Here is a 114,642-nt window from a genome sequence, read left to right on the forward strand (position 1 = left end):
GCGGCGTTTCTGGAGGAGGATGTCTGGGAAAGCCGTCTGCTGGAGGCCGCTTCCCTACATAAGGTGGAGATTACAGAATGCAACAGCGCCCGGGCGCTATTGCCTCTGTTAGAGCTAAAGCCATTTTCCCTTCTGGCCGTGGTATTAAATGGCGTGACAGGACTCGAGGTGGTTCGGGAGCTTAGGGAGAAAGTACCGGATATGCCCATCCTGTGGATTTCTGACGAGGATTACAGTCTGTTTGGCTATCAGTACCGCGTCACATATTTTCTGCGAAGGCCTGTGTCAGGCATAGAGCTGCGGGAAGCGGTAACAGCCTGCTTGAGACTTTCAGAGAAGAGTGAGGAGGAAATGAAAAAATGACAAAAATAATTGCACTGTGCGGCGTGGATGAAGAAATAACCTGCTTACTGGAACGTTGCGATGAATATTGCTTTCTGCGCTTTTTTGACGAACCGGAACGGCGCGGAGATGTAAAGCTGGCATATTTGCTGCGAAGCGGTCTGACTGTATTGCTTGCCATTGTGGGTTACCGCGGAGCTAAAGGACTTGCGGCCTGCGATTATTTGAGAACACAGAATCGTTCGCTGCCTATTCTGTGGCTGTGTGATCGGAAGGAATTTGAGCTTGAAGCAAAGCGGATTTCGGTAAGCTTTCATGGCACAGGTCCGCCATATCCGGTATCAGTAGTTCGGCAGGTGATGTTGTGATTAAGGACAGCACTGCTTTGCAGAGCTTGTTGAAAAGAAATAAGGGTTTATTACAAGGGACAGCATTTTGCACGGTTCCTTTCAGCTTATGAGGCAGTATGCCTAAGTATGAATTTTAATAGGAGGAAATCAATATGCAATCAAAATTTGCTAACAAAGTTCTTACGGGAATTCTGTCGGTTTGCTTAATGCTGCAGGTATGTATGCCAGTAGCATATGCCGAAGGCAGCAATAAAACACCTACTGTTGATATTGAAAGTAAAAGTATTTATGCCAACGGCACGCCGATTACTATTGAAGCAGGCACATTAACAGGTGGAGTGAGAAACACAAAAATCAAATACAATAATGGCACAAATGATGTATATCTTGATTTAAATCCCAACGAAGGAGGTATTCAGCAAGAGGCAAATTTATCAGAATATAAGGTATTTGGCGGGAGCAACCCAAGTGATTACTCTGAGATAGAGAATACTTCTATCACCATGATAGGAGGAAGAGTACGTGATATCTACGGTGGAGGGCATTCTCCTGGTGTCAGCGGAGATACTCATATAAACATTAGTGGGAATGCTGAAGTTTGCGGAGATGTTTACGGTGGGGGTTCCGGTAATGAAGTTTTGGGGACTGCCTATATCACTATAACAGGTGGAGATATTTCTCAGGACCATGCGGGCATGGTTAGCGGTGGAGGCGCAGAGTGGGGTACTGTAGGCCGTGCTGAGATTAAAATAACTGGTGGAAAAGTAAATAAAGTCATGGTGGTAGCACAAGGCGGTGGTAATGTAACTGGGGATAAAACTGCGCTGATAACAGTGCCGGTTTGGGTAAACGATAGGGAGTTTACCAATGCTTTGTATAAAACGGACACACAGTGGATTGTAAAAGGAGATATTACACTTACTGATGATTTGAAAATAACTATAGCAGAAAATGAGACTATGATTGTGTCAGATGGAAGTAACCTTACAACCAACGAAAATCTTACTAACAACGGAACGATTATTAAAAAAGGGACAATAACAGGTGATGTCTCAGGTACAGGTTCTATCGTATTAACGCCTATAGTAGATGATGCAAATAAAGCAGTCTATGCAAATGGTATTCCTATCACTATTTTAGCAGGCACATCGGCTAATCAAAGCAAGATTTCTTACGGAGAGGGTTTGTATGTGGATTTTAACGGAAATTCTTCTAAGGATTTAACAGGGTATTCCATATACGGTGGAAGCAATTCGGAACAAAAAATAAATTCTAATATCAAGATGACTGGTGGCAGTGTCGAAAATATTTATGGACAAGGAAAAGGGTATGCTGTCCAAAATACAAACCTTCTGATTACTGGTGGAACGGTAAGCGGAACCATTGAGGGTGGAGGGGAAATCTCCACAGATAGTGGTTATATTGAAGTTGTTAGCAATGCCTTAAAACTTGAAACCTTTGACAGTCTTTTATATAAGGAAGAGGAACTAAAATGGAAAATCAAAGGAGAATACACGATTCTAGAGAAAGACGACTTTTGGGTAGATAGTAATGAAACCTTGGAGATTCCGGAAAATGCTATACTTATTGTAAGAGGTGAGCTTACGAATAAAGGAACTATAATCAACAATGGAAAAATCATTGGTGTAGCAACAGGAAATGTGCAGGGAACAGGAGTGGTTTGCACTGAGCCTGTCATAGATAAGGATAATAAAGTAATATATGGTAATGGAGTTCCTATCATTATTGAAAAGGGTTCGGATTCGGAGCATTCAAAAATTAAATACTATGATGGTACAAGCTATACCTACTTAAAGATAGATAACTCAGAGGATTTACTAATTAAAGATTATAGAATTGATGGTGGCGCAGCAGGTGGAGAAGTAAGAAAGACATCAATTATTATTAATGGTGGAAATATCAATTGTATTAGTGGCGGTAATGCAACAGAATCCGTTGATATTATTGTCACGGGAGATGTTATTATGCCAGCTGATCGTGAAAATATTTCTTGTGGTGTTAATAAAGATGCCATCAGCAACCTCTATGTATACTATGAAGGTACAGATCCCGATTATATGCCTTATCCAAGTATTGATAACAGTTCTTATGGTTTTAATAATATATTTTGTTATTATCCTAATATACAAAATAAGGGGGAGGATTGGAAACCTGAAATAATCAAAGGCAAAGCTGTTATTCCAAAGGGCTATAAGGTAGTGATACCAAATGGAAAAACAATGACAATTCCAAGAGGAAGCACTCTTACCATAGAAGGTACATTAATAAATGATGGTTCTTTATTAGCGGAGGGCTGTATTTCTGAAGAAAGCACAGGTACATTGCAAGGATCCGGCATATTCAAGACAACGATGTTTACCGCTGATGATATTCAAGCGATTCCCGACCAACTCTATACCGGAAATCTCATTATGCCTGCTGTGACAGTAAATTCCACACGTACTTTTATGGGCAAAGTATTTTCCTTGGATACCTCAAGCTACACCAAGAGTTATGAGAACAATACCAATACAGGAGTTGCAAAGGTAGTATTTACTTCTGCAAACGGTACAGCAGTTGAAAAAGCTTTCAATATCGTTAAATCTGGTACCATCTTTGATGGCGGTATAAAAACCTATAAGAATAAGGATAATGCAGAAACAAATACATTTACCTATGGCGATACCATCACCGTTTCTGCAAAGCCAAAAGCAACCGGCACGGCAAGTCGTTTTAAAACAAGGAGCCTTACCGCACCGACAACCAATCAGATGGCATTGTTTATAACAAAGAATGGCGTGGAAACGCAGATTTCCGATCCTGTGGATGCAGATGGAAACGGTGTTTATACCATGTACTATGATACAAAAAATAAAAACCTCGCCATTGGTAGCGCTACCATTACCGCAAAATATGTGGGCAATACCAATATGGCAGATTATAGCGGCACAGTAACCGTTACGCTAAATAAAAAGGCGATTACCTCCGCAGTAGTCAATCCTTCCGACACTTCTGTAAGCAAAGAATATGACGGAACAAACAGTTTTACCAGTGTGGCTTTGACCTTAAACAGCAGCGATATTTTATCTGGTGATACGGTAACTGCCACTGCAAAGGGTACTGTAGCCGATGCCGATGCTGGCACAGGTAAAACCTTTATGGCCACAAGTGCTGCATTAGACGGTGATGATAAAGACTATTACAGCCTTGATAAAGCGGTTGTCAGCGGTAACGTATCTATCACCCAGGCAGTTGCCACAGGAGTAAATCAAGAATTGCCAGTCTTAAAAGGATTGGCAAAGGAACATACCTTCGATTTAACGAAGCTGCTCCCTGATCTTTCCGGGGATAAAAGCTTTGGAGATATTAGTTATATGCTAGGAACGGTGACTAATACCGAAAATGTTTTGGCACAGAACCCTGTAGATAGTGATATAGCAGATGGTAAAATCACTTTAAATGTGGCCAATGTAACAGATAAGGACAAAACAGCAACAATACAAATTAAAGTAGCATCTAAGAATTATAAAGACTTCACTGCTGATTTGAAGGTAAAAACTATAGATAAGACACCGTTGAGCATTGACGCTGTGTTTGAAAGCGGAACATATAATGGGAAGCCTTATGCTTATCTAGGTACACCAACTTTCAAAAATGGTACGGAAGCCGCGGAAAACATTACCTACACAGCAAAATATGCAGGCAGGGAAGGTACAATCTATGATGAAAGTGAAACTGCACCAAAGGATGCAGGAAAATACAACCTTATACTTACTGTCAGTGGAGAAAGTGCCAAAACCTATGCCGGTACAGCTGTCATAGGCTTTGAAATCACAAAAAAACAAATTACTGCTAAACCTAATGATGTAAGTATAAAATCAAATGTTTCTTTCCCTGCATTTACTTGGAATATCGAAACAGGGATCACAGGAGAAACCCTTACAGCAACCAATGAGGCAAGCGTTTTAATGGAGGCACAAGAAAAGGGCGTGAAGCTCGAGGCTGTAAAGGTAGGTGAGTTTGATATTGTGTTTACAACAGTACCAGTCTTTAACCAAAACGGTGATGCTGAGAAAAACTATGATATTCAAATCGGAAAAGGTAAGTTGACAGTTACAAAGCATAGCTCAGGCGGCGGTTCTTCCTCTAAGGGTAAGGGGAACAGCAACGTTGAAATAACCGAACCGGATAAGAATTCCGGTGCAGGATATGAGGAAACTACAACTACTGATTTTGCTGATATAGCAAACCATTGGGCAAAGGATGCCATTGCTTATGTAACAGAAAAGGGATATTTCAGCGGAACTACTTCTACTACATTTTCACCGAATAAATTTATGACGCGTGGCATGGTAGTAACAGTTTTATATCGAGTAGCAGGAGAACCTAGTTTATCAAATTTATCGAATTTCAGTGATGTGAACAGCAATGATTATTATGCAGAGGCAGTTGCTTGGTGTGAATCACAAAATATTGTGAAAGGTGTGAGTGAAACAAACTTTTCACCAAATACCGTTATTACAAGAGAACAATTATCTAAGATTATCTATGAATACGCAAAGAGTAAAGGCATGGATGTATCAAAAAAAGGAGATTTGAAAAAATTTACCGATGCAGCTTCAATATCTGAATATGCAGAAGATGCGGTTTCATATGCGGTTGCTATGGGAATTATCAGTGGTCGTGGGAACAATACACTTGATACGAAGTCCAGTGCGACACGTGCAGAATTTGCGAGAATCTTGCAGGTCTTTTTAGAAGCTGTTGAGAAATAGCTTGTATGAATACCTGTAATTAATTGAAAGCTTCTAGATAAAAAAGGGACAGCACTTTTTGCGCTGTCCCTTGTATATTTTATAAGCTGTATTTACACAATTTTAGTTGTCCAATCTTCAACATTCCAGATGTCAGTTACCCAGCTTTCATAAAATTCCGGTTCATGGCATACCAGTAAAACCGTGCCCTTAAATGCGGCAATCGCACGTTTCAACTCTTCTTTCGCTTCAACGTCTAAGTGATTGGTGGGTTCATCCAAAACAAGCCAATTTGTTTCCTTTTGCATAAGCTTACAAAGACGAACCTTTGCATTTTCACCGCCGCTTAAAACTTTCATTTGGCTTGTGATGTGTTCTGCAGTTAAACCACATTTTGCAAGAGCAGATCGGACTTCACCATTCGTATAAGTCGGATACTCAGCCCAAACACTTTCCAGAGCCGTTTGTGAATTATCTCGCTCTGCTTCCTGTTCGAAATAAGCAGGAACCAAAAAGTCTCCAAGTTCTGCAGTTCCGGATATCGGTGCTATCTTTCCGAGAATGGTTTTTAATAATGTAGATTTTCCAAGACCATTTGTTCCGACAATGGCTACTTTTTGACCTCGTTCCAATGCAAAGGAAACAGGTCGCGTTAATGGTTCGTTATATCCCAGAACCAAATCCTTTGCTTCAACGATAAAACGTCCTGGAGTTCTTGCTTCTTTAAAGGAGAAAGAAGGCTTTGGCTTTTCTTTTGGTTTTTCCAGTACTTCCATTTTATCAAGCATTTTTTGGCGGCTGTTTGCCATACCTCTTGTTGCAACACGGGCTTTATTTCGTGCAATGAAGTCCTCCATACGTTCGCGTTCAGCCTGCTGCTTTTCATATGCTTTCGCTTCCTGTAATTTTTTTACTTCGTACATTTGCATGAATTTTTCATAATTACCCGTGTAGCGAGTCAGGACACCATCGTTGACATGATAGATGACGTTAACAACATCGTTTAAGAAAGTCATATCGTGAGAAACCAAAATGAAAGCATTCTCATATTGCTGTAAATAACGTTTTAACCATTCAATGTGCTCATAGTCCAAATAGTTGGTCGGTTCGTCCAAAATTAAAATAGTTGGATCTTGAAGTAAGAGCTTCGTTAAAAGCACCTTTGTACGCTGACCACCAGAAAGATCACTTACATCCTTATCTAATCCGATGCTTCCAAGTCCCAAACCGTTTGCAACTTCTTCAATTTTAGCATCTAAGGTATAAAAACCACTGTGCTCGAGAATTTGCTGAATTTCTCCGGCATCTTCCATCATTGCTTCAAGATCTTCTGCTTCTGCATTTCCCATTTTTTCATACAGTGAGAGCATTTCTGCTTCCAAATCAAATGAATTTTGGAAGGCTTCTCTTAGGATATCTCGAATAGTCATACCTTTTTTTAAGCTGGAATGTTGATCTAAATAACCGACAGTAACACGCTTGGACCACTCTATTTTTCCTTCATCAGGGGCTAATTGACCAGTAATAATATTTAAGAAAGTCGATTTTCCTTCACCGTTAGCTCCGATCAAACCGACGTGTTCTCCTTTTAATAAACGGAAGGAGGCATCCTCCAAAATCCGTCTTCCTCCAAATCCATGGGTGACATTTTCAACGATTAGTACGCTCATGTTCTATCCTCTTCTTTTTTTATTTTTTTCTTACTTATTCTTATATCCAAATGATTCAGCTTTTATCTTATCAAAGCTTGATTATCTCTCATTAATATTGTTAGTTTCATTTTTTGCATAACAAAAAGATTATATCATAAAGTGACGAAAAAGAAAGAATGAAAATTAAAGTGAATATTTTAATGTTAAAATATGTAAAATTTGATTGACAAACAAGGGCTAATAAATGTATAATTATGGAAGAAAATACAATAAATAGAGAGTCGAATGTTAGAAAGGAGAATAAAATGGCTACCAAAGAAAAGGATCGTGAAGTTACTTTTAAAATCGGAGAACATTTTGGAGTGATATCCACTTCTGCAAATGGATGGCAGAGAGAATTGAACATGGTTTCCTGGAATGGGGGAGCAGAAAAATACGACCTTAGAGATTGGGACAAAGATCATAAGTCGATGAGTCGTGGCATTACTATGACACAAGAGGAAGTTAAGGAATTGGGGAACTTGATTATTGACTTGAAATTGTAAACATTTTAGAAAAGACAATCAAATTTTAATAATAATTGAAGATAGTGGATATAGGAAGATAAAAGTTCCCATTATAAAATAAATTGATGGGAACTTTTATCCTTTAATATTGTTACTTAATATTATTCTAATTCAGCTTCTTTCAATGCAATTTGAGCACGTTCATTATCCACCACTTTAAGAATGAGTGGGGCTTTGCCGTCATTGGAATAACCATACATATATGCTACATTTAAATCTACAGATAGAAGTGCTTTCAGTACACGATTTAAAGAGCCGGGAACATCCGGCATTTCTACGCAAAGAACATCGGTTACTTTAATAGAGTAGCTTAAGTCTTTTAAGGCATTAACTGCTTTTTCAATATCATCTACAATCATACGAAGTACACCATATTCTGCGGTCTCTGCAATATTAAGTGCTGAAATATTTACATTTGCTTCGTGAAGTGCTTCAGTGACTTCCATTAGTCTTCCGGATTCATTTTGGACAAAAACAGATAATTGCTTGATAATCATTGTTTCCACCTTCCTTTGTAAAATTTATATATGTCGTCTGTCTATAACTCGCTTCGCTTTGCCTTCGCTTCGCTGAATGGTTTTATGTTCCACTAGTTTAACTATAACACCAATACGTAGTACACTGTCAATTTTTTGTTTGATTTTTTTACGAATTTTTTCTAAATCTGCAATTTCATCAGTAAAATACTTATCATCAATTTCAACCTGTAATTCAATGGTATCCATTGTACCTTGACGGTCAACGATAATCAGATAATGAGGTTTTGCCTCCGGCACTTCAAGAAGGACACTTTCAATCTGAGATGGGAATACATTGACTCCGCGAATGATGAGCATATCGTCAGAGCGGCCGCATACTTTGGACATTCTAGCGCTGGTTCTTCCGCATTCACACGGTGTATGAGTAATGCTGCTTAAATCTCTTGTTCGATATCTTAAAAGAGGCATTGCTTCCTTTGTTAGGTGTGTGAAGGTTAATTCCCCAATCGTGCCGTCTGCAACCGGTTTTAAGGTATCAGGATCCAATATTTCCGGATAAAAATGATCCTCGGCAATGTGAAGCCCATTTTGGTTTTCACAGCTGATGGCTACTCCTGGCCCCATGATTTCAGAAAGTCCATAAATATCATAAGCCGTAACATTTAAACTTTCTTCAATTTTTGTACGCATTTCTTGGCTCCAAGGTTCTGCACCAAAAATACCGATACGTAAGTTTAATTGTTTTGGATCTACTCCGGCTTCTGCAAGTGCTTCACCTAAAAATAAAGCGTAGGAAGGAGTACATGCTAGAATACTCGTTTCAAAATCTTGCATTAAGGTTAATTGATTTCTTGTATTTCCTCCTGAAATTGGTACAACTGCAGCTCCTAGTTTTGTTGCGCCATCATGAATTCCTAATCCTCCCGTAAAGAGTCCATAGCCATAAGCAACCTGTACGACATCTTCTTTTGTCCCTCCTGTACAGCAGATTGCTCTTGCGACACATTCAGCAAAGGTATCAAGATCTTTTCTTGTATGTGGAACAGAGGTTGGTTTTCCTGTAGTTCCGGAAGAAGCATGTATACGGACAAATTCACTTTTAGGTACGGAGCAGAGCCCGAAAGGATAATTGTCCCGTAAATCTTTTTTTGTAGTGAAAGGGAGCTTTACAATATCTTCAATGGTTTTGATGTCTCCCGGTTCTATACCAAGCTCTTGCATTTTTTTTCTATAAAATTCTACATTCTGATAAACACGTCCAACCGTATCTTTCAATCTTTCGCTTTGTAATGCGTGCATATGATCTCTACTCAACGTTTCAATCGGTTCATTCCAATACATAATTTTGTCTCCTTCAAAGCTATAAATTTTTTTCTGTCACCAAATCCTATGCGTTTTCATATTCTATACCATAAACTTTAAGGAGGTATTATTTCATGAGATGTTACAATGAATGCGCAGGGATTGACGATAGTCTTCTGTTCTTTTTTCTGTTGTTACTTGTAATCATTTGCATGCCATCCATGTTTGGTTGCGGTGACATGAATAATAATGATAATTGCTGTTGCTAATTTTACATTAACTAAACAAAAAGGGCTCCTCGTCTCGTAAGAGACGGGAAGCCCGTGGTACCACTCTTCTTGCTGTGCTTAAAATAAGGATAAGCCTTCAGCCACTCAGGACAAATCATCCGTATCCCTGTAACGGGGGAAACCGTGTACACCTACTATTGCAAAATGCAGCGTTCAATGTACCAGCTCAAGGGGGAACTTGGGTGAACACATGTATCCGGTTCTCATCTATTCCGGATTCTCTGTATACATTGGTGAATCACTTACTTTACCCTGTCATCGCTTTTTATATATTGAGCATATAATACAACTACAAAATAAGTTTGTCAACTCTTTTTTTTATTATATAGGAGAACTCTTTTTTTTGATATATTTTCGTTTTTGTTGACCCAAAAAGGGAGAAATGGTATGATATGTTAGAAGTTAGCAATTGCTAACCTGTAACCATCTATTTATTACTTAATACATTATACATCGTAGATAAGATGCAACACAGAAGGGAGAAAATTGCGTTGTCAAAAAAGAAAAAAGTGGATTCCTTATTGTTGTACCATGATCTTATTTTTGGAATTGTAACTGCATTGGAAGCAAGGGATGAATATACAGCCAGTCATTCAATACGAGTTAGTGATATGACAGAACAGATATGCTGTCTTTTAAATCTTTCCGAGGAGGAAATGGAAACCATTCATATTGCAGCACATCTTCATGATATAGGAAAAATTGGGATTGAGGATCACATTTTAAGAAAAAGTGGCCCATTGAATAAAGGAGAATGGTTGTTGATGAAACAGCATCCTGTAATAGGCTATGAAATACTGAAAAAAGTAGAAAGGTTTGAACTAATTGCTGCCATTGTACGTCATCATCATGAGCGATGGGATGGAATGGGATATCCGGATGGTATTAAGGGGAAAGCAATCCCGCTTGGTTCGAGAATTATTGCAATCACAGATTCAATTGATGCAATGTTAAATGATCGTCAATATCGAAAAAAATGTCTCCGGAAGAATGTAGAATAGAAATTCAACAAAACATTGGAATTATGTATGATCCTAAAATTGCAGAAATGGTACTAAATAACTGGGGGAAGATAATTAAAAATGAGAATGAAAAAGATCTAATATTGGATTATTCTATTTAATAAAATTGATTATTTAGACGTTCAGAAATGAGCGTCTTTTTTATAAAGATTCAGGGCGTTCTGCCAGCCTTTCCTATTGAAGTATAATAAAAGTAAATCTATAATTAGGGGTATGGAGGAGTGTGGGATGTTTAAAATCGGAGAATTTTCTAAATTAACGCAAGTAACAATTAGGATGTTAAGATATTATGATGAGGTGGGACTTTTAAAACCAGCACAAATTGATTCATGGACTGGCTACCGGATGTATTCTGTAGAACAAATACCTATTTTAAACAAGATAATTTATTTAAGAGATAGTGGATTTAGTGTAGCTGAAATTGCAATCGTCATTAATAGTGAAGACAATAATTTCATTATGGAGCAGCTTGATAATAAATTTTTAGAAATAAAAAAAATAATACAGTCAGAGCAAGAAAAATTAAGAAAAATAACGCTTGCCAAAAGCGAGATTTTACATAAAAAAAGTGATATGCACTATAATGTTACAATAAAATCGGTTCCTAGTTATCAAGTACTTTCACTAAGAAAAATTATTCCAGATTATTTCGCAGAGGGAGAACTGTGGAAAGAGCTGTTTGCCTTTGCAGAACAACAACAGATCTCAGTTTCAAGTGATACATTTACAATTTACCACGATGCAGAATATAAAGAAAAAAATGTGGATGTTGAATTGTGTATGCCTGTTAAAAAAGTAGGAAAAAGTATAGGTGATTTTAGCTATCGAAATACCGAATTAGTATCAATTATGGCATGCACAATGGTCTATGGCGAATTTTCTAATATTGCAGGTGCTTATTTGGCTTTTGCAAGATGGTTACAGAAAAACAGCTTTTATAAAATGGGCGAACAGAGTAGGCAGATTGTACACCGTGGACCGTGGAATGAAAAAGATCCACAAAAATATTTAGTAGAAATTCAAATTCCTTTAGAAAAAGTACAGCCTTGTCCCTCAATGAAAACAACAGAAGGGTAAACTTGACAGACATTATGAAAAAAGCTAGTATTTAAGTAGCAAAGATAAAAACACAGTTCCGGTTGGTAGTCCGGACGCAGGTAAATATCCTGTCAGTAACCTGCCCTCCCATGGGTTGTCCATTCTCTGCGTTTAATTTTTTTATGGGAGGAATGCATATGGCATTAATATCAGCAAAACTTACTGTGTTTTTTGAAGAGCCATTTTGGATCGGTGTATATGAGCGGACAGAGAATCAAAAACTGGAAGTATGCAAAATTTTGTTTGGAGCAGAACCAAAGGATTATGAGGTTTACGAGTATCTTTTAAAAAATTTTTCTAAGTTAAAATTTAGTCCATCGGTTTGGACAGAGAAAAAAGTGCGAAAACCTATCAATCCGAAACGATTGCAGAGAGAAATCAGCAAACAATTGCATGAAACCGGACTAGGAACAAAAGCACAGCAAGCATTAAAACTTCAACAACAAGAGATGAAAACAGAACGGAAATTAAACCGTAAGAAGAAGACTGAGGAGGAAAAGCAACGTCAATTTGATTTAAAACAAAAAAAGAAAAAACAAAAGCACAGGGGAAGGTAAAATAATAAAAGTAAGTTATAATTTTCCAAACACTTTTTATAATATTCTGTCAATAATGCATATACTTTGTGTTATAATAAATACGAATTTAAGTAACAAAATCAAATAACATCAAACGATTTTGTCTCAAATGTATTTATTGATCCTGGTGAAGCAAACCGGAGCAACGGTTTGCACTTATGATGTAATAAAAAAACAGAGAGGAGTGATGGAAATGAAGAATTTGTTTTCCTATGGAGATGACTTCATTAAACAGTCGGATTGGAAGGATATCTCACTGCTTAAGCTTTGCCTTTTTTCACTTGGAATTCTATTTGGTATGAAGTTACCGCATAAGGTACAGAAGCCAGCTGCTGCTGTAGCTTCAACGGTTTTTGTTGCAACTTATGTTCCATTAATGCTCAAGATGTTAAGAATTTTTACAAAAACAGAAGTAAATGAATAAAACAGATGTAAATAATTAAAAATGAATTGTTTTTGAAACAGTACAATCTTTTTAGATGTACTGTTTTTTTTATAGGAATATATGCAAATAGAACTGCTGATGTAAACAAAAACATAAGTTAATTTTTACGATGTATTAAATGTAGAATAATCTATTGTTTATTGATAAAATAAACTTTATGAATTTTCTTTACAATGTTTATCTTTACAAATACGAATATTTAAACTATAATGTGAATACTAAGAAAAAAGAGAGAGAAAACAATGAGAAAAATTTATGGATACATGCGTAATGGCGCTAATGAATCTAAAAAAACAAAAGATCAAACTATTCGAAAATTAAATGAAATGGGAGTAGATTCTCAGAACATTTTTATAGAGAACCCACGTGGCAACAATAAAAAAAGCGAATTGGAGCGTCTTTTTGCAGAAATAAAATCCGGAGACACTCTCATTTGTACGGATATGCTTCAGATTGCAAAAAGTACCCGACAATTTAGTGACTTAGTAGAGTTCGCAAAAGAACAAAAATTGAAATTAATCGTTGGAGACTTTGTCTTAGATTGCAGCAAAGAGATAGATTCCTTTACAGAGGGCATGCTCAAGATGGCCGATGTCTTTAAAGAAATTGAACACAATATGATAAGTCAAAGAGTAAAAAGCGGTTTGGCGAAGGCAAAAGATAAAGGAAAAATGATAGGGAGACCATCCCTAAAATTGGAGAACATACCGAAAAAGGTAATTGAAAATTATGACCTATTGGAAAAAGGTGCAATCAATAAAACGGATTATGCAAAAATATGTTACATCAGTAGACCTACACTAGATAAATATTTGGCATTAATGAGAAGCAGCAAATATTTAAATCAAGAACGTGATGAAGATGAAAAAAAGAAGTAGTGAATGGGTAAGAAATTTAGTTTGATATAAACGCTCAGGCGCGGTTATATAGTGGCTAGTCTGTCACGCAATAATATTTTTAGCTATGTGTTAGTACGGAGGTATGAACTATGGAAAAAACCAGATTGCCTAAGTTATGGGAAGCGTTGATTCCCGTTGTATTTATGATGGTATTAATCATCGTATGTACTGTGTATTGGAAAATTGAACCCCATGTCCCACTGGTATTGTCTTGCATTGTAACTGCATTTATGGCATGGAGATGTGGTTATAAATGGGATGCCATTATTTCAGGAGTATTGGACAGCATTGGAAGAGCAACGGAAGCCTTATTAATTGTAATGGTTGTAGGGTATGCTCATTGGTACATGGGTATGGTCGGGAACCATACCTGCAATGGTGTATTATGGATTGGATTTGATTTCACCAGGTGCTTTTCTTGTTGTCGGTACAATTCTTACTGCGATTGTAGGTCTTGCAACCGGTTCTTCTTGGACCGCTTCCGGTACTGTAGGTGTTGCGTTAATGGGCATTGCAATGGGCCTTGGAATCAATCCTGCTCTAGCAGCCGGTATGGTAATTTCAGGAGCTTATACCGGAGATAAGTTATCCCCGTTATCTGACAGTACGAATGTTGCGGCAGCTGGTGCAGAAACACCGCTTTATGATCACGTTCGGGCTATGATGACAACGACCATCCCAAGTTTTTGTATGGCGCTTGTCATTTATGGGATTGTTGGAATGAAGGTTGTAAATGTTGATGGTTATGATGCAACAACAGCTATTGAGATTCAAAATGCCATTGCAGATAATTTTTATCTGTCACCTTGGATCATGCTTCCGGTGGTTGTAGTCGTTATCGGTGCGGTTAAAAAAATACCGGCAATTCCTTCACTTTTACTTGCAGCAACTTGCGGATGCATTATTGCGATGATAGCACAGGGGGCATCCATTGCAGATTGCTTAGGTGCACTCCATTATGGATATGAAGCAGAAACAGGCAATGCCATTGCAGATAAGTTGTTAAATCGTGGCGGCTTAAATTCTATGATGTGGACGATTTCACTCATTATGTTCGCTCTTGCATTCGGAGGAATCCTAGAAAAATGTGGGTTTGTTGAAGTACTTCTTGGTGGCATGGTGAAAAGAGTAAAAAGCGTTGGCGGACTTGTGGTTTCCACTATTATAACGGGTATTGTCTGCGATGTCGTATTAACAGACCAATACTTAGCTATTTTAGTACCTGGAAGAATGTTTTCAAGAATATATGATGAAAAAGGCTTAAGCAGAAGCTTTTTATCCAGAACAACGGAGGACGGAGCAACTTTATGGTCTCCAATGATACCGTGGAATGGATGTGGTGCATACCAATCAGCAACCCTTGGTGTTGCAAATTGGGACTTCGCTCCTTATGCTTTTATGAATTTAATCAATCCAGTTTATGCAATCATCATTTCTTATCTTGGAATTGGGGTAAAATATGCCGATGAAAGCAAAAACCCTAGAAATAAAAAGGCAGCATAATCAGAGTTTATAAGAAGGATGGAATAGGAATGAGCAAAGTGAAAGCATTAAGTGATAGAAAGCAGAGAAAATCAACAAAGATTCTGACTGGAATCATCGGAACTATTTTACTTGTACTTGGAGCATATTTAGTATCGATTTACAGCTTACTATGTGGTGCATTATTGTTATTCGCATCTCTTCTTAAAAAATATACGATTGTAGAAGAGCAAGGCATTGTTATAACTTATAATGCAAGAATTTATCAGTATCATGAAACATGGAGCTTTTCGGAAATAACGGAAATGCATATTGAAAAAGTTTCTGACCCTGCTTATACGGTATTGCATTTTACAAAGGATGTTCTATCAAAACGGCTCATTTTTAAAACAGACGATGCAAATGACGTGATTAAATTAGCATTAAAGCAAAATCCTAAAATCCATTTTGGTGAAGTAGAAGCATAATTGCATTTTCTCTGATTCATCCCGGAGATGAGGTTATTGTTCCGGAAAAATAACTATAAAGTAATTAAAAAACAATAAACGGCAGTGTTGGTGCTTGAAAACTTCAAGTTACCGACGCTGCCGTTATGTTTCTATGTCGTTCCTAATACTAGAGGGTCTTTTTTTGGTGATAGCCCATCCATACAATCCAGACATAAGCACAAGTTTTTGGAATCATAAGCATGCCAATGGGTGGAAATATGTTAGAGAATAACACCACAGGGATATAGAATGCAAAGCTGAATACAATTGCCAGCCACATAAAGCGTAATTCTTTGTTTTTTGATTTTTTACTCTGCTGATAATATAAAATAAGAATGATACATCCCAAAACAGTAAAGGGAATATTACGGTAAATGCTCCATATAAGTGGTGAATTTAAACTAAACCACTGATTTTGTGGCGCAAAGCAGAGTGCAATTCGCAGAACGGCTAACAAATAAATAAAAAAGGTTAGTTGTTTCTGCCCTGAAATTTTATGGTTCATTCTCCATATATGATACAGCATTATATAAAAAATGGTCATGGTAATGGACGTAACAAATTGTCCAAATCCCAGAATGGAAGCATTCGATTCCATTCCCGTAGTCCACATGGCATAAATACGGGGTACTAAATGAAACGCATCGCCGACCCCAAGAACGATAGCCATATAGCCAAATAAACGATATTGTGTTGTGTTTTTTGCATCCAAACTCATTTTAAGTCCAAGTGTAATAACTGTGATTAAATATAGGATATCAAATGTAGTTTCAAAAATTTTAGTCATAATATGCCTCCATCATGAACGATGTTCATGTTTCTTTAAAAAAAACTTAAAAAAAGTATCTAGTTTTTTTTCAATTTGTTTTTTATTTATTCTAGTTGTTAATATAGTAAGCGGATAATCATTTCCTTAAGAAAAATAGAATTATTTTCTCCTTGTTTTAATGAGGAAATCATGCTTTTAAATACAAGATCAATAAATGCATCCCTTGTAAAAGAATCATTCCAAATTGACGGGGGTATCTGCTGATCCTGTTGTAGTGCACATGAAAGCTCATTTTTTATATATTGAAAATATATTTTTTCAATTGACTTGCCTTTTTCTTTTTCAGCATGATCAAACTGCATAATTTGTTGTAGAAATTCTGCTTTGAATTCTTTAAGTCGCAAATAAAGGTTCTGATAAATCTGTTCAAAATAATCTGGAAACCCAATTTTTTGGGTATTCTTAAATAAGGTTTCATTAATAATCGAACTCCAAAAATCTTCGATTAGAGCAAATATCAAATCAGATTTTGAAGGAAAATAATTGTATACAGCACCAATAGAAATATTACAAGCTAAAGCAACGCGGCGAATGTTCAGATGGTTCAGTCCTTCGCTGTAAGTGATATCCTTTGCTGCTTTAAGTAAGGTTTGTTTTGAGGTAACTGTATGATTCATAATTAATATCTCCTTTCAATATGAACAATGTTCATGTTAATAGATATATATTCATTTGTCAAGCAATTTACTAATGATTTTTTCAAAGAATGCTTAATAAACGATGTACATGCTCCATCACTTTATAATCAATACAAGAATAATTAATTACAAGTTTATGCTGTAGATTATTTAGTTGTAAATCTTTTTTACATCCATAATAATAATCAGATAAACAGGATATGTTGATACCATTATTATGAGCTTGTTGGATGAGTTCTTCATCTGACATATTCGTATTTACATCCAAAATAAAGTGGAGTCCAGAATTTTCTTCCATTACGGTGACCTTTTTATTGAAAGGACTCTTTTTTATTTTTTCAAGTAAACAATCCCTTTGTGATTTATAAAAATTTCGCATACGATTAATATGTCGCTCAAAATAGCCTTTCTCGATAAAGCTTGCTAATGTATATTGCTCAAAGCTGGAGACTGTACATGAATAAAATCCCATTTCTTCTCGAAATTTCTCCATTAAATGAAACGGTAAAACCATATAACTGATACGAATGGTTGGTGCTATGGTTTTTGAAAAGGTATTTATATAAATTACTTTTTCATTTGTGTCAATGCTTTGCAGTGTTTGAATTGGCTTACCATGAAAACGAAATTCACTGTCATAATCATCTTCAATAATATAACGATTGCCATCCTGATTCGCCCAATTTAATATTTCTTGTCTTCGTTTCATTGGTGTGATAATTCCTGTGGGAAAATGATGAGAGGGTGAAATGTGTATCACATTTGCTTTACTTTGTTTTAGTTCCTGAACGGACAAGCCATATGAATCTAGATGAATCGATTCAAATGAAACATCATTTGCAGCATAGATTTTTGAAATTTTAGAGTATCCCGGATTTTCTAATGCATAGACATGTTCTCTACCTAATAGTTGAATTAGCAGATGATATAAATATTCCGTTCCGGCACCAACAAGGATTTGATCTGGTAAAACATGCATTCCTCGAAAATGGTAGAGATGATCCGCAATGGCAGTCCTTAACTGCTCTGCCCCATTAAAAGGCATTGGTTGTAACAATTGACTGCCTCTTTCACTCAGCACTTCACGCATAAGCTTTGACCATACAGAGAAAGGAAATTTTTCTGCAGGGACCGCATTGCTCTTAAAGTCGATTGTGAATTCATCTTTTTTTCGTTCAAGTGGATGTATATGGTTTTTTATTTGTGATTTTAATGGTTTTTGTAATGGAGTTTTTTGTAACTCACATGCATAATAACCTTTTTTCTCAATGGAATAAATATAGCCTTCCGACAGCAACTGGGTGTAAGCATTCTCAACGGTGATAATGCTTATTTTTAAATGCAGTGCAAGTGAACGTTTGGATGGCAGCTTTTCATTTGCTGTTATTTTCCCATCTAAAATATCATTTTTTATGTTTGTGTAAAGAAGTTCATATAAAGTTGATTTTTCTTTATTATGAAGATTATATGTAAGCACTTTTGTATCTCCTATTAAACTGACATTAAAAAAAATAATCAAAATGGATATATCAATAATATCACTTTTGATTATAATGGAGTTAAAATCAATTGTAAATAAGGAGATGTATAAAAATGAGAAATGACAGATTAGAATTAAATAAGAATCTTGCGCAAATGCTTAAGGGTGGAGTAATCATGGATGTAACAACTCCGGAGCAAGCTAAAATTGCCGAAGCAGCTGGCGCTTGTGCAGTAATGGCGTTGGAACGCATTCCTGCTGATATTCGCGCTGCGGGAGGTGTTTCTCGTATGAGTGATCCTAAAATGATTAAAGGCATTCAAAAGGCAGTTTCGATTCCGGTAATGGCAAAATGCCGTATTGGTCATTTTGCAGAGGCACAAATTTTAGAAGCCATCGAAATTGATTATATTGACGAAAGTGAAGTATTATCCCCAGCTGATCAAATTTATCATATTGATAAAACAAAGTTTCATGTACCGTTTGTATGTGGTGCGAAAGATCTTGGAGAAGCACTTAGAAGAATCAATGAAGGTGCTGCTATGATTAGAACCAAAGGTGAGCCGGGTACCGGTGATGTGGTTCAGGCTGTACGTCATATGCGTATGATGCAAAGTGAAATAAGAAGATTGACTTCTATGAGCAAAGATGAGTTGTATGATGCGGCGAAGCAGCTGCAGGTTCCTTATGAATTGGTTGTATTTGTTCACGAAAATGGAAAGCTTCCGGTTGTGAACTTTGCAGCTGGAGGGGTTGCAACTCCTGCAGATGCAGCTCTGATGATGCAGCTTGGTGCAGAAGGTGTGTTTGTTGGATCTGGTATTTTTAAATCTGGAAACCCTGAAAAACGTGCAGCTGCCATCGTAAAAGCAGTAACCAATTTCCAAGATTCCAAAATGCTTGCTGAATTATCTGAGGATTTAGGTGAAGCTATGGTTGGCATCAATGAACAGGAAATAGAGTTGTTGATGGCAGAAAGAGGGAAATAATATGAAAGTCGGGATTCTTGCACTTCAAGGAGCGTTTATTGAGCATGAAAAAATCCTTGAGAAAGTTGGAGTAGACATCTTTGAAATCAGACAAAAGGAGGATATCAAGGATTCCTTTGATGGATTAATCCTTCCGGGAGGAGAAAGTACGGTGATGGGTAAATTGCTGCATGATTTGGAACTATTCAATCCCCTGCAAGCAATGATTTTCGAAGGTATCCCTGTTTTTGGGACATGTGCAGGACTTTTGCTGCTTGCAAAAGAAATCATTAATGATAATCGACTGCATTTTGCTGCTATGGATATTTCTGCAAAAAGAAATGCTTATGGAAGGCAGCTGGGCAGTTTTTATACGGAAGAAGAGTTTAAAGGAATCGGAAAGATCCCTATGACGTTTATACGAGCACCCTATATTGAATCGGTTCAGTCTGATACAGAAGTTCTTGCGGTGGTAGACAACCAAATTGTTGCTGCAAAGCAAAAAAATAAACTAGTCACATCCTTTCATCCGGAATTAAATCAAGATACCGCTGTTCATGAATATTTTATAAAGATGATTGAAGGAAAAAACTGAGGGTAAAATACAATTCTTCTTAAAAAGGGAAAATCCCACTTCGAAACTATGGTTCTAAGTGGGATTTTCTACTTGTTTACTGCTAAAATAAAGGTTTTTAAAAGATCTTCGGCGTAAGGGAGATACTTTGGATTAAGATTGGAAAGCATCTCGTGAAATACGTTTAAATCATTTTTTTCCTGTTTGCCAAGTACGATGTAATCAGCTGAAGCACTTAAGGCATTGCATATCTTATAAAGGGTTGTGGTTGACATGCCTCTTCTGCCGAGTTCAATTTGGGCAAGAAATTGCGGAGATACATCAATACATTCTGCAAGTTTTTCACGGCTTAATTTTAGTTCTTCTCTTTTGATGCGGATACGTGATCCAATTTGCATGTTTAAATCTTTTTTCATCTTAGCACCTCTTTAAAACTATCGTATAGGAAGCTGTTAGCTATAAAAACAAGCTATAAGATATTGATTTTATGAATCTAATAGCTTATACTAGAGATTATTAATATATACAAAAATAAATAGATTATGCATAAATATTAAAAAATAACTAGTTCTATATTTTTTAGAGCTGAACGAATAAATAAACTCATATCTTAGTTCGGTAAAACCGAATTTTTTTTATATAACGATAAGGGAAGGAGGGAGCTATGAAAAACCATAGGAAAGAGTTAATGCAGTTGAAAACGATAAATAAACTGTTTGAGTGCATACGCTTGGTTGATATTGAAAGCGAAACTCTCTATGCAGAATATCAAATTCGAAAATCTCTAAATCCTATTCCTACTTTTGATTTTCAGATACGTCAGGAGCTCTACCATAAGTGTATGGCATCGGATACGACTATGTATTGGATGGAACAGGAGGGACGACTTCTGCTGCTCTTTACTATGCTTCCTGTCGAGATCGGGAAAAGAAAGCTTATTATGGAATGTATCGCGAATGTAACCGGGAAAATAGATATCAATCGTTTGATTGGGAAAAGTTCAGCTTTGCTGGAAAATGCATATCGACTGTCAGTTACGGATGAATTAACCGGCTTATATAACCGAAGGTACATCAATCAAATGCTGCCACATGTAATAAAGAATTGTGCAAAGCATGAAATTCCACTTTCTGTACTTTTTACCGATTTGGACTATTTTAAAAAGACAAATGATTCCTATGGTCATGTTGCTGGAGATTACCTTTTATATGAGTTTGCTATGGAGTTAAAAAAAGACATTAAAAAAAGTACGGATTGGGCAGCAAGGTATGGTGGAGATGAATTTTTGTTATGCCTTGTTGGTACAGACAATCAGACAGCAAAGAAAAGAGCAGAAGAAATTCGGAAAGCAATTGAAGACAAAACCTTTCGATATCATGAACATGAGATTAAAACGACTTGCAGTTTCGGGATTTATACAATAGAAAATTTTACTCCTTTACCTACCTGTGACTCCATTTTCAGAGAAATTGATAAGAAATTATATGAAGCAAAAAGAGAAGGAAGAAATACGGTCAGATAGAAACATAATGGTATTTTTTAACATTTACAAATGACGTATTTTATGTTCTTATAAATAGGTAGGAAAAAATAAAGGGGAAAGTGATATGTCAAATAAAAAAGTATTGATTGCATCAGCAATCGCAGGATTTGGAGCAGCAGCTACCTTTCTTTATTATCGATTTATGCCGCGTGTGTCGTTAAAGGAATATACGAAGCTATGTCTTACTTTTGCGATTATGGACGATGAAATTGCAAGAAATGAATTAGAAGGAAATTTCATTCAGGGAAAGGAAATTGAATTCCCATCAAAAGACGAATCTATTGTTTATCGGTATGAGTTATTTTTGGAAATGTATAAAAAATATTCACGAAAAGAATTGGAAAATGAGAGGATAAGACTCATTCAACGATTGGAGGAGTCAAAGCAATATGTAGATGTACCGAAGGAAGAATTAGATTTTGAATTTGGTTAATAAGTGATTGAGAATAATATGGTACAATAAAAGCATCTTTGTATCAATTTGAGACTTTGAGGATTAAGAAAAAAGAACTTAATTCTTTGAGTCTTTTTTTATTTTTTCATTAAAAAATTATTGTTTTGTATTTTAATTCTTCAAATTTTAATTTAAAATTAAGAATATTTCGTAAAATAAAATGAATAAATAGTGATAATTTTTAATCGTATATAAGAAAATATATATTGGATGTCTCAATTTGAGAAGATTAAAAACAGTAAAATCTCAATTTGAGATTGTGAATCATTATTCTTTAAGCTTTGTGATAATAAATGTTGAAATTTCAATAAATTTTAAATTGGCATAGTTATTGCTCTATTTATAGACAAGCTGATTTTAGCACAACAAGAATAAGGAGGTAACTATGGAAACGTTAAACAAGAAAAAATTTCGGCTTAGCATGCCCGACACAGCGGTATTATTATTAGTCATCGTATTCATTATGGCAATCTTAACTTATATCATACCTGCTGGCGAATTTGCTAGAGTCGTCGATGAAGAAACCGGAAGAACTTTAGTTCAGGCTGGAACCTATGCACAAGTAGATCCCAATCCTACCGGAATCAAGGATCTGTTTTCATCCATCTTTCGTGGGATTTTGAAGGCAGGCGAAATTATATCTTTTGTCTTTGTAGTAGGAGGGGCATTCGGCATCATATCAAAGACAGGTGCGATTGCAGTTGGTCTGGAGCATTTGATTCATAAGTTCTCCGGTAAAGAATCCTTCCTGATTGTTATTATTATGAGTACGTTTGCCGTATGTGGAACTACATTTGGTATGGCGGAAGAAGCATTGCCTTTCATTGTTATTTTAGTCGCAGCCGCGAAGAAAATGGGCTACGATCCGATTGTCGGTGTTTCCATGGTGGTTATCGGTATTTATTCCGGCTATTCTGCAGGTGTACTCAATCCATTTAATACCGGTATTGCGCAGGGTATTGCAGAGCTGCCTTTATTTTCCGGTATGGGACTTCGTTTTGCTTTAATGGCAGGCGCAATTATCATTGCAGCTCATCACACGATTCGTCATGGTAAAAAATATAAGTTAGAACACTTAAATGATAAGTTGACAGTGGAAGAACAAACTGTTTTGGCAGAGGATTCCCGCCCAATGAATGCAGTGGATCGTATCATCCTTCTCATTCTTTTCAGTACGATTGTTGTTTTAATTTTAGGAGTATTAAAACAGGGCTGGTATTTAGAGGAAATTTCTGCGTTGTTCTTTGGAATGGGATTGCTTTCCGGAATGATTTACTTTAAAGGTAACATAACGGAGGTTGTAAAAGCATTTATTGCCGGCGCAAATGAAATGACAACGGCAGCATTGTATGTTGGTTTTTCCAGAGCAATTCTCGTAATTATGGAGGATGGCTGCATTATGGATACGATTGTATATTGGCTATCCATTCCTCTTTCTCAGATGAGCAATGTATTTGCAGCATGGGGAATTTATTTTTCACAAGGTATCATCAATTTCTTTATTCCTTCCTCAACCGGACAGGCAGTTGTTGTTATGCCAATTGTATCACCTTTAAGCGATGTAATTGGAGTTACAAGACAGACTGCAGTACTGGCATTCCAGGCCGGAGATGGTTTTTGGAATATGATTACACCTACACATTCTGTATTAATGGCCTCTTTAGGCTTGGCAGGTGTACCGTTTGGAAAATGGTTTAAATTAAACAACTAGTGTGAAACAAGGAACAAATAAAGGGAGAGAATGATCATGAAACAATTAAAATATGCGGTTATCGGTGCAGGTAATGGTGGACAAACTATGGCTGGTTATTTGAGTGCAAAAGGTTACAGAGTAAGTCTGTTTGACTTTTTAGAAGCACCGATTCAAAAAATAAAAGAAGGCGGCAACGTAATTAAGATAACAGGGGCGCTGGAAATGGAAAGTAAGCTGGAGCTTGCATCCAATAATATGGAAGAAGTTGTTCGTGGTGCAGATGTTATTTTTGTTGTCAATCCATCCACGTATCACATTAAAATTGCAAAGGAATGTGCAAAGTATTTGGAAGATGGACAGGTTGTATTTTTAAATCCAGGTTCTACTTTTGGGTCTTTTGCCTTTAAAAAAGCATTGGATGATGCAGGATGTACAAAAGATATTATTTTAGCAGAAAGCAATACGCTTTTGTTTGCTTGCCGTATGATTTCTCCGGGTCTTGTAGAAATTGGAGGGAAAAAGGATCGTATTATCGTAGCTGCTTTCCCTGCAACGAAAAACGACTTTGTAAAGGGACTTTTGGAGGAAGCACTTCCGGAAGTGCAAATGGGTGATAATGTATTTGTTACAAGTTTAGATAATACCAATCCTTTGGTGCACCCGGGACCAACCATGATGAACTGTAACTGGGCAGAATCCGGAAACCGATTCTTGTATTATCATGATGGAATTGGAGAAACTATGGGTGAGTTCATCGAAAGAATGGACAAAGAACGTATTCGAATGGGATTGGCTTTAGGATTGGAGCTTGGAAAAAATTTATTCGATATGTTTATGCAGTATGAAGAAGAGTATGAAACAAAGGGAGAAACATTAAGCAATATATTCAAAAATGTGAAGGCATACGATACCATTTATGCAGTAAACAACGTAAGAACGAGATATATTTATGAAGATGTTCCGACTGCACTCATTCCTCTAATTGAGCTTGGACGTCTGCTTAATTGTCCGGTGGATAGTTTGAAGCTTGTCGCTGATATGTGCTGCGGCATTCTCAATGAAGATTTCTGGAATTTTGAAGAAACAAGAAGCTTAGAGAAACTGGGCTTAGATGGAATGACCGTTGGCGATTTGATTGAATATGCAAATACAGGAGTAAAAAAGAAGGCTTAAATTGAATATAACTTAAATAATTTGGTTTTTCGGTAAATTTAGTATAAAATCAGTGTAGTATTACACTACACTGATTTCATGCTAGGAGGATATTTGGATGACGGGTTTATTAGACATCGGTGCATATGTACAGAAAACAGCCGTTATTATTGGTTCTGTTTTGGAAATGGAAATTTTGGTATGTGACCATAATCGAAAGCTGATTGGAGATACTGAAGACGATGAAGTAACGGAATACATTAATGAAAACTCAATATTGACAAAGGTAATGAATCAACAGGAAACTATCATTATTGATGATAAGAATGCGCAATGCAAAGGATGTCAAATCTGTCCGAAAAAAGAAAATTGTCCCGTAAAGGCAATCATAGGATTTCCAATTCAAAAGGGAGGTCGTGTGTATGGTGCTATGGGCATTTATGCATCTTCTTACCATATGACAGAACGTTTGTTAAATAAAAAGAAATTCTTTATTGAATTTATTTCTAATATGTCTGACTTATTGATTAGTAAGCTAGAGGAAAAACAAGAAAATGTAGAACTAAAAGCCTTTCAGAAAAAGTTTTCTCGTATTGTAGAATCCATCGATATTCCAATTTTGGGTCTGGATGAAAATCGAGAAGTGATTCACTGTAACAAACGTTTTCGAGATCTTTTTCAAATTTCTGAGAGAAAGGCACCAAATGGTGCACAATTATTAAAAGCCTTAAAACAACCAGATTTTATCGATTTCATAAACAATTGCAGTCAAGATTCACAGAAGGAATTTACATTTTCCATTCGCGGAAAAGAGACTTTGATTTTAGTGGAAGTGGATGCCATTGATATATCCAGAGATTTTAGGGGCGCTTTGATTTACTTTAAAAAGGTTGAAGATTTATATGATGAGGTCAATCGAGTGACCAATAACTATACGACTTGCGCCATTGATGAAATCATTGGTGAAAGTCCTGCAATCAGAAAGCTGAAAGAGGATGCGAGAAAGTTTGCAGGAAGTGATTCGACAATTTTGATTCAGGGGGAAAGTGGAACAGGGAAAGGCCTTTTGGCGAGAGCCATTCACAGTGAAAGCAGTCGTTCGTCGGGACCGTTTGTTGTGGTAAATTGTGCTGCAATTCCGGACAACCTTTTGGAGAGTGAACTGTTTGGCCATGAGGAAGGTGCCTTTACCGGATCTATGCGAGGTGGACGTGTCGGTAAATTTGAATTGGCGAACAAAGGAACGCTATTTTTGGATGAAATCGGGGAGTTGCCAATTCATTTACAGCCGAAGCTTTTGCGGGCTGTTCAGGAAAAAAAGATTGAGCGAGTCGGCGGGCGTACAGACATTCATGTCGATATCCGTATCATTGCCGCGACCAATAAAAATTTAGAGGATATGATGTTGTGCGGTGAATTCCGTGAGGATTTGTATTATCGCCTCAATGTCATTCCACTTGTTGTCCCTCCTTTGCGTGAGAGACCACAGGATATTTCTTTGATGATTGAAAGCTTTATGAAATATTATGCAAGCATTTTAAACCGAAACATCGATGGCATAGAGAAAGAAGCTGAACGATACTTGCTCAGCTATCCTTGGAAAGGAAATGTGAGAGAGCTGCAAAACATCATAGAGTATGCGGTGAATGCAGCAAAGTCCACGTGGATTGTCGTGGATGATTTGCCCGATCGTATTATAAATGGAGATGAAGTAACCGAAAAGGTACAAATCCGAAAGCTTAAGGATGTTGAGGCTTTCTATATTCAGGAAGCTTTAAAGGCATTCGGGGATGACATTCATGGAAAAGACAAGGCGGCCAAAGCTTTGGGAATCAGCCGTGCAACTTTATATCGAAAGATTAATCAAGATGATTGATTATAAAGAAATTTCGATACTATAAATTTAATAACGAAAACCTCATTTTTAGCAGATTGCAGAAATGAGGTTTTTTATTGAGCAAACAAAGTATTAGGAATATAATGGGATTAATCGAATGCTTGTTTACACAGGAGGAAATGATATGTCTCAGTTTGAAATAATTCAATACCAGGAAGAACACAAATTAAGAGTAAAAGAACTTAATCATGAGTGGTTGGAAAAGTATGATTTATTAGAGCCGCTTGATGATGAATACCTCGATCATCCGAAAGAAAAGATTCTGGATAAGGGTGGTTTTATATTACTTGCCAAGGTGAAAGACGATATTGTAGGAACTGCATTTTTTGTGCCGATTGATGAAGGTACCGGTGAGATCTGCAAACTGTGTGTCGGGGAGAAATGGCAAAACGATGGCATTGGTAAAGCATTGATGATGAAATGCATTGAAGATGCAAAGAAAATGAATATTTATACAATTATTTTGTATTCCAATCATAAGCTTGTCCGAGCGTTAAAAATGTATGAAAAGATGGGGTTTAAACTGATCGAAGATGACAATGAAAAATATGAGGAATCGGATATAAAAATGATACTTAAATTATAATGAGAATTAAAGCAATTCAAAGGAAAAGGTTATTTTTAAAAATAAAAAGATAGGAGTTTGCACCGAAGCACAAACCCTATCATGTAAATGGAAAGGATGGTTTGGATTTCCATTTACAATATCATTATAGAATATAATATACAAATGTGATACAAGAAAATATTGGTAAAAAATTATAAATAATAAGTTATAAATATTTAAAATATACAAATGACAGAAAATTTTTAAAAAAAGGTACAATAAGATTGAAATAATAAATTTTAAGGGATATAATGATTGCAATGGGGAATTATTGGTAATATAGTCGAGAGGTGGCGAATACATTCGCTTTACCAAGGTATTGAAATGCAAAAATTAGAGACCAACGAACAAAGAAATTTATATCTATCAATATAAAGAATTGAGAAAAGCTGTTTTCGACGCATTGTCTATAGACTAACGCGTCGAGCAGCTTTTTGTGGTTAATTTAATAAAGCTAGAATGAATGACATAAAAAAGGCGAATGGCTATGTTACCGGAGTGGGGGAAACATATGAGTGAGTTTTGAGTATGTCTTTTTTAATGTATGTAAAGATGTTGGGATTATAACAATAATCGGAATTGGTTAAGGAAAGGCAATAATAGTGAAAAATTCTATAGAAATATTATTAAACAAATGTGAAAGTCAACATATTGCTAATTTGTGGATGTTTTATAGAGATTATTTTGAATCTGATAAAAGTTGTGTTGAGTTTCTATTATCAGTATTTGATAATGAACCAAATCAAAACGATGGAGAGATTTCTGTAAGGGACAGTTGTCAGAATATATTTATACCGCGTAGAATGGTTAACACTACTATGCGACTTGTTTTAGCAGCAAGGGATATGGAAGTGATTCGTAAAGGTAAAGATGTTTTTAAAATTATATACCTTGTATCATGCATTGAAACTTTACAGACATTGAGAGGAAAAGGAGGATGGGAAAAATGGAAAATGATTATAGACTTCTTCGTAAAATCCACCTCTGATACAGATAAAGAAACAATTAAAATGAAGTTTAAACGTAGCCTTGGTGATGATATGTATAATGAAAATTCTATTTCTGCTTGCCCTGACCAGAAAATATGTATTGAAGAATTTGCAAATATAATTAATATACTTCGCAATTGTGCTGCACATCAAGGTGAATACTGGAATTTTTCATTTTGCACACCAAACAATGAAGACTACGGGTTAATTTGTTTAATAAATATTGATATTGGTAAGACGTATATTAATAATTATGAGAGTATTTCAAAAGATGAAAAGGAAAAATTGTTAAGTCACAATGGACAAAAACCGCATGTCTATGAAATTATGCTGACCTACAGAGAATTCGAAAGTATTTTTGTTAGAACGTGCATTAGATTTATAAAGAGTTACATAAAAGAATATAAATTTACATTACAATGAGGTGTAACCCATCACATAGATTATGAACAAGTAATTATAGCAATAATGGGAAGCTTGTTTATTTATCTGAAACAAGGGATGTTCCAAGGCATGAAATACCCCAAATAATTAGAAGCAACTTTCGCTCCGCATTATCTCAACTTTGAAACACCGTCACCAGATAATCAGAGATAAGTTTAATGTTTTGAACTTCCCGTTTGTTTAAGCCACAAAGATGGGGATGTTCTTTGCGTTGGTTTTATTGTTATCTGTAGATGATGGCTAATATAAAGATAAGCTCCTAAAATGCTGCTGAAAACGAAAGGATGAGAATAGTATGAATCCAACAATCAAAAAACATAACCAAACGAAAATACAGAAAGATATTAAATGCCAGCAACTGATTGATGAAATGAAAGCTATCGAGAAATTCATATGTAGCTTTGGATTTTTGTCATTTGGGAGAGATTATATCTTATGTAAAAATTGGTCGTTTTCGCTTCAGGGTATTATTACATCAGTAGAGTTGACAGCTGGCAATATTATTACATGTTGTGAATACGGATGTATGGCTGATGCAAATTCCCTATTACGAAAATACCGTGATGATCTGTTTTTCTATCTCTATATAGTGGTTTTTGATTCAAATCAAAAACCAGAAATCACTTATAATGCTACAGAAATGGAAGATAATATATCTCAATGGATTCAAAATGGTCTGAATAGTCTCTACATACAAGATGTTCTAAAGGCAGTCGGGACATCGCCTCAGTTGAAAAAAGCGGTAACCGCATATAAATTACAAAAAAGTTTTAATGGCATAGGCGAACGATTGAACAATTTTGTCCATGGCAATGGATTTGCATATTACAATCGTAACATTAATGCATACAAAGCGGATGAACTCCAATATAACATGAAGATACTTGTCAATGATATGAAGTATATAACGGTAACATTTCTGATTTTGCTCATACTGTGTTCACCGCTATCAGTCATGTCAACGGATTATATCGATTATCTAGATTGCGGAGATACTCCACCCGAGGATTCTCAATATTGGGTTGCTCCATTCGTGGAACATTTTATCTTAAATAATATCAATTTAATTGATGAGAACTGCTACAATTATCTTAAAGAGAATACAAGTATGCAATTTTAATAGATGGATTTCGCATTATGTTTATAAAATATAAGAATGAGACAGATTAATAAGACTTTGGAGAGAGGGGTTATATGGAGATTTTTTGCTTAAATGGATATGAAAATGAAAAGATTTCTCTTGAACTTAACGAAGTAATAGGATTCCCAGCTGCTACTAGTTATGAAGGTGGTTATGATATCATATGCACATTAACAATTGACGTTGGATGCTATCATGTCAGATGTGATAGATACTATTCTGCGACAGGTGCATTATACAAGTTCAATAGTAAGTTAAAAGAGTGTTATAAAAATCTAGTTGGGCAAGCAGAATATCGTTTGCTATTGGAAAATGATTTGATATTTAATGTCTCTATGACATCATCGGGACATGCATTAGTAACTGGTACTTTTCAGGAAAGGCCAGATAAACACAGTATTCTCAGCTTCGAAATGGACACAGACCAATCATGCTTTTTGTCCGTTATTGAATCTATAGATAATTTAATAAATACATATGGTGGTATGCTTGGAATCGAATAAATTATTTTTACCTTTGTAGTAACTAAGTGAATTACCCATTATGTTTATAACACGAATTTAATTTACTATTTATAACAAACAAAAGAGTATTGTTATAAGGAAGGTGATGTCTTATGGATATGATATTTTTTTTACTTTCTTTTGTGTTTTTTATCTGTTTAATTATTGGTCTTGTTAAACCTAAGCTTGTTATCAAGTGGGGTATGGAAGAAAATAAGTCAAGGAAGAATGTTCTTAAGTATTATGGTATAGGAACAATCATATTCTTTATCTTATTTACAGTGAATATAGATGCCGTTGACATTGAAAAAGATAACTCTAATATATCTGAGCCTACAATTGAACAGTCGATGACAGTAGATGAAAAAGCAGCAGCAAATTTAGATGCAAAGATAGTAGCTCTAGGAGATATAGAATCAATTACATTAGATAAGCTAGTTGATGTACAAGCATTAAGAGATAGTTACGAAGAGTTAACAATAGATCAAAAGGTACTTGTAACAAAGCTTTCTCTTCTAACAGAAGTAGAAAAAAAGATTGTGATTCTTCAAAACGAAGAAAATGAAAATCAAAATACAATTAAAGCTCAAGCAGCGTTAGAGGCAAAAGCAGCAAGGGAGGTTCAAACGGTTGAAGTGCAACCGGAAACAGAAACTCAGACTAAAGAAATAGTTGTAGATCAAAGCCAAAATAACGAATACACGGTGTACATAACTAGAACTGGAAGTAAATATCATAAAGATGGATGCAGGTATTTAAGACAAAGTCAGATAGAAATATCGAAATCTGATGCAATAAACCAAGGATATATGTAGATTATCAAAATAAATGACAAAGAGAGAGACCAGACGAGACGGTGAGGAAATAGGTGGGAAACCTCGAGATGACAAGGGATACACCACGATAGACAGGGAAAGAAAATCATGGACAGGTTTCTCAAGATAATTGACAAAGTGCATCAAAAGACAGTGATAAGGTTGTGATATCCGAAATACTGGTAACGGTGACACGTTGGAATGCTATTAAAGCGACACATTGTTGATATATTGGGTGTTACAGGCGACACAAGACCCAGAATCATCACCCTCAGTATCTTTTTAAATATCATATGAAAAGATTTTTAATAGCGAAAAATAATAAAGTTTTAAAAGCAATAGCGAAAAAACAGATAGAACCATTGAAATACAAGGCTTTTGAGCCAATGAAAAGAGTAAGCACATATTTTCTCAATAGCGAAATAGCGAAATGAACAATAATTTAATATTTTAGAAAATATATGCAATAACCTTTAATGCATCCTGAAAATATTATATAATAATAGAGTAATAAAATATACAAGGGGGATAATTATGAGTATTAAAAAAATCTTTGCTCTATGTTTGATTATTTTATCAACAGTCTCACTATTCGGCTGCGGTGAGTCGGAACCGACATATATTGATTTGAATGCCAAGGTTTCTGCTGATGCCAAGTACATATATATCGAAAATGAAGACGACTTTATATGGGACAATGCCGAAATTACTATCAATGAAGACTATAAGTATAAAGTAGACTTTTTAGCCAAAGGAAAGTCGAGTTTGGAATTGGTTGAATTTATGAAAGAAGATGGAGAGCGACTTGATTCGTCTAAAGTTAAGGTTAAAAAAATAATGATTTTCGTTCCAAAGACCGAAGAAAGAAAAGAGGGTTATTGGATAGGCGAATTTAATTAAAGACAAAGCTACTGCAAGCAATGAAGCAGTAGCTTTTTTATTTTATAAATGATGTAAAATCGTATCAAAATACGACAAAAAATTAAGCGTGCTTCTTTTCTCTAGTTGCAGCCTCTTCTCCATTCTGATAAGTAGATGACATTCCCCTTTTAACTTCCATTGACTCGTCAATGAATCTTTCAAGATACCCTTCCAATTTTCCTTTTTGCTTATCGTTTAACATTCTGTAAGTTTTGATTAATTGAATTTCATCATCAGTAATACTGCCAAGCTCTTCGTTAATTCTGGAATCAGTATTACTGAAATCAGTATCAATCATCATATCCCCTTCACCTTCTAATAACCACTTTTGAGAAACACCATAAACCTTCTCTATATTTGACAAAGCTTTAGTAGATGGCTTATATCTACCTTTAGTCCAATCTGTTACATTGCCTGGTGAATACTCAATCGAACGGGCAAAATCCTTTTTAGTTATCTGTAAGAAGTCAATAAGCTCCTCTAATCTTTTTCCTATATCACTCATAAATACTTACCTCCGAAATAAAATTACTGATTTAAGTAAAAAAGGTCTTTACAAATACTGAAATCAGTATTATAATGTTGTTAACGATAAGAAATCACATCATAATTTTATCACAACTCTTCAAAATTAAATAGCGAGATTTACCAAAATTTATAATTTATCATTTCTCGCACCTGTTGAAATTTCTTGTCTCGGTGCTTGTTAAATCTCGAATGGGTGTTCCTGTCCTTATGACACCGAAACAAAACGATTACTCAGAGCCAGCCCAGTTGGGAAACGGTAGACAGTAGGAGCCTGTATCAAAATTGGTGAGAGTGGCAGCAGGATTAAAGGAGCTGAACAAATTGAAAAAGTTAAAACCAGAGGAAAGAATTAGCAATTTAGAAAAGAAAGTTGCTGAACTTGAAAAGCAACTTCAAGAACAGCAACAAAGCTATGAGATGATGAAAACTACTTGGAAGAAGTTTTATGATGAACTATCTCTTTACAATCAGAGCTAAGAACCTCGCTGTGATATTTAGCGATAGCGATAGAGGTTACTTGAGCTGAAATTTTAACGAAAGTTTCAAGCATTGGCATTTCCTTTTCATTAAAAGGGTGCACAGTATTTTTGAAAGTTTCAATTAACTCTTTTTCAAAAGCTTTAACATCAAATGACATTGTCTCACTTCCTTTCTGTTAGATTATGAAATCTGGACAATTTCATTTTACAACAATAGGAAGAGTGGCACAACAAAGGAGGTTGATAACTTGAAACATGGAAAAAAACCAACCAGAAGACAAAAGGAATTGATTCAAGATAAAAAACTGAATCCGAATAACTGGCTTGTGGTTAAGGACTCACAGGAGGTATTTGAAATAGTTCACAAACTATCAGGAAAGCTGAGAAGCTATTCTAAACACTAGAAAGGGGCTGTTACAATGCAAGGCAAAAATAAACCACTACCACTTAATGGTATCAAAATCAAGAAAAGACTTGTTGAATTAAACATGACTCAAAGGGAACTGGCTAATAGAGTTGGAATGAATGAGAACTATTTGACAGATGTTCTAAAGGGAAGACGTTCAGGAAAGAAATACATGGATGAAATTATGGAAGTCCTTGGTCTTGATGAAAAACACTACAGACCAATGAGGGAGGTGATATAGATGGATATGACCGTTAAACATGTAAACCTCGAAATACTTGACGAGTTTTATGACGAGGCAAAGCAGAGCCTTGGAACTTCTAAGAGCTTAAGTCTTGAGAATAACAAAAGGTTTTTAGAAATGAGAATAAAGTATCTTGATGGATACTTGGATGAATTAGAGCAACAACAGAAGCATCTTGAAGAAGAACTCATAAATGGCATACAGCAGCTTATTGCTGATAAAGGAGCAGAAATATTATCTATTAAGCAGATTATCAAATTGGCAGCAAAGGAATGCGGAGTTTGTGAAGCTAGTCTGGACACACTTAACGAACAACTTGAAAATGGGGAATTAAAGAATGCTTAAACAAAGAAAAGAGAATATTTTAAGGGCTACACAACAAAGAAAAAAAGAGTGCTTCACTTGCCAGAGACTCACTCTAAATTCTTAAAACCTTTAAAATATACTCTTTCCCCCAGTATACCAAAAATCAAATAAAAAATAAAGGGGGATAATATGGTAACTTGGTTGACTACAGCGGATGTTGCTGAATTATACGGAGTAACAGAAAGAACAATTCAAAGACGAATTACAAAAGGTACTTTTGACGGAAAAGTTAAGGAAACCATAGGAGCGAAGAACAAAAAGGCATACATGATAGACCTCTCCTCTCTCTCTTTAGACAAACAAAAGCAATATCTTCTTTCTAAAGGCGAAGAGCGAGCGGAACTTATAGAGGATGAAGTCCAAAAGGATGAAGGCAATCTTGAAGAAGAGTACACTCTGGGGGAATTAAGAGAAATACATGGAGAAGCCTTCGAGGAAAAACTTGAAGAAGCTTTAAAGAAAAAGGAAGCGGTACTCAAATTCATATCTTTAGGACATGGAGAGAAAACGTCAGGAGTAAAAGCTATCTGCAAAGAATATGGCTTCAGCCAAAGAGCTCTTTACAGATACAGAAAAACTTATGATGAATATGGCTTTGTAGGACTTATCAAAAAGCCTAGAAAGGACAAAGGCGAATCAAGGCTTCCTGATGAAGCGATTCGATTTATAAGGGGTTGTTACCTACAGCCAATGAGACCGAAGATAACTCATGTTGTGAAGATGTACAGGAAGAAAGCTGAAAAGATGGGATGGGCTCAAGTTTCTAAGGATACGATTTACAGGGAAATTGAGAAGATTCCAGAGCCTGAGAAGTGCTTAGCCTTCGAGGGTGAAAGAGCTTACAATGCTAAATACATGCCATGCATCACAAGGACTTATGATGACTTAATGGTTAACGAGTATTGGGTTGATGATGGTCATACCCTCGCTATCTGGACACCAGAGGATGGCAAGATTAAAAGATACACTATGTCGGCATGGATGGACATGAGAACCAGAGCAATGGTCGGCTGGTGCATTGCTAGAAACAGTAATTCTCAGGTAATAGCGGCAGCATTAAGAAGCAGTATCATAAGATATGGATTGCCTGGTACTTGCTACATGGATAATGGTAAGGACTACAAAAGCGGATACCTTAATGCGGACACCAAAGAGGAATTCTTCAGAGGCTACGAAGGGATATTCAAAGCACTTGATATCAAGACCAGCTTTGCGATTCCTTTCAATGCGAAGGCAAAACCGATTGAGAGATTCTTTGAAACCTTCAGCTCGGAGCTTAGCAGATACTTAGTCGGCTTCTGTGGTGAAAGTATTGAGGAAAGACCACACAACATCAGCAAGAAGGAAATCTTGATTCAAGGACTTAGCATTCTAGATGTATCAAAATTCATAGAAGGCTACATGGAATCTTACAACAATTCCCCTCACTCTTCCCTTGGAGGAAAGACACCAATGGAAGTAATGAAGGAAGTTGACTTGATAAGACATGACATGCCTACTGAAGAAGAACTGGACATGTTGATGCTAAGAGCAGAGGTCAAAACCATTTCTTCATCAGGTATCAAGAAGTTTGGTATTTACTACTGGGACGACAAGCTTATCCCTCACTTTGGAAAAAGCTGTGTAGTTAGATATGACCCTAACAATATCGGTGAACTTTATGTTTATGTAGATGGAAAGCTTACTTGTAAGGCAGAAAATAAAGAGCTAATGTCCATGAATGCAACTGAGGAAGATATGAAACGTTGGGGCAAACTCAAAGCTGAAGCTAAGAGAGCAACCAAAGAAGCGATTAAGGCTTATGAGGTACGTCAGGACGAAGTTAGAAGATACATGCTTGAAGATTATGTGGACGAGGAAACCCTTAACAACATGCTGACACCTAGAAACAAAGAGGTAGTCAATAAGGCTAAGGTTGTAAGGATGAATAAGCATACAGCCAAAGGCAAAGAGAAGAAAGAGTTTGATACTGAAATAGAAAACAATAAGGGGTTTGAGTTCTTTGAGAAACTTGGCGAAGAATTCTTACAAGCTAAATAGGAGGTTAAATGATGGAACAATTAAGAATTGATGAACTTAAAACTTTTATTATTTCACTTATAGATAGCGGAGTTACACAAACGGAAATAGGCAAAAGACTTGGTTACAGCAGGTCTCAAGTAAGTAAATTTATTGACGGTGGCAAGGTATCGGATGAATTCTTGGCAGCAGTTGAAAAGCTTAAGGAAGAGCATCCAGAACACAAAGAAGTAACGGAAGCTAAAAAGTCTGTTGAGGACTTGGATTTTATACTGACAAAGGATGCAAAGAACATCTTAGGAGTGTGCAAAGCTACAGAGAGTATTAATGGATTCAGTGTTATTTTAGGCAATGCTGGAACAGGTAAGACCGAAACGGTTAAGCAGTTTGTAAAGAGTTCAAGCAATGTAGTGTATATCAGATGCAACTGCCTTATGGCAACAAGAGACATCCTTAAGGCAATCGGCAGAGCTTGTGGAACTGTTCTTCAAGCTAATTCCAAGAGTGAAATGTTCGAGGAGCTTATTGAGTACCTCATTCATAATCCAAAGATACTTATATTTGACGAGATAGACCAGATAATGCCTGTCAAGAACATAAACAAGATTGAGACCATCAGAAACCTTCACGATATCGTCAAGGAATATGGCAACTCATTAATCATGGTTGGGTCTCTTGCTGTAGAGCACCACTTTAAAAAAAGAAGCATGAACGAGAACTATGGACAGATAGATTCAAGAATTGACTATGTATATAAAACACAGGGCTTGAGTGAAGCTGAGCTTTTGAACATATTATCTGAATTTAACATTGCAGATTCAGCAAAGATGGAGATTGTAAACTTAATCCTAAGAACCACAAAGGGTGGCATCAGATGGCTTACTAAGGTCTTGAATAAGTGCCTTGATATTGCAGAGCTTGAAGGCGGAACAATCACCAAAGACATTGTGAAAAGTGCAACCACAATCATGATGCTTTAAGATGACAGAAATTCGCACAAAGAGTGGCAAATCGAAAAATGAAGGAGGCTAACCCTATGAAAAATAACTCAGAGTTTGGGCTTAGAGATATCGTTGCTGTAGCTGTAAACAGTCTTGATGCTGGAATTGAATCTAGGAAGGATACAATAGACCGTATTTGCAACTTTGTTGAAGAAACATATATCAGGAAACAAGCGATTGAAGCTCTACCAGTGGAAGCAATGTATAACCTAAACGAATCCTATGGCATCAGTGTTGATGTCATGGCTGGTTCGATTAAAGATATAAAAATTGAAAATTCATAAGGAGGTCATAACATGGCAAGGAAAAGAATTGAAAGTGTCCCAAAGCTTAAGTCTTGGGATGATGTAGACATGAACTTGATGGAGATACTTGAGAATGAGGTCGCTATTGAAAAGCTAGAAGGCGACATGAACATGAAAATAGCTGAAATCAAGGAAGAATACAAGGACAAGATTGAGCCTCATAAGCTTAAAATCAAAGTTCTTGAGAAGGAAATGCAGGAGTTTGCTGAAGAAAACAGACACGATATGGATGGCAAGAAAAACAGAATATTTACTCATGGGACTATTGGATTCAGGAAGAGCACAAAGTTAAGCATACCAAAGAAGCTGGTTGATGAAGCCATAAGAAAGCTTAAAATGATGAAGCTTACAAACTGCATCACTGTAAAAGAAACCATCAACAAGGACGAACTGAAGAAGCAGCCAATGGAAACATTAATCAAGGTCGGTGCATCCCTTAAGACGGATGATGTCTTTGGTTATGAGACCAACAAGGAAAGTATTCCAGATTAAGGGGTGATGACTGAATGGCAGCTAAAAAAGGCAAACCTCAGATAAAAACTATCTGGGGTCTTGCTTCAGAATTAGGCTTTGATAAGGAAATGCTATACACCATATTGGAGCGAGAAACAGGAAAAGACAGTATGAGAGCTTGCACAGGAACGGAACTCAATAGAGTAATATTTGCACTAGGGAAAATGAAAGACAGTTACAACGACAGCAGAAATGGAATGGCGAGCAAAGAGCAAATTTGGAAGATTAGGCAACTGGAAGAAGCTCTTGGGTGGAAGGATAACCCTGCTCGCCTTAATGGTTTCATGAAAAAGTATTATCAGACTGAAAGAGTTGAATGGCTCAAAGGCTGGCAAGCCCACAAGCTCATTGAAAGCCTCAAGAAAATGCTTCAAAAGCAGTCGGAGGTGATGTGATGGCAAAGAAAAAGTATAAGAAAATGACCCAGAAGGAAAAGAAGCTCCAAGCTGAAATACGAGCGGAGCTTCGAGAAAAAGGAATCATTCCTCCAGTAAAGCAAAGGCTCAACCGCAATAAATTTGCTGAGGAAGTTATTGAGGAATGGAACAATCATGGAGATATTTTCTATTTGCCAAGGGCATTAGGCTACATCATTCCAAGTACCGAATTTAAAACTAAGATAACACCTGAACAAATTGGAGCTTTAAAGGTCATGAAGCTTGCAATGGAATATAAGAAATTTGAAGAAGAACTCAGAGCTCGTGGGGAAACTTCTTACAATGCTGTGGAGTTTTATGAGAAGGTAGTAAAACCGATCATTAATCTATAAGGAGGACTGATTATGGCTGTACTGAAATTTAAGATTGAGCTTACAGCAGAAACAAAGGATATTCAAAAGGCTCTAAAAAACAGAGGTATTACTGTCAATAGAGCCAATACTAATAGATTTATCAAGATGATACAAAGTGGATGTTTTTCCATAAAGCCAGAGCTTTATGAGGACTTTCCAAAAGACAGGGACACCTTATTGATGCATGGGTTTACTTTTCAGAAAAACAAGGGGGAATGAAATTGGATAAAAAGAAAAATGTAAGTCCATTTGAAATCTTTGAAAATATAAGCAATGTTATTAAGAATAGGCTCATATCTGAAGCAATTGCCATGAATCAGAATACAGGCTTCATGGAAAAAGAAGAGTTCGAAGAGAAAATAAAGCAATTAGACAACTGGCAGATTGCAGAAATTTCAAAGGATATAGCTTTATGGAATGCAGTCAAAGAAACGAATATCAACCTCAGAAGAATGCGAGCTGAGGAAGAACAAAAAAATATAAGTGATGAAATTATTGAAAGCTTAAAAAAGAAAATGAAGGGGGTTCATTAACAATGTTTGAAGTTGAAAAGAAAATAATCGTTGACTTGATTCCAAGTACCAACGGAAATAGACCAGGCTACAAGATGGAACCAGAATACATAACGGTTCACGACACAGGAAACACCAGTAAAGGTGCTAATGCATATATGCACAGCAGATATATAAAGAATCCGACAACAGGAGCGAGCTGGCACTTTACCGTTGATGATGAAAAGATATACCAGCACCTACCAACCAATGAGAATGGATGGCATGCTGGGGATGGAAGAAACGGAACAGGAAACAGAAAAAGTATAGGTATTGAAATTTGCATGAACTCAGATATCGACAGAGCTAAAGCTGAGAATTTAGCAGCTCAGCTTATAACTTACCTCATGTGGAAGTTTGATATCCCTGTTCAAAAGGTTGTTCAGCATAATCACTGGACTGGCAAGAATTGTCCAAGTGTGATTCGCTCAAGGAAAAACGGTTGGCAAAGCTTCATAAAACTTATTCAGGAATCAAATACCACACTGACATCCATCATGGGAAATATGGAAGCTAAACTGGCACAGATGGTCACATTCGCACTAAAGGGAAATAAGTCCCCTGCTCTTCCTTACTGCTCCACTGAGGAACTTGCACAAATATTCATTGAAGAAGCTGAGATTGAAGGAGTTAGAGCTGATGTGGCATGGGCTCAAACCTTAAAAGAAACTGGATATTTCAAATATGGCGGAATAGTAGTTCCAGAGCAAAACAACTATTCAGGAATTGGAGCCTTAAACGGAAATGGAAAAGGACAGGCAGCAAGATTTGACAGTCCACGACTTGGAGTAAGAGCACAAATTCAACACCTTAAAGCTTATGCATCTACAGAGCCATTAAAACATGAATGTATTGACCCAAGATTTTCACTTGTAAAAAGAGGCAGTGCTAAATATGTTGAATGGCTTGGTTATAAAAATAATCCCAATGGAGCTGGTTGGGCTTACCCTGGGGATGGCTACGGATACGATATTGTAAAGCTTGTAAATCTCATTGTTAAGGAGCCTGTAAATGAAGCACACTGGGGAGATAAATACATTCAGAAAATGAAAGAACTTGGATTAATCTCAGGAGAACACAAGGCACTTGATGAACTCACTTGGGCGGAGTTTGGAGCAGTTACCGTAAAGCTCCTTGATATGTTGGCAAAGCAATAATCAAGATATGTATTACTTGATTTCTAAATCCGAATAATGTACAGTTAAGGTGGTGATTCGCATTTGGATGAAAAATGGATGGGCGAACTTACAGTTGAAATGTTACCAGAAGTATATAAGGAATTAGCAAGGGTTGTAGGTGTTAATGGGCTTTTATCTCTCACGAAAGAATTTGGTGGAATCAGGCTGTATATTCCGAAAAGAGACAAACTAATTCGTACCATCAGAGATAGTAATATTAGAAACGAATATCCGAATATGACTTACAAAGAATTGGCGATAAGATATAACCTTTCGGAATCTCGAGTAAGGGAAATATTAAATGACAAAGAAGTGGATGGACAACTAAATATATTTGATATATCCCTTTAAATTCAACGGTGAATTGCTCAAATTAATATCTCATGGGCTATGAATTTAAAGTACTAGATAATATTGGTAATATACCAGTAGAGACAAACGTCTTTGCTGGTATTTTTTTATTTCAAAAAATTAAAAGGGGGATGCACAGATGCAAGAACTTCAAAGCACGCTAAACGAAACATTGATAAGCATAGGGATAGCATGCATTACACTTGCTGGAGCTTATGCGACCTTCTATCTTAGAAGGCTGACTGAAAAGCTGAAGCTTGAAACTGAAAAGATTCAAGATGACAGACAAAAGGAGCTTGTCATTGAAGCACTTTACAGGCTTGATGATGTGGCAAGTAAAACAGTGTCAGCAATCGAACAAACAGCAGCAGACATCATCAGAAAAGATATTTCTATTTCAGATGGGGACAGAAAAGAAAAGCTTCAGGAATTAGGAATCAGAGCCTACGACCAGATTATTAAAACACTTGAGCCTGAATATGTGAAAGCTCTTAATGAAAGCCTTGGAGACTTTGAGGGCTATGTAAAGAGCACTATTGAGGACAAAGTTAGACTTATGAAAGAAGAAAAGCACAAGGCTTAAGATGGTGGGATGATGAATGTGGATGCGGTAATTTTAGGACTAATACCAGGAACGGTTGTAGGCATAATTGGTTTTTTCTTGGTGAAGACCCTTAAGGACATTGAAGGCAAAATAAACAGGAATGAAGTGGCTACTGGTAACAATGAGAAAAAGCTTGAAAGTGTAGAAGAAAAGCTCACAGAAAAGATTGATAATGTAGGCAAAGAACTCTCAGAGCATAAGGAACTTGTGCAAAGAGATTTTATAACTAAACAAGAACATGCTAGAACGTATGGAGAAATAAGTAAAAAATTAGACAAAATACAAGATTATTTGATGCAACTTGTGAAAGAGAGGAGATAAAAACATGAATAAATCAATACAAGCTGTATCGGCAGCGGATTTTAAAAGAACTAATGGCATTATCATGCGAACTGTAGCCAATGTGTTTAGTACAAGGTTCTTTGAAATCTATGAGCTTGAAGCAGCACTTAAGGCAAGGAATATTGATGATGTAGAGATTAATGAAAGTCTCGATTATCTGGAAGGCAAAGGCTACATAGAAGTAAGACACATTGAAACTAAAAACACTGTAAGACTTTGCGACATGGACAGAGAGGATGTCGAGGTAAAGCTTTCTAGTGAAGGAAAACTTGTTGTCCTTTCCATAAAGCCAGATGATGGGATTGATATGTAAGGGATGATTACATGGGAAAAGAAAGGCAGAGAACGAGAATATCAAGCAAGATAGATAGGCTTCCTGAAGAAATCAAAAGCAAAATTGATGATATGCTCCTTGATACCAGTATCACCTATGAGGAGATATCAGAGTGGCTCTTCGAAGAATGTGGCGAAGAAATCAGCAAGAGCTCTGTTGGGAGATATGCACTAAGGACTAACAAGGCAACTCAAAGACTGCTTGAAATCCAACAACAAACTAATCAACTGGTTAAAGCCATCAGAGCCAATCCAGACGAAGATTATACTGGTGCAGCTACACATATGTTAATGGGTGGTTTAATAGAAAAAATGGCAAATGCTGAAGAGGAATTTAGCAACATGCCACTTGATAAAGTTGGAAGACTTGTTGTTGCAGTATCAAGAACCGAAGCATATAAAAGAAAAATCAAACATGATATGAAGAAAAAAGCCGAGCTTGCATTTGAAGAAATGGAAGAAGAGCTTATGAAGCTTATTAAGTCAGACCCAAGCCTTGCCACAGAACTTAAGGCGGTACTTGAAAAAGCAAAGACGAAGGTGACCAGCGATGATTAAATTAGATGATTATATAAGACAGCTTGAAAATACTGACGAAGACGTTGAAATAAAACAGGATAAAGAATACCAAAAGAATTTATTCGAGCAATATGTCACTAAAGGAAATGACCATAAAGAGCTTAGAGCGGAACTGCTAAAGGAGTACCGAAAAGGAGCTTCTCTCACAGGAGAAAAAGGACTAAGAAAAAGACTGGGAGCCATAGACCTTGCATACTTTGGAAGAGCCTACCTCCCCCACTACTTCATAAGAGAATCTCCTGAGTTTCATAATGAGCTGGATGAAATATGGTCTAAAGGTGTTTTAAAGGGCATGAATCCCTTTGTATCTTCTAAAAAGATATCAAGGGAAAAAGGATGCAGACGTGGGATAGCTGCTCCTCGTGGACATGCGAAGTCAACAAACTTCACATTCAAAGACACGCTTCATGCCATAGTTTACGAATACAAGCACTACCCTATTATATTATCTGATAGCTCCGATCAAGCGGAAGGGTTCCTTGCAGATATCAAAACAGAGCTTGAAGATAACAAGGCTATCCATGAGGACTTTGGAAACTTAAAAGGTAAAAAAGTATGGAAAACAGGAGTTATCCTCACATCAACAGATATCAAAGTCGAAGCTATCGGCTCAGGGAAAAAGATAAGAGGTAGAAGGCACAGAAACTGGAGACCTGACCTTATCGTCCTTGATGATGTTGAGAATGACGAAAATGTAAACACTCCAGAGCAAAGAAAGAAGCTGGAAAACTGGTTTTATAAAGCGGTGTCCAAGGCTGGGGATACATACACAGATATTGTCTATATAGGAACAATACTTCACTCAGATTCTTTACTTTCAAAGGTTTTAAGAAATCCTGAATATCACTGTGTAAAATACCGAGGGGTCATCAGCTTCGCTGAGAACCAAAACCTTTGGGATGTATGGGAAACCATATACACTGACCTTGAAAATCCAGCAAGACAGGAAGATGCCAAGGAGTTCTTTGACGCAAACAAGGAAGAAATGCTTGAGGGTACTAGCGTTTTATGGGAGGCAAAGCTTTCATATTACGACTTGATGATAGTAAGAATCTCTGAAGGTGAAGCATCCTTTAACAGTGAGATTCAGAATGACCCTATTGACCCTGATTCATGTACCTTTAACGAAGAATGGTTCGATTTTTACGAGGATAGTGACGTTGACTTTTCACTTCCTGACTTTATATTCATTGGTGCAAATGACCCTTCTCTAGGGAAAAACAAGAAAAGTGATACCTCTGCCATCATAGCTCTAGCAAAGAACCTCAAGACTGGATATATGTATGTGGTTGAGGCAAGCGTTGAAAAAAGGAAACCAGATGCAATCATTGAGGATTCAATTGAAATGCAGAAAAGACTCAAAAGAGATTTTAACAAAGGGTTCTTTAAGTTTGGAGTTGAGTCCATTCAGTTCCAGCACTTTTTCAAAGACATAATGGCTGAAAGAAGTCGTCAAGCTGGAGAAATGCTCCCTATTGAAGAAATCTACAATTTACAATCAAAGCACCTAAGAATCGAAAGTACACAGCCATTTGTCAAAAACAAATATGTTAAATTTAGCAAGAAACATAAGACTTTACTCAAGCAGATGCTTGAATACCCAATGGGCAAAAATGATGATGCTCCTGACACTTTTGAAATGGCTTTAAGAATAGCTCTACAGATAAAAGGCAGCACAAAGGTAGATTACAAGTCAGTTATCTCAAGAGCCTTAAGATTTAAAAAAGGAGCGTATTAAGGAGGTGAGGATTCTTGATAAAAAAAGCATTTAACTACATTCAAAGCAAATTCACAAAACCCATTATGGAAGAAGTTGCAGCAGTTCAGGTGCAAGACAAATACTCCACTTATCCATCAAATGGATTGACTCCTGCAAGACTGGCACAGATTTTCAGGGAGGCAGATTCAGGAGATGCACTCAGACAGATGGAGCTCTTTGAGGAAATGGAAGAGAAAGACCCTCACCTATTCTCACAGCTTCAAACTCGTAAAAATGCAGTGACAGGGCTTGACTTTGAGGTAATCCCCTTCTCTGATGATGAATATGACAAAAGGATTGCTGATTTTGTAAAGGAAGAGATTGAGAGTATTGAATCTATAGAGGATGTATTCTTAGACCTCTTGGATGCAATAGGCAAAGGAATTGCCACGAGTGAAATTATATGGGGTACAGATGGCGGAAAGTATGTCATTGATGATATTAAGTGGAGACATCAAAAGAAGTTCTTCTGGGATGAAAATGACACATTGAAAGTCATGACTGAAGAGCAGCCAATGGGAATAGAACTTCCTAAAAACAAGTTCATTATCCATAGATACAAGGCACGCTCTGGACATCCTTCTCGTGCTGGTGTGCTTCGAGTGGTGGCTTGGATGTATTTGTTCAAGAACTATGATGTCAAGGACTGGGTTTCCTTCTGTGAAGTCTTTGGGATGCCTTTAAGACTTGGGAAGTATAATCCTTCAGCATCTGAGGAAGACAAGGAAGCTTTAATGAGGGCTCTTGTGATGCTTGGCACTGATGCTGCTGGAATCATACCAGATAATACAGAGATTGAATTCAAGGAGAGCTCAAAGACAACCTCAATCAATGTCTATGAATCCCTAGCGAGATTCTGTGACGAGCAAATGTCAAAGGCGATACTCGGTCAAACACTAACCTCAGACAGTGGCGGTGGCTCCTATGCACAAAGCAAGACCCACAATGAAGTAAGACATGACCTCACTGTGGCGGACTGTAAAGCTTTAGCTTCTACCATCAGGAGAGATTTAATAAGACCTCTTGTACTTTTCAACTTTGGAGAGGATAAAAGGATTCCTTATTTAAGATTTGACTGTGAAGAAGCTGGAGACTTGAAGGAAACAGCGGAGATATATGACACGCTGATAAATAAGATAGGTCTTAAGATAGCATCCGCTCACATTTATAAAAAGTTCAGTATACCAAAGCCAGAAGCTAATGAGGATGTGATTGTTCCTCCAAGTATGAGGAGTTCGCAAATGGAGCTTAAGAACCAATTAAAAGTATTGAAAGATGATACTGCAAAGGAACCTACAAAAGAGGAACTCGACAAGCTCTCTATCGACTATCAAAAGAAGATTGATAAGCTGATAGATTACTCAGTGAAGGAAAGCTCTCAAGTATTTATGAAGATATTTGAGCCAGTATTAAATCTTGTGAACTCTTCTAGCTCTTTGGAAGAAATCAAAGAAACACTTCAAAATGACAAAATGGTTCAAAAACTATATGAATCAATGGACTGTGAGGAGCTTGAGGAACTGCTTCATAAGGTGATGTTTTATTCAGATATGCTGGGAAGGATGAAGGAAAATGAAAGACCTGATTAAGCTATTAGGCAAGCCTCTAAAGTTTGAGGAAGCCATAGAATACTTTGGGGATAAGCTTCCTGTAACCTCAAAAGAGTTTTACAAAATATCTGAAGAATACAAAGCCTTAGCCTTTACTGTATCAGGCTATAGTCGAATACAAGTCCTTAATAAGTTTCACGAGGTGCTTTTAAAAGCCATAGAAGATGGAACCACTATGGAGCAGTTCAGAAAGGATATGAATGAGTTTCTTGAAACAAAAGGTTACACAGGGATTACAAGCTTTCAAGCTGATAATATCTTTAGAACCAATGTACAGACTGCCTATGCAGTAGGTCATCACAAGCAAATGACAGACCCAACGGTGATGAAGCTAAGACCCTACTGGCAGTATGATGCAGTCAATGACAATAAAACGAGGCTATCACACAGGGCTATGGATGGAAGAGTCTACAGAGCTGATGACCCTGTTTGGGATACTTGGTATCCTCCCAATGGTTATAGATGCAGATGTGGAGTCAGGACTCTATCAGAAAGGCAAGTAAAACAGCAAGGCTTGAAGGTAGAGAGTGAAATGCCAAGAGCAGGAGTTGTGAACGGAGTGTTTGTCAATATACTTCCTGACCACAACTTTAATACAAACCCTGCCAAGACTCCTTTTAAACCTGACTTAAAAGACTATCCAGAAAGCTTTAAAAAGGCATTTAACAAAAGACAAACCTCAAAACCAAAATAAAAGCCCTGTATTGAGTTTTTAGGCTTGGACAACCAAACATACCACTCAATAAAATAACATGCGTTATCACGCGTGATAACGGGGTTATTTAACGAGATAACTTTATAGAAAGGGGTGGAAAATCTATCCTATGAAAAATGGACTTAGAATCATAGCAAATTCTATTGAGGTAAAAGGTGTCCCAGAAACCATAAAGATTCTTCCTATGGGTCACGTTTCTTCACTAAAAGGCAACTTTGTTGTAGATGAAGAAAGCTTTAACCTCATGAAGAACACTTTCAAAAAGCGAGGTCTTGATATTGTAGTCGATTATGAACATCAGACCTTAGAGAATGTTCAGGCTCCTGCTGGTGGATGGATAAAGGATATCCAGATGGAAGATGGAGCTGTTGTGGCAAAGGTGGAATGGACACCAAAGGCACAGGAATACTTGAAGAATAAAGAATACAAGTACCTCTCCCCTGTTGTTTTAACAAGGAAATCAGATTCAAGGGCTGTTGTGCTTCATTCGGTGGCTCTTACCAACACACCAGCCATTGACAATATGTACCCTATCGTCAATAAGGATGCTTCAGAAGAAGTAGACCTTAAAGAATATGAAATTGAAGGAGGAAATGAAATGGAACTACTTAAAAAATTGGCTGCTCTTTTAGGACTTTCAGAGGATGCCACAGAAGAGCAAATAATGCAGGCACTTAAGGAACTTATCAATAAGAAGGATGAAAAGAAAGACGGTGAACCAAAGGAAGAGCTTGTGGCAAACAAGACCATCCTTGGACTTTTGGGACTTGATGAAAACTCAAAAACAGAGGATGTCACATCAACTATCATGGCTCTTAAGAATCCTACAGGCTTTGTTCCAGTAAGTGAATTCAACAAGCTTAAGGAAAGACTTGATAAGAAAGATGGTGACGAACTGGTTCTAAGAGCTATGAAGGCTGGCAAAATTTCAGCAGCACAAAAGGAATGGGCACAGGAGTACGCTCTAAAAGACCCTACAGGCTTTGAGAAGTTCGTTGAAAAAGCTCCTCAAGTCGTTCCTATGGGTGAGCTTAACCTTGGGGATGACAAGAAAAAGTCTACTGAAAATAGCGAAACCACTATGAAGGTGTGCAAGATGCTTGGTGTAGACAGTGAAGACCTTGAGAAATACGGAAAGGAAGTGAAATAGATGGCTCTTACTTCAGGAAGAAACACAGTAGAGATATCAGATGGCAAAACACTTATTCTGCCAGTAAAGGCAAATACCAAGATTTATGAAGGTGGAATCGTCATGATTGATGCTGGCTTTGCAGTTCAGGGAAAAACAGCAGCGGACTTGATAACAGCAGGAAGAGCTGAGGAGTTTGTTGACAATACTGGTGCTGGTGGTGTCAATGGTGCAAAGACTATCAAGATAAGACGTGGTGTCTTTAAGTACAACAACGATACTACAGACCCAGTGACAGAGGCTGACATCCTAAAAGAATGTTATGTACTGGATGACGAAACAGTGACTATGCTATCAACTGGAACATCAAAAGCAGGCAAAGTCCTTGGTTTAGATAATGACCAAGTGATTGTCGAGCTAATTTAAGAAGGGGGAATGTGAAATGTTAGTAAATCAACAGGCAGTACAAGGAATCACAACAGGCTTTAAAACAATTTTCAATAAAGTGTTTACAGAGACACCTACTCTTTGGGATAAGGTAGCCACAAAGGTTCCATCAGAAACAGGCGAAGAGAATTACAAGTGGCTTGGTAAGCTCCCAAGAATGAGGGAATGGATTGGCGATAGAGAGATTCAGAACTTAGCAGCTTCTGACTACACTATCAAAAATAAAGACTTTGAGCTTACTATTGGTGTTGATAGAAACGACATTGAGGATGATAAGCTTGGCATTTACAATCCTGTTATTCAGGATATTGCACAAAGTACAAAGGCTTTTCCAGATACATTGGTTTTTAAGCTCCTTAAGGATGGATTCACTTTGACGTGCTATGACGGAAAGCCATTTTTCTCAGATGCTCACAAGGTTGGTAAAAAGACTGTAAGCAACAAAGGAACAAAGAAACTGACTCATGAGAGCTATGGAGCTGCAAGAAGCTTCATGATGTCTCTTAAGGATGAAAATGGCGACAGCTTGAATATCATCCCTAATGTTTTGGCAGTTCCTCCAGCTCTTGAAACAAAAGCAAGAGAAATCCTTCTTGCTGACATGAAGGATGGCTCAACCAATATCTATAAAGGCACAGCAGAGCCTTTGGTTATCCCTGAGCTTGCTGGAGAAGATGAAGCATGGTACTTGCTTTGTACAGTAAAAGCCTTAAAGCCTATCATCTATCAAGAAAGAAAGAAGCCAAAGTTTGACTCGCTTACCAATGATAATAATGAAAATGTATTCATGAGAAAACAATTCCTTTATGGAGTACATTCAAGAGCAAACGCTGGTTATGGATTCTGGCAGATGGCTTATGGCTCTACTGGCGAAGAAGTGTAGGTGATTAGATGTACTGTACGTCGCAGGAAGTTATGGAAATGATAAAGCCTGATGCTATGAGTGGATTGATTGATAATGAGTATATTGAAGATGAAAACGAAAGGGAAACAAAACTGTTACCGATTATCGAAGCAGCCATTGAGGATGCGGATGGAGAAATTGACGGATATCTTACCAAGAGGTATCCTGTCCCCCTCTCCTCTGTTCCTAAAGTTATCAATAAGTTTTCCAAGGATATAGCTCTTTACAATATCTTCACTAGAAATGGCATAGATACTGGGGAAAGGGAATCAATTTACCTAACAAGATACAAGGCAGCGGTCAGGTTCCTAGAAAATATCGCCAAGGGTGTTATTGATATTGGAGCTAAGAAAATTGAAGCAAGAGCAAATACAGGCTTTAACATGAATTCCAGCACTCGCTTGTTTAGCAGAAACTCCTTAAAAGGGATGTGATGATATGGCAGGCATAAGACTTGAAGGTGATGTAAGAGCCCTGATGAAAAGACTTGGAAAAATGAAAAATATAGACCTTCGAGGGGCAAACCTCACTCTTGCTGAAACGCTCAGGACTTCAACTATACAGCGATTCAAAGATGAAGAAGACCCAGACGGAAAGCCTTGGGAACCTTCTTTAAGAGCTCAGGAAGAAAATGCAAAGACCTTGACAAATACCGCTCTTTTGAGAAGAAGTATAAAAGCATCTGCCAGCAGCAGTGGCTTTGCTGTAGGAACTAACAAGAAATATGCAGCCACTCACCAATTTGGAGACGAAGGCAGAACCATCAGGGCAAGAAATTCCAAGGGATTAAGATTCAGAGTGGGCGGTCGCTGGGTTACAAAGAAGAAAGTCGTTGTCAATATTCCAGCACGTCCCTTCCTTGGCATCAGCGAAGACGATATGGAAGAAATCAAAGAAACACTTCAAGAACTTGTGGCAGGTGATGAATAATGATAGGGCTTTGCATGGATTACTTAGAAGGAAAACTCAAAGAAACTGGTATAAAGGGAAAGGTTCGCACTACAGAAAAGGAGCTCAAGCTCTGCCAAGACAGTCACGTTGGAGCTGTCCTCTTTGAAAAGGAAAGCTTCACAAGAAGCGGCTCAAAGAAGGTCTATTCTGAGGGCGAAAGCAAGAAAAAACGAACAAAGATATTTAATAGGCAGTCATACTTCTCCGTCACGATCGGTGAATACTCTATCGGCAAATGTGAGGAAATCTTTCTTAAGTTTATGGAGTCTTTGGACAGAGGCATTCTGGATGAAAAGGGCAATTACATCTATCTTGAGATTGAAGGAGCTGAGTGGGTGGACGAAAAGGACAGTATTTTAAGGAGTAAAATGGCTGTTCAAATACTGATACGCTTTGATGGTGGAATCTACAAAGACAGTGTTTATGGCAACTTACAAGAAGCAACTATTGAAAATGTTGAGGAGGTATAAAAATGGCAGCTAAAAAAGAAGCTGAGGAGCAATTTACAGTTGAAGCCTTGGCAGATGAAATGAAAATTGATACTGCCATCTTTGCTGGTGTCAAAGCTTTTATGGGCTGGGCAAGTGGCAGAATGGCAACAAAAAAAGAATTTGAAAGTGCTGTAAAGGACTTTCTTGGAGCTCCTCTTAGAGGAAAGGCGGTGAAATGATGTTAAGAGACGTAAAGATAAATATAACGGATGGAGGTCTTGGAGCTTCCAGCGTTAAAGGTGAAGGAGCACATGTAAAGATTGGAGTATCCCCTATTGTCTCAACTGCTCCAATTACCATCACTGGTGGTATGAATGTAAAAAAGATTAAAGAAAAGCTTGGAAACAGTCCCCTTGCAGACAGCTGCATGGACAGTGTATCGGCTGGGTCAAATGTTATTTACTGTATACCAGTTCAAGCCTCTACAGATGGAACTGTTGGGGAAATCACCAAGACAGGGACTGGAAAAGGAACTTGCACAATTGAAGGCAAGCCTAACAATTCCTATGATGTAGAACTTAAATTCATTGAAAGTGGCGGATTTAACAAAGCGACCTTTAAGTATTCCATAGATGGTGGTTACATCTTTTCGGATGAAACCACTCTTCCAGTGGGTGGCAGCTTTGAACTTCCTGAAACAGGACTGACTTTGAAATTTACAGAGGATACAGATGTGGAGGACTCCTTCATGGCAGATGATGTGATTAAGTTCTCAACCATTGCACCACAGATGACCAATCAGGATGTTTTAAATGCCTTGGATAAGCTGAAGAACTCAAGCCTTAACTTTGAATACATCCATGTGGTTGGAGAATCCACGAAGGCTCTTTGGGCTGCTTTAGCGGTTGAAGCTGAAAAGTTCTTCAATACCTATTTTAAGCCTATATTCTTTGTTCTTGAGGCTAGAAACAAGAACGCTGATGAAACGGTGGACGAATACGCTCAGAGCCTTATCGCTGAAAGAAAAGGACTTGTATCCTACTTTATCCAAGTGGTTACTGCAAGAGCCTTATACACCAAAATGGATGGCTCTATAAGGGATGTGAACGGTGCTTCTATTGTATGCGGTCTATATTCAAGAGCCGATGTTCAGCAGTCTATCGGTGAAACAAGAACCTTCCCTATTTCAGGAATACTGAAGCTTTTACCTGAAGGTATCGAGGACAGTATCGGTGCTTTGGATGAAGCAAAGTATCTCACATTCAGGGAGTATGTAGGACTTGAGGGTTTTTATGTAACCAATGCAAGAATGATGGCTCAAGATGGCTCAGACTATAAATATGCTGAGCGTGTGAGGGTTTCCAATAAGCTCGTAAGAGAAACAAGAAAAGAAGCTCTCCTTCAGATTCAATCTCAAGTAGATATGTCTGACCCAGAGGGCAGCCTTGAAGCAATCGCTAAATTTATTCAGATTCCTGGGGATACAATGGTAAGACAAAAGGAAATATCTTCAGTAAGAATCATCATCCCTGAAGGACAGGACATCCTTGGAACTGAAAAACTAGCTTTAAAAATCAGATATATCCCTATTGGATATATCAGAGAAATTGAAATCGACATGGGAATGGAAAACCCATTACTAAGTTAGGAGGGAGTTAGATGGCTGTAATAAACGGTAAAGCCTATGACTGGGGAGACATCACCATCAAGATACCAGGTCTTGAAATCGAAGCTCAAGAGATAAGTTATGATGATGAACTTGAAAAAGAGACAGTCTATGGCAAGGGTCAAAGAGCCAGAGGATATGGCGAAGGAAATTATAAGGCATCCGCTAAAATGAGCCTGCTTCGTGATGACTTTGATGACTTGATAAAATACTGCAAACGTCAAAGTGTAGGGCTTTATAAGCTTGTGATTCCTAAAATCACTGTGAGCTTTGCGAATCCTTACCAAAGAACCAAGACAGATGTTCTTAATCTGGTTACAATCACAAAGGTAAGTCATAAGAATGCACAGGGCGACAAGTCCTTAAAGATTGACCTAGACCTTTTGGTTGTAGGTGAAATTGAGAGAGACGGACTCAGTCCAATGTAAAAAAATCGCAAAATAAATGACAAATATTAATCTTAGGAGGTCAATTGTAATGGAAAACAAAGAAAAGGATTTATTAAAAAAGGACTTAAATGTTGAAGAGCTTAAGAAGAAATACGGAAAGGTTTATGAGGTTAAAGCAGAAATCGAGCCAGAGGGTGAATTTGAGACTGTGGAGCTGATTTATTACTTTGTAAAACCGAAAGCACCTTCTTTCAACAGATACATCAAGACTGTATCTCAAAACAGCATGAAAGCAACCAAAACCTTTGTAATAGACAACATTGTTGAAGAGCAGCTTGCAGATATTGAGGATAAGTTTGAGAAGTACCCTGCTCTTTGCATAGGTATTGGAGAGAAACTTCTTAATATGTTAGGGCTACCTAAGTCAACAAATTTCAAGCTACTTTAGAGGAACATCTATGGAGTATTAAAAAGAACTTCATAGAAGCTGGAACAATTGAAATCATGAAATATGTTCCTCTAAAGCTGCTAAAAAAAGACTTGAACGATATGGATATAGACGAGTTTATGGAGGCTCTTGCTAAAGCTAGATACATTCAGGAAATAGAAGAAAACATAATGGCAAGAGCTATATCCAAGGTTTTTGCTGAAAGGGGGGATTAGAGTGTGAGTTTGGAATCAGTATTCAGATTATCAGTCATTGTCAGTATGATTGACAACCTATCAGGTCCGACTGCGAGGATAAACCAAAGCTTAGACCAAACCATTGGCAGACTTGAAAGAGCTGAGCAGGGCTTTTCTGATATGACAAAATCAGGAATGGCTATGGGACTACTTGGAAAAGAACTCGCATCAGTAGCACTCTCCCCTGTTGAAGCAACCTTTGAAACAAAGAAAGCTTTAGGAGAGCTTAGCTCTGTAGGAATTCAAGACCTTAAAGCTCTCGAACAAGCAGGGAAACAATTCTCTGACACATGGGCTGGAACCACAAAAGCTGACTTTATAGCTGCGGCTTATGATATTAAGTCAGGAATATCCACTCTTAGTGATACCTCGGTAGCTGAATATACGAAAATAGCTGGTATCACAGCGAAAGGAACTAAATCATCAATTGATGAAATGACTTCTCTGTTTGCTACTGGATACGGTATTTACAAAAAATATTACTCTGAAATGAGCGACTTAGAATTTGGAGAAATGTTTTCTGCTGGTATTTCGTTAGCTGTAGAAAGATATAAAACAAAAGGTTCTGAAATGGCTAGCTCTATTCAGACTTTAGGGGCGGCTGCCACTTCGGCACAAGTACCCCTCGAAGAACAATTATCTATACTTGGGACGTTACAGAGGTCTATGTCTGGAAGTGAAGCAGGAACAAAGTATAAAGCTTTCTTGAAAAGTGCTGCCAAGGCTGGAGACGAACTGGGGTTATCCTTCTTGGATGCAAATAACCAGCTTCGTTCCATGCCGGAGATTATAGCTGAATTACAAGGTAAATATGGTGATACTGTTGATGCTATAGAAAAAATGGAATTACAAGATGCTTTTGGCACACAAGAAGCTGTAGACTTAATTTCGTTGCTATACGACCAAACGGATTTATTGCAGTCTAGTATCGTTGATATGTATGATTCAATGGGTCAAGGGATTGACGTTGCAAAACTTATGGCTGATGCAATAAACCAGACGGAGGGCGAACAGTATGAATTGTTAAAACAAAAGATTCACAATGTTAAAGAGGAAATAGGCAATCAGCTCCTACCAACATTTATGGATATGTTGAACAAAGGATTTGAAATTCTGTCATGGTTAAGTAAGTGGATAGACGAGAACCAAACTGCTGTCAAATGGATTATGCATATAGTCTTGGCTTTGGGAACTGCCTTGATGGTATTTGGAGCTTTCAACCTCGTTGTAGGTGGTGCTGGATTAGTTGTCACTAAAACTATTGGAAACTTTAAAAAGCTTGCTGGTGCTATTCGAGGTATACCAAGTCTGTTTGAAACCATGCAAATACGAGCCATGTACGCTGGTGATGCTATTAAAAATGGATTTACAAGCATAAAAACCTTTGCTTCATCAGCAGTAACTGGAATCAAGAGTGTGGCAACATCAATCATTCAGATGGGTAAAGCAGCCATTATCAATGGAGCTAATGCCATCAAGCAGATGGTTCTTGGCATGGTGAATATGGCAAGACAGGCAGTTGTCACAGCAGTTCAAGCAATGCCAGGACTAATAGCTTCGGTATGGTCTTTCACTGCTGCACTTCTGGCAAACCCTATCACTTGGGTAATAATTGGAATTGTCGCTCTTATAGCAGCATTAGTGCTGTTATGGCAAAATTGGGATTCTGTTGTATCCTTCTTGACTGGTGTGTGGAATGCTGCTGTTGAGGGTGTAATTGGAGCTTTCAACTGGATAAAAGAAAAGGTCGCATCTATGCCGAATGGCTTTGTGGCACTTATAGCAGCTATCTTCCCATTTATCGGAATACCAATGCTGATATTTAAAAACTGGGGCAAGATAAAAGCCTTCTTCTCTGACATATGGAATGGCATAAAAACAGGCTTTACAAACTTCTTTACAAACTTCTTGCCTAATGTTTTGAATTCAGGAAAGAAGATTATGGAGACCTTGGCAAGTGGTATCAAAAAGACCATATCAGCACCAGTGGACATGGTTAAAAGCGGATTATCGAAAATCAGGAAACTACTTCCTTTCAGTGATGCCAAAGAGGGTCCGCTCTCTACCCTTACCCTTTCAGGTAAGCGTGTGTTTGAGACTATTAACACAGGTATGATGAAGACAAAGCATCTGCCTGCTGAGACAACAAAGGAAGCCTTCAAAGGTATTGACTTAAATTATGAGGATGCAACCGAGGGCAATGACTACTCTATGGAACCAAGGAAAGTCGAAAAGGTTTCGCTAAGAGAGATATCCAAGGAGCGTGAAGCTCAGTACAAAGAAGAATCAACCAAGGAGAAAAACGAAGGTACAAAGCAATATATCAATATCAATGTTGATATAGAGAAAATCAAAGAGCTTCCTCTACTGGTGAAGCTCCTGAAGGAAATTGAGGATTATAACAACTCAAACAATCCAGAACCAAGCAATGCATAAGGAGGGATAACGAATGCTAATTATTGATGAAAGTACAGTCAAAGTGGGAGGAGTTATCCTTCCTGGTGTTTTTAAGAGTTTTGAAATCAAAGGTAGTGCTAATGTTGAGGAAGTTGATGTAAAGGGAAAAAGCACAAAACCAAAACAAGCCACTGGATACAGTGATGCAAAGCTAAACCTTGAGCTTAGGCTCTTTGATGATGGAACAAAGACAGCTCTTGAAAAGCTTCAGACTATCCAGAACCTTTTTAAAAAGGCAGGACAAGAAAAGCCCATAGTCCATGAGATAGTCAACGAGCATACAAGCACAAGGGGCATCACAAAGGTTATATTCAAGGATTTAACCACGAAAGAAACCAGTGGCAAGGGTGAAATATCAGTAAGTATTGAGTTCTGGGAATACATTCCTATCACTATTACAGCAACCAAAAGCTCAACCTCAAGTAATGCAACAAGCAAGACATCAGGAAAGACCTCAAGCACAACCAAGAAAAGCACAAATACTGCGGTCAGCCTTGATGATGAATATAGAAAATATCTGGCAAACAGAGGTAAGGCTCCAAAGATTGAAGATAAGACCTATAAGTCCCCTGCAACAGATAGCACAGCAAATGCTGTGGCTTATAAATCAAGACTTGGAGTAGTTCCATATTAGGAGGTGGTAACTTTGAAGGTAAATGATTTTTTCTATCCAGAGATAAAGGCACAAGTCGGCTCCTACTCTTTCAATCGAGGGGTTGAAATCGAAGTATATTCCTCAAAGACCTCCTATTTTGATTGGGCGAAGGTAAGCTTTACAGAAGAGTTCAACGAAAAAGTATCAATCAACAAGCTGGACGAGGCAGTCATAAAGCTTGGCTACAATGGCAATCTGGATGATGTGTTTAAGGGATATACCAAAGAGCCTGTTAATACTGGTGGAGGCTCTCAAAATGAAATCATCCTAAAAGATGACATGATTAAGCTTGAGGAGACCGTTATCACCAACACATTTCTTGAAGCTACACCACAGGAAATACTTAGATACAGCTTAAACAAAGCAGGAATACAAAGATTTAAGCTATCATCCAAGGTCTATCCTAAAAAGAATGTAGTCCCTATATTCAGGAAAAGTGTCATTGATGTTATTGAGGAGATACATACTCTTTGGAAGATTAAAGAGCTCTTCTTCTTCACGGACAAGACCTTTTACTGGGGAGCTAAGCCAAGCCAAAGTAAGGTATATGAGTTTGAATATGCTTCTAACATCATTGACCTAAATCTTATTAATGGGCTTTGGGAGCTGGAGACCATATCGGCTCCGTTTATAAAGCACTCTCAGAAAATAAAGGTATCCCATCCAAGGGTATCAGGAGAATTTGAAGTGTTTAAGATAGCATTCTCGACCACTGGCAATGGCTTTGTAAGAAGCAAAATCTATTTTAAGGGTGATGAATAATGAGTATGATGGAGACTATGATTGAATCAAAAACAAAGAACATCCTCAAAAGAGATTATTCTCACATAGAGCATCCAAGCACAGCCTATGCAAGGATAACCAAGGTTTCAGGAAATGAGTACAACTTAAAAATCCTTGATGAAGGCAAGGCAGTTGATACAAGGTTCCCTGAAATCCCAAGAGTGAAATCTGACAGGGTCTTTGAGCTTGGTGATATTGTGGCGATTACTCTCCTATATGGAAAACTTAGTCATGTTTACATCCTTGGGAAGGTGATATGATGGCAGGACTTTATGACACTGATATAAGGCTTGATGAATTGAAAATCGCAAAGGCAGCCAATGGGGATGCAGCTTTAATCTCTGACTTTGAATGCCTTCAGCAAGACATACAATGTGAAGCTCTCACTCAAGAAAAAGAAGTCTTCTATGATGAAGAATATGGCTGGTCTCTTCTGGACTTCATACAGGCTCAGGATGACGAGCTCACAAGAACTGAAATGAAACAAAGGATAATCACAAAGCTTGGCAAGCGACAAGAGGTGGACATTGATTCAATTAAGATAAAAATAACCAATCAAGAAGATAGATTCCTGATAAATGTAAAATTTAGATGCATTGACTATCAGGAAGAAGCGGAGCTTGACCTCGCTCTTGATAGGGTTAAAGCAGAGGTGGTGATTGTGTAATGATGGACGAGAAAATCCTTGACGAGGTTATCCCTGTACCTGACAGAGAAGAACTTAAAAATCAGATAGTAAATGAGCTTGAAGATGAAGGCTTTGACATAACCAATTTTAGTAGTGGCGGTATATTCTTCACAATTATCATGATATTCATTCAGATAAGAATTGAGCTTGTGAAGCTCCTTAGAACTGTTTTATCAAATATGTTTGTCTCTTCAGCAAAAGGAATATGGTTAGAGCTCAAGGGTGCTGACTACTCAAAGAAAAAGAAAGACCCAACAAAGACCAGAGGAAATGTGACTTTGAAAAGAACCACAGCAGGCACAAGCATAAAGATACCTCAAGGGTATGTCTTTAAGACAGAGCAGGACATCAACGGTGAAGAGTTCGCCTTTATAGTTCTTGAAGATGTAATGATGGGAAAAGATGACCTTACTGTTAAGGTGCTTGTGGAAGCTGAAAAGGAAGGCAGCAAGTACAACCTTCCTTCAGGACAGATTAAAAAGTCCTTGATTCATATTGAAGGCATAGACGAAATTACCAACGAGGTCGGCTGGATCACTCAGGAAGGAAGTGACCTCGAAGATGAGGAAAGCTTCAGGGAAAGAACCTTAAACTCATGGGCGGAGCTTTCAGCCTACCCTATCAGAGATAAATACAAAAATGTTTGTGAAGCAGTACCAGGCGTACTATTTGCCACAGTGGATGACATGCATCCAAGGGGTCAAGGGACGGTCGATATTATCATCACTTCCACTGCTGGAGAAGCTACTCAAAGTCTTCTTGATGAAGTCAAAGAAGCAGCGGACAAGATTAAGGCTCCTTATGATAACCTACTGGTTAAATCGGCTCAGGTAGTCACACAGGACTTAAATGTGACCTTGTATATCTCTTCCCTTTCTGATGATACAGGACTTGAGGAAAAGGCAATGTCAACGATTATAGAGGCATTTAAGAGGACAAAGAATAGGAACCTTAATGAGTTCTATAAGTCGGACTTGATTTTCGCATTAAAGAAGGATATTGACATCCTGAAGAACATCAAAATCAATACTCCTGCTGATGATGTCATTTTAGAAAATGATAAGGTTATCGTTCTTGGGAATGTAGACCTTACTATTGAGAAGGTGTAAGGCTATGTTTGAAAAGTTTAAGGATTACATGTTTTATCTGCTTCATAGTCCGCTTAAGAAGGTCTCAAAACAAAAGAACCAGTTTTATATACTCTTCAAAGTGCTGGGTAAGATATTTGACCATACCAAGGAAGATATCTTCAAAGTAAGAGAACAATCTATGATTGTGAGTGCTTCAGGAAAGATGCTTGATGAACATGGCAAAGACCGAGGAATGAAGCGACTGCCCTATGAGGATGATGATTACTACAGAAACAGGCTGATGCTTAAAAAGGTCATTGCTGAGAAGGCTGGAACCAACGAAGGAATCCTTCTAGCTCTTAGAGCTATGGGATATGAAAACTCATATATTGAACCATTCTATATGACGGATGCTGAGAGATGGGCTGAATTCATTGTCTATCTAAACAGCAAGGAACCTAGTAAAATGGATAATCTTACTGTTATTGATAGCGAGATTATGAAAGTAAAGGCAGCAGGCTCCAAGCCATCTTATGGTCTTGCATCTGCTGAAGATATTCAAATTAAAACAGAAGGCAAGCTTTATCCCTTTAAGTATCCATTATGCAATACGATACTTTGCGGAACGTATCCTGATGAAGCGACCCTTGGAAGAATAAACAAAGCCGATATCGGTGTAAATGGTGAGTATAAGGCAACAGATAACCCAGAGCCATTCTGTGGCGATATTGCATCTTCTGAAGCTATATATCAAGAATACAAATACACTGATTTTAATGGACATAATGCAGAGATTGAAGTTGATACAAGCCAAGTGAACACAGTAAAACAATACAATCTTTGTGGAGTGTGTCATTCTGGGGAGGTGAAGGTGTAAATGATTACTTCAAATGGATTTAATAAAATAGCAAACTTGATTAAAGAGACTATCTCTCATGGAACTTATCAATTAAATGGTTCAACAAAGACCACACAGATTTATAAGACCAGTGTTGAAGCGAATGTTTTAAAAATCTATCTGTATTTTGATGATGTGGAATCAGGAAGTTTTTCCAAGTTCCAGCTCGTTGATACGGATGGAAATGTATTCGCTGAAAAGCCAGATAATATCTCAAAGCCAAACACAAAAGGGCTCTTAGTTCTCTTTAAATTCACGATTACGGAGGTGCGATGATGATTTATGATAAGACGATATGGGTTGACCATGTAGTTGACTCAGATACTGGCGAAGTCATTCAGCAGGGAACTCCTATCTCAGAGAATAGGCTCAATAAAAGTGAGGATGGAATCTTTGAAAACAGAGAGCTTACATCCCTTGAAATGCAGCAGATTCTTGAATTGAAGAGAAATGCAGAAAACTTCAATGTAGAGATAGGAAGCGTTACTCTAAGCAACAGCCAAGCTTATCCTTTTAATAATTCAAAGATTACCATTGCTTTGAAGAAGCCAAGAAACTCACTTGATTATGAAATTTCAACAGAGCTTGTGAGCTCCAATGGTGAAGCTGGTGACGTGATTGTAAGTGATAAGCAGACAAACGGATTCAAGCTTGAATTTACAGGGAGTGCGACTGCTGCAACAGTTAAATATTTTGTTAAAGGAGGCATTTATTCATGAATGTTATAGAAAAGACAGAAGGTACTAAGATTAGTCACAGCATCATGGGTGATACAATTCTAGTCCTTGAGGAAGAATTGTATTTGAACCTTGAGAAATATCAAAGGGATTACCCAGTCCACATTGACATCAGTAGAAATGAATTCAACATGTTGGTCATGGGAACATCAAGAGAGTATGTGGCACAGATAGACATACCAGAAAAGACATATAGAATGGTGGACACTGGCAAGACAACCGAGGAAGGAACACCAATCATGGAGAAGGTTCATGATGAATTTGACATGAATACAGTAACTTTAACTTTGTGGGGAGGAAATGCAAATGTCTAAGTTTGATAGTTTAAAATTGTCTGTTGAGGCACTCTCAGGAGGAAAAAACACAGTTGTACTTGATGACCTTGGGATGCCTTCAGTAATGGTTAGGATACCAAAATTCAACTTATCTGATGTGATTGACGGTGCTCCTAATACAACGCATCCAGCCTTTATCGTGGATGGTGTTGTTAAGGATGAAATCCTGATATCTAAGTATCAAAACATAGTTGTAAATGATAGAGCTTACTCACTTCCAATGAAAGACCCTAGAGTCTATGTGAACTTTGACCAAGCGGTGCAATACTGCAAAAACAAAGGGGCAGGCTGGCATCTTATGACGAATGCTGAATGGACTGCAATAGCCTTATGGTGCAAGAAAAACGGATACATGCCAAGGGGTAACAATTATTGTGGAGGTGAACACAGTGCACTACATGAGGTCGGAGTTCAAACTTACGATTGGTTACTAGACTATAACTGGAACAACAGAGCCAATGAATTTGATGGCACTAAATATCATCATACTGGTAGAGTTGCAACTGGTTCAGGTTCAGCAGCATGGGCTCATGATGGAACAAATGAAGGTATATTCGACTTGAACGGTAATGTCTGGGAGTGGACTGCTGGACTAAGACTTAAGAATGGTGAAATACAGATTGTAAAGGACAATGATGCTGCAATGGCAAACGCTGACTTTGGAGATACAAGCTCTTGGTGGAAAGCTGTCTTACAGGATGGTAATTTGGCAGCACCAGGCACAGCTTCAACTCTTAAAATTGACAATACAACTCCTGGTACTGCGGACAAAGATGGAAACAATGTAGGAGGAGACCCAATCATAAATACTGTAAGGGATAATCCTAACTACACTGGTGGAGATGTTAACGAATACTATAGATACAGCCATTGTAATTTTGAGACTTTAGCTGCTAAGAGCGGTGTAACAGTACCGACGTTGTTAAAAGCTTTAGGGATTGCTCCAGTAGATGCTTCGTGTGGAGGAGATGGCTTCTGGGTTCGTAACTACGGAGAAAGGCTTCCGTTTCGTGGTGGCGGCTGGGGCCACGGTTCTGCTGCTGGGGTTTTCGCCTTGAACTTGCACTACCTTCGTTCGTACTCGGGCAACAACTTTGGTTTCCGCTCCGCTTTTGTCAATCTGTAATCTGCTTTCTGTTAATCTGATAGGGAGAGCGATAGCTCTCCTTAACTTTTTGTATAAGTGAGGATGAAGTAATGAACGAACTAAAAATATATCAAAAAGTTTATGACATGATAGTTTATGGTAATAAATGCTTACTTCAATTTCCTAAGTCTGAAAGGTACGCTCTTGCAAATGAGATAAAGAAATCAATGTATTCTCTCTTGAAGCTGATTATTGCAGCAAATAAGAAATATTATAAAAAGACCACTCTTCAGGAGATGGATGTGGAGCTTGAAACATTGAGGACTTTCATAAGAATTGCAGCAGACCCAAAATTCAAGTATTTAGGATTAAAACAGTATGAAAATTGGAGCAAAATGTTGAGTGAAATCGGTCGCATGTTAGGCGGCTGGATGAAATCAGTAAATAGATAAATACAAGTTTTGGGGGATGAGCCTATTGAGCTTCCGATTCGTGGTGGCAACTGGAACAACGGTTCTGATGCTGGGGTTTTCGCCTTGAACTTGAACAACCTTCGTTCGAACTCGAGCAACAACATTGGTTTCCGCTCCGCTCTGCTCTCATTGTCAGATGTTGCAAGCTCAAGGGCTTGCATCCAGTACAGAGAGGACAAAGGGGCTCATTTCCCTGCTGACAAAGCAAAATATTAAATTGCTATGGAAGCACCAAGTAAGAAATGAAAAGTGCTACACATAGCCATATGACTAATTATTATGAGGAAGTGTGCTTTATGGCTAAAAAACTAAGAAATATATTTTCTGAAATAATAGACTTTGAAAATCTTTATATAGCAACAAATGAAGCAAAGAAAGGCAAACGATACAGACGTGATGTACTGGAGTTCAATACAAACCTTGAAGAGAATTTAATCACGATTCAAAATGAATTAATATATAAGACTTATGAGGTTGGTAGGTATAGAGAATTCTTTGTCTATGACCCTAAAAAGCGGTTAATAATGGCATTACCCTTTAAGGACAGAGTTGTCCAATGGGCTATATACAGGGTCTTATATCCGATATATGACAAGCAATTCATTTATGATAGTTATGGGTGCAGAGTTGGAAAAGGTACTCATAAGGCTGCTGATAGGCTTCAATATTGGTTAAGGCAAGTAAACAGGAAGCCACAGAAATACTATTATTTAAAACTGGATATATCAAAATATTTCTACAGGATTAATCATAAAATACTATTGGATATCCTGAAAAATAAGATTGAGGATGAAGACCTTATTTGGCTTTTAGATACGATTATAAACAGTGAAGATGTTCCTTTTGGACTTCCTGCTGGAATGGAGCCTGACCAATGCAGTGAAGAAGATAGGCTTTTTGATGTAGGGATACCGATAGGAAATTTAACCTCTCAGCTATTCGCTAACATATATCTCAATGAGCTTGACCAGTATGTTAAGCATAAGCTTGGAATACACTACTATGTAAGATACATGGATGATATAATAATACTGGCAGATGATAAAAAATACTTACATGAGATTAAAACCGATATTGAAGTATTCTTAAAAGAAGTTCTCGACCTAGACTTGAATAATAAGACCGCTATAAGACCCATATCGTGCGGTATTGAGTTTGTAGGCTTTAGAGTATGGGCTACACATAGAAAACTAAAGAAAAAGACCTTAAAGAAGATTAAGAGGAAGTTTAAAATGCTTCAGAAAGCTTATTCGGAAGGTTCTAAGGACTTTGAAGAGATAAACCAGTCCGTACAGTCATATCTTGGTATCATGCAGCATTTTGACAGTTATAACTTCAAGGCTAAGCTGTTGAATGATACTATATTCAGGAGGGACAACTAGGAACCAATAATCTCAAACTAAGTGGCAAAAAACTAAAAATCTCACGCTATGGCAGATATGAAAAGTTTGCCAAAAAGCGTGAGAAGATTTGCCAAAAAATTTTCGAAGCTACAGATATAATGCTCAAAAACAGTATGAATGCACGTAAAATATACGAAACAATAGATAATTCCAGTTTTAAATTATTTTATATGCCTCATGGGAGAATAATGATGCATAAATACGAAGTGGGATGTGTTAGCGAGGTAAAATTCTAAATATTATTTTAGAACTTGAAAATTATATCGCTTATTACAACTATAGACGGAATAAAATTAAATTAAAAGGACTAAGTCCTGTACAATACAGGATTCAGTCCCTAAGAGTTGCATAATTAAACTGTCTAACATTTGGGGTTCAGTACAGAGTCGGCGGTTATGATTTATAAAGTGGTGAAGCCACTTTTTTTTTATTTTAGACTTGTAATTATTGTAAAAAGTGATAAAATGGTAAAAAATGTAAAACTGTTTATGCAGAAAGGATTTGTATGTCTTTAGGAAAATGGGGGGAAGGGGTTGCAGCTTCATATTTTATTAAAAAAGGATATAAAATTTTGGAAAAAAATTATTCCTGTTGCTTTGGAGAATTGGATTTAATTGTCCAAAGTAAAAATGTAATATGTTTTGTTGAGGTAAAAACAAGGCGTAATCTTAAATTCGGAGAACCCTACGAGTCGATTACGAAGAAAAAGAAAAAACATATACATAAGACGATTCAATATTATTTAATGAAAAAAAACCTAGATAATTATGAATTCCGGATTGATGTAATAGAAATATTAGTTTTATATAGAAACGTTTATTTACGTCATACTATGAATGCGTTTTAGACAAAAGAGGGAAGGGGGAGGCGTATGTATTCAAGGATAAAAACTGCATCTCTTTATGGCTTGCAGGCAGATTTAATTTATGTTGAAACGGATCTATCTTTGGGAATGCCTGTATTAAACATCGTAGGACTTCCTGATTTATCTGTAAAAGAATCAAAAGATCGAATACGAGCTGCTATCTCAAATATTGGTTATACGTTTCCTAGTAAACGTATCATTATTAATTTATCTCCGGCAAATACAAAAAAGGAAGGCACCCATTTTGATCTTCCTATTGCCATTGGAGTATTGGCTGCATTGGGAGTTATAAAGAAGGAGATGCTGGATGAGTTTGCATTTTTGGGAGAACTTTCTTTAGACGGCAGCATTCATGCAATACAGGGAGCTTTACCTTTAGCCATTGGGCTACGTGCACAAGGTATAAGAAAAATCATACTTCCAAAAGAAAATGCAGAAGAAATATCTTTAGTGAAAGATATAACAATTTATCCGATTAATCACTTAAAGCAGGTGGTGCAATTTTTTTCGGATTTTTCATTTATTCATCCATATCAAAGAAATAAAAACAAGAAAAAGGATCAAAAAAATAATACTTTAAATTTTTCAGATGTAATTGGGCAAGAAGCAGCCAAACGTGTGCTTCAAATAGCAGCAGCTGCCTCACACAATCTTTTGATGGTTGGACCACCTGGTGTTGGAAAAACAATGCTTGCAGAAAGAATTTCAACAATATTACCACCTCTTAATAAGGAAGAACAATTAGAGGTTACAAAAATTCACAGTGTGGCAGGTACCTTGTCAAAGGATCATACCATCCTTCATGAAAGACCTTTCCGTGCTCCACATCATACAGTGACACCTGCAGCATTAATTGGTGGAGGAAATCGTCCAAAGCCGGGAGAAATTTCACTCGCACACCATGGGGTACTTTTTTTGGATGAATTCCCTGAGTTTCATAGGAAGATATTGGATTTGCTCCGGCAGCCTTTGGAGGAACAGGTGGTCCGAATTTCTAGAATTGGAGGCAATATTATCTTCCCTGCACAATTTATGTTGATAGCTGCAATGAATCCTTGCCCTTGTGGATATTTTGGAAGTGAAACACATACATGCAATTGTACACCACAACAAATTCGTAATTATCTTTCGAAGGTTTCTGGTCCGCTTCTGGATCGTATTGATATGCAAATTGAATTGTTTCCAGTAAAAAAAGAACTATATATGACAGAAAATTATCAATCAGAAAACTCGGAAAGTATGCAAAAAAAAGTTTTGCTTGTACGTAAAATTCAAGAAGAAAGATATCAGAAAGAGACGATTTATTATAACTCACAATTATCTCCCAATTTAATTAAGAGATATTGCAAATTTGATTCCGGTGCTAAAAGATTATTGACAGAAGCTTTACAGAAATTAAATCTCAGTGGAAGAAGTTACTATAAAATTATAAAAGTAGCACAAACCATAAGTGACTTTGAAGAAGCTTCTTTGATTAAAGAAATACATATGGCAGAAGCCATTCGTTATCATTGCACTGAAAAATATTATGGCTAATGATGAAAAATGAGGTAAGTAGAATTGAATGATTTAAATCCATTTGTCGCTTCCGTATATGAAATATGGTTTGACCGGTTGCAAGGCATTCGTCTCCCTGAAAAGATAAGGTTAATCAAGAAATATCAGGATTGCGCTGCCATTTACGCATGTGCAGACATAATTGGACTGAGTAAAAATCTGGATGAAGCAGAGGAACAGATTATTTACATGAAAAAACATAAAATTGGCTCAGTAAGTTATTTAAATGATAATTACCCTTTTTTTCTTCGTGAGATGAATAATCCACCATGTATGCTATATTATAAAGGTAAAGCAAATCTTTGGAATACACCGTGTGTTGCGATTGTAGGAGCAAGAAAAGTTTCAAGTTATGGAAAGATAGTTTCTTTACAGCTGGCAGAACGTATGGCAAAATGCAATGTAACTGTCGTTAGCGGGTTGGCTTATGGTGTGGATACGTTTGCACATAAGGGGGTATTGGAGAATGGGGGGAATACCATTGCGGTATTAGGATGTGGTGTTGATCTTTGTTACCCTTCATCAAATAAAACGTTGATGGAAGAAATAGAGAAAAAAGGATTAATTGTCTCAGAATTTCTTCCGGGTACGCCACCTAGACCATTTCGATTTCCTTTACGAAATCGTATTATTAGTGGTTTGTCCCAAGCTGTTATTGTGACAGAGGCTGGTTTATCAAGTGGTTCTTTGATTACTGCAGAATTTGCAGCAGAACAAGGAAGGGATATTTTTTCAGTTCCGGGAAATATTACTCAAAGAAACAGTATTGGTACAAATAAATTAATTCAAGATGGTGCAATTCCAGTTGTCACAGTTTTGGATGTTGAAAAAAATCTTGGTTTTACAGCAAAAAAGGAAGAATACATATGTGATCAATCCCTTGGCATGGAAGAGAAGCAGCTTTATGATGCAATATTGATAGAAGGCGAAACTACGATTGATTTTTTATGTAAAAAACTAAAAAGAACACCATCTTACATCAATGGATTAGTGACTATTTTAGAAATAAAAGGTGTAATTCAGACTTGTTTTGGAAAAATTTTTATTGCAAAGTAATGAAATTCGAAATATAATCAGTTTTTGTAACGAACAATCATTTCATATTATAATAATGTAGGAAAAAATTCTACATAAAAAAGACTGGATTGGGAGGAAACGAATGAGTAAATCCTTAGTCATAGTAGAGTCACCGTCAAAGGCGAAGACAATCGGTAAATTTCTTGGAAGCAAATATAAGGTTATTGCATCTGTAGGTCATGTTCGAGATTTACCAAAAAGTAAGCTGGGAATAAACATAGAAAATGGATTTGAACCTGAATATATTTCGATTCGAGGGAAAGGCGATGTTATCAAGGCATTAAAAAAAGAAGCCAAAGGAGCCGATAAAGTATATCTGGCGACTGACCCTGACCGAGAAGGGGAAGCCATTTCTTGGCACATTGCACATTTACTTGGTATCGATATCGAAAAGCCATGTCGAATTGTATTTAATGAAATTACAAAAGGAGCAATTCGAAATGCAGTAAAAAATCCTAGACCAATTGATCAGAGACTTGTTGATGCACAGCAAGCCAGACGCGTACTTGACCGACTTGTGGGATATAAAATCAGCCCACTTTTATGGCGTAAAGTTCGCAGAGGTCTCAGCGCGGGGCGTGTACAATCTGCTGCATTAAAAATAATTTGTGATCGGGAAAAAGCGATATTAGACTTTATTCCAAAAGAATATTGGATTATCAGCGCTCTCCTTGGAAAAGTAAAAAAGAGCGAAAGCAGTAAAAAGCAATTTACTGCAAAACTTGTTGAACAAAATGGGAAAAAGATTACAATAGAAAATGAGCAGCAAGCAAAACAGATTCTGTCGGAGATTGATAAGAGTCAGTTTGTTGTAAATAAATTAGAACGCAAAGAACGAATGAAACGTCCTATGCCTCCTTTTACAACAAGTAGTTTACAGCAGGAAGCATCCACTAAATTAGGATTCTATACAAAGAAAACAATGCTGATTGCGCAGCAGCTTTATGAAGGTGTAGAAGTAAAAGGTCAAGGAACCATTGGTTTGGTTACTTATATCAGAACCGATTCTGTACGTATTTCGAATGAAGCACAAGAAGCGGTTACTGCATTTATTACTGAACAATATTCTAAGGACTATCTAGGCAATCATGTATATTCGAATAAGAAGAAAGATGTTCAAGATGCGCATGAAGCCATCCGTCCAAGTATTGTATCTTTGACACCTGATAGCATTAAGGATTCCTTGTCAAAAGACCAATATAACCTTTACAAATTAATTTGGTCACGTTTTGTAGCCAGCCGTATGAAAGCAGCGGTATATGATGGAATATCTGCAGAGATAAAGAATCATTCTTATACCTTTAAGGCAAACGGATCAAAATTAAAATTTGATGGCTATTTAAAAATCTATAACAACAGCAGTGAAGAAGATGAAGAAAAGATGCTTCCTGATATGCAAGAGGGTGAGGTATTAAACCTTGTCGATTTATTAAGCGATCAAAATTTTACGCAGCCACCTTCTCGTTTTTCTGAAGCAGGACTTGTAAAGGATTTAGAGGAAAAAGACATTGGACGTCCAAGTACCTATGCACCGATTATAGCAACTCTTATTGAAAGAAAGTATGTAAACCGAGAAAAAAAAGTGCTGAAACCAACAGAACTTGGCTTTGTCGTTACTGATTTGATGGAGACCTATTTCAAAGAAATCGTAGATGCTGGTTTTACAGCAGGGATGGAAGATCAGTTGGATGATATTGAGATCAAAGATTTACATTGGAAGTCTGTCATTGAAGGTTTTTATGCAACACTGGCAGAAGAACTTGAAGTTGCGGATGCTGCGATTGAAAAAGTACAAATTGAAGATGAACTAACGGATGAGATGTGTGAGCTTTGCGGAAAGCCAATGGCAATCAAACATGGTCGATTTGGTGAATTTTTAGCTTGCAGTGGATATCCGGAGTGTAAAAATACAAAACCTCGTGTGAAAAAAATTGATGTCAATTGTCCAAAGTGTGGAAAAGATATTGTAGCAAGAAAAAGCAAAAATGGAAAACTATTTTATGGATGCAGCGGGTATCCGGAATGCAATCAGCTTTATTGGAATAAGCCGATTAATCAAAAATGCCCAAAATGTGGTGCTCTTATGACAGAAAAAAAGACAAAAACAACGAAACTTTTGTGTTCCAATACAGAATGTGGGTATAAAGAATAGAAAAAGGGAGGTCAATTATGGGAGAATTTCATGCTACAACCATTGTAGCTATAAGAAGAAATGAAAACGATATTTGTATCGGTGGTGATGGCCAGGTAACTATGGGTCAAACTGCTATTATGAAAAATAATGCAAAAAAGGTTCGTAAAATTTATAAAAATACTGTTTTAACTGGTTTTGCTGGTTCTGTATCCGATGCTTTTACTCTAACGGAAAAATTCGAGAAAAAATTGGAAGAGCATTCTGGTAATTTAAAAAGAGCAGCCGTCGCTTTGGCACAAATGTGGAGATCAGATCGTGCGATGCGAAATCTGGAAGCTTTAATGCTTGCTGCAGATAAAGAAAGTCTGCTTTTGATTTCCGGAAACGGAGAAGTGATAGAGCCGGATGAAAACTTTGTGGCAATTGGTTCAGGTGGCAATTTCGCATACGCTGCTGCGAATGCTTTATACAATCATACAGATATGACAGCGGAAGAAGTAGTAAGGGAAGCGTTACGCATTGCTTCTTCTATTTGTGTTTATACGAATGATCACATTTCCGTAGAAAAATTATAGGGTAAAGGAGAGAGTGAAAATGAGTCAATTATATAGCATGACCCCAAAGCAAATTGTACAAGAGTTAGATAAATACATTATTGGACAGGATCAGGCAAAGAAATCCGTAGCATTGGCATTACGTAACCGTTATCGTAGAAGCTTGCTTCCCGATGAGATGCGTGAAGAAGTTACGCCAAAAAATATTTTAATGATGGGGCCTACCGGTGTAGGAAAGACGGAAATCGCAAGAAGACTTTCTAAACTGATGGATGCACCTTTTGTTAAAGTGGAAGCAACAAAGTTTACAGAAGTAGGCTATGTTGGACGTGATGTGGATTCTATGGTAAGAGATTTAATGGAAGCTTCTATTAGAATTACAAAACAAAAACGTTTACAGGAAAAATATTCGATTGCGGATGAAATGGCAGAAGAGAAGATTATTGAAGCAATTATACCTGGAAAAAAGAAACCATCTTCAGCACCAGGAGGCGTTCGAGGACCGTTTGATTTCATCATGGGAGGATTTCAACAGACAACACCAAGTCAACCCAGTCTTTCTGTACAAGATAGCAAGGATCAGGAAATTGGTGATGTAGAGCTTGCGAGAGAGCAGGTGAGGCAGCAGCTTCGACAGGGGCTTTTAGAAGAACAATTCATTGAAATTGAAGTGACGGAATCTCAGAAGGGTATGAATCAATTAGATTTGGGCAATGAGGGTGCAAGTATCTCCATTGGCAATATCTTTGGTGATATGATGCCCAAAAAGAAAAAGAAAAAGAACGTTCGTGTAAAAGATGCAAGAAAAATATTAAGAGAGCAAGAAGCACAAAATTTAATTGATATGGATCAAGTAACATCGGAAGCTTTAGAAAATGCAGAGCAAAACGGGATTATTTTTATTGATGAAATTGATAAAATTGCTTCCGGTTCCGGTTATAAATCTGGAGCAGATGTTTCAAGAGAAGGTGTTCAGAGAGACATACTTCCTATCGTAGAAGGTAGTGTCGTAAATACAAAATACGGGCCTTTAAAAACAGATCATATTTTATTTATTGGTGCAGGTGCATTCCACATTGCAAAGCCAACGGATTTAATACCGGAATTGCAAGGTAGATTTCCAATTCGTGTGGAATTAGAGAATTTAACAAAAGAAGCATTTGTACAAATTTTAACGGTACCGGAAAATGCCCTTTTAAAGCAGCATAAAATGCTTCTAGAGACAGAGGGTATTAAAGTAAACTTTGCCGATGACGCAGTAGAAGAAATTGCTACAATTGCATATTTAACAAATGAACAGACAGAAAACATTGGTGCAAGAAGACTTCATACCATAATGGAAAAATTATTGGAGGATATTTCATTCAATATTCCAGATATGGAAGAGGAGGAAGTTGTGATTGATGCTAAATATGTAAAGGAAAAATTTGCCGATCGAATTCATGAAGATGATATTGATCGTTATATTTTATAAAGTAAAGTGAATAAAAGATAGAATTTTTCGAATAATATAAAAAAACGTTTTACTTTATAAAAATTTCCCGTTATAATGTTTTCAACCCTATAAAAAAATAAGGATAAAAGTAAGTAAAAGACCCAAGAAAAAACGTACTAGAATGGAGGATAAATATGGGAAAAACTTTGTTGGAAAAAATAAGAAAATTAAATTGGATGTTACAGGAAAGTGTAGAGGGTGCATTTTCATTTAATGAATTGTGTGAGATATTAAGTGATCTTTTAGATGGAAATGTATACGTTGCCAGTCGTAAAGGAAAGGTAATCGGTGTACACTATAAGGATCGTATTGATAGTTCTACGATTAAGGATGCGATTACAGGTAGTGAAACATTTCCGATTGAATACAATGAAGCCTTACTCGCAATACATGAAACACAGTGTAATTTAAAAGATGAGGAAGTTTTAGAAATCTTTAAATATGACTATGATACAGCAGATAAGCTTCATACAATCATTCCTATTTTTGGTGGTAAGCAAAGACAGGGCACTTTAATCGTAGCGAGATATGAGCCTGAATTTGGTGATGAAGATATCATTCTGGGAGAATATGGTGCAACGGTTGTTGGTCTGGAAATTCAAAGAAGAAAAGCCATTGAAGCAGAGGAAGAAGAAAGAAAGAGAAATGTGGTTCGTATGGCCATTGGTACTTTATCTTATTCTGAAGCAGAAGCAGTTCGACAAATTTTTAAGGAGCTACAGGGTAATGAAGGGCTTTTGGTTGCAAGTAAGATTGCCGACCGTTCCGGTATCACTCGCTCTGTAATTGTTAATGCATTGCGAAAATTAGAGAGTGCTGGTGTTATCGAATCCAGATCTTTGGGTATGAAGGGAACACACATTAAAATTATTAATAGTAAGTTTAAAGAAGAACTTGCTGCTATGGACAATTAATCGAGAGAAATAGTGACAAAAAACCCCTAATCTGCATATTCTGATATGTGATTGGGGGTTTTTTTATGAACGACCATAGAAGGAAAAAGCAAAATAAGCAGGGTGGCACAAGAGGATTTTTGTGTTTGATTCTGTTTTTTTTGTTCTTTATATATAGTACATTTTTCTTTTTAAGAGTTGTAAAACCAGCCATTACATCTGTTTCGGAGATGAGAGTAAAAGCCATTGTGACTCAGACAATCAATCAAGCGATAAGGGAAAAATTTATTGAAGATATCAATGCAGGGCAATTGCTTGAAATAAAATTTGATAAAGATGGAAAAATAACTTTGGTGCAAGCAGATACTGTAGCTATGAATCGCTTGGCCACAGACATGACGGTTCGTATTCAGAAAAAATTAATGACTTTAAGCAATACAAAGATTCAGTTGCCGATTGGGAGTTTGATGGGAAGCCAAATTCTCTCTCAAACGGGGCCTAAATTCAATTTGTCGATTCTTCCTATGGCTACGACTGAAGTGAACTTTAAAACGGAATTTGAAAGCACTGGCATCAATCAGACACGTCATAGGGTTTATTTAGAAGTAAACAGCAGCGCGAAAGTACTTGTACCATTTTCCAGCAATAAGATGAAATTAAAAAATACAGTTTTGGTTGCGGAAACCATTATTGTAGGAGATGTACCGCAGAGTTACATATTTGTACCGGAAAAGAGTATCCTAGATGCTGTCAATTAGTTTTCTTTGCATTTTAAGATTGCTATGATATACTACACTTGTAATTTAGGAGGAAGCATGATTCGATTTAACGAAAAAAATGAAATAATTCAAGAAGAAGCGTATAGAGGAATATTGGTAGGGGTTCAATTGAATCGAGATATTTCCTATTACATGAAAGAACTTTGGGGACTTTCTGAAGCGGCTGGTATTGAAGTCATCGGGGAAATGGTACAGAATTTAGAAAGGCCGAATACCGCAACCTACATTGGAAAAGGTAAAGTGGAAGAATTAATTGAAATGTGCGAAAATATGCAGGCGGATGTTGTTGTGTTTAACGATGAACTTTCTGGAGTGCAGCTTCGTAACTTAGAAGAACAGCTCGGAGTTCGCGTTATTGATCGCACAATTTTGATTTTAGATATATTTGCGGCTAGGGCAACTTCTAGAGAAGGAAAGCTTCAAGTTGAGCTAGCACAGCTTCAATATCGTCTGCCTCGTTTAACCGGATTTGGTAAGTCTCTATCTCGTCTAGGCGGCGGAATCGGCACAAGGGGACCTGGAGAAAAGAAATTAGAAACAGATCGTCGTCACATTAATAAACGTATGGATGACGTTAAGCGTGAAATTCAGGAAGTAAAAAACAATCGAAATACCCAACGTGCAAAGCGCGAGCGTTCAAACATTCCTGTGGTGGCCTTAGTAGGATATACCAATTCAGGAAAGTCTGCTTTGATGAACCGTTTACTTTCGCAAAGTGAAAAAGAGGACAAGACTGTTTTTGAAAAAAATATGCTTTTTGCAACTCTAGATACTTCACAGCGCAGTATAAAATTGGATTCTAATTTGGAGTTTATACTGATTGATACGGTTGGATTTGTAAGTAAATTACCTCATACTTTAGTCAATGCGTTTAAGGCAACATTGGAAGAGGTTAATTATGCTGATTTGTTGCTGCATATAGTGGATAGCAGCTATGAAGCCAGTGATTTTCACGTTGATGTAACCAACCATGTCTTAAAAGAAATCGGTGCAGGAAATAAAGATAAACTTCTAGTATATAATAAGATTGATTTAATTGAAGAACGCTCGAAGTTACCACTTGTTGGAGAACAGGTAGTCTATATTTCAGCAAAAACTGGAGAAGGATTCGAAGAATTAATTCAACAGATAAAGCTTCGGATTTTTTCGGATAGACAACTTGTAAAGTTACAAATCCCTTATGACAGAGGGGATATTTCTTCATATTTATGTCAAAAAAATAAGCCGATAAAAATGGAATATCGAGAAAATGGCACTTATTTTGAAGTGGAATTGTCTTTTGAAGATCAAAATCGTCTACGCGATTACTATATGGAATAGGAGACGTTATGATTCGATATAAAACAATAATGGAAGAAGCAACCGCAGAACAAATCATTGAAAAATCGAGATTTATTGCACATGTTAAACCGGTAGAATCCAGAGAAGAAGCCGAAGCTTTTTTTGCACAAATCAGAGCAAAACACCGAAATGCAACGCATAATGTACCTGCTTTTGTCATTGGTGAAAAATTGGAATTACAATGGGCAAGTGATGATGGGGAGCCGCAGGGCACTTCAGGAGCACCTATGGTACAAATGCTTGTAAAGGAAAACATAACTAATGTGGCAGTCATTGTAACACGATATTTTGGCGGAATAAAATTGGGGACAGGCGGGTTGGTGCGTGCTTATACAAGCAGTGCGAAGCTTGGCTTAGAAGCAGCTGGAATTTGTGATGTACAAGAACAAACATTGTTAAAGGTTAGAGTTGATTATACTTATTATGATAAACTACAAAATTTATCTGCATCAGAAGGCTTTTTTCTTCAGGATGCAATTTATACAGATACAGTCACTGTAAGTTTAGGTATCGAACCTTCCTATACCGACGAGATAAAAAAGCTGTTGTCGAATTTGACTGGCGGAAGTGGTCAAGTATTGGAAGAAACGTTGCAATTAGTAAAGGTTCGCCCGTAAAAAGACACCAGCTATAGTGGTTAAAAACAGATAGAAAGACTAAATGTGCGAAAAAATCCTAAAAAATAGAAATTATACGTTGACAAGGGTAGGTGCTTGTGCTAAGATAAATATCGGCTCACAAAGAAGCAATAAATTTTCCAAGGTAGCTCAATGGTGGAGCACTCGGCTGTTAACCGATAGGCTGTGGGTTCGAGCCCCACCCTTGGAGCCAATTTTGAAAAGTTGACGAAGGGACTTCGAAAAACAAACTTTTTAAAAAAAGAAAAAAGTACTTGACTTCGATGAACAAGCTGTGTATAATAAGTAAATGTGTCAGATAGTTAAAAATGAGAATTGCCGGGGGCGCTTAGCTCAGCTGGGAGAGCATCTGCCTTACAAGCAGAGGGTCATAGGTTCGAGCCCTATAGCGCCCACCAAATTGGCCTGGTAGTTCAGTTGGTTAGAATGCCAGCCTGTCACGCTGGAGGTCGTCGGTTCGAGCCCGATCCAGGTCGCCATTTTTAACTACACATATGCTGGCGTGGCTCAACGGTAGAGCAGCTGATTTGTAATCAGCAGGTTGGGAGTTCGATTCTCTTCGCCAGCTCCATTTAAATAAATACATTTTGGAGGGATTCCCGAGAGGCCAAAGGGGGCGGACTGTAAATCCGTTAGCTGAGCTTTCGATGGTTCGAATCCATCTCCCTCCACCAAGTATGCGGAAGTGGCTCAGGGGTAGAGCATCGCCTTGCCAAGGCGAGGGTCGCGAGTTCGAATCTCGTCTTCCGCTCCAACTATGCGGATGTAGTTCAATGGTAGAACTTCAGCCTTCCAAGCTGATAGTGTGAGTTCGATTCTCATCATCCGCTCCAATTTCGCGTAAGAAATTCTTACGTGGGCTCATAGCTCAGCTGGATAGAGCAACGGCCTTCTAAGCCGTGTGTCTGGGGTTCGAATCCCTATGGGCTCACCAATTTTTTCTAGAGAATGGGGTATAGCCAAGCCGGTAAGGCAACGGACTTTGACTCCGTCATTCGTAGGTTCGAGTCCTGCTACCCCAGCCATATGACCCATTAGCTCAGTTGGCAGAGCACTTGACTTTTAATCAAGGTGTCCCGCGTTCGAATCGCGGATGGGTCACCAATTTAAAAAAGGACGCAGAACTCAGTTTGGAGAGGTGTCCGAGCGGTTTAAGGAGCTGGTCTTGAAAACCAGTGACTCCGAAAGGGGCCGTGGGTTCGAATCCCACCCTCTCCGCCAGATAAGCTCATTTGATTTCCAGTGAATGATGGAGAAGTACTCAAGTAGGCTGAAGAGGACGGTTTGCTAAACCGTTAGACCGGGCAACTGGTGCATGGGTTCGAATCCCATCTTCTCCGCCACATTTTAAGTGTGTAGGATTATAGGGGCATAGCTCAGTTGGTAGAGCAGTGGTCTCCAAAACCACGTGCCGTGGGTTCAAGTCCTACTGCCCCTGCCAAATAACTAAATAATACATATCGGGGTGTAGCGCAGCTTGGTAGCGCAACTGGTTTGGGACCAGTGGGCCGCGGGTTCAAATCCTGCCACCCCGACCATTAAAAAACAGGTGAGGGCCATTAGCTCAGTTGGTCAGAGCATCCGGCTCATAACCGGCAGGTCCGGGGTTCAAGTCCCTGATGGCCCACCATTCAATATTCGTAATATACGCCCAGATAGCTCAGTAGGTAGAGCAGGGGACTGAAAATCCCCGTGTCCTTGGTTCAATTCCGAGTCTGGGCACCATTAATCTTTTGAAAGTAGTCACTTGCCGACATTGCGTCCGAGGGGCTATTTTTTTTAGAAGAAAAGAGGAATGCAGATGGCACAGCTTTATTATCGTTACAGCACGATGAATGCAGGAAAATCCATAGAGTTGATTAAAGTCGCGTATAATTATGAAGAACGGGGGAAACGAGTACTTGTATTAACTTCCGGTGTCGATGATCGTTATGAAGTTGGAACTGTGGCTTCTCGAATAGGAATTACGCGGGATGCTGTTATAGTAAATGATGATACGAATATTTTAAAGCTTTTTATGGAGGCGGATGGACAGCATAAAATCGATTGTGTTTTAATTGATGAATGTCAATTTCTAAAGAAACATCATGTTCAGGAATTGGTTGAAATTGTAGACAGTTTTGATACTCCTGTATTGGCTTATGGCTTAAAAAACGATTTTAAAAATGAACTTTTTGAAGGTTCCTATTATATGCTTGTATACGCTGATAAAATTGAAGAAATAAAGACTATTTGCTGGTGTGGACGAAAGGCAACGATGGTAGCCCGTATCGTTGATGGGAAATTTGTTAAGACGGGGGATCAAATTGTCATTGGAGGCAATGATATGTATGTTTCTCTATGCAGAAAGCATTATAACGATGGTCGATTAAAGGACGATTGAAAAAAGATGATAGCAAAATAGTATTTGAATAATTATGAGGGAGTCGATAAGATATCGACTCTCTTTTTATTCCCTACAATATTTTCCTTGAAACGATTCTCTTCGTTTGAATTCTTTTTGTACACCGTTTAAAATGGAACGTTTATTAATGCTCCAAAGGGGGGCAATTAAATCATTTGCAGGTGCGTCGCCTGTAATGCGGTGAATCGTAATATCCTGCGGGAGCTGTTCCAAAGCATCCACAACTAAATTAATGTATTCATTTTTTTCTAAGGTTTTGAATTCTAAAGGATAAAGGTCGGCAAGTCTTGTATTTTTTATTACATGTAAGAGATGCAGCTTTACTCCAAATGGATGTAATTTTCCAACATAGCTGACAGAATCAAGCATATCTTTTTTTGTTTCCCATGGCAGCCCTAGAATTAAGTGGACTACTGTTTTTATGTTTCGCTTCTTTAATTGCCTCATTGCTTCTTCGAAGTCGGTAAGCGAGTAACCGCAATTCAAACGATTTCTTGTATTATCATGCATCGTTTGAAGACCTAACTCAATCCAAAGGTAACTCTTCTTATTTAATTCATCCAACAAGTCTAAAATTTCATTTGATAGGCAATCGGGTCTTGTAGCAATGGACAACCCTATTACATTTGGATAAGCGAGTGCCTCTTCATAAAACTTACGAAGTATATTAACGGGTGCATAGGTATTGGTATGACTCTGAAAGTAAGCAATGTATTTTCCACTTGGCCATTTTGAAGACAAAAGTTGAATTTGCTCGGGAATGGTGCTTGCGAAATGACCGGATCCGTCATCAGAACAAAAAATACAACCTCCGATACCTTTTGAACCATCTCTGTTTGGACAAATAAAACCTGCATCTAAGCTTAATTTAATGATGCGGCAGCCAAATTCTTTTTTTAAATAAGTAGCTATAGTATTAAAATGATTGCTACCAAATATATTTTCCAAAATAAACACCTCGATTTTTTAAACAGATACGCAGTTTTTTATTACAAAATTTGCGCCTAGAATGACTCTATGATATAATAACTTGTTATAATAGTGCTATTTATTAGTGTATCCTATTCACTTTTAATTTGGAAGAGTGATATAAAAAAAAAGAAAAGAGAATCCATATGAAAAGAGAAAAACTATTGTTACATAGCTGTTGTGGTCCTTGCAGTACAGCTGTTATTGAACAATTAATGGAGGAATATGACATTACCGTTTTCTTTTATAATCCAAATATAACGGACTTATCAGAATATGAAAAACGAAAAAAAGCGCAATTACTTTTTTTGAATCAATACAATGAACAATTAACCGAAGAAAAAAAAGTTTGTTTTATAGAAGGAGATTATGAGCCGGATGCTTTTTATCAGATTACACGAGGCTTGGAAAGTGAGCCGGAGGGTGGAATACGTTGCACGCAGTGCTTTCGTTTAAGACTGGAAAAAAGTGCGCAGATGGCTCAAATATTAGAGATTGAGAATTTTACAACAACCTTATCGGTTAGTCCTCATAAAAATTATAAATTAATTTGCCAGCTGGGCAATGAATTTGCAGAAAAATATGGATGTAAATTTTTAATGAGAGACTTTAAGAAAAAAGCTGGATTTCAACGATCCGTTGCTCTTTCTAAGGAATATGGTCTTTACCGTCAAAATTATTGTGGTTGTGAATTTTCGAAGTGGGAATAGTACTATTGAATCAGGAAAAGCTATAAAAAATAAGGAAGAACAAAGCGAAGGAGTGTAAAGATGAGTGAAAAGCTAATGATACCAGAACATTATGATCCAATCATCGGTTTAATGGAAAGTCAGATTGCAATAAAGAAAATTAAGGACTTTTTTCAACAAGAGTTGGCTTGCGGATTAAATTTACAGCGTGTAACTGCACCACTTTTTGTAGTTCCTGAGAGTGGTTTGAATGATAATCTTAATGGAGTAGAACGTACGGTATCTTTCACATTAAAGGATATGAATGAAAAAAACGTTGAAATCGTGCAATCTTTAGCAAAGTGGAAGCGTATGGCTTTGGGCAAGTATGACATCGAACCTGGAAAAGGTTTATATACCGACATGAATGCTATTCGCCGTGATGAAGAATTTGACAATCTACATTCCGTATATGTTGATCAGTGGGATTGGGAAAAGGCTATTAATAAGGAAGATCGTAACGAAGAATACTTAAAAAAGACAGTAACTACCTTATATAATGCGTTAAAGAATCTTGGAGACTATGTAAATCGTGAATATCCGATGATTCGTACGCAATTACCAAATGAGATTTTCTTTATTACTACACAGGAATTGGAAGATCGATATCCGGATAAAACACCGAAAGAAAGAGAAAATGCGATTGCAGAAGAAAAACGTGCTGTCTTTATTATGAAAATCGGCGGCGCATTAAAATCGGGCGAAAAACACGATGGTAGAGCGCCGGATTATGATGACTGGGAATTAAATGGAGATATTATTCTTTGGAATGATATTTTGGGTATCGCGTTTGAAATTTCATCTATGGGTATTCGTGTAGATGAAAATGCAATGGAAAAACAATTAAAGTTGGCAAATGCTACAGATAGAAAAGAATTGGATTTTCATAAAGCGATTTTAAATAAAGAATTACCATACAGTATTGGTGGAGGTATCGGTCAGTCTCGACTTTGCATGTATTTTTTAAGAAGAGCTCACATTGGAGAAGTACAAGTATCCGTTTGGCCTGAGGCAATGATTGAAGAATGTAAGAACAATCATATCTTCTTGCTGTAGGAGAGGAAGAAAGAGTTTTCATGAAGTATGTAAATGTAGCCATAGATAATAATACCGATCACACTGATGTACTTTATACCTATGGAACCGAATTGGAAGACATTCGAGTCGGGGATAAGGTGCGGGTTCCCTTTGCAATGGGAAACCGTATGAAGGATGGCTATGTATTTCAGGTAATGGATGAACTGCCTGAGACAATAAAAGGATTAAAACTGGTGGCATCGAGGGTTGAAGAAATTTCTCTTAGCGAGGAAGCAATCAGTACCTGCAGTTGGATGCGGAAACGCTATCTATGTCGTTATATTGATGCCATCAAATGTTTTACTCCGGCTGGAAGCTCTTCAAAAAGAGGAAAGAAAAGAAATCCCTTTTCGGATATGATTCGACAGCCGAGTGAACCAAAACAGTTAACATTAGAGCAGGATAAAGCTTTGAATGAAATCATACAGCCCATGAATCAAAATAAACATGAAGTGTTTCTAATTCACGGCGTTACGAGCAGTGGAAAAACTGAAATTTATATGCAATCCATTGAAGCTTGCTTAAAAAAAGGGAAAACAGCCATCATGTTAGTACCGGAAATATCGCTTACTATACAAACCATTGAGCGATTTATCAACCGTTTTGGAACCGAGCGAGTAGCGGTATTACATAGCAAATTGTCAATGGGAGAACGCTATGATGAATGGATGCGTGTGAAGAATGGAGAAGTAAAAATTGTTATTGGAGCACGCTCCGGAGTCTTTGCTCCATTAGAAAACATCGGAATTATTATTTTAGATGAAGAACATGAAAGTACCTATAAATCGGATATGTCACCTAAATATGATACCTTTGAGGTAGCAGTAAAACGAGCGATGATAAATCAAAGTATCGTTTTACTTGGAAGTGCTACACCATCCATACAGTCCTATTATCGAGCAAAAACAGGGCAATTTAATTTAATTCGTTTAACAAAACGTTATAATGAGATGCCTTTACCATCCGTGGAAATTGTAGATATGAGAGAAGAATTAAAGGGTGGGAATAAAAGTATATTCAGCATTGCTCTTTATCAAGGTATTAAAAAATGCTTAGAAAAAAAACAGCAAGTTATCTTGTTTTTAAATCGGAGAGGATATTCTACCTTTATCTCATGCCGTAATTGCGGTTATGTTATGAAGTGTCCGGATTGTGGCATTTCAATGACTTATCATAAGGAAGACAATGAAGCTAGCTGTCATTTTTGTGGAAAAAAAAGCCCAGTTCCTAAAATTTGCCCAGACTGTACAAGTAAGTATATCAAATACTTTGGAATGGGAACAGAAAAAGTGGAAGAAGTAACGGCTACGTTATTTGAAGAAGCTAACATTGCCCGATTGGATTTGGATACGGTAAAGAAAAAAGGCAGCATTGAACGAGTATTAAAAAGCTTTCATAAGGGGAAAATTGATATTTTAATTGGTACGCAACTAGTGGCAAAGGGATTGGATTTTGCTAATGTCGGTCTTGTAGGAATCATTTCTGCCGATGTATCATTAAATATACCAGATTACCGTTCTTCGGAGCGAACGTTTCAGCTGATAACACAGGCAGCAGGAAGAACAGGAAGAGGAAATTTTCCGGGGACTGTAATTATACAGTCTTATACACCTCAGCATTATGCAATTGAGGCCGCTTCACACCATGATTATGAAGATTTTTATCAACAAGAATTAATTCTGAGAAAGCAAACTGGCTATCCGCCTTTTTGTAACTTTTTCCAATTGGTGATTTCTTCAAAAGATGAACAAGAAGCAAAACTAATGGCTGAAGAAGTAGGAAAATTTTTAAGAGCAAAGTCGGGTAGGAAAGAAGCAGTATCTATTTTAGGACCTCAGCCCGCACCGATAAACCGAGTAAATGAGCGCTATCGTTATCAAATATTGATTAAGGCAAAGCTTGGAACTCGAAAACAATATGCAAAAGAAATCGCAGAATTAAAACAAATTTTTTTCGTAAAGAAAAAATCGAGCTGTTTGCTTTCTGTCGATATTAATCCATATAGTTTCCTATAGTTAGGAAGGTTATCTTTAAAAAAGTAAAAAGGAGAATCAGGAAATGGCTTTAAGAAATGTAGTTTGTCGAGGCGATGAAATTTTAGCAAAAAAGGCGAAAGAAGTAAAAGAAATCAATAGCCGAATTTTGGAGATGCTCGATGATATGCTTGAAACGATGCATGAAAGCAATGGTATTGGCATTGCAGCACCGCAAGTTGGTATTTTAAAGCAGATGTTTATTGTTGAGGTGGATGACACTTTTATTGAATTGATAAATCCCCAGATTTTAGAAACGAAGGGTACACAAGTTGACGAGGAAGGATGCTTAAGTGTTCCGGGAGTGATTGGGAAGGTAGAACGTCCTCAATATGTAAAGATTAGGGGTTTAAATCGTAAAGGAGAAACCGTTGTTTATGAAGCGACGGATTTGGTTGCAAGGGCACTATGTCATGAATACGACCATTTACAGGGAATCTTATTTGTTGATAAAGCCTTTGATATTCGGGATGTAGAATTGGATGTGGAAGAATAATATGAAAATCGTATATATGGGAACGCCGGATTTTGCAGTACCGGCTTTAAAAGCTTTGTGTGATCATGGATATCCGGTTTCACTAGTAATAACACAGCCGGATAAGGCGAAAGATCGTGGAAAAAAAATACAAGTTACACCCGTAAAGGCAGAAGCTCAGAATCGACAAATACCTGTATTGCAGCCAGATAAGGTGAAAGGAAATGATGAATTTCTAAGCCAGATAAAAGAAGCAAATCCAGATTTGATTGTAGTAGCGGCTTATGGGAAAATATTACCGAAATCTATCTTAGAAATTCCAAAGTTCGGATGTATTAATATTCATGCTTCTTTGCTTCCAAAATATCGTGGAGCAGCTCCCATCCATCGAGCCATCATAAATGGTGAAGAAAATACGGGTGTTACGCTTATGTATATGGCTGAGGGAATGGATACCGGAGATATGATTTCAAAAGCAGAAACGCCGATTTTGAATAAAAATGTAGAGATGTTGCATACAGAGTTAGCGCAATTAGGAGCAGATCTTTTGATTGAGACACTTCCTGCAATTTTTAAAGGAACCAACGAAAGAAATGCACAGAATGAGAGTGAAGCAACGTATGCACCTATGGTATTTAAATCTGAAGGCCTTTTGAATTTTGAAAAAGATTCGATTACACTGGAACGGTTAATACGTGGTTTCAATTCATGGCCTGGAGCACATACTATTTATAAAGGCATTCCAATTAAAGTATGGGAGGCTGAGGTGGTTGAGCAAACCTCAAATCTATTGAATGGAACAATAGTAAATGTAGATAGAAATGGTATGGATGTTGTTGCAGGAGGGAAAATTCTTCGTATTACGAAACTACAATTTCCGGGAAAGCGTGCGATGAAAGTAGAAGATTACATTAAAGGGAATGAAATTGAAATTCATCAAATCTTAGGATAAAATATTTGATATTCTTAAGATTGATAAAAAAGAAAATGAGAGAAATGAGGGAGAAAGATGTATTGGTTTGATAGTTCGATCATTTATTTGATTCCAGCGATGATATTCGCTATGTATGCACAGGCTAAAGTCAAATCTGCTTATTCACAATATGCAAAAGTCCGAAATCGAAAAGGCATCACCGGTGCACAGGCTGCTCGATTGTTATTAGATAAGAATGGATTATCGGACGTTCGAATTGAGATGATTCAAGGCCGACTTTCGGATCATTATGATCCAAGGAAGAGAGTTATGCGACTTTCTTCTGCTGTTTATAATGATGCGTCGATTGCTTCAGTTAGCATTGCAGCGCATGAAACAGGTCATGCAATTCAACATGGGTTAGGATACATGCCGTTAAGCATAAGAAACACAATTGCTCCTGTGGTTTCTCTTGTATCTAATTTGGCTTGGCCGCTTTTATTAATCGGTCTCTTTATGGGGAATTCACCGCAAGGAAGTCTGCTGTTTAACTTAGGGATTTTATTCTTTTGCGGTGCAGTTGTATTTCAAGCAATTACGTTACCAGTAGAATTTAATGCAAGTCATCGGGCAATTGTACAAATGCAAGAAAAAAATATTATATATCCAGAGGAAGCTGGTGGAGCTAAGCGAGTACTTTCTGCAGCAGCCTTGACCTATGTTGCAGCTTTAGCTGTTTCCGTTGCCAATTTGATCAGAATCCTTGCAATTAGGGGGCGCGACTAAAGTGGATGACAATCGAAAAACTGCCTATTTGACATTGCTCGATGTAGAGGAAAAGAATGCTTATTCTAATTTAGCACTTAACCATCATATCAAGCAATTAAAGCCTGATTCACCGTCATTGGTACGAGAATTGGTATATGGAGTGATAGAGAATAAATACTATTTGGATTATATCCTTGCATTCTTTGTAAAAAAAATGTCAAAGATGAAAAAAAGCGATTTAATTCTTCTTCGAATGGGAATTTATCAGCTTTGCTTTATGGATGCGATACCACCATACGCAGCGGTTAATGAATCTGTTTTATTGGCTAAAAAGTATTGCAGAGGTCGTGACGCATTTATTAATGCGGTTCTTCGGAGATACCAGCGTGAAAAACATAAGATATCATTGAAAGACCTGCAGAAAGATTCTGTGGGATATTTGTCTGTAAAATACTCTTATGAACCTTGGATGATTGAACAATGGCTAAAGGAATATGGATTTGAATTTACCGAATCATTGCTTTCGGCGGGTAATCAAACTCCTGAACTTACTTTACGTGTAAATTTATTAAAAAATTCCGTAGAGAAAACCATTGAAGCAATTCATTCAGAAGGATTTGAAGTCAATTATGGAAGGCGAATTCCTGAGGCAATCAATGTAAAGGGCAGTGGTATTTTAGATTCTAAATTATATCAAAATGGTTGCTTTTCTGTGCAAGATGAAAGCTCTATGTGTGCAGTGGAAGCATTAGATCCAAAACCAGGACAAACCGTAGTGGATGTATGCGCAGCGCCTGGCGGAAAAACTTTATATATAGCAGAAAAAATGAAAAATCAAGGACAAATTTTTGCTGGTGATGTTTATCCGAAAAAACTTGAAATCATTGATAAAGAAGCATCTCGTTTGGGGATTTCCATTGTTGAAACAAAGACCTGGGATGCAACAGAGCGAAATCAAGAATTCATTGCTATTGCTGATAGAGTATTGGTTGATGCACCTTGCTCCGGCTTAGGAGTCATTCGTCGCAAACCTGAAATCAAGTACAAAAAGTTTGATTCTGAGATGAAGCTATTACCACAGAAACAACTTCAAATTTTATCAAATGCGTCGAATTATTTAAAGGTAGGGGGCGTATTAGTATATAGTACCTGTACAATATCCGTTTATGAAAATCAGGAAGTGAGCAAAGCATTTCTTTTACAGTATCCTAATTATGAGTTAATAAAAGAAGAGCAGCTTTTTCCAAATGAATCGGGAACGGATGGATTTTATATTTGTAAGATGTGTCGTCGCTTTTAATATTACATACATCGAAAAGGGGAGAAGGTAGAGGATCAATTTATGCTGAGAGTTGGATTTAAAACGGATCGAGGTCGGCAAAGGAGTAATAATGAGGATGCTTTTTTTATCTTACCGGAGCAAAGGGTTTATATCATTGCAGATGGTGTAGGTGGGCATAATTCGGGGGAAATTGCAAGCCGTTTCGTAGTACAGCAGATTGCAGAATACGTAGCAAAGAATCGTATTTCAGAAACAACTGAAGATGAAAATTTAAAGTATTATTTTTTAGAATGCTTGCGTCAGACAAATCAGCAACTTTTTGCAATGGCAAAAGAGAGCCATAGAAATGCAGGCATGGCTACCACATTGGCTTTGGTATACATAAATAATACAAAGGCTTATATTGTGAATGTGGGGGACAGCAGAGTTTATTTAATAAGAGACAAGTTAATTCGTCAAATAACCGAAGATCACACTTATGTGAATCAGTTATTGAAAAGCGGTGCAATTACGAAAGAGGAAGCGGATCATCATCCAAAACGAAATATGATTACCCGTGCGATTGGTGCAGATGCGGATCTTTTACCGGATTTTTATCAGTTTAAGGTTTATGAAGGTGATTTAATTTTAATGTGTACCGATGGTTTATATGGAGAACTAACGGAAGAAGAACTCCATACAATGGCGCAGGGAAGAAGATCCATGCATCGTTTGGCAAATGATTATGTAAAAGCGGCAAATGAACGGGGTGGAAAAGATAACGTAACCGTAGTTTGCATTATGATATAAATAGGGTTAAATTGAAAGAAGTGAATTACTATTGAAAAGATGGAGGGGCGGCGATGAGTAGCAGAATACTTGCCGGAAGATATGAGTTAATAGAAAAGATCGGTGAAGGTGGAATGGCCGTTGTCTATAAGGCAAGATGTCGATTGTTAAATCGATTTGTAGCCATTAAAATTTTAAAGCCGGAATTTACGAAAGACATAAAGTTTATTGAAAGCTTTCGAAGAGAATCGCAGGCAGCAGCAAGCTTAGTACATTCAAATATTGTCAATGTTTATGATGTTGGTAAAGAGGGGAACATTCATTACATTGTAATGGAACTAATTGAGGGTAGGGTATTAAGTGATTTAATTAAAGAAGAAGGTCCTATGGAAGTCAGAAAAGCGGTATCCATTGCAAAGCAGATTGCTTCGGCTCTCAGCCTTGCGCATAAGAGTAATCTGATACATAGGGATGTAAAACCTCATAATATCTTGATTAACCAAGAAGGTGTAGCTAAAATTACTGATTTTGGGATTGCCAAAGCAGTAAGCAGTGGTACCATTGTCGGCAAGCAAACGGAGACAATTATGGGTTCTGTGCATTATTTTTCTCCGGAGCAAGCTCGAGGTGGCTATATTGATGAGAAATCAGATATTTATTCATTAGGAATTGTCCTTTATGAAATGGTGACTGCAAAAGTTCCGTTTGATGGAGAAAATCCAGTTGCTGTTGCGGTTATGCATATTAATGATGAAATGATCCCTCCTTCGGAGTTGGTTCCAAATATACCAACAGATTTAGAAGAAATTATTTTAAAGGCAACAAATAAGTATCAGATAAATCGTTATAAGTCTGCAGAAGATATGTTAACTTCATTAAATTTAATCAATTATAATTCCACAGGCAGAGCTGCATCTTATTCTAAGACAAAGGATAAAAACTCAACGATTGTAATGTCACCAGTAAAAAATGCAGCAGCGTTAAAAGAGAATCAACCGATAAATCATGCAAATGGGGAAAAGGATGAGGACAAAATGGCAAAGGAAAAAGGTAAGAAAAAGAGATTTAAATTAAATAAGGTGAAATTTGCAGCAATTATATTAGCGTTATTATGTGCAATTCCGGTAAGCGGTCTTTTGGTTAATGGAGTGCAGGCAATGTTAGCACCAAAGGAGGTAACCGTTCCGGATTTAAGAGGCTATACTTTTGAAGAAGCAGAGAAGGAATTAAAAGAGTTAAATTTAATTTTAGAAAAAGGAAATGAAGTTTATAGTTCGGATTATGAAGAAGGCTGTATTGTGTCACAAAGTCCGGAAGAAGATATGAAGCTAAAGGAAGGTGCCAAGGTTAAAGTAAATATAAGTAAAGGTATGCAGTCTGGAACGGTTCCAAACTTAGTGGGTAAGACTCTTTCTGATGCACAGTTCATCTTAGAAACCTATGGATATTCACAAGGATTGGTATCGGAAGATTACAGTGATTATGCAAAAGGTGTTATCTTTGATCAATCGCCTGCATTTGGTGAGGAGGCGTCTCCTGGGGTTAAAATAAGCTTAAAAATCAGTCTTGGCAGCAAAAATAAAGAAGTTGAGATGCCAAATTTACAAGGATTGGATTTTGATCGTGCAAAAGATCAATTAACGAAATATAAGTTGGCTTTGGGTAATCCTTCTTATGAAGCAAGCTCTTCTTATGCGAAAAATCAAGTCATATCTCAAAGTGTAGATGCTGGAGTAATGGTAAAGGAAGGAACGGCGATTGATTTAGTGATTAGTTCCGGAGAGGGAGAAGCAAGCGGAAAACAGGGAACGGTTGATTTGACCATTTCTTATAGTGATGCAAAAAATCCTATTTTCTGGTTGACGGTTATTGTATCTGACGAAAATGGAGTAAGTACACCAATCAGTAGAGAACAACGTGATAAAAATGATGGTTCCAGCATTGTTTCTGTTTCTGGTGAAGGAAAGGGTACGATTACCGTTATGTTTGACAATGAAGTCGTACAGCGATTGAATGTAGACTTTGCAACCGGAGATCTGAGCTAATGGAAGGAATTATCTTAAAGGGAATTGCTGGCTTCTATTATGTAAGCTGTGATGATAATTTGTATGAATGCAAAGCGCGTGGAATCTTTCGTAAAGATGGATTGATTCCACATGTAGGAGATTACGTACACATAGAGGTTTTAGAAGACGGCAAGGGAATTATTACTGAAATACATGAGCGTAAAAATGTATTCATTCGTCCGCCGATTTCCAATGTAGACTGTTTTGTTGTGGTTTGTGCTGCAGCAAAGCCGAAACCGAACTTAACAATTATTGATCAGTTCTTGGTTATGGCTGAAGAAAATCATACTGAAGTGATATTATGCATCAATAAAGCCGATTTGGTTAAGGAAGAAGAGCTTCATTCCTTATATGAGATTTACTCAGCTATTTATCCGGTATGCTGTGTCAGCGGAAAGAGCGGAGTTGGTATATTGGATTTAAAAAGTAAAATGGAAGGGAAAACTTGTGCATTAGCAGGCCCTTCCGGAGTAGGAAAGTCTACTTTGTTAAATTGCCTACGAGAAGATTATGCCATGGAGACAGGCGAAATCAGTGAAAAAACCCAGCGTGGCAAACACACGACCCGTCATGCTGAGCTTTTTGAAATGGAGTCCGGGGGCCGAGTTTTTGATACACCGGGTTTTACATCATTCGATGTTTTAGAGACCGACGAAGAGGAATTACCATTTTTATTTCCAGAAATGGTTCCCTATCAGGGGATGTGTCGATATGACAATTGCAGACATTTAAAGGAACCCAGCTGTGCGGTCACACAAGCGGTAAGTGAAGGAAAAATTAAAGAATCAAGATATCAATCGTATATGGCTATGATGAAGGCCATTCAAGAAAAAAGGAGATTTTAAATGAATCGATTAGCACCATCCATTCTTTCAGCGGATTTTTCAAAATTAGGAGAACAAGTTGCACAGATTGAAAAAGCAGGAGCACAAGTAATTCATGTAGATGTTATGGACGGGCATTTTGTGCCTAACATTTCTTATGGTGCAGTTGTTATGAAGAGCTTACTTGGAAAAACAAAAATGCCGTTTGATGTACATTTGATGATAGAAAACCCTGAAAGGTATATTGAAGACTTTGTAACTGATAATACAGAGATAATTACGGTACATGCAGAGGCATGTACACATTTGCACCGAACTGTTCAATTAATCCATTCTTTAGGCATCAAAGCAGGTGTTGCTTTAAATCCGGCAACGCCTTTAGCAGCATTGGATTATATTTTAGAAGACATTGATTTGGCATTGATTATGTCTGTCAATCCAGGATTCGGCGGACAAAAGTTTATTCCTTCTGCTTTGCATAAAGCAGAAGAATTAAAGAAACAAAAAGAATTACGTAATCAAAATCTGATCATTGAAATTGATGGAGGCATAACATTGGATAATGTGAAGACTGTATTGGATGCCGGTGTAGAATTAGTAGTAGCGGGGTCTTCTGTATTTGGAGCATCGGATATGGATGATCGCATTCATCAATTTTTAAACTTGATGAAATAAATCAAAAATAAATAAAAAAGTGCGATAAACTATGAAAACTAGTATATCGCTTTTTTTTTATTCTAAATGTAAAAAAATGGTTGACAAGATAAAAAAATACAGTCATAATAAAATTGAAAAAAATGGTAATTATTCCAAAAGAAAGGTTGATTAAATTGAGAGGAATTCGAATGTGGATTGGAATCATACTTGTGGTAAGTTCAATTTGCGGATTGTTTTTCTGGGAGACCAAAGGAAGAGAGTGTTTTCTAATGGATCAGGTTTTCGTCGCAGCAGAACGCATACCAATGGGAACAGAGGTAAATACCAATCAATTTAAACTAGTCTATGTTCTTCGAGAAAACAAAGTAGAGGAAGCATTTTCAAAAGAAGATAAAAGTCGACTGCAAGGAAAAGTAACGGCTCAAATCATTGAAAAAAATCAGCAGGTTACAGCGGATACTTTTTGTAAAAAACATGCATTAATTGAAGAAGGTAAATCTGTATTTTTAATAAAACCTGAATGGATTGACTCTAGAAGCAGTTCTTTGCGTCGGGGGGATTGGGTTGACTTTTATTTGGCAGAGAGTGGAACCTTTGTTGGTTACTATCCCGTTGCTTTTGTAAAGGATGAAAAAGAAAGAGAAGTGAGAAATGAAGAAAGCATTATGCAGGATTATATTTTAGAACGAACGGATGCAACCGCTCAAATTAGTCACATAGAAATTATTGCTGCTCTTTCTGAGTATGAAGGGATTCGACATATGGCGGAAGAATCATCGGAAGGATTTTTACTTGTGCAGGCAAAACGAAAGGAAGAATAAAGTGAAAAATTTAATTGCTTTCCATGGTTCAGATCATAAAGTCGGAACTACGATGATTTCTCAATCGGTTGCTGAACTGATTTCAAAAAATCGTAAGGATATTAAAATACTGTGGGTAGTATTTTCGACTGGTGATGGAAAGGATTATGCAAACTATGTTTCTCAATCCGTAGGAGGGTTTCGCCTACAGATTCATAGTCATATTTTAAATGATGTAGAAGTGATGCATGCGAGTAAGCAATCAGAAAATTTATACATGTTAGGTGGGATTAAAAATTATTTGGAAAAAAGAAATTATTTTCCGGAAATGACAAAATATTTTTTAGATTGTATCGAAGGTAAATTTGATTTGATTATTGCAGATTGCGGCAATGATTTGGACTGTGGATTGACGATGGGTGCTTTAGAAAGCTCTGAATTGACTTACTTAATTGTATCACAAAGAGAGTCCTCTTTACGGAAATATGAAATGAAATTGGATTTTTACAAACGTTTAGATATCAATGATAAAGGTATTATCATCAATCATTTTCGAGAAGACGATCCGCTTACTTTAGATTATATTGGAAAAAGGTTTGCTCTTTCTTATGAATTGTTTTTTAGGGTACAAGATTCTAAATTTTCTAGGCAAGCAGAGACGGATAAGAAATCCTTACTTTCTTATGGTGACAATTCCTATAATAATGATATTGCAAAGGTTGCTGCTTCTATTTTGAAGCAATGTGGATTAGGATGTTTGAAGAAAGACGAAGAAAAGAGGAAAAAGCGATGGATCAGTTTTATTTAGATCAATATCTGGCAAAGGAAGAAAACGACATTCGAAGAAACGATCTAAATTTCTTTTCTCTATGTGAACGTGTAAAAGAAATATTTTTCTATGAATTGGAGAATCAAAATGATAACCTACATTCCTATATGGATATTCAGAAAAAAGCAATCATTGGATATAAGAATGAAGTGACTTATTTTAAAGAAAAAATCAGGTCGATTATCAAGGAGGAACATGCGGAAACAGTCGACTTCCCTAATTGGTATGAAAATCTCATTGATGGAGTTTATCATGAGAATTGGGGATTGGCCGGCATTGCTCAGTGGTTTTCCAATCCATTTTATGAAAGTAGCTCTGCGAAGATTATAGGGGATCGAATTTATTTTTTAGAAGAAGGCCACATGGTAAAAAAACCACAAACCATTAGCAAAAATCGTCGTGAACAAATGGTTCGAGCTTTTTTATTACTAACTCCGCATGAACGTATGGACAAGGAATATCATGAAGTTTATTTGCTTGATGGGACAAGAGTGACTATATTTGGAAAAAACATGACAAAAAGGGAACAAGATGTGATTATATTTCGACGTTATATCGTTCCACAATATCGATTTGAAGAGCAGGCAAAACGCGGTACCATTCCTTTTGACGCGATTCCATTGTTTCAAACCATGGTTCAATTAGGATACAATGTAGTGTTTACGGGGGCAGTTCGTACTGCAAAAACTACCTTTCTATCAACCTGGCAGAGTTATGAAAATCCAACTTTAGAAGGTGTAATGGTAGAGACAGATCCTGAAATACCGCTACAACAATTAATGCCGGATGCACCTATTGTTCAGTTGCTGGCAGATGAAAGCCGTTTATCCGGGATTACCAAAAACCTTTTACGAAGTGATGCTGATTATTTTATTTTTGCAGAAGCAAGAGATGGAAATGCTTTAGATACCGCTTTGCGAATTGCTGCAAAAGGAACAAAGAGAATGAAGCTCACTTTTCATACCAGAGATCCTCTACAATTTTCAATGGATGTAGCTATCGAGATATTAAAGGAAAGAGGTGGGGAATTACATTCAACTATGATTAAAGTAGCGCAAAGTTTTGATTATATTTTTCATTTTGTCCAGTTAAAAGATAAAAATCAAAAACGTTTAAAAAGTATTTATGAATTGAGTTTAGATGAAAAAAATCAAGAGATTAGAATGAAACCAATTTGTTTGTATGATTACCAGAAGGATGGATGGCGTTTTTTTTCTAATATTGCAAAGAAGATAGAAATTCACGGATTCGAAGAAAGCGAAGAACAATATTATCAATTCAAAAAACAATTAGAATTCTTATCAAACCAGGAGGTGCATTGCAATGAATAAAAGTATTTATGCTGCGACTCTTATGCTTACGATACTCTATGCTTCTTTATTAAGTGGATATTTTATATTATTGTATCCTAGCATTCGAAAATTACAGGAGAAACTAATCGTGCAAAAGCGACTTCACATGAAATATGAAAATCGAAGAGGATTTGCTATTTCTAATCATTTGGAGCAACTTCTTACTGCAACTGGATGCACCTTGTTTAATCGCCATATGTTTATCGGTTTCAGTTTATTGCTTTCTGTGGTTTTATTCTATCTTGGAATTCGGAGTTTTTCTGGGGTCACCGTCTTATTTCTAAGTATTTTTGGAGGCGGATTGCCATATGGACTATTAAGAATTCGATTGGAGAGCATTCGACATAGAGGCAGTTTTGAAGGAGAGAAGGTTATCTCAGAATTCTTACGGCAATATCGCATTCATAAATATAATCTTTATGAAACATTAGAAGAAATGGTAGAGCATTTGGAGGATTTAAAGGTAAGTCGGAGATTATTTTTTCAGATTTTAATTCGATTACGAAATACAGGAAATCCAATTTTAATTCGAAATGCTTGTGATCTTTATTATTTCGGAATTCATACAAACTGGAGTCGGATGTTGGCCACGAATCTGCGTATGGCAGCAGAAAAGGGAGTTGATATTTCTTTGGCAGTTGAGGATATTTTAATTCAACTGCGAGATGCGAGAAGTGCTTCTGAAGAGCGTAAACGTATGAACAGTGAGGCAACTCGAATGACTGTTTTTATGATTCCATTGCTTTATTTGGCTACTATTTTTTTATCCTGCCGTTATATGGCTTTACCTTTTTCAAGCTTTTGTAAAAATCAATTCGGAACCTCGCAGGGGCTGTTGTTTTTCTTATTTATTTGGTTTTCATTTTTATTTAATTTACTTATTTTAGATTGTATCAATCATCGTAGATTTGATTGTTAAGGAGGGCAAATGTATCAAAGTATTTGGATTTCTATGATTTTTTTAAGTTTCTTTTATGTAGGCATTTTTATTCTTTGGACACCTAAGTTTAGAAGATTCCCTAAAATTAAAAAAGCATCTGTGTTAAAAAATTTAGTTAAGAAAAAATATAGAATGATTTTGTGTAAAGGAGAAAAAAATATTTTTTTACATACTTTCGTAAGGCTTAGAAACGATATAAAAAAAGAAAAGTATGAAAGTGAAATTTATGAAGGGATCTCATACTTGCGTAACTTGATTGTCATTGAACGAGGAGCGAAAATGAGCACACCATGGATTTTAGAGGAGCTGGCTGATTTAAAAGGAGTTATGCAGAAGCATTACCTTAAGTTGCTTCATTACGTACGCGTAAACCATAAGGAAGAGGGTCTGAGTGTTTTTGCAAAAAATATGGGGACAGCAATTGGAGCCGATTACGGCAGGCTTCTTTTACAGTGGGAGGAAATGGATCCGAACCATTGGTGGGAAACTCTAAGAACATATCAAACCAGTATTAAGGAAATGAAACGAACAAACCAAAGAAAAAAAGATGAAATTTTAAGCGATATTATATATTTACCTGTTGTTATTAATGTCATGTTAGTATTGATTAATTTTATTTATGTAGCTTATTTTATTGAGCAGCAAAAAATTCTATTATGGGTGTTTCAATGAAGAGAAAGGAAGGAAAGCAAATGAAACAAGTAATTGTAATGGTAGCAATGATAGTATTAGGAATTGCATTGGCAATGATGGTTCTTAGTTTCAAACAACCTGCAAAAGCGATTACCGATACTGCGAAAACGAGTATTACTAAAATACTTAATGAGGATGCTGTGAATGGAGATTAGAAAATGAAACAAATAATTGTTATGATGGCTACAATTTTACTAGGCGTATCCATTTTTCATATGATTATGGGAGCTCAAGATGACAGTATTTATTCTGTGGTACAAGATGTCTGGAAGCAGGAAATTGATATACGAACGCAATCACCATGAGGAATGTTAAAGTTGAATGTTAAAAAGAAAGGGGTATTGATGTATTTAATGATAGATACATCCTACAAGGAGTTATGAAGAATTTAATTGTCCTTGCCGCAGTTCTTCCGTTTCTATTATTATTTATGATGCAATTTACACTAGATCAAAAAAATTCTGGTAATATCGGTCGTCTTCAAAGTTATGTTTATACAGCCAAGGAAGAAGCCAAGCAGAAAGGATGTTTTACGGATGAAATTGAAAATCGCATGCGTGAGAAAATTGCACGGGATTTTCAAATTAATCAGAATGAAATTCAAGTTGAGGTAACAAAAGAGGTGCAATACCGCGTCAACCAATTTGAAAATGAGGGTAAAAAAATACCAACAAGAGGTATGATCTATTATCGAGTAGCAGTACCGATTGAAAAGGTGATTGCAGGAAATCGTTTTTTTGGTATAAAGGATAAGGAAAATAAGGGGGAGTACATTATCGAAAGTTATACAGCAAGTGAAAGACTTCCCTTGGAGACGGAATAATTATGAAAGTATTTTTGGTTTTTATTGGGATACTATTCATTAACCTGAGTTTCCTTATATATAACGGAGATATGGCACAGTATGAAAAAATACAGTTATTTTTAAAATCGACAGCAGAGGATTGTGCCGCAGGAGCTGCTCTTTATTATAATGAAGAAGAATACAGCAAAGGGGAATGGTGTATTGAAGAGAATGAAGCGAATAAATTTATATCTTCACAAGTAAGATTTGCAGAAGAATCATTAAAAAAAGTGTGTAAGGGAAGTCTGAAGTATGAAGTTATATATGACTCCGTTGAAGTAACAGTAAAATTATATTATGAAATGGAAAATGATTTATTTCGTCTTCCTTTTTTATCAATAAACAAAGTATCGCGAGTTGCAAAATATGAATGGAGAAACTGGGAAAAATAAAATGGTTATCTTGACTGTAATTGAGAAACGATATATAATAAATAAGATATAATTGAATACAAAAAATGCGAGGATAAGAAACATAATACAATGGCTCAAATGTTAGAGAATGGATGTCTCATCTTTTTATAAGAAGATATGGCTGTAAGCATCCAGATTTGTGTGTATTTATGACCATCTTGGAGCAGCTCCTGATGAAGGATGCCGGCAGATTGTATTACTGTCGTTATAATAATGAAGAATAAACTTGGGTGGAACCGCAGAATTGCCCCAGGTATTGCATTGCAATACCTGGTTTTTTTATATTATAGGAAAGATTGTTTTCTATTAGATTGATATATAAAAAAATGGGATGTAAAAAGTCTATCCCATATCTTAATTGTAACAATATTAGTTCATATCGATAAAAAACGTTAGGGAGGAAAAAAATGATTAAAGTAGCGTTAAAGGATGGAAGCATCCGTGAAGTCAAAGAAGGCACAACGATCAAAGAAGTCGCAAAGTCTATTTCTCAAGGGCTTGCTAAGGAAGCCATTTGCGGAAAGGTGGACGGACAGATACAAGGACTGGGTTTTCTCTTAGATAAGGATTGTGAATTAGACTTATTAAAATTTGAAGACGAAGAAGCAAAGCATACATTTTGGCATACAAGTTCTCATATTTTAGCAAATGCCATTACCCGTTTGTTTCCGGATGCAAAGTTTGGAATTGGACCGTCCATTGATAATGGATTCTATTATGACATTGATTTAGAACATCGCTTTACGGAAGAAGATTTGGCTGCATTAGAAAAGGAAATGAAAAAAATTGTTGAGGCGAACCAGCCGTTAACTCGTTTTGAATTACCTCGAAAAGAAGCCATACAGTATATGGAGGAAAGAAAAGAACCTTATAAAGTTGAATTAATTAATGATTTGCCGGAAGATGCAGTCATTTCTTTCTATGAACAGGGTGATTTTACCGATCTTTGTGCCGGGCCACATTTATCCTCTACAGGTCTTGTTAAGGCTGTGAAGCTCACAAGTGTAGCAGGCGCTTACTGGCGTGGAAATGAAAAAAATAAAATGTTGCAGCGTATCTATGGTATCACGTTCCCGAAACAGAAATTGCTTGATGAATACATTGAGCGTATGGAAGAAGCAAAGAAGAGAGACCATAGAAAGATCGGAAAGGAAATGGATCTTTTTGCTCTATATGAAGAAGGTCCTGGATTTCCGTTCTTCTTACCAAAAGGTATGGTAATCCGAAATGAATTAGAAGCTTTCTGGAGAAAGGCTCACGCAGAACGTGGGTATCAAGAAATTAAAACACCTTTGATTTTAAGTGAAGCATTATGGCATACATCTGGACATTGGGATCATTATCAGAATAACATGTATTTTACAAAGATTGATGATGGTGATTTTGCGATAAAGCCAATGAATTGTCCTGGTTCCATGCTTGTATATAAGAGAAAGATGTATAGCTATCGTGATTTCCCAATGCGTATGGGTGAGCTTGGCCAGGTTCACAGACATGAGCTTTCCGGTGCATTGCATGGTTTGATGCGTGTGCGTACTTTTACGCAAGATGATGCTCATATCTTCATGCTTCCGGAACAAATCAAAGATGAAATCGTAGGTGTTATTGATTTTATTGACAGTGTATATAGTATGTTTGGTTTTAAATATCATGTTGAACTTTCTACAAAACCAGAGGATTCAATGGGTACAGAGGAAGAGTGGGAGTTAGCAACTACTGCATTGAGAGAAGCCATGGAAGAAAAGGGAATGCCTTATGTGGTTAATGAAGGCGACGGTGCTTTCTATGGACCAAAATTAGATTTTCATCTGGAAGACTGTATTGGAAGAACATGGCAGTGCGGGACCATTCAGTTGGACTTCCAAATGCCGCAGCGCTTTGATTTAACTTATGTTGGTGCAGATGGTGAAAAACATCGTCCGGTTATGATTCACCGTGTTATCTTCGGAAGCATTGAACGATTCATTGGTATTTTGACGGAACATTTCGCTGGGAAATTTCCTTTATGGTTGGCTCCGACACAGGTTAAAATTCTAACAGTAACGGAAAAATTTGCAGATTATGCTTTAGATTTGCAAAATAAATTTAGAGATGCCGGTCTTCGTGCAGAAGTGGATATTCGAAATGAAAAGATTGGTTATAAGATACGTGAAGCCAGAAATGCAAGAGATTCTTACATTGTTGTAATTGGTGAGAAAGAAGTTGAAAGTGGTATGCTTCCGGTTCGTTCAAACAAGGAAGGCGAATTGGATCCGATGTCAATAGATGAATTCATCAACAAGCTTCAAAAAGAAATTGAAACAAAAGCAGTATAAAAAATTATAAATAATTAAAAAGCAGGGATTGTCTGATGTGACCCCTGTTTTTTTATAAAGTAATATAGTATATTTTTTATATTAGTACATTCTATCATATATAAAATTGAAAAAGTAATAAAATGCGTTATAATAATAAAAAAAGAAACTCAGAAGGAGTTGTTCTATGAGAAACATAGATGAACGCTTGAAAGAATTGAATCTTGAAAAAGAACTTGTGGAGATACGAAGACATTTTCATAAGTATCCCGAGTTATCGGGGAAAGAATATCAAACCATGGATAAAATTTGCAAGCATTTGGACGAATGGGGTATCCAATATGAGAAGGGCGTTGCAGATACGGGTGTTGTTGCAACCATTAAGGGTGCATTCCCTGGAAAAACGATAGGTATTCGTGGAGATATGGATGCACTTCCAATCCAAGAAAAAAATACGGTATCTTATTGTTCTCAGAATCCTGGGATTATGCATGCTTGTGGGCATGATGTGCATATTAGCATTTTATTAGGTGTGGTAAAGGTTCTAAAAGCAATGGAAGGAGAATTAAAAGGGAATGTAAAATTTTTCTTTCAGCCTGCGGAAGAAACTACAGGCGGTGCAGAAAGAATGATTCAAGCAGGATGCTTAGAAAATCCTTATGTTGATTATGTCCTAGGACTGCATGTTGAACCAAAGTATAAAGTGGGGCAAGTTGGAATCAGATATGGGAAAATGTATGCATCATCTGATATGCTTACTATAAAAGTCTATGGAAAGGCCGCACATGGAGCGCATCCCGATAAAGCGATTGATGCAATCGTAGTAGCTGCAAATATTTTAAATGCGATACAAACGGTTGTCAGCAGGAATATAAGCCCAACGAATGCGGCAGTATGTACGTTTGGAACGATCCATGGAGGGAAGGTTCGCAATCAAATTGCAGATTATGTGCAAATCGAAGGTATTATGAGAACCTTAGATTTAGAGACTAGAATACTGGTCAGAGAAAGAGTTGGAAAAATATGTGAGCAAGTGGCTGATTCCATGGGAGCGAGAGCAGAACTTATGATAGAAGAAAGCTATTTGCCTTTAATAAATACAGATGAGGTAGTGGATGTGGTATGCCATAATGCTAGGCGTATCTTAGGTATGAAGAATGTAGTAATAGAGGAATCACCTGATTTAGGTACAGAGGATTTTTCCTACTTTGCAGCAGAAAGAAAATCGTGCTATTTTCGCTTGGGGTGTACAAATAAAAAAAATGAAAGCGCAGCAGACCTACATAACCCTGCATTTGATATCGATGAAGGATGCTTGGCTATTGGGGTAAAGCTACAAGTTCAAAATATTTTATCCCTCTTGGAAAAATAAAAATATATTAAAAATGCACACAAACTGTTAGAAATGAATACTAATAGTTTGTGTGCATTTTTTAGTTGGTTATTTTAATTTTTTAAGTGCTGCATTCATTAGTGCATCACGATCTTCCTCTTTAGAGTGATATGCTGCAGTAAAGTCTTCTACAATCGCAGTACCTTCCGGTAAGATCTCAATTTGAAAGGTTCGCATAAGCATTCTGGGCTGATAATTTAAGTATTTTTTGTTTTTCAATGTACGCAGATGAAAGGACATATCCTGAATAGTACAGTTATCAATCTGCGCTGGAAAGATGCTTTGATATCTTTTCTTATTGGATTTTGTTAGTTCGTAAATAGTTTTTAAAATGTCAAAACGAACGTGAACATCAGATTTTATCATAGATTGCACCTCATTCTTTTTATTATATTAGATACTAATATAATAGTAACATTTTTGTATTGAGATTCAAAGAATTAATGATACAATAAAAATAAGAAAGTGAGGTTTTTTATGTTTGAACGAAAAGAAAAAAAGGCATGGCGTAATGGTGTATATTTAGCGACAGCGAAAAATTCGTTGGAAGCAGATATTTTAGAATCCAAACTTAGAAGTGAAGGGATTCCTATGGAGAAAAAGTATCAAGGTGCATCCAATGCATTAGAAATCATTATGGGGAATAATGTTTCTTTCCCGATTGATTTATATGTACCTGAAGAATGCTTGGAAGATGCAAAAAATATTATTGTTCCGGTTAACATAACTGATGAAGATTTTGAAAAGGAATTGCAAGAAAAAGAGTAAATGAAATAGTTTGAATATTAAATATTTTATAAATGTTATAATAAAATATACAAATAAAAAAATGTATTGACAGCTCGTTATTAAAGTGATAGCATACTATTATCACAAAGGAAAAAACCAATAACGATTTGTTAAGAAAAATCGCTGTGGCAATTAGCTATGGTTTTTTTTCTTTTTTGGAACGAAAGAAACGAATTTTCAGAAAAGTGGAGCATGCTTTGCTGCTCTTTAAATAAGTATAGGAAAGGAATGGAGGTAGATAAATATGTCTTGGTTTTTGAATCAGGCTGTTTATGTTGCACCGATGGCAATCAAGAGGGGCAATCCTGAAGGGGAAGGATTTAACTAGCGACGCAGATTTTTTTAAAACAATAAATTAAAAAAATTGAAAGAAAAAAATTTTAAATTAAAAATTAAATCAATATGGAGGTAATATATTATGATTCGTGTAATGGAAAGAGTAATTGGATTTTATGGTGATGTTTGTGAGGAAAAGAAAGAAAGCTTATTAAATCAGTGGACGAAACCGATTGAAGCATTTACAGTAGATTCTATCTTAGAATCCTTGCGTAAGTAAGAAAGACAATGACAAAATAAAATTTTTTAGTAAAAAATCTGCCGATTATATTTCATCGGCAGATTTTTCTATTTAAAACCCCAAATTAACTAAAAATCCTTCTTGTTTAAAATTCCTATGGAGATACAAATGGAAAGAGTAAATATACTAATCAGCATTACTAAAGATACAAGTATAATAAAAACAAAGGAATATTGCATCAGGAATCCAAATTTGTCTTCAATCAAATCAAAGAGTTCTGGAAACAACGTAATGGAAATACTGGGAATGAGAAAAATAACAAATAAAACAATACGACTTTTTTCAATTCCCAGTTTGAAAACAAACGGAAATAAGATTGAGAAACATATTAAAGATGCAAATAATATAGAATAACAAAATATTAGATGCACTTCAATCTGAATAGGTTGACTGCCCGGAATCAAATAACTTATTAGATAAAATAAACTATTTATAAGTATTGCGAAAACGGCTAATGAAAGGCCCAGCAGGTATTTACTGATTACCATTTGCGCTCGTGTTACGGGGAGTGTTAAGGCATAATTATCCCATTTAGAGTACTTATCAAAGGAGAAGGTATTGATGGGTAAGATCAAACACAAAATAATAAGAAATGGCCCCAAAAAGTTAACGTCTAAGAACATTCCGATTAATCCATAAATCAAAACAACCCCAAATATAAATTTTCCTTGTTTTTTAATATTAAATAAATCTTTTAAAATAAGCGCTTTCATTATTTTACTTCCTCCTGTTTAAGAATATAAAAGAGCATGATGGTTTCTAAGTTTATTGAGTCCAAAATCAGATTTGGATATTTGAGTTTAATATAAGATCGGTCTTTGATTAATACTTCACAGCCAAATGTATTTTTTCGATGACTTACATAATCTTCACGATCGATATTTTTAAATTCTTCGTGAGTACACTTTAACAATGCGTAGTTTTCTAAAATACTATCCTTGCTATCTTGCAGGATGATCTTTCCTTCATGGATAAAGCATATGTAATCGGCTATCTTATCCAAGTCACTGGTAATATGGGATGAAAATAATATAGAATGTTCTTCATTTTGAATAAAGTCCAAAAATAAATCTAGGATTTCATTTCTCACAACAGGATCTAAACCGTTTGTAGGCTCATCCAAAATTAAAAGTTCTGGATGATGAGAAAGTGCAGTTATAATGGATAGCTTCATACGCATTCCTTTGGAAAATTCTTTGATGCCTTGTTTTTTTGGCAGTTTAAATTTATCGAGATACTTTAGAAACAAAGCATGATCCCAATTTTTGTATAAGGATTTCATAACCGTAGAAATCTGAAGAGGATTCATGGAATCATAGAAAAAGCCTTCGTCTAAAACAACTCCAAGCTGTTCTTTGATTTCACGTTCATTCGTTTCATGATCCAAACCCAAAACTTGAATTGTACCACTTTGTTTTTGTATTTGATTTAATATGAGTTTAATTGTAGTTGTTTTTCCAGCACCGTTTTCACCGATAAAACCTACAATCGATCCTTTTGGAAGGGTTAAGTTTACATCCTCTAAATGAAAATTTTCGTAGTGTTTTGTTAAGCCTTTAATTTCTAGGGCATAGTTCGTTTGCATAAATTTTTCCTCCTGGTTATTTATCTTTGTTATAAAGTGAACAAAGCAATTCATTTAATTTTTTTAGAGAAATACCACTTTCTTTTGCCGTTTGGATGGCTTGTAAAAGAAAATGTTCCGTCATGCGCAAATGTTCTTCTCGAATAGTCTCCATATTTTTTGCAGCAACAAAGCTGCCTTTTCCTGTAACCGTTTCAATAAAACCACTCCGCTCCAGCTCTTCATACGCTCGTTTGGTTGTAATTACACTGATTCGCAATTCTTTTGCCAAAAAACGCATGGAGGGTAGGGGGTCTCCTTCTTTTAAGGTACCATTTAATATATGACTTTTTATTTGAGAGGTTATTTGTTCATAAAGGGGTTTTTCATTTGTATTACTTAGAATAATATTCATAGAGTGCACCTCAATACGCTAAAGTGTATATATTGTATATACACACTTTAGCGTATGTTTGGTTGCATGTCAATAGAACAATAAAAAATTTTTTTAGATTTGTTGTGCAGCTAGATAGGCGGAAGAGAATGCAAATTGTAGATTATAACCACCAGTATCACCGTCTACATCTAATGTTTCACCTGCAAAATATAGCCCGGGATAATCTTTACATTCCATTGTTTTTAAATTAACATCTGAAAGTGCGATACCCCCAGCTGTTACCATAGCTTTGTTGTATTGATCTAAGCTACTGATTCTATAAGAATCCTTTGTCAAAACGTCAGTGAGACGTTTGACGTCCGATCCGGTAATTTGTGAGTACTTCTGATTTGAGGACAGAGAAAGACGTTCACAAATCACTTCCAAAAATCTTTTTGGAAGTGGTAGAAGTTCCTGTAATACCGTAAGCAGTTGTTTTTGATTTCCGGAAAAATTTTTTTTCAATAAAGAGAGTAGTTCCTCACTTGACATGAAAGGGAGGTATTGAATTCGTAAAAACAAACCGGGAGCCGCAAAGCGAGAAGTATTTAAAATGACTGGTCCGGAAAAATTTCTATGTGTGAATAAGAGTGAATCGCTGTGTTCAGCAATCTTTTTTCCATCTTTCGTTGTGATTAGAAGCTTAACAGAATCAAACGATATACCGGATAATGATGAATAGGGGTAGTTTTCCACAAAAACTGGAGTTAAAGCTGGATGGAGCGTCTCAATTTTGATGCCAAGCTGTGACAAAACCGGAAAGAAATTTCCATCAGAACCCGTAGTTGGGTAAGAACACCCGCCAGTAGCTACAATTATTTTTTTCGCCCGATAAGTCATTTTTTCGCATGTCACAGAATAATAGTCATTTTCTTTTTTTATATCTATAACTTTTGAAGATAAGACAAAGGAAAGTCCGTTTTCCTTACAACAGGAACAAAGACATTCTAAAACCTCTTTTGCTTCCAGAGATTTTGGAAATACTTTGCCATCTTCTCTTACAATGGTAGAAATACCTTTTTCTTTGAAAAAAGAGCTAAGCGCATCGTTATTAAATTGGTATAGAACAGAACGAATCGCTTTACCCTGTTGTCCATAGTGGGATAGAAAATCCTTGATATTACCACTGTGGGTCAGATTGCATTGACCACTGCCTGACATAAGAAGCTTTTTCCCTAATGAAGTGGATTTCTCCAATATTAAACCATTGACTTTTTTAGGCAGAGAAGCACCGGAAAATAATCCCGCTGCACCGCCACCAATAATTATTAAATCATAAACCATAAAAATCTCCATTTATTATTATGCACATAATATTGCTGTGCATTTTTTTATTATCTATTAATACCGTTATTATAGTATCTCACAATATTTTCTATATCATAACAAATAGAAAAGAGCTTCACAACCAAATGTAAAGCTCTTCTCCTATATAAAACCCCATTTTGTTTATATAAATTTATTGAAAGAAATTTGAAATATAGTCTGGTGCGTTTGTAGTTTCCAGATAAAACTCTGTAGGTATAGCATCGTCATTGTTCCCCTTATATACAACTTGGATGCTGTAATATTTATTATTATCCACTTGAATGTTACTTCCTAATTCATAGAGTTCACGAATCTTTTTCAAGTCCGTGATCACAATTAAATTTTCTTGTTCTTGCGGAGGTTCTAGCCCTAGATTATAGTACGAATCAAGAAATGGATCGACATAGGATTCTCTTGTTTGATATGTTTTTTCGTATGTTTCTTCATCACTGATAAGGATACCGACGGCGTACAGTGGTTCCTTTTTCATATAATCCGTATAAATATCATATCCGTGCTTGTTTAGCCAATCGATAGTATGTGTGTAATAAGGACGAATCGCATATTCTTTTATATTCGTCTCATAATCGATTTTTGCAGCGGTTGATGTATTTTTTGTTTCAGTCATTGTTATATTTCTAGGATTTGACCGATCCTTATATTCAATTTCAATGCTGCATAGGGGCATTGTAAACGAACAAAGCTGCTTGTAGGTCAGGTCTTTGACATCGGAATTAATTGCAGAGACTAAATCTTTAAGGTCATCGTTTGTAACACTGGTATCAATTGTATTAGTAACTCTGCTATAGACTGTTGCTTCTTGCAAATCGTTTCCGTCCACTTTCGTTAATAGTAAATTCGACCGGAATTCGTTTGATTCATAAAGAGTCTTCAAGTTTTCATTCTCTGCAATGAGCCAATAGGGAACCTGGTAAAAACGATTTATTGTTCGACCGGAATTCGTTGTGTATGTAAATACAATTGAAGATGTACGATAACGATAGTTTTCCTTGTTTTCTAGAATTTTATCTTTGTCTGCAACAATTTGCTTATGAAAGTTGATAATACTCTTAATGTTCTCAGAATCTTGATATTCCGTTACAAGCTCTTCAGAATCTTTGAATCGATTAGAATTATAGGAATAATCCTCTAATGCATAATCCATAGAAACCTGTTGAATGGTATTAGCTACAGGAATTCGTTTTTCGTATGAAACAACATCAAATTCAAGGGAAATAAAGAATGCAATCGCAATCAGTACATATACTCCAAAGCTTTTAAAGGAAGCAAAATTAAAAATTCGTACTGTTTTTTTTACGACCATTCTTCCGATTAAAAATCCCAAAAATGCACCAGAAAAATATCCGATATAACTGTAAATTGGAGAACCATCTCCTAAAAATTTAAAATAAGTACCTAATATCGTCATTGTAAAGAAAGCAATCAAATAGCAAATAATCGGTTCTAAGAAAGAGTAAACCAATACATCTGTCGCTTTTTCAAGCCTTCTTTTCTCGTACAAAAATGCAGAGAGAATAAAAAGACAAAGAATTACAATGAGGTAAGCAATGATTTGTGTCGAGCTATAATTTTCATGTGAATTTAAGATTGCAAGGTAGGGGGATAAATTATAAGCTAAAGTTTCTCCACTTTTAACATAAAAGCCAAATAAATATTGTTTAAAATATATTAGCAATACACCGTATAGTGCAGGCGCTAAGAAATTAAAAGCAATTGCTGAGCAAAAATGCATGAGTGAATTTCCTGTAATTATGCCGGAAAAAATCGAGATAACATATATAAATATTATAGTTAATAGTGAATGCAGAATCCAATTGATTATGGACATCCTTGAAAATACGTTTACTACATCTGCATAAGCCACACTGTTATAGTCATAAGGTATCACCGGTTTACTAATCGCAAGAAGGATCAATCCATTTATTATCACCGGTACACAAATTAGAAGTAAACCAGATAAAACTTGACTGTTATAAAGTGTAATTCTTCGGAATGGCATTGCATGCATCACGGCAACAGAGCTTGGATTTTGAAGATAGCGAAAAATAACCACCGCAGTAATAATCGGCAATGCAAAATGCACTAATAAGAAAAACGGATGCTCATTTTGAAGAACCGTTTCTATGTAGTAAGAAATGTCCGTTAAATTTCGATAGCTTAGGAGAATTGGAAATACACCGGAAAGGAAGTAAATGAGAAATCCAATCACGGAAATTGGCCAATATCGTCTAAGGTTCTCTTGGATTAAAGGCCGTGATAGGCTAAAACAAGATACTTTGTATTTCATGGTCTTTGCCTCCTAATTCATAGATGAAAATTTCTTCTAAGGACAGCGGTAGAAGATCAAAAAGCACCGGATTTTGTTCATTAATGATACTTTCCACAACATCCTTTCTATTTTGTATGATTAACAAATCTACACTGCCTCGGCTTTCTTTGTATAACACGTTAAGCCCTTGGTACGGATTTTCCACTTTCGTTTTAAAAGCCACTTGAATTTTATGGATATCGGATTTTAATTCATCTAAATCACGTTCCAATTTCATTTTGCCCTTATTTAATATACCGATGCTGTCACAAATTCCTTCCATTTCTCTTAGGTTATGGGAGGAAACCAAAACCGTCATCTTGCGTTCGCTGACGTCCTCTACAACGTATTTCCATACTAATTTTCGAATGATGGGATCCAGTCCGTCAATGGGTTCATCTAATATCAAATAGTCCGGCATTGTAGACATTGTTAGAATAAATGCTGCCTGTTTTTGCATGCCTTTTGAAAATTTACTAAGCTTTCTCTTCTCATCCAATTTAAATTGTGAGAGCATTTTTTCATAACGTTCCATATTCCAATTTGAATAAACAGAAGCGTAAAATCTAGCAGATTCTTTTAAGTTATAAGAAGAAAAGAAATAAAGATCATCAGGAATATATCCCATACGTTCTTTTAATTTAATATTATTTTCAATCGGATCTCCATTTATGGTAATGCTGCCACTGTCTGGTTTTAAAACACCAATCAAATGTTTGATTAAAGTTGTTTTTCCAGAACCGTTTTCACCGATCAGACCATAGATGGAACCATTTTTTATGTGCAGATTTAAGTCACTCAATGCTGAAACACCGTCAAATGACTTGTCAAGTTCACTAATTTTGATCATGGCAGAATGCTCCTTCTTCAATTATTTGTTTTAGAAAATTACAAATTTCATTCGGCTGAAACCCTAGATATCGTAATTCCATAATATCATTCTGAATTCGGTGTTTCACTTCTTCTAATTTTCTCTTATCAATTTTTCGGTCTTCCTTTGCGGAAACAAAGCAGCCTAAACCCCCAACGGTATACAAATATCCTTCTCGCTCTAATTCACGGTATGCTTTTAAAATTGTGTTTGGATTTACCGTTAAGGTTTTGGATAATTCGCGTACAGAGGGAAGTTTTTCATGCGGCATCATCACTTCGGTAAGAATCAATTCTTTTATGTTATCGATCACTTGTTCATAGATTGATTTTCTAGATTTTAAATCCAATTGAAACATAGTACCAACCCCCTTTCACTTATAATAACTGTACTATATGTAATAGTACAGAGTCAACAATTTATTCCATTTTTTCGATAATAATTCCGGAAATTAGGAGAATATCATACTAGCTTGGTAATATTTATACCTTTATACCAAATTTTGAATATTCTTTTTAGTTTGAAAATAAGAAGTAAACATGATAAAATGATTGTCAAAGAAATAACAAGCGATAAATTATTTAATAAGTGGTAGTATTCGGAATCGGAATCGAAGTATGGCAAAGAAGCAATAAACAAACCAGCAATAAACAAACCAGGCATAATTATTTTTATTAGAGTTAGGGAGGTTTGAGGAAAATGAGTAGATTGGATATCAAGACTCGGGATCGTGCCCAAACAGTTGTAGAAGGCTTGTATCAAGATTTGGAACGAAGAATTATAGCAAGTCCACCTGGACTATGTCCGGTTGATATGGCTTCTTCTTTCTTAAAGCTTTGCCATGCCCAAACTTGTGGGAAATGCGTACCCTGTCGCGTTGGCTTAGGTCAATTGCAGCATTTGCTGGATGACGTTTTGGATCTTAGTGATGATGTGGATTTGGATATTATTCAATTAATTGAAAAAACTGCAAAAACCATTCGAGACTCTGCAGATTGCGCGATTGGAACCGAAGCTGCCAATATGGTACTTCGAGGGCTTCAAGGTTTTCGAGAAGATTACATTGAGCATGTGACAAATCACAGATGCGTTGCAAGCATCCAGAATTTAAAACAGCCAGTACCATGCATCGCACTTTGTCCGGCGGAGGTGGATGTACCCGGTTATATTTCTTTAGTTTTAGAAGGGAAATGTGATGATGCCGTACGTTTGATTCGAAAAGATAATCCATTCCCAATTGTTTGTGCTTTGATTTGTGAACACCCTTGTGAGGCAAGATGTCGTCGTAACCTGATTGATGCACCGATTAACATTCGTGGCATGAAGCGATATGCTGTAGATCATTGCGGTAAGGTTGCAATTCCGGAACGAATGCCGGATACAGGAAAAAAGGTAGCAATCATTGGTGGCGGTCCAAGTGGATTGAGTGCAGCATATTTTCTATCTTTAATGGGACATCATGTTACTGTATTTGAAAAAAGAACGCATCTTGGGGGTATGCTTCGTTATGGAATTCCAAGCTATCGTTTGCCTAGAGAACGATTGCAGGAAGACATCGATGCGATATTATCGGCGGGTGTTGAAGTAAAAACAGATTATGATATAGGAAGCGGAGACTCCATTCAAAAACTACGCGATGATTACGATGCTGTTTACATTTCAATTGGAGCACATACACATAAGACGATTGGCATCGAAGGTGAATATGCAAGAGGTGTGATTTCTGCCGTAGAGATATTAAGAAGCATGGGCGATGATACAATGCCAGATTTTAAAGACAAGCAAGTCGTAGTAATTGGCGGAGGGAACGTTGCTATGGATGTAGCAAGAACGGCAAAACGTCTCGGTGCTAAGAAGGTAAGTATTGTGTATCGAAGAAGAAGACAGGATATGACGGCACTTCCGGAAGAGATAGAGGGTGCGATTGCAGAGGGATGCGAATTGTTGGATTTAAAGGCACCGGCTCGTATCAAATCTACCAAAGATGGTGATGTGGAATGCTTATTTGTTAAGCCGCAGATTGCAGGGGAAGCAGATAAGGCCGGGCGGCCAAGACCTATGGATGCACAAGCAGAAGAAGAATGCATTCCTTGTCAGATTATCATTTCAGCAATTGGTCAGGCTACGGTTACTGAACATTTTGAACAATATGGCATTCCAATTAATCGTGGAAATATCGTTGCGACAAGATCGAGTGGAATTGAAAGCATCCCTGGTATTTTTGCAGGTGGTGACTGTGTAAGTGGTCCTTCTACTGTAATCAATGCTGTAGCTGCTGGAAAGGTTGCGGCTGCAAACATTGACAATTATTTGGGATACCATCATGTTATTGAGTGTGATGTAGAAATTCCGGCACCTCGCCATGGAGACCATCCACCTTGTGCCCGTGTTGAGATGAAGGAACGATTGCCAGGCGAAAGAGGCGGTGACTTTGGTGAGATTGAAAAAGGAATGACTGAGGAAGAGGCTCAATATGAAGCGTTGCGCTGCTTACGTTGTGATCATTACGGACTAGGTGTATTTAAGGGAGGACGGGTGAAAAAATGGTAAAATTAATTATAGATAGTAAAAATGTAACCGTTCCGGAAGGAACAACCATTTTAGATGCGGCTGAAAAAGCAGGAATCCATATTCCTCACTTATGTTATTTAAAAGACATTAATGAAATTGGGGCGTGCCGTGTTTGCATTGTTGAAAAAAAAGGAATGGATAAATTAATCACAGCCTGCAACAATGAGGTAGAGCAGGGTATGGAAATTTTTACAAACAGTCCCAAAGTACGTGCAACTAGAAAAGCAAATGTAGAATTAATCTTATCGGATCATGATTGCATGTGTGCGACTTGTGTACGAAGCGGAAATTGCAGTCTGCAAAAGATTGCAAATGATTTAGGTATTGTGGAAATTCCATATAAAATGATTGCAGAGAAAAATCGTTGGGATAAAAATTTCCCATTGATTCGAGACGCATCTAAATGCATTAAATGTATGAGATGCATACAAATTTGTGATAAGGTGCAGGATTTGCAAGTTTGGAATGTATCCGGAAGCGGGTATCGTACGACGGTTGGGGTAATGCAGAATTTGAAAATCCAAGATGCAAATTGTTCCCTTTGCGGGCAGTGCATCACTCATTGTCCGGTAGGAGCTTTGCGAGAAAGAGATGATGTGGGCAGGATGTTCGATGCTTTGGCTGACCCGGATAAAATTACGATTGTACAAGTGGCTCCGGCTGTTCGAACTTCATGGGGAGAAGGCATTGGTCTATATAAAGAGGAAGCCACCTTAGGAAGATTAGTCAGTGCGTTGCGTTGTATGGGATTTGACTATATTTACGATACGACCTATACGGCAGATTTGACCATTATGGAGGAAGGCAGCGAGTTTTTAGAACGTTTCCAAAACCGTGATAAATATAAATGGCCAATGTTTACATCGTGCTGTCCGGGGTGGGTTCGTTTTGTAAAATCGCAGTATCCGGATATGGTTGAAAATTTGTCTTCTGCAAAATCGCCGCAGCAGATGTTTGGTGCCATCACAAAGACATACATTGCAGATAAACTTGGAATCTCACCAGAAAAAATATTTGCGGTATCCATCATGCCATGTGTTGCAAAAAAATATGAATGCGATGTAGAAAATCTATCAGATGCGGGATTTGGTCAGGACGTCGATTTGGTATTGACGACAAGAGAAATTGACCGTATGATTCGTGCGGATCACATTAAAGCGGATGATTTGAAAGAAGAAGAATTTGATGATATGTTTGGTGTGTCTACTGGAGCCGGAGTTATCTTTGGTGCAACCGGGGGTGTAATGGAAGCTGCACTTCGAAGCGCATATTTTTTATTGACAAAGAAGAATCCTGATCCAGAGAGTTTTCGTCGGGTTCGAGGTCTGGATGGTTGGAAGGAAGCTGTCTTTGAAATAGAAGGTACTGCAATTCACGTTGCAGTGGCAAGTGGACTAGGAAATACCAGAAAGCTGATTGAAGCCATTCGAAATGATGAAGTAAAATACGATTTTGTAGAAATTATGGCATGTCCTGGGGGTTGTGCCGGAGGCGGCGGGCAGCCAATTCATGATAATGTGGAAATGGCGGAATCAAGAGGAAAGATTCTTTATGGATTGGACCGTACCGCAAACTTACGGTTCTCCCACGAAAATCCATCCATTCAAAAAACGTATGAAGAATTTTTAGAGAAACCATTATCGGAAAAATCACATCATCTACTTCACACCAATGTAAATGATTGGATTCTAAATAAGTAAATAAAGCATATTAAAAAGTATAATAATTAAGGCATTTAATCCTTTAGGATTGGATGCCTTTTTCATTGTATAATACACAGATAAAAAATAGTTTTCAAAATTCCACTATTTACAACTTCACCTTTCAATCAATATAATGGAATAGAAGTATAAGAAAAGGAGTCGATGATATGCACATGGCGGATGCCTTGATTTCACCAATTGTTGGTGGAACTATGCTGGCTGCTTCTACGGGAGTCGCTGCTTATTCTATTAAAAAAGTACAAAAGGACTTGGATGAAAAAAAGGTTCCTTTTATGGGAGTAATGGGAGCTTTTGTTTTTTCTGCACAAATGATTAATTTTTCAATTCCTGCTACCGGTTCAAGTGGGCATCTTGGCGGAGGAATGCTGCTTGCAATAATGCTTGGCCCCTATGCCGGTTTTTTAACGATGGCATCCATTTTACTGATACAAGCTTTGTTTTTTGGAGATGGAGGATTACTGGCATATGGCTGTAACGTTTGGAATCTTGGGGTTTATACCTGTTTTCTTGCTTACCCTCTTTTTCTTTGGGTTACTAAAAAAGGATTTAATTCAAAGAGAATTTTCTGGGGGGCTATGGTTTCATCTTTGATTGCTCTTCAGCTCGGAGCATTCAGTGTTGTTTTAGAGACACTCTTTTCAGGAAAGACGGAATTGCCTTTTGGTGTGTTCGTTTTACTAATGCAGCCAATTCATCTTGCCATTGGTGTGGTGGAAGGGATTGTAACAGCAGTCATAGCTACTTTTGTATGGAAGGCCAGACCTGAAGTTTTAGAACAGACGGCAAACGGAGAACCAATAGGATCCCTTTCTATTAAGAGGATACTTGTGGTAATTCTTGTAGCTGCCGTTTTGATTGGCGGTTCTCTTTCTTGGTTTGCTTCTGAAAATCCAGATGGATTGGAATGGTCTATGGAAAAAACCGCCGGAAGTACAGAGTTAGAAACAGAGGATGAAATTCACCAAGCATTATCACGAATTCAGGATAAGATTGCTATTTTACCGGATTACGGTTTTTCATCAACAAATGAAGGGGATACCAAGCCAGAAGGAGTACTCTCTAATGAGCGTATTGGGACAAGCATTTCGGGTATTGTAGGAGGATTTTTAACATTAATCTTAGCAATATTTATTGGATTTTTGATTCGATTTTTTAAGAAGAAGAGAAGAGTTAGTCTTAAAAAATAGATGGGATTGCATAAAAAAGTTTACCTAATTTATTAGATCTGATTGGTAAAAAAATGATTGGAACTGGATTTTATGTCTAAAATAAATAATTCATTATATAACATAAGGCTTTTGGATGATCTGGCACAGAAAGAGTCCGTTGTACATAAACTTCATCCACTGATTAAGTTGCTGACTACTTTGGTGTATTTAATCGTAGTTGTGTCTTTTGAAAAATATGATATCAGTGCGTTGCTGCCGTTGATCTTTTATCCTGTTTTGCTTTTTTCAATTTCAGAATTACCGGTTATTCCAATTCTAAAAAGAGTTTTATTTGCCATGCCTTTTATCATCGGTATTGGAATATGGAATCCACTCTTTGATACGCAGATTATAATAGTTGCCGGAATTCATATTGCAAGAGGCTGGCTTGCTTTTTTCTCTCTGGTTTTAAAATGCATATTTACTGTAACTGCAAGTATTTTACTCATTGCATCTACAGGAATGGGACCGCTTTCTCATGCGTTAAGAATGCTAAAGGTTCCTAAGATTTTTATTTTACAGCTTACATTGACCTATCGATATTTATCCGTATTGATGGAAGAGGTTTCTAAAATGATGCGCGCCCATTCTTTAAGAGCACCGCAGCAAAAGGGAATCCATCCTGCGATTTGGGGTTGTTTTTGCGGACAGCTCATATTAAGGACGTTTGATCGTGCAAAGCGTGTTTATGATGCGATGTCATTAAGAGGGTTTCATGGAGAATATCCAGCAGGAAACCTTGTAAAACCTAAGGTAAGCGATTTTGTCTATTTTATTAGTTGGAGTGTTTTTTTTATTCTTATAAGGATTTATAATTTATCTGATCTTATGGGAGATTTGTTTATAGAGGTGATCAAATAATAAATGAGTGAGTTTAACATTAAGGTAACAAATATCTGTTTTTCGTATCCGGATGGGTATGAAGCTATAAAAGACCTTTCATTCGATATTCGTCATGGTGAGTCTGTCGGGATTATCGGTGCAAACGGAGCCGGAAAGTCAACTTTGTTGATGATTTTAATGGGATTGATGTTTCCCATTTGCGGTGAAATTACGATTGATGGTGTTTTGATAACAAAAAATACTTTACCAAAGATTCGACAAAGCCTTGGAATGGTGTTTCAAAATCCGGATGATCAATTATTTCTATCCACG

At 36.9% G+C, this 114,642-nt stretch carries 127 protein-coding genes, 16 tRNA genes, 1 pseudogene and 1 other annotated feature (2 of these 145 cut by a window edge); of the genes and pseudogenes, 126 read left to right on the forward strand and 18 right to left on the reverse strand.

Features of this window, described 5'->3' with window-relative positions:
- From I2490_RS06020 to I2490_RS06030, 3 genes are all read left to right on the forward strand, one after another.
- Positions 1-363 carry the 3' portion of a hypothetical protein gene (locus tag I2490_RS06020; protein WP_206458861.1) on the forward strand. The gene continues 18 nt to the left of window position 1, outside the view, so 363 of the gene's 381 nt are visible here — the last part of the coding sequence; its start codon lies off the left edge, out of view; it ends in the stop codon at positions 361-363.
- Positions 360-710: a hypothetical protein gene (locus tag I2490_RS06025; RefSeq protein WP_206458862.1), complete on the forward strand. Its 351-nt coding sequence runs from the start codon at positions 360-362 to the stop codon at positions 708-710. Before I2490_RS06020 ends, I2490_RS06025 begins: the two co-directional genes overlap by 4 nt.
- Positions 711-844: 134 nt before the next feature.
- Entirely contained in the window at positions 845-5,467 is a 4,623-nt protein-coding gene (locus I2490_RS06030) for an S-layer homology domain-containing protein (RefSeq protein WP_206458863.1), read from the forward strand.
- Between the two features lie 92 nt (positions 5,468-5,559).
- On the opposite strand, the gene I2490_RS06035 is transcribed toward I2490_RS06030, so the two are convergent.
- On the reverse strand, positions 5,560-7,116 hold the full coding sequence (locus I2490_RS06035) for an ABC-F family ATP-binding cassette domain-containing protein (protein ID WP_206458864.1): 1,557 nt from the start codon (positions 7,114-7,116) through the stop codon (positions 5,560-5,562).
- 287 nt (positions 7,117-7,403) lie between these two features.
- Here I2490_RS06035 and I2490_RS06040 point away from each other — a divergent pair, with 287 nt between their 5' ends.
- Positions 7,404-7,643: a YdbC family protein gene (locus I2490_RS06040; RefSeq protein ID WP_206458865.1), complete on the forward strand. Its 240-nt coding sequence runs from the start codon at positions 7,404-7,406 to the stop codon at positions 7,641-7,643.
- Positions 7,644-7,765: 122 nt separating this feature from the next.
- Here the strand turns inward: I2490_RS06040 and I2490_RS06045 are convergent, their stop codons facing one another.
- Both I2490_RS06045 and I2490_RS06050 read right to left on the reverse strand, forming a co-directional pair.
- Positions 7,766-8,161, reverse strand: a complete 396-nt coding sequence (locus I2490_RS06045; protein ID WP_206458866.1) for an ACT domain-containing protein — start codon at positions 8,159-8,161, stop codon at positions 7,766-7,768.
- Between the two features lie 24 nt (positions 8,162-8,185).
- Positions 8,186-9,484 carry a phenylacetate--CoA ligase family protein gene (locus I2490_RS06050; protein ID WP_209010584.1) on the reverse strand — a complete coding sequence of 433 codons (1,299 nt, stop codon included), beginning with the start codon at positions 9,482-9,484 and terminating at the stop codon, positions 8,186-8,188.
- A gap of 95 nt (positions 9,485-9,579) precedes the next feature.
- On the opposite strand from I2490_RS06050, the gene I2490_RS16870 reads away from it, so the two are divergent.
- The 8 genes from I2490_RS16870 to I2490_RS06085 all read left to right on the forward strand — a co-directional run bounded on the left by I2490_RS16870 (position 9,580) and on the right by I2490_RS06085 (position 15,726).
- Positions 9,580-9,714 (forward strand): hypothetical protein, encoded by a 135-nt coding sequence (locus tag I2490_RS16870; protein WP_280634193.1) that lies wholly within the window; start codon positions 9,580-9,582, stop codon positions 9,712-9,714.
- Between the two features lie 36 nt (positions 9,715-9,750).
- Positions 9,751-10,003 (reverse strand) — a binding site (T-box leader).
- Positions 10,004-10,226: 223 nt separating this feature from the next.
- On the forward strand, positions 10,227-10,736 hold the full coding sequence (locus I2490_RS06055) for an HD-GYP domain-containing protein (protein ID WP_330634584.1): 510 nt from the start codon (positions 10,227-10,229) through the stop codon (positions 10,734-10,736).
- Positions 10,737-10,985: 249 nt separating this feature from the next.
- On the forward strand, positions 10,986-11,834 hold the full coding sequence (locus I2490_RS06060) for a MerR family transcriptional regulator (protein WP_206458867.1): 849 nt from the start codon (positions 10,986-10,988) through the stop codon (positions 11,832-11,834).
- A 158-nt stretch (positions 11,835-11,992) separates the two neighbouring features.
- On the forward strand, positions 11,993-12,412 hold the full coding sequence (locus I2490_RS06065) for a YjdF family protein (protein ID WP_206458868.1): 420 nt from the start codon (positions 11,993-11,995) through the stop codon (positions 12,410-12,412).
- Between the two features lie 214 nt (positions 12,413-12,626).
- Entirely contained in the window at positions 12,627-12,857 is a 231-nt protein-coding gene (locus tag I2490_RS06070) for a hypothetical protein (RefSeq protein ID WP_206458869.1), read from the forward strand.
- A gap of 263 nt (positions 12,858-13,120) precedes the next feature.
- Positions 13,121-13,756 carry a recombinase family protein gene (locus tag I2490_RS06075; RefSeq protein WP_206458870.1) on the forward strand — a complete coding sequence of 212 codons (636 nt, stop codon included), beginning with the start codon at positions 13,121-13,123 and terminating at the stop codon, positions 13,754-13,756.
- 354 nt (positions 13,757-14,110) lie between these two features.
- On the forward strand, positions 14,111-15,280 hold the full coding sequence (gene nhaC / locus I2490_RS06080) for a Na+/H+ antiporter NhaC (RefSeq protein WP_206458871.1): 1,170 nt from the start codon (positions 14,111-14,113) through the stop codon (positions 15,278-15,280).
- A 29-nt stretch (positions 15,281-15,309) separates the two neighbouring features.
- On the forward strand, positions 15,310-15,726 hold the full coding sequence (locus I2490_RS06085) for a hypothetical protein (protein ID WP_206458872.1): 417 nt from the start codon (positions 15,310-15,312) through the stop codon (positions 15,724-15,726).
- A 148-nt stretch (positions 15,727-15,874) separates the two neighbouring features.
- Here the strand turns inward: I2490_RS06085 and I2490_RS06090 are convergent, their stop codons facing one another.
- The 3 genes from I2490_RS06090 to pdxR form a co-directional block, all read right to left on the reverse strand.
- The gene (locus tag I2490_RS06090) at positions 15,875-16,534 is read right to left on the reverse strand and encodes a hypothetical protein (RefSeq protein WP_206458873.1); all 660 of its coding nucleotides are present in this window, start codon (positions 16,532-16,534) and stop codon (positions 15,875-15,877) included.
- 98 nt (positions 16,535-16,632) lie between these two features.
- Positions 16,633-17,193 (reverse strand): TetR/AcrR family transcriptional regulator, encoded by a 561-nt coding sequence (locus tag I2490_RS06095; protein ID WP_206458874.1) that lies wholly within the window; start codon positions 17,191-17,193, stop codon positions 16,633-16,635.
- Between the two features lie 82 nt (positions 17,194-17,275).
- The gene (gene pdxR, locus I2490_RS06100; RefSeq protein WP_206458875.1) at positions 17,276-18,691 is read right to left on the reverse strand and encodes a MocR-like pyridoxine biosynthesis transcription factor PdxR; all 1,416 of its coding nucleotides are present in this window, start codon (positions 18,689-18,691) and stop codon (positions 17,276-17,278) included.
- A 116-nt stretch (positions 18,692-18,807) separates the two neighbouring features.
- Between pdxR and pdxS the strand changes: the two genes are divergently transcribed.
- Positions 18,808-19,683, forward strand: coding sequence for a pyridoxal 5'-phosphate synthase lyase subunit PdxS (gene pdxS, locus I2490_RS06105; protein ID WP_206458876.1), 876 nt, complete (start codon positions 18,808-18,810; stop codon positions 19,681-19,683).
- 1 nt (position 19,684) lies between these two features.
- Positions 19,685-20,257, forward strand: coding sequence for a pyridoxal 5'-phosphate synthase glutaminase subunit PdxT (gene pdxT / locus I2490_RS06110; protein ID WP_206458877.1), 573 nt, complete (start codon positions 19,685-19,687; stop codon positions 20,255-20,257).
- A 68-nt stretch (positions 20,258-20,325) separates the two neighbouring features.
- Here pdxT and I2490_RS06115 read toward each other — a convergent pair whose 3' ends face one another.
- Positions 20,326-20,652, reverse strand: a complete 327-nt coding sequence (locus I2490_RS06115; RefSeq protein ID WP_206458878.1) for a helix-turn-helix domain-containing protein — start codon at positions 20,650-20,652, stop codon at positions 20,326-20,328.
- A 248-nt stretch (positions 20,653-20,900) separates the two neighbouring features.
- Here I2490_RS06115 and I2490_RS06120 point away from each other — a divergent pair, with 248 nt between their 5' ends.
- The 11 genes from I2490_RS06120 (at position 20,901) to I2490_RS06170 (ending at position 32,374) form a co-directional block, all read left to right on the forward strand.
- On the forward strand, positions 20,901-21,758 hold the full coding sequence (locus tag I2490_RS06120; RefSeq protein WP_206458879.1) for a GGDEF domain-containing protein: 858 nt from the start codon (positions 20,901-20,903) through the stop codon (positions 21,756-21,758).
- Between the two features lie 85 nt (positions 21,759-21,843).
- Entirely contained in the window at positions 21,844-22,212 is a 369-nt protein-coding gene (locus I2490_RS06125) for a hypothetical protein (RefSeq protein WP_206458880.1), read from the forward strand.
- A 406-nt stretch (positions 22,213-22,618) separates the two neighbouring features.
- A complete protein-coding gene (locus tag I2490_RS06130; RefSeq protein ID WP_206458881.1) occupies positions 22,619-23,944 on the forward strand; it encodes a YfcC family protein in 1,326 nt (441 codons plus the stop codon).
- A 36-nt stretch (positions 23,945-23,980) separates the two neighbouring features.
- A complete protein-coding gene (locus tag I2490_RS06135) occupies positions 23,981-25,099 on the forward strand; it encodes an NAD/NADP octopine/nopaline dehydrogenase family protein (RefSeq protein WP_206458882.1) in 1,119 nt (372 codons plus the stop codon).
- Positions 25,100-25,196: 97 nt separating this feature from the next.
- Positions 25,197-26,954, forward strand: coding sequence for a sigma-54 interaction domain-containing protein (locus I2490_RS06140; RefSeq protein ID WP_206458883.1), 1,758 nt, complete (start codon positions 25,197-25,199; stop codon positions 26,952-26,954).
- Positions 26,955-27,099: 145 nt separating this feature from the next.
- Positions 27,100-27,561 carry a GNAT family N-acetyltransferase gene (locus tag I2490_RS06145; RefSeq protein ID WP_206458884.1) on the forward strand — a complete coding sequence of 154 codons (462 nt, stop codon included), beginning with the start codon at positions 27,100-27,102 and terminating at the stop codon, positions 27,559-27,561.
- Positions 27,562-28,184: 623 nt separating this feature from the next.
- Positions 28,185-28,994 carry a hypothetical protein gene (locus tag I2490_RS06150; RefSeq protein ID WP_206458885.1) on the forward strand — a complete coding sequence of 270 codons (810 nt, stop codon included), beginning with the start codon at positions 28,185-28,187 and terminating at the stop codon, positions 28,992-28,994.
- A gap of 316 nt (positions 28,995-29,310) precedes the next feature.
- Positions 29,311-30,135, forward strand: coding sequence for a hypothetical protein (locus I2490_RS06155; protein ID WP_206458886.1), 825 nt, complete (start codon positions 29,311-29,313; stop codon positions 30,133-30,135).
- Positions 30,136-30,209: 74 nt separating this feature from the next.
- Positions 30,210-30,659, forward strand: a complete 450-nt coding sequence (locus tag I2490_RS06160; RefSeq protein WP_206458887.1) for a WapI family immunity protein — start codon at positions 30,210-30,212, stop codon at positions 30,657-30,659.
- Positions 30,660-30,772: 113 nt separating this feature from the next.
- On the forward strand, positions 30,773-31,474 hold the full coding sequence (locus I2490_RS06165) for a hypothetical protein (RefSeq protein ID WP_206458888.1): 702 nt from the start codon (positions 30,773-30,775) through the stop codon (positions 31,472-31,474).
- Between the two features lie 534 nt (positions 31,475-32,008).
- On the forward strand, positions 32,009-32,374 hold the full coding sequence (locus I2490_RS06170; protein WP_206458889.1) for a hypothetical protein: 366 nt from the start codon (positions 32,009-32,011) through the stop codon (positions 32,372-32,374).
- Positions 32,375-32,456: 82 nt separating this feature from the next.
- Here I2490_RS06170 and I2490_RS06175 read toward each other — a convergent pair whose 3' ends face one another.
- Together I2490_RS06175 and I2490_RS06180 are read right to left on the reverse strand one after the other, a co-directional pair.
- Positions 32,457-32,900, reverse strand: a complete 444-nt coding sequence (locus I2490_RS06175) for a helix-turn-helix domain-containing protein (RefSeq protein WP_206458890.1) — start codon at positions 32,898-32,900, stop codon at positions 32,457-32,459.
- A 450-nt stretch (positions 32,901-33,350) separates the two neighbouring features.
- On the reverse strand, positions 33,351-33,560 hold the full coding sequence (locus I2490_RS06180; RefSeq protein ID WP_206458891.1) for a hypothetical protein: 210 nt from the start codon (positions 33,558-33,560) through the stop codon (positions 33,351-33,353).
- 90 nt (positions 33,561-33,650) lie between these two features.
- Here I2490_RS06180 and I2490_RS06185 point away from each other — a divergent pair, with 90 nt between their 5' ends.
- The 72 genes and pseudogenes from I2490_RS06185 (at position 33,651) to I2490_RS06540 (ending at position 77,971) form a co-directional block, all read left to right on the forward strand.
- Complete coding sequence (locus I2490_RS06185; RefSeq protein WP_206458892.1) at positions 33,651-33,806, forward strand: DUF6906 family protein; 156 nt, start codon at positions 33,651-33,653, stop codon at positions 33,804-33,806.
- Between the two features lie 15 nt (positions 33,807-33,821).
- Positions 33,822-34,049 (forward strand): helix-turn-helix domain-containing protein, encoded by a 228-nt coding sequence (locus I2490_RS06190; protein ID WP_206458893.1) that lies wholly within the window; start codon positions 33,822-33,824, stop codon positions 34,047-34,049.
- Complete coding sequence (locus I2490_RS06195; protein ID WP_206458894.1) at positions 34,050-34,397, forward strand: hypothetical protein; 348 nt, start codon at positions 34,050-34,052, stop codon at positions 34,395-34,397.
- A gap of 150 nt (positions 34,398-34,547) precedes the next feature.
- Positions 34,548-36,458 (forward strand): Mu transposase C-terminal domain-containing protein, encoded by a 1,911-nt coding sequence (locus tag I2490_RS06200; protein ID WP_206458895.1) that lies wholly within the window; start codon positions 34,548-34,550, stop codon positions 36,456-36,458.
- A gap of 8 nt (positions 36,459-36,466) precedes the next feature.
- Positions 36,467-37,417: an AAA family ATPase gene (locus I2490_RS06205; RefSeq protein ID WP_206458896.1), complete on the forward strand. Its 951-nt coding sequence runs from the start codon at positions 36,467-36,469 to the stop codon at positions 37,415-37,417.
- A gap of 56 nt (positions 37,418-37,473) precedes the next feature.
- A complete protein-coding gene (locus I2490_RS06210) occupies positions 37,474-37,722 on the forward strand; it encodes a hypothetical protein (RefSeq protein WP_206458897.1) in 249 nt (82 codons plus the stop codon).
- Between the two features lie 12 nt (positions 37,723-37,734).
- Entirely contained in the window at positions 37,735-38,235 is a 501-nt protein-coding gene (locus I2490_RS06215) for a host-nuclease inhibitor Gam family protein (protein WP_206458898.1), read from the forward strand.
- A 14-nt stretch (positions 38,236-38,249) separates the two neighbouring features.
- Positions 38,250-38,651, forward strand: coding sequence for a regulatory protein GemA (locus tag I2490_RS06220; protein ID WP_206458899.1), 402 nt, complete (start codon positions 38,250-38,252; stop codon positions 38,649-38,651).
- Positions 38,651-39,025 carry an addiction module toxin RelE gene (locus I2490_RS06225; RefSeq protein ID WP_206458900.1) on the forward strand — a complete coding sequence of 125 codons (375 nt, stop codon included), beginning with the start codon at positions 38,651-38,653 and terminating at the stop codon, positions 39,023-39,025. Before I2490_RS06220 ends, I2490_RS06225 begins: the two co-directional genes overlap by 1 nt.
- Before the next feature lie 12 nt (positions 39,026-39,037).
- Positions 39,038-39,265 carry a hypothetical protein gene (locus tag I2490_RS06230; protein ID WP_206458901.1) on the forward strand — a complete coding sequence of 76 codons (228 nt, stop codon included), beginning with the start codon at positions 39,038-39,040 and terminating at the stop codon, positions 39,263-39,265.
- 2 nt (positions 39,266-39,267) lie between these two features.
- A complete protein-coding gene (locus tag I2490_RS06235) occupies positions 39,268-39,579 on the forward strand; it encodes a hypothetical protein (protein ID WP_206458902.1) in 312 nt (103 codons plus the stop codon).
- 2 nt (positions 39,580-39,581) lie between these two features.
- The gene (locus I2490_RS06240) at positions 39,582-40,754 is read left to right on the forward strand and encodes an N-acetylmuramoyl-L-alanine amidase (protein WP_245157099.1); all 1,173 of its coding nucleotides are present in this window, start codon (positions 39,582-39,584) and stop codon (positions 40,752-40,754) included.
- 63 nt (positions 40,755-40,817) lie between these two features.
- A complete protein-coding gene (locus tag I2490_RS06245) occupies positions 40,818-41,126 on the forward strand; it encodes a Mor transcription activator family protein (protein WP_206458903.1) in 309 nt (102 codons plus the stop codon).
- A gap of 139 nt (positions 41,127-41,265) precedes the next feature.
- Positions 41,266-41,709, forward strand: a complete 444-nt coding sequence (locus I2490_RS06250; RefSeq protein ID WP_206458904.1) for a guanylate kinase — start codon at positions 41,266-41,268, stop codon at positions 41,707-41,709.
- Positions 41,710-41,718: 9 nt separating this feature from the next.
- Complete coding sequence (locus tag I2490_RS06255; protein WP_206458905.1) at positions 41,719-42,051, forward strand: hypothetical protein; 333 nt, start codon at positions 41,719-41,721, stop codon at positions 42,049-42,051.
- Between the two features lie 4 nt (positions 42,052-42,055).
- A complete protein-coding gene (locus tag I2490_RS06260; protein WP_206458906.1) occupies positions 42,056-42,385 on the forward strand; it encodes a hypothetical protein in 330 nt (109 codons plus the stop codon).
- An 11-nt stretch (positions 42,386-42,396) separates the two neighbouring features.
- Positions 42,397-42,963: a phage protein Gp27 family protein gene (locus I2490_RS06265; RefSeq protein WP_206458907.1), complete on the forward strand. Its 567-nt coding sequence runs from the start codon at positions 42,397-42,399 to the stop codon at positions 42,961-42,963.
- The gene (gene terL, locus I2490_RS06270; RefSeq protein WP_206458908.1) at positions 42,956-44,722 is read left to right on the forward strand and encodes a phage terminase large subunit; all 1,767 of its coding nucleotides are present in this window, start codon (positions 42,956-42,958) and stop codon (positions 44,720-44,722) included. Before I2490_RS06265 ends, terL begins: the two co-directional genes overlap by 8 nt.
- Before the next feature lie 14 nt (positions 44,723-44,736).
- On the forward strand, positions 44,737-46,332 hold the full coding sequence (locus tag I2490_RS06275; RefSeq protein ID WP_330634586.1) for a DUF935 domain-containing protein: 1,596 nt from the start codon (positions 44,737-44,739) through the stop codon (positions 46,330-46,332).
- Positions 46,316-47,047, forward strand: coding sequence for a phage head morphogenesis protein (locus tag I2490_RS06280; RefSeq protein WP_206458909.1), 732 nt, complete (start codon positions 46,316-46,318; stop codon positions 47,045-47,047). The genes I2490_RS06275 and I2490_RS06280 overlap by 17 nt, the downstream gene beginning before the upstream one ends.
- A 130-nt stretch (positions 47,048-47,177) precedes the next feature.
- Positions 47,178-48,218 carry a phage protease gene (locus I2490_RS06285; protein ID WP_206458910.1) on the forward strand — a complete coding sequence of 347 codons (1,041 nt, stop codon included), beginning with the start codon at positions 47,178-47,180 and terminating at the stop codon, positions 48,216-48,218.
- Positions 48,219-48,623 (forward strand): hypothetical protein, encoded by a 405-nt coding sequence (locus I2490_RS06290; protein WP_206458911.1) that lies wholly within the window; start codon positions 48,219-48,221, stop codon positions 48,621-48,623. It begins immediately after the preceding gene.
- A 16-nt stretch (positions 48,624-48,639) separates the two neighbouring features.
- Entirely contained in the window at positions 48,640-49,527 is an 888-nt protein-coding gene (locus tag I2490_RS06295) for a Mu-like prophage major head subunit gpT family protein (protein ID WP_206458912.1), read from the forward strand.
- 8 nt (positions 49,528-49,535) lie between these two features.
- On the forward strand, positions 49,536-49,982 hold the full coding sequence (locus I2490_RS06300; RefSeq protein ID WP_206458913.1) for a gp436 family protein: 447 nt from the start codon (positions 49,536-49,538) through the stop codon (positions 49,980-49,982).
- 4 nt (positions 49,983-49,986) lie between these two features.
- The gene (locus tag I2490_RS06305; protein WP_206458914.1) at positions 49,987-50,478 is read left to right on the forward strand and encodes a phage virion morphogenesis protein; all 492 of its coding nucleotides are present in this window, start codon (positions 49,987-49,989) and stop codon (positions 50,476-50,478) included.
- Positions 50,478-50,969 (forward strand): SON protein, encoded by a 492-nt coding sequence (locus tag I2490_RS06310; RefSeq protein ID WP_245157101.1) that lies wholly within the window; start codon positions 50,478-50,480, stop codon positions 50,967-50,969. The genes I2490_RS06305 and I2490_RS06310 overlap by 1 nt, the downstream gene beginning before the upstream one ends.
- Positions 50,970-50,971: 2 nt before the next feature.
- Positions 50,972-51,169: a hypothetical protein gene (locus I2490_RS06315; protein ID WP_206458915.1), complete on the forward strand. Its 198-nt coding sequence runs from the start codon at positions 50,972-50,974 to the stop codon at positions 51,167-51,169.
- A complete protein-coding gene (locus I2490_RS06320) occupies positions 51,169-52,578 on the forward strand; it encodes a DUF2586 domain-containing protein (RefSeq protein ID WP_206458916.1) in 1,410 nt (469 codons plus the stop codon). The genes I2490_RS06315 and I2490_RS06320 overlap by 1 nt, the downstream gene beginning before the upstream one ends.
- Positions 52,579-52,589: 11 nt before the next feature.
- Positions 52,590-53,024, forward strand: a complete 435-nt coding sequence (locus tag I2490_RS06325; RefSeq protein WP_206458917.1) for a hypothetical protein — start codon at positions 52,590-52,592, stop codon at positions 53,022-53,024.
- A gap of 49 nt (positions 53,025-53,073) precedes the next feature.
- Complete coding sequence (locus I2490_RS06330) at positions 53,074-53,433, forward strand: DUF6848 family protein (RefSeq protein ID WP_206458918.1); 360 nt, start codon at positions 53,074-53,076, stop codon at positions 53,431-53,433.
- A 56-nt stretch (positions 53,434-53,489) separates the two neighbouring features.
- Positions 53,490-53,648 carry a hypothetical protein gene (locus I2490_RS06335; RefSeq protein WP_209010586.1) on the forward strand — a complete coding sequence of 53 codons (159 nt, stop codon included), beginning with the start codon at positions 53,490-53,492 and terminating at the stop codon, positions 53,646-53,648.
- A 45-nt stretch (positions 53,649-53,693) separates the two neighbouring features.
- Complete coding sequence (locus I2490_RS06340; protein ID WP_209010587.1) at positions 53,694-56,105, forward strand: phage tail tape measure protein; 2,412 nt, start codon at positions 53,694-53,696, stop codon at positions 56,103-56,105.
- Positions 56,106-56,118: 13 nt separating this feature from the next.
- The gene (locus I2490_RS06345) at positions 56,119-56,760 is read left to right on the forward strand and encodes a transcriptional regulator (RefSeq protein WP_206458920.1); all 642 of its coding nucleotides are present in this window, start codon (positions 56,119-56,121) and stop codon (positions 56,758-56,760) included.
- Between the two features lie 12 nt (positions 56,761-56,772).
- A complete protein-coding gene (locus I2490_RS06350; RefSeq protein WP_206458921.1) occupies positions 56,773-57,543 on the forward strand; it encodes a serine/arginine repetitive matrix protein 2 in 771 nt (256 codons plus the stop codon).
- 5 nt (positions 57,544-57,548) lie between these two features.
- Positions 57,549-57,824 carry a hypothetical protein gene (locus I2490_RS06355; RefSeq protein ID WP_206458922.1) on the forward strand — a complete coding sequence of 92 codons (276 nt, stop codon included), beginning with the start codon at positions 57,549-57,551 and terminating at the stop codon, positions 57,822-57,824.
- A complete protein-coding gene (locus I2490_RS06360; RefSeq protein ID WP_206458923.1) occupies positions 57,821-58,231 on the forward strand; it encodes a DUF2634 domain-containing protein in 411 nt (136 codons plus the stop codon). The genes I2490_RS06355 and I2490_RS06360 overlap by 4 nt, the downstream gene beginning before the upstream one ends.
- The gene (locus I2490_RS06365; protein ID WP_206458924.1) at positions 58,231-59,361 is read left to right on the forward strand and encodes a baseplate J/gp47 family protein; all 1,131 of its coding nucleotides are present in this window, start codon (positions 58,231-58,233) and stop codon (positions 59,359-59,361) included. The genes I2490_RS06360 and I2490_RS06365 overlap by 1 nt, the downstream gene beginning before the upstream one ends.
- A gap of 4 nt (positions 59,362-59,365) precedes the next feature.
- Positions 59,366-60,199 carry a serine/arginine repetitive matrix protein 2 gene (locus I2490_RS06370; protein WP_206458925.1) on the forward strand — a complete coding sequence of 278 codons (834 nt, stop codon included), beginning with the start codon at positions 59,366-59,368 and terminating at the stop codon, positions 60,197-60,199.
- Positions 60,200-60,496: a hypothetical protein gene (locus I2490_RS06375; protein ID WP_206458926.1), complete on the forward strand. Its 297-nt coding sequence runs from the start codon at positions 60,200-60,202 to the stop codon at positions 60,494-60,496.
- Positions 60,493-60,939: a hypothetical protein gene (locus I2490_RS06380; protein ID WP_206458927.1), complete on the forward strand. Its 447-nt coding sequence runs from the start codon at positions 60,493-60,495 to the stop codon at positions 60,937-60,939. Before I2490_RS06375 ends, I2490_RS06380 begins: the two co-directional genes overlap by 4 nt.
- Positions 60,936-61,271, forward strand: coding sequence for a hypothetical protein (locus I2490_RS06385; RefSeq protein WP_206458928.1), 336 nt, complete (start codon positions 60,936-60,938; stop codon positions 61,269-61,271). The genes I2490_RS06380 and I2490_RS06385 overlap by 4 nt, the downstream gene beginning before the upstream one ends.
- An 85-nt stretch (positions 61,272-61,356) precedes the next feature.
- Positions 61,357-62,418, forward strand: a complete 1,062-nt coding sequence (locus I2490_RS06390) for an SUMF1/EgtB/PvdO family nonheme iron enzyme (RefSeq protein ID WP_330634587.1) — start codon at positions 61,357-61,359, stop codon at positions 62,416-62,418.
- 71 nt (positions 62,419-62,489) lie between these two features.
- Positions 62,490-62,831 carry a diversity-generating retroelement protein Avd gene (avd, locus tag I2490_RS06395; RefSeq protein ID WP_206458397.1) on the forward strand — a complete coding sequence of 114 codons (342 nt, stop codon included), beginning with the start codon at positions 62,490-62,492 and terminating at the stop codon, positions 62,829-62,831.
- A gap of 317 nt (positions 62,832-63,148) precedes the next feature.
- Complete coding sequence (locus I2490_RS06400; RefSeq protein WP_206458930.1) at positions 63,149-64,234, forward strand: reverse transcriptase/maturase family protein; 1,086 nt, start codon at positions 63,149-63,151, stop codon at positions 64,232-64,234.
- 271 nt (positions 64,235-64,505) lie between these two features.
- Positions 64,506-64,607, forward strand: a pseudogene (locus I2490_RS06405) (IS3 family transposase); the annotation flags it as partial.
- Between the two features lie 153 nt (positions 64,608-64,760).
- Positions 64,761-65,102: a YraN family protein gene (locus I2490_RS17145; RefSeq protein WP_206458931.1), complete on the forward strand. Its 342-nt coding sequence runs from the start codon at positions 64,761-64,763 to the stop codon at positions 65,100-65,102.
- Between the two features lie 24 nt (positions 65,103-65,126).
- Positions 65,127-66,656, forward strand: a complete 1,530-nt coding sequence (locus I2490_RS06415) for a YifB family Mg chelatase-like AAA ATPase (RefSeq protein WP_206458932.1) — start codon at positions 65,127-65,129, stop codon at positions 66,654-66,656.
- Positions 66,657-66,680: 24 nt separating this feature from the next.
- Positions 66,681-67,733, forward strand: coding sequence for a DNA-processing protein DprA (gene dprA / locus I2490_RS06420; RefSeq protein WP_206458933.1), 1,053 nt, complete (start codon positions 66,681-66,683; stop codon positions 67,731-67,733).
- Between the two features lie 103 nt (positions 67,734-67,836).
- The gene (gene topA, locus I2490_RS06425; RefSeq protein WP_206458934.1) at positions 67,837-69,906 is read left to right on the forward strand and encodes a type I DNA topoisomerase; all 2,070 of its coding nucleotides are present in this window, start codon (positions 67,837-67,839) and stop codon (positions 69,904-69,906) included.
- 17 nt (positions 69,907-69,923) lie between these two features.
- Positions 69,924-70,463 (forward strand): ATP-dependent protease subunit HslV, encoded by a 540-nt coding sequence (gene hslV / locus I2490_RS06430; RefSeq protein ID WP_206458935.1) that lies wholly within the window; start codon positions 69,924-69,926, stop codon positions 70,461-70,463.
- A gap of 19 nt (positions 70,464-70,482) precedes the next feature.
- On the forward strand, positions 70,483-71,916 hold the full coding sequence (hslU, locus tag I2490_RS06435) for an ATP-dependent protease ATPase subunit HslU (protein WP_206458936.1): 1,434 nt from the start codon (positions 70,483-70,485) through the stop codon (positions 71,914-71,916).
- A 155-nt stretch (positions 71,917-72,071) separates the two neighbouring features.
- Complete coding sequence (gene codY, locus I2490_RS06440; RefSeq protein ID WP_206458937.1) at positions 72,072-72,851, forward strand: GTP-sensing pleiotropic transcriptional regulator CodY; 780 nt, start codon at positions 72,072-72,074, stop codon at positions 72,849-72,851.
- Positions 72,852-72,916: 65 nt separating this feature from the next.
- Entirely contained in the window at positions 72,917-73,588 is a 672-nt protein-coding gene (gene yunB, locus I2490_RS06445; RefSeq protein ID WP_206458938.1) for a sporulation protein YunB, read from the forward strand.
- A gap of 57 nt (positions 73,589-73,645) precedes the next feature.
- Positions 73,646-74,929 (forward strand): GTPase HflX, encoded by a 1,284-nt coding sequence (hflX, locus tag I2490_RS06450; protein WP_209010588.1) that lies wholly within the window; start codon positions 73,646-73,648, stop codon positions 74,927-74,929.
- An 8-nt stretch (positions 74,930-74,937) separates the two neighbouring features.
- Positions 74,938-75,567 (forward strand): YigZ family protein, encoded by a 630-nt coding sequence (locus I2490_RS06455; RefSeq protein WP_206458939.1) that lies wholly within the window; start codon positions 74,938-74,940, stop codon positions 75,565-75,567.
- 139 nt (positions 75,568-75,706) lie between these two features.
- Positions 75,707-75,781 (forward strand) — tRNA-Asn (locus tag I2490_RS06460).
- Positions 75,782-75,910: 129 nt separating this feature from the next.
- Positions 75,911-75,986: transfer RNA gene (locus I2490_RS06465), tRNA-Val, on the forward strand.
- A gap of 4 nt (positions 75,987-75,990) precedes the next feature.
- A tRNA-Asp gene (locus I2490_RS06470) sits at positions 75,991-76,067 on the forward strand.
- Positions 76,068-76,084: 17 nt separating this feature from the next.
- Positions 76,085-76,159 (forward strand) — tRNA-Thr (locus I2490_RS06475).
- 18 nt (positions 76,160-76,177) lie between these two features.
- Positions 76,178-76,262, forward strand: a tRNA-Tyr gene (locus I2490_RS06480).
- Between the two features lie 5 nt (positions 76,263-76,267).
- Positions 76,268-76,342: transfer RNA gene (locus I2490_RS06485), tRNA-Gly, on the forward strand.
- A 5-nt stretch (positions 76,343-76,347) separates the two neighbouring features.
- Positions 76,348-76,421 (forward strand) — tRNA-Gly (locus tag I2490_RS06490).
- 24 nt (positions 76,422-76,445) lie between these two features.
- Positions 76,446-76,522, forward strand: a tRNA-Arg gene (locus I2490_RS06495).
- A gap of 15 nt (positions 76,523-76,537) precedes the next feature.
- Positions 76,538-76,613, forward strand: a tRNA-Gln gene (locus I2490_RS06500).
- Positions 76,614-76,616: 3 nt separating this feature from the next.
- Positions 76,617-76,692: transfer RNA gene (locus tag I2490_RS06505), tRNA-Lys, on the forward strand.
- A gap of 28 nt (positions 76,693-76,720) precedes the next feature.
- A tRNA-Ser gene (locus tag I2490_RS06510) sits at positions 76,721-76,809 on the forward strand.
- Positions 76,810-76,839: 30 nt separating this feature from the next.
- Positions 76,840-76,931 (forward strand) — tRNA-Ser (locus I2490_RS06515).
- A 22-nt stretch (positions 76,932-76,953) separates the two neighbouring features.
- Positions 76,954-77,029 (forward strand) — tRNA-Trp (locus tag I2490_RS06520).
- A gap of 20 nt (positions 77,030-77,049) precedes the next feature.
- Positions 77,050-77,126, forward strand: a tRNA-Pro gene (locus tag I2490_RS06525).
- Positions 77,127-77,141: 15 nt separating this feature from the next.
- Positions 77,142-77,218 (forward strand) — tRNA-Ile (locus tag I2490_RS06530).
- Positions 77,219-77,237: 19 nt separating this feature from the next.
- Positions 77,238-77,313 (forward strand) — tRNA-Phe (locus I2490_RS06535).
- 76 nt (positions 77,314-77,389) lie between these two features.
- Entirely contained in the window at positions 77,390-77,971 is a 582-nt protein-coding gene (locus tag I2490_RS06540) for a thymidine kinase (protein WP_206458940.1), read from the forward strand.
- A gap of 66 nt (positions 77,972-78,037) precedes the next feature.
- On the opposite strand, the gene I2490_RS06545 is transcribed toward I2490_RS06540, so the two are convergent.
- Entirely contained in the window at positions 78,038-78,940 is a 903-nt protein-coding gene (locus tag I2490_RS06545) for a TIGR01212 family radical SAM protein (RefSeq protein ID WP_206458941.1), read from the reverse strand.
- 167 nt (positions 78,941-79,107) lie between these two features.
- Between I2490_RS06545 and I2490_RS06550 the strand changes: the two genes are divergently transcribed.
- From I2490_RS06550 to I2490_RS06655, 22 genes are all read left to right on the forward strand, one after another.
- Complete coding sequence (locus tag I2490_RS06550) at positions 79,108-79,671, forward strand: epoxyqueuosine reductase QueH (protein WP_206458942.1); 564 nt, start codon at positions 79,108-79,110, stop codon at positions 79,669-79,671.
- 60 nt (positions 79,672-79,731) lie between these two features.
- Complete coding sequence (gene asnA / locus I2490_RS06555; RefSeq protein ID WP_206458943.1) at positions 79,732-80,745, forward strand: aspartate--ammonia ligase; 1,014 nt, start codon at positions 79,732-79,734, stop codon at positions 80,743-80,745.
- Positions 80,746-80,765: 20 nt separating this feature from the next.
- Positions 80,766-82,781, forward strand: coding sequence for a replication restart helicase PriA (priA, locus tag I2490_RS06560; RefSeq protein ID WP_206458944.1), 2,016 nt, complete (start codon positions 80,766-80,768; stop codon positions 82,779-82,781).
- 43 nt (positions 82,782-82,824) lie between these two features.
- Positions 82,825-83,295 (forward strand): peptide deformylase, encoded by a 471-nt coding sequence (def, locus tag I2490_RS06565; protein WP_206458945.1) that lies wholly within the window; start codon positions 82,825-82,827, stop codon positions 83,293-83,295.
- Position 83,296: 1 nt separating this feature from the next.
- The gene (gene fmt, locus I2490_RS06570; RefSeq protein WP_206458946.1) at positions 83,297-84,226 is read left to right on the forward strand and encodes a methionyl-tRNA formyltransferase; all 930 of its coding nucleotides are present in this window, start codon (positions 83,297-83,299) and stop codon (positions 84,224-84,226) included.
- Positions 84,227-84,283: 57 nt separating this feature from the next.
- On the forward strand, positions 84,284-84,973 hold the full coding sequence (locus tag I2490_RS06575) for a zinc metallopeptidase (protein ID WP_206458947.1): 690 nt from the start codon (positions 84,284-84,286) through the stop codon (positions 84,971-84,973).
- Between the two features lies 1 nt (position 84,974).
- Positions 84,975-86,255, forward strand: a complete 1,281-nt coding sequence (gene rsmB, locus I2490_RS06580) for a 16S rRNA (cytosine(967)-C(5))-methyltransferase RsmB (RefSeq protein ID WP_206458948.1) — start codon at positions 84,975-84,977, stop codon at positions 86,253-86,255.
- Between the two features lie 42 nt (positions 86,256-86,297).
- Positions 86,298-87,026 carry a Stp1/IreP family PP2C-type Ser/Thr phosphatase gene (locus I2490_RS06585; RefSeq protein ID WP_206458949.1) on the forward strand — a complete coding sequence of 243 codons (729 nt, stop codon included), beginning with the start codon at positions 86,298-86,300 and terminating at the stop codon, positions 87,024-87,026.
- Positions 87,027-87,079: 53 nt separating this feature from the next.
- A complete protein-coding gene (pknB, locus tag I2490_RS06590; RefSeq protein WP_206458950.1) occupies positions 87,080-89,050 on the forward strand; it encodes a Stk1 family PASTA domain-containing Ser/Thr kinase in 1,971 nt (656 codons plus the stop codon).
- Complete coding sequence (gene rsgA, locus I2490_RS06595; RefSeq protein ID WP_206458951.1) at positions 89,050-89,916, forward strand: ribosome small subunit-dependent GTPase A; 867 nt, start codon at positions 89,050-89,052, stop codon at positions 89,914-89,916. Before pknB ends, rsgA begins: the two co-directional genes overlap by 1 nt.
- Positions 89,917-90,570 (forward strand): ribulose-phosphate 3-epimerase, encoded by a 654-nt coding sequence (gene rpe / locus I2490_RS06600; RefSeq protein ID WP_206458952.1) that lies wholly within the window; start codon positions 89,917-89,919, stop codon positions 90,568-90,570.
- A gap of 170 nt (positions 90,571-90,740) precedes the next feature.
- On the forward strand, positions 90,741-91,373 hold the full coding sequence (locus I2490_RS06605; protein WP_206458953.1) for a hypothetical protein: 633 nt from the start codon (positions 90,741-90,743) through the stop codon (positions 91,371-91,373).
- 1 nt (position 91,374) lies between these two features.
- Entirely contained in the window at positions 91,375-92,160 is a 786-nt protein-coding gene (locus I2490_RS06610) for a hypothetical protein (RefSeq protein ID WP_206458954.1), read from the forward strand.
- Entirely contained in the window at positions 92,106-93,512 is a 1,407-nt protein-coding gene (locus I2490_RS06615) for an ATPase (RefSeq protein WP_206458955.1), read from the forward strand. The genes I2490_RS06610 and I2490_RS06615 overlap by 55 nt, the downstream gene beginning before the upstream one ends.
- Complete coding sequence (locus tag I2490_RS06620) at positions 93,505-94,452, forward strand: hypothetical protein (RefSeq protein WP_206458956.1); 948 nt, start codon at positions 93,505-93,507, stop codon at positions 94,450-94,452. Before I2490_RS06615 ends, I2490_RS06620 begins: the two co-directional genes overlap by 8 nt.
- Positions 94,453-94,461: 9 nt before the next feature.
- Positions 94,462-95,145: a hypothetical protein gene (locus I2490_RS06625; protein WP_206458957.1), complete on the forward strand. Its 684-nt coding sequence runs from the start codon at positions 94,462-94,464 to the stop codon at positions 95,143-95,145.
- A 20-nt stretch (positions 95,146-95,165) separates the two neighbouring features.
- Positions 95,166-95,321, forward strand: coding sequence for a hypothetical protein (locus tag I2490_RS06630; protein ID WP_206458958.1), 156 nt, complete (start codon positions 95,166-95,168; stop codon positions 95,319-95,321).
- A 3-nt stretch (positions 95,322-95,324) separates the two neighbouring features.
- Positions 95,325-95,471, forward strand: a complete 147-nt coding sequence (locus tag I2490_RS06635) for a hypothetical protein (RefSeq protein WP_206458959.1) — start codon at positions 95,325-95,327, stop codon at positions 95,469-95,471.
- A gap of 74 nt (positions 95,472-95,545) precedes the next feature.
- Entirely contained in the window at positions 95,546-95,989 is a 444-nt protein-coding gene (locus I2490_RS06640; RefSeq protein WP_206458960.1) for a hypothetical protein, read from the forward strand.
- Between the two features lie 2 nt (positions 95,990-95,991).
- Positions 95,992-96,402, forward strand: a complete 411-nt coding sequence (locus I2490_RS06645) for a hypothetical protein (RefSeq protein WP_206458961.1) — start codon at positions 95,992-95,994, stop codon at positions 96,400-96,402.
- A 428-nt stretch (positions 96,403-96,830) separates the two neighbouring features.
- Positions 96,831-98,738, forward strand: a complete 1,908-nt coding sequence (thrS, locus tag I2490_RS06650; protein WP_206458962.1) for a threonine--tRNA ligase — start codon at positions 96,831-96,833, stop codon at positions 98,736-98,738.
- A 166-nt stretch (positions 98,739-98,904) separates the two neighbouring features.
- Entirely contained in the window at positions 98,905-100,089 is a 1,185-nt protein-coding gene (locus I2490_RS06655) for a M20 metallopeptidase family protein (protein WP_206458963.1), read from the forward strand.
- Positions 100,090-100,158: 69 nt separating this feature from the next.
- On the opposite strand, the gene I2490_RS06660 is transcribed toward I2490_RS06655, so the two are convergent.
- Complete coding sequence (locus tag I2490_RS06660) at positions 100,159-100,476, reverse strand: hypothetical protein (RefSeq protein ID WP_206458964.1); 318 nt, start codon at positions 100,474-100,476, stop codon at positions 100,159-100,161.
- A 111-nt stretch (positions 100,477-100,587) separates the two neighbouring features.
- Between I2490_RS06660 and I2490_RS06665 the strand changes: the two genes are divergently transcribed.
- Both I2490_RS06665 and I2490_RS06670 read left to right on the forward strand, forming a co-directional pair.
- Entirely contained in the window at positions 100,588-100,878 is a 291-nt protein-coding gene (locus I2490_RS06665; RefSeq protein WP_206458965.1) for a putative signal transducing protein, read from the forward strand.
- 439 nt (positions 100,879-101,317) lie between these two features.
- On the forward strand, positions 101,318-101,455 hold the full coding sequence (locus I2490_RS06670; RefSeq protein ID WP_206458966.1) for a hypothetical protein: 138 nt from the start codon (positions 101,318-101,320) through the stop codon (positions 101,453-101,455).
- Between the two features lie 89 nt (positions 101,456-101,544).
- Here the strand turns inward: I2490_RS06670 and I2490_RS06675 are convergent, their stop codons facing one another.
- From I2490_RS06675 to I2490_RS06705, 7 genes are all read right to left on the reverse strand, one after another.
- Positions 101,545-102,189, reverse strand: coding sequence for an ABC-2 transporter permease (locus I2490_RS06675; RefSeq protein WP_206458967.1), 645 nt, complete (start codon positions 102,187-102,189; stop codon positions 101,545-101,547).
- Positions 102,189-103,061 (reverse strand): ABC transporter ATP-binding protein, encoded by an 873-nt coding sequence (locus I2490_RS06680; protein ID WP_206458968.1) that lies wholly within the window; start codon positions 103,059-103,061, stop codon positions 102,189-102,191. The genes I2490_RS06675 and I2490_RS06680 overlap by 1 nt, the downstream gene beginning before the upstream one ends.
- A 16-nt stretch (positions 103,062-103,077) precedes the next feature.
- A complete protein-coding gene (locus tag I2490_RS06685) occupies positions 103,078-103,455 on the reverse strand; it encodes a GntR family transcriptional regulator (RefSeq protein WP_206458969.1) in 378 nt (125 codons plus the stop codon).
- Positions 103,456-103,548: 93 nt separating this feature from the next.
- Positions 103,549-104,760, reverse strand: a complete 1,212-nt coding sequence (locus I2490_RS06690; protein WP_206458970.1) for an NAD(P)/FAD-dependent oxidoreductase — start codon at positions 104,758-104,760, stop codon at positions 103,549-103,551.
- A gap of 175 nt (positions 104,761-104,935) precedes the next feature.
- Positions 104,936-107,092 (reverse strand): DUF6449 domain-containing protein, encoded by a 2,157-nt coding sequence (locus I2490_RS06695; RefSeq protein ID WP_206458971.1) that lies wholly within the window; start codon positions 107,090-107,092, stop codon positions 104,936-104,938.
- Entirely contained in the window at positions 107,067-107,963 is an 897-nt protein-coding gene (locus tag I2490_RS06700; protein ID WP_206458972.1) for an ABC transporter ATP-binding protein, read from the reverse strand. The genes I2490_RS06695 and I2490_RS06700 overlap by 26 nt, the downstream gene beginning before the upstream one ends.
- The gene (locus tag I2490_RS06705) at positions 107,950-108,342 is read right to left on the reverse strand and encodes a GntR family transcriptional regulator (protein WP_206458973.1); all 393 of its coding nucleotides are present in this window, start codon (positions 108,340-108,342) and stop codon (positions 107,950-107,952) included. The genes I2490_RS06700 and I2490_RS06705 overlap by 14 nt, the downstream gene beginning before the upstream one ends.
- A 341-nt stretch (positions 108,343-108,683) precedes the next feature.
- Between I2490_RS06705 and I2490_RS06710 the strand changes: the two genes are divergently transcribed.
- The 5 genes from I2490_RS06710 to I2490_RS06730 form a co-directional block, all read left to right on the forward strand.
- A complete protein-coding gene (locus I2490_RS06710; protein WP_206458974.1) occupies positions 108,684-110,534 on the forward strand; it encodes an NAD(P)-binding protein in 1,851 nt (616 codons plus the stop codon).
- Positions 110,528-112,255 (forward strand): NADH-dependent [FeFe] hydrogenase, group A6, encoded by a 1,728-nt coding sequence (locus I2490_RS06715; RefSeq protein ID WP_206458975.1) that lies wholly within the window; start codon positions 110,528-110,530, stop codon positions 112,253-112,255. The genes I2490_RS06710 and I2490_RS06715 overlap by 7 nt, the downstream gene beginning before the upstream one ends.
- A 170-nt stretch (positions 112,256-112,425) precedes the next feature.
- On the forward strand, positions 112,426-113,466 hold the full coding sequence (locus tag I2490_RS06720; protein ID WP_206458976.1) for an energy-coupling factor ABC transporter permease: 1,041 nt from the start codon (positions 112,426-112,428) through the stop codon (positions 113,464-113,466).
- 72 nt (positions 113,467-113,538) lie between these two features.
- Positions 113,539-114,348, forward strand: coding sequence for an energy-coupling factor transporter transmembrane component T family protein (locus tag I2490_RS06725; RefSeq protein ID WP_206458977.1), 810 nt, complete (start codon positions 113,539-113,541; stop codon positions 114,346-114,348).
- Between the two features lie 3 nt (positions 114,349-114,351).
- On the forward strand, positions 114,352-114,642 hold the 5' end (the start) of the coding sequence (locus I2490_RS06730) for an energy-coupling factor ABC transporter ATP-binding protein (protein ID WP_206458978.1). Its footprint extends 453 nt past the window's final position; only the first 291 of its 744 coding nucleotides appear in the window; its start codon is at positions 114,352-114,354; its stop codon lies beyond the right edge, outside the window.

The organism is Anaerovorax sp. IOR16, from assembly GCF_017168145.1.
In the GTDB taxonomy this organism is placed as follows: domain Bacteria; phylum Bacillota; class Clostridia; order Peptostreptococcales; family Anaerovoracaceae; genus IOR16.

What these genes read in the sequence shown, in the direction of transcription:
- I2490_RS06025 (WP_206458862.1), top strand. Translation starts at nt 360, where the DNA reads ATGACAAAAATAATTGCACTGTGCGGCGTGGATGAAGAAATAACCTGC.
- I2490_RS06030 (WP_206458863.1), top strand. Translation starts at nt 845, where the DNA reads ATGCAATCAAAATTTGCTAACAAAGTTCTTACGGGAATTCTGTCGGTT.
- I2490_RS06035 (WP_206458864.1), bottom strand. Translation starts at nt 7,116, where the DNA reads ATGAGCGTACTAATCGTTGAAAATGTCACCCATGGATTTGGAGGAAGA.
- I2490_RS06040 (WP_206458865.1), top strand. Translation starts at nt 7,404, where the DNA reads ATGGCTACCAAAGAAAAGGATCGTGAAGTTACTTTTAAAATCGGAGAA.
- I2490_RS06045 (WP_206458866.1), bottom strand. Translation starts at nt 8,161, where the DNA reads ATGATTATCAAGCAATTATCTGTTTTTGTCCAAAATGAATCCGGAAGA.
- I2490_RS06050 (WP_209010584.1), bottom strand. Translation starts at nt 9,484, where the DNA reads ATGTATTGGAATGAACCGATTGAAACGTTGAGTAGAGATCATATGCAC.
- I2490_RS16870 (WP_280634193.1), top strand. Translation starts at nt 9,580, where the DNA reads ATGAGATGTTACAATGAATGCGCAGGGATTGACGATAGTCTTCTGTTC.
- I2490_RS06060 (WP_206458867.1), top strand. Translation starts at nt 10,986, where the DNA reads ATGTTTAAAATCGGAGAATTTTCTAAATTAACGCAAGTAACAATTAGG.
- I2490_RS06065 (WP_206458868.1), top strand. Translation starts at nt 11,993, where the DNA reads ATGGCATTAATATCAGCAAAACTTACTGTGTTTTTTGAAGAGCCATTT.
- I2490_RS06070 (WP_206458869.1), top strand. Translation starts at nt 12,627, where the DNA reads ATGAAGAATTTGTTTTCCTATGGAGATGACTTCATTAAACAGTCGGAT.
- I2490_RS06075 (WP_206458870.1), top strand. Translation starts at nt 13,121, where the DNA reads ATGAGAAAAATTTATGGATACATGCGTAATGGCGCTAATGAATCTAAA.
- nhaC (WP_206458871.1), top strand. Translation starts at nt 14,111, where the DNA reads ATGCTCATTGGTACATGGGTATGGTCGGGAACCATACCTGCAATGGTG.
- I2490_RS06085 (WP_206458872.1), top strand. Translation starts at nt 15,310, where the DNA reads ATGAGCAAAGTGAAAGCATTAAGTGATAGAAAGCAGAGAAAATCAACA.
- I2490_RS06090 (WP_206458873.1), bottom strand. Translation starts at nt 16,534, where the DNA reads ATGACTAAAATTTTTGAAACTACATTTGATATCCTATATTTAATCACA.
- I2490_RS06095 (WP_206458874.1), bottom strand. Translation starts at nt 17,193, where the DNA reads ATGAATCATACAGTTACCTCAAAACAAACCTTACTTAAAGCAGCAAAG.
- pdxS (WP_206458876.1), top strand. Translation starts at nt 18,808, where the DNA reads ATGAGAAATGACAGATTAGAATTAAATAAGAATCTTGCGCAAATGCTT.
- pdxT (WP_206458877.1), top strand. Translation starts at nt 19,685, where the DNA reads ATGAAAGTCGGGATTCTTGCACTTCAAGGAGCGTTTATTGAGCATGAA.
- I2490_RS06115 (WP_206458878.1), bottom strand. Translation starts at nt 20,652, where the DNA reads ATGAAAAAAGATTTAAACATGCAAATTGGATCACGTATCCGCATCAAA.
- I2490_RS06120 (WP_206458879.1), top strand. Translation starts at nt 20,901, where the DNA reads ATGAAAAACCATAGGAAAGAGTTAATGCAGTTGAAAACGATAAATAAA.
- I2490_RS06125 (WP_206458880.1), top strand. Translation starts at nt 21,844, where the DNA reads ATGTCAAATAAAAAAGTATTGATTGCATCAGCAATCGCAGGATTTGGA.
- I2490_RS06130 (WP_206458881.1), top strand. Translation starts at nt 22,619, where the DNA reads ATGGAAACGTTAAACAAGAAAAAATTTCGGCTTAGCATGCCCGACACA.
- I2490_RS06135 (WP_206458882.1), top strand. Translation starts at nt 23,981, where the DNA reads ATGAAACAATTAAAATATGCGGTTATCGGTGCAGGTAATGGTGGACAA.
- I2490_RS06140 (WP_206458883.1), top strand. Translation starts at nt 25,197, where the DNA reads ATGACGGGTTTATTAGACATCGGTGCATATGTACAGAAAACAGCCGTT.
- I2490_RS06145 (WP_206458884.1), top strand. Translation starts at nt 27,100, where the DNA reads ATGTCTCAGTTTGAAATAATTCAATACCAGGAAGAACACAAATTAAGA.
- I2490_RS06155 (WP_206458886.1), top strand. Translation starts at nt 29,311, where the DNA reads ATGAATCCAACAATCAAAAAACATAACCAAACGAAAATACAGAAAGAT.
- I2490_RS06160 (WP_206458887.1), top strand. Translation starts at nt 30,210, where the DNA reads ATGGAGATTTTTTGCTTAAATGGATATGAAAATGAAAAGATTTCTCTT.
- I2490_RS06165 (WP_206458888.1), top strand. Translation starts at nt 30,773, where the DNA reads ATGGATATGATATTTTTTTTACTTTCTTTTGTGTTTTTTATCTGTTTA.
- I2490_RS06170 (WP_206458889.1), top strand. Translation starts at nt 32,009, where the DNA reads ATGAGTATTAAAAAAATCTTTGCTCTATGTTTGATTATTTTATCAACA.
- I2490_RS06175 (WP_206458890.1), bottom strand. Translation starts at nt 32,900, where the DNA reads ATGAGTGATATAGGAAAAAGATTAGAGGAGCTTATTGACTTCTTACAG.
- I2490_RS06180 (WP_206458891.1), bottom strand. Translation starts at nt 33,560, where the DNA reads ATGTCATTTGATGTTAAAGCTTTTGAAAAAGAGTTAATTGAAACTTTC.
- I2490_RS06190 (WP_206458893.1), top strand. Translation starts at nt 33,822, where the DNA reads ATGCAAGGCAAAAATAAACCACTACCACTTAATGGTATCAAAATCAAG.
- I2490_RS06195 (WP_206458894.1), top strand. Translation starts at nt 34,050, where the DNA reads ATGGATATGACCGTTAAACATGTAAACCTCGAAATACTTGACGAGTTT.
- I2490_RS06200 (WP_206458895.1), top strand. Translation starts at nt 34,548, where the DNA reads ATGGTAACTTGGTTGACTACAGCGGATGTTGCTGAATTATACGGAGTA.
- I2490_RS06205 (WP_206458896.1), top strand. Translation starts at nt 36,467, where the DNA reads ATGATGGAACAATTAAGAATTGATGAACTTAAAACTTTTATTATTTCA.
- I2490_RS06210 (WP_206458897.1), top strand. Translation starts at nt 37,474, where the DNA reads ATGAAAAATAACTCAGAGTTTGGGCTTAGAGATATCGTTGCTGTAGCT.
- I2490_RS06215 (WP_206458898.1), top strand. Translation starts at nt 37,735, where the DNA reads ATGGCAAGGAAAAGAATTGAAAGTGTCCCAAAGCTTAAGTCTTGGGAT.
- I2490_RS06220 (WP_206458899.1), top strand. Translation starts at nt 38,250, where the DNA reads ATGGCAGCTAAAAAAGGCAAACCTCAGATAAAAACTATCTGGGGTCTT.
- I2490_RS06225 (WP_206458900.1), top strand. Translation starts at nt 38,651, where the DNA reads ATGGCAAAGAAAAAGTATAAGAAAATGACCCAGAAGGAAAAGAAGCTC.
- I2490_RS06230 (WP_206458901.1), top strand. Translation starts at nt 39,038, where the DNA reads ATGGCTGTACTGAAATTTAAGATTGAGCTTACAGCAGAAACAAAGGAT.
- I2490_RS06240 (WP_245157099.1), top strand. Translation starts at nt 39,582, where the DNA reads ATGTTTGAAGTTGAAAAGAAAATAATCGTTGACTTGATTCCAAGTACC.
- I2490_RS06250 (WP_206458904.1), top strand. Translation starts at nt 41,266, where the DNA reads ATGCAAGAACTTCAAAGCACGCTAAACGAAACATTGATAAGCATAGGG.
- I2490_RS06255 (WP_206458905.1), top strand. Translation starts at nt 41,719, where the DNA reads ATGATGAATGTGGATGCGGTAATTTTAGGACTAATACCAGGAACGGTT.
- I2490_RS06260 (WP_206458906.1), top strand. Translation starts at nt 42,056, where the DNA reads ATGAATAAATCAATACAAGCTGTATCGGCAGCGGATTTTAAAAGAACT.
- I2490_RS06265 (WP_206458907.1), top strand. Translation starts at nt 42,397, where the DNA reads ATGGGAAAAGAAAGGCAGAGAACGAGAATATCAAGCAAGATAGATAGG.
- terL (WP_206458908.1), top strand. Translation starts at nt 42,956, where the DNA reads ATGATTAAATTAGATGATTATATAAGACAGCTTGAAAATACTGACGAA.
- I2490_RS06280 (WP_206458909.1), top strand. Translation starts at nt 46,316, where the DNA reads ATGAAAGACCTGATTAAGCTATTAGGCAAGCCTCTAAAGTTTGAGGAA.
- I2490_RS06285 (WP_206458910.1), top strand. Translation starts at nt 47,178, where the DNA reads ATGAAAAATGGACTTAGAATCATAGCAAATTCTATTGAGGTAAAAGGT.
- I2490_RS06290 (WP_206458911.1), top strand. Translation starts at nt 48,219, where the DNA reads ATGGCTCTTACTTCAGGAAGAAACACAGTAGAGATATCAGATGGCAAA.
- I2490_RS06295 (WP_206458912.1), top strand. Translation starts at nt 48,640, where the DNA reads ATGTTAGTAAATCAACAGGCAGTACAAGGAATCACAACAGGCTTTAAA.
- I2490_RS06300 (WP_206458913.1), top strand. Translation starts at nt 49,536, where the DNA reads ATGTACTGTACGTCGCAGGAAGTTATGGAAATGATAAAGCCTGATGCT.
- I2490_RS06305 (WP_206458914.1), top strand. Translation starts at nt 49,987, where the DNA reads ATGGCAGGCATAAGACTTGAAGGTGATGTAAGAGCCCTGATGAAAAGA.
- I2490_RS06310 (WP_245157101.1), top strand. Translation starts at nt 50,478, where the DNA reads ATGATAGGGCTTTGCATGGATTACTTAGAAGGAAAACTCAAAGAAACT.
- I2490_RS06315 (WP_206458915.1), top strand. Translation starts at nt 50,972, where the DNA reads ATGGCAGCTAAAAAAGAAGCTGAGGAGCAATTTACAGTTGAAGCCTTG.
- I2490_RS06320 (WP_206458916.1), top strand. Translation starts at nt 51,169, where the DNA reads ATGTTAAGAGACGTAAAGATAAATATAACGGATGGAGGTCTTGGAGCT.
- I2490_RS06325 (WP_206458917.1), top strand. Translation starts at nt 52,590, where the DNA reads ATGGCTGTAATAAACGGTAAAGCCTATGACTGGGGAGACATCACCATC.
- I2490_RS06330 (WP_206458918.1), top strand. Translation starts at nt 53,074, where the DNA reads ATGGAAAACAAAGAAAAGGATTTATTAAAAAAGGACTTAAATGTTGAA.
- I2490_RS06335 (WP_209010586.1), top strand. Translation starts at nt 53,490, where the DNA reads ATGAAATATGTTCCTCTAAAGCTGCTAAAAAAAGACTTGAACGATATG.
- I2490_RS06340 (WP_209010587.1), top strand. Translation starts at nt 53,694, where the DNA reads ATGATTGACAACCTATCAGGTCCGACTGCGAGGATAAACCAAAGCTTA.
- I2490_RS06345 (WP_206458920.1), top strand. Translation starts at nt 56,119, where the DNA reads ATGCTAATTATTGATGAAAGTACAGTCAAAGTGGGAGGAGTTATCCTT.
- I2490_RS06355 (WP_206458922.1), top strand. Translation starts at nt 57,549, where the DNA reads ATGATGGAGACTATGATTGAATCAAAAACAAAGAACATCCTCAAAAGA.
- I2490_RS06360 (WP_206458923.1), top strand. Translation starts at nt 57,821, where the DNA reads ATGATGGCAGGACTTTATGACACTGATATAAGGCTTGATGAATTGAAA.
- I2490_RS06365 (WP_206458924.1), top strand. Translation starts at nt 58,231, where the DNA reads ATGATGGACGAGAAAATCCTTGACGAGGTTATCCCTGTACCTGACAGA.
- I2490_RS06370 (WP_206458925.1), top strand. Translation starts at nt 59,366, where the DNA reads ATGTTTGAAAAGTTTAAGGATTACATGTTTTATCTGCTTCATAGTCCG.
- I2490_RS06375 (WP_206458926.1), top strand. Translation starts at nt 60,200, where the DNA reads ATGATTACTTCAAATGGATTTAATAAAATAGCAAACTTGATTAAAGAG.
- I2490_RS06380 (WP_206458927.1), top strand. Translation starts at nt 60,493, where the DNA reads ATGATGATTTATGATAAGACGATATGGGTTGACCATGTAGTTGACTCA.
- I2490_RS06385 (WP_206458928.1), top strand. Translation starts at nt 60,936, where the DNA reads ATGAATGTTATAGAAAAGACAGAAGGTACTAAGATTAGTCACAGCATC.
- I2490_RS06390 (WP_330634587.1), top strand. Translation starts at nt 61,357, where the DNA reads ATGGTTAGGATACCAAAATTCAACTTATCTGATGTGATTGACGGTGCT.
- avd (WP_206458397.1), top strand. Translation starts at nt 62,490, where the DNA reads ATGAACGAACTAAAAATATATCAAAAAGTTTATGACATGATAGTTTAT.
- I2490_RS06400 (WP_206458930.1), top strand. Translation starts at nt 63,149, where the DNA reads ATGGCTAAAAAACTAAGAAATATATTTTCTGAAATAATAGACTTTGAA.
- I2490_RS17145 (WP_206458931.1), top strand. Translation starts at nt 64,761, where the DNA reads ATGTCTTTAGGAAAATGGGGGGAAGGGGTTGCAGCTTCATATTTTATT.
- I2490_RS06415 (WP_206458932.1), top strand. Translation starts at nt 65,127, where the DNA reads ATGTATTCAAGGATAAAAACTGCATCTCTTTATGGCTTGCAGGCAGAT.
- topA (WP_206458934.1), top strand. Translation starts at nt 67,837, where the DNA reads ATGAGTAAATCCTTAGTCATAGTAGAGTCACCGTCAAAGGCGAAGACA.
- hslV (WP_206458935.1), top strand. Translation starts at nt 69,924, where the DNA reads ATGGGAGAATTTCATGCTACAACCATTGTAGCTATAAGAAGAAATGAA.
- hslU (WP_206458936.1), top strand. Translation starts at nt 70,483, where the DNA reads ATGAGTCAATTATATAGCATGACCCCAAAGCAAATTGTACAAGAGTTA.
- codY (WP_206458937.1), top strand. Translation starts at nt 72,072, where the DNA reads ATGGGAAAAACTTTGTTGGAAAAAATAAGAAAATTAAATTGGATGTTA.
- yunB (WP_206458938.1), top strand. Translation starts at nt 72,917, where the DNA reads ATGAACGACCATAGAAGGAAAAAGCAAAATAAGCAGGGTGGCACAAGA.
- hflX (WP_209010588.1), top strand. Translation starts at nt 73,646, where the DNA reads ATGATTCGATTTAACGAAAAAAATGAAATAATTCAAGAAGAAGCGTAT.
- I2490_RS06455 (WP_206458939.1), top strand. Translation starts at nt 74,938, where the DNA reads ATGATTCGATATAAAACAATAATGGAAGAAGCAACCGCAGAACAAATC.
- I2490_RS06540 (WP_206458940.1), top strand. Translation starts at nt 77,390, where the DNA reads ATGGCACAGCTTTATTATCGTTACAGCACGATGAATGCAGGAAAATCC.
- I2490_RS06550 (WP_206458942.1), top strand. Translation starts at nt 79,108, where the DNA reads ATGAAAAGAGAAAAACTATTGTTACATAGCTGTTGTGGTCCTTGCAGT.
- asnA (WP_206458943.1), top strand. Translation starts at nt 79,732, where the DNA reads ATGAGTGAAAAGCTAATGATACCAGAACATTATGATCCAATCATCGGT.
- priA (WP_206458944.1), top strand. Translation starts at nt 80,766, where the DNA reads ATGAAGTATGTAAATGTAGCCATAGATAATAATACCGATCACACTGAT.
- def (WP_206458945.1), top strand. Translation starts at nt 82,825, where the DNA reads ATGGCTTTAAGAAATGTAGTTTGTCGAGGCGATGAAATTTTAGCAAAA.
- fmt (WP_206458946.1), top strand. Translation starts at nt 83,297, where the DNA reads ATGAAAATCGTATATATGGGAACGCCGGATTTTGCAGTACCGGCTTTA.
- I2490_RS06575 (WP_206458947.1), top strand. Translation starts at nt 84,284, where the DNA reads ATGTATTGGTTTGATAGTTCGATCATTTATTTGATTCCAGCGATGATA.
- I2490_RS06585 (WP_206458949.1), top strand. Translation starts at nt 86,298, where the DNA reads ATGCTGAGAGTTGGATTTAAAACGGATCGAGGTCGGCAAAGGAGTAAT.
- pknB (WP_206458950.1), top strand. Translation starts at nt 87,080, where the DNA reads ATGAGTAGCAGAATACTTGCCGGAAGATATGAGTTAATAGAAAAGATC.
- rsgA (WP_206458951.1), top strand. Translation starts at nt 89,050, where the DNA reads ATGGAAGGAATTATCTTAAAGGGAATTGCTGGCTTCTATTATGTAAGC.
- rpe (WP_206458952.1), top strand. Translation starts at nt 89,917, where the DNA reads ATGAATCGATTAGCACCATCCATTCTTTCAGCGGATTTTTCAAAATTA.
- I2490_RS06605 (WP_206458953.1), top strand. Translation starts at nt 90,741, where the DNA reads ATGTGGATTGGAATCATACTTGTGGTAAGTTCAATTTGCGGATTGTTT.
- I2490_RS06615 (WP_206458955.1), top strand. Translation starts at nt 92,106, where the DNA reads ATGTTTGAAGAAAGACGAAGAAAAGAGGAAAAAGCGATGGATCAGTTT.
- I2490_RS06620 (WP_206458956.1), top strand. Translation starts at nt 93,505, where the DNA reads ATGAATAAAAGTATTTATGCTGCGACTCTTATGCTTACGATACTCTAT.
- I2490_RS06625 (WP_206458957.1), top strand. Translation starts at nt 94,462, where the DNA reads ATGTATCAAAGTATTTGGATTTCTATGATTTTTTTAAGTTTCTTTTAT.
- I2490_RS06630 (WP_206458958.1), top strand. Translation starts at nt 95,166, where the DNA reads ATGAAACAAGTAATTGTAATGGTAGCAATGATAGTATTAGGAATTGCA.
- I2490_RS06635 (WP_206458959.1), top strand. Translation starts at nt 95,325, where the DNA reads ATGAAACAAATAATTGTTATGATGGCTACAATTTTACTAGGCGTATCC.
- I2490_RS06640 (WP_206458960.1), top strand. Translation starts at nt 95,546, where the DNA reads ATGAAGAATTTAATTGTCCTTGCCGCAGTTCTTCCGTTTCTATTATTA.
- I2490_RS06645 (WP_206458961.1), top strand. Translation starts at nt 95,992, where the DNA reads ATGAAAGTATTTTTGGTTTTTATTGGGATACTATTCATTAACCTGAGT.
- thrS (WP_206458962.1), top strand. Translation starts at nt 96,831, where the DNA reads ATGATTAAAGTAGCGTTAAAGGATGGAAGCATCCGTGAAGTCAAAGAA.
- I2490_RS06655 (WP_206458963.1), top strand. Translation starts at nt 98,905, where the DNA reads ATGAGAAACATAGATGAACGCTTGAAAGAATTGAATCTTGAAAAAGAA.
- I2490_RS06660 (WP_206458964.1), bottom strand. Translation starts at nt 100,476, where the DNA reads ATGATAAAATCTGATGTTCACGTTCGTTTTGACATTTTAAAAACTATT.
- I2490_RS06665 (WP_206458965.1), top strand. Translation starts at nt 100,588, where the DNA reads ATGTTTGAACGAAAAGAAAAAAAGGCATGGCGTAATGGTGTATATTTA.
- I2490_RS06670 (WP_206458966.1), top strand. Translation starts at nt 101,318, where the DNA reads ATGATTCGTGTAATGGAAAGAGTAATTGGATTTTATGGTGATGTTTGT.
- I2490_RS06675 (WP_206458967.1), bottom strand. Translation starts at nt 102,189, where the DNA reads ATGAAAGCGCTTATTTTAAAAGATTTATTTAATATTAAAAAACAAGGA.
- I2490_RS06680 (WP_206458968.1), bottom strand. Translation starts at nt 103,061, where the DNA reads ATGCAAACGAACTATGCCCTAGAAATTAAAGGCTTAACAAAACACTAC.
- I2490_RS06685 (WP_206458969.1), bottom strand. Translation starts at nt 103,455, where the DNA reads ATGAATATTATTCTAAGTAATACAAATGAAAAACCCCTTTATGAACAA.
- I2490_RS06690 (WP_206458970.1), bottom strand. Translation starts at nt 104,760, where the DNA reads ATGGTTTATGATTTAATAATTATTGGTGGCGGTGCAGCGGGATTATTT.
- I2490_RS06695 (WP_206458971.1), bottom strand. Translation starts at nt 107,092, where the DNA reads ATGAAATACAAAGTATCTTGTTTTAGCCTATCACGGCCTTTAATCCAA.
- I2490_RS06700 (WP_206458972.1), bottom strand. Translation starts at nt 107,963, where the DNA reads ATGATCAAAATTAGTGAACTTGACAAGTCATTTGACGGTGTTTCAGCA.
- I2490_RS06705 (WP_206458973.1), bottom strand. Translation starts at nt 108,342, where the DNA reads ATGTTTCAATTGGATTTAAAATCTAGAAAATCAATCTATGAACAAGTG.
- I2490_RS06710 (WP_206458974.1), top strand. Translation starts at nt 108,684, where the DNA reads ATGAGTAGATTGGATATCAAGACTCGGGATCGTGCCCAAACAGTTGTA.
- I2490_RS06715 (WP_206458975.1), top strand. Translation starts at nt 110,528, where the DNA reads ATGGTAAAATTAATTATAGATAGTAAAAATGTAACCGTTCCGGAAGGA.
- I2490_RS06720 (WP_206458976.1), top strand. Translation starts at nt 112,426, where the DNA reads ATGCACATGGCGGATGCCTTGATTTCACCAATTGTTGGTGGAACTATG.
- I2490_RS06725 (WP_206458977.1), top strand. Translation starts at nt 113,539, where the DNA reads ATGTCTAAAATAAATAATTCATTATATAACATAAGGCTTTTGGATGAT.